The sequence below is a fragment of the Rathayibacter sp. AY1F3 genome (assembly GCF_002931975.1).
In the GTDB taxonomy this organism is placed as follows: Bacteria; Actinomycetota; Actinomycetes; order Actinomycetales; family Microbacteriaceae; genus Rathayibacter.
Genome location: NZ_PSVF01000004.1, coordinates 57,239 through 167,890 on the forward strand (window position 1 = coordinate 57,239; position 110,652 = coordinate 167,890).

Below are 110,652 nucleotides of genomic sequence, written 5' to 3' on the forward strand. Positions count from 1 at the left end.
GGGCTGGACCGCTACCACGACGCCTTCCGCAACGGCTACTTCGTCACCCTCGGGCTGATCGCGCTCGCGCTCGTGCTGGGTCTGCTCGATCTGCGCCGCCGCCGGGTGACCGCCCGCGGAGCTGAGGTAGACTAGAACTCGTAACTCCACAGTGTGCGACGAACGACCCACTCCAGCGGCCTCCGGGCCGTCGAGTGCTCGCGGGGATGATCGGTTTCGACATTGCCTGCGAAACTGCGAGAAGCGGGTCGAGGATCCAGGGTCATCTCGTCAACGATCCCTGGAAAACACAGGTGCCGAACAGAAGCGCACCGACTTCGCTCTCGCTGCCTAAGCCAGAGTAGATAGTCCGTCAGCCCGTGGGTGCGTCCTCGCCCCGGATCCTGGCGTCATCTAGAGGACTTGCTGCGTCGTTACGCCTGAGGGCGACGCGGGACTTGCACTCGGGCTGGGCCCGTCGACCGATGCGCCGATGGTAACGGTCGGGGCCGAGCAGAACGCTCTCATCGGCTACACCCGTAGAAGGCGCAGAATCACAGCTATGGACGGGGGTTCGATTCCCCCCATCTCCACCACCGGTCGTCGTCGCACACTGGGAGCTCCGCTCCGCCGCCCTCACGACGGGCGCACGTCGAGCTGTCTGATCCGCCCGTAGAGGGTGAGCATCGCCAGCCGGTCGTCGTCGTCGTGCGCCGGGCCGGCGAGAGCCTGCGGCGGGGCCCAGTCCCGGTAGAGCACACCCGGCGCCAGCACGGCGACGGCGGTGCCGGCCGGGTAGTGGGCGCTGCGGTCCACCGGCAGCTCGGCGAACGCGTCGGGCAGGAGCCGGTGCAGCACCTCCAGCAGAGGACGGAGGCGTACTGCTCGCGCCTCGTGCACGGAGAGGGTCACGGCGTTCATCGCGGCGAGCGCGGCCACCAGGTGCTCGGCGGCGTCGTCGTCGTCGCACCGCTCGGTGACCAGCAGCGAGACCACACCGCGCGGCTTCAGCCAGCCGAGCGTGGCGGCCTCGGCGTCGCCGTCCACCGAGACGACGCGGTCGGAGGCGTGGGCGTAGTCGTGCAGGAGCCGCGACCAGACGTCGCCCGGGCCGGGCCCGTCGACCTGCGCGACCGCCTCCGCCGCGGCGAGCAGGGAGCTCTGCCGGTGGAGTCTCGGGAACAGGCTGTCCGCCGGTCCCCAGTGCTGCTCGGCCGTGCGCGAGCGCTCGGCGGGTTCCTGGTCGTGCCGGTCCTGCATGTCGACTCCTGAGCCGCCGGTCTCCGCGCCCCCTCGCGCCTGCCGGTCGTCCCTTCACCCTGCGCTCCGCCGGAGCGCGTGTCAATGAGCCGAACGGGGGTCGATCGGAGCCGTGGTCAGCGAGCGGAGCCGAAGAGGCTGCCGGTGGTGGAGTCGTCGGCCGGATCGAGGACCGCGCAGACGATCGTGCGGTCCCCGTGGCGCCAGCCGACCTCGGAGGGGACGAGCGAGCGGTACTCGAGGGCGGAGTCGCCGTAGGCGATCCCCATCACGGCGCCGAACTCCGGCTCGCAGCCCGCCTCGGCCTGGGCGAGCAGCGTGTTGCGGCTGGTGTAGCGGTCTCCGGGCTGCGCGAACGTGTGGAAGACCTCCAGTTCGTGCTCCTCGGCGCAGGGAACGACGTCCACGTCGGCGATGCGGTCGTCGCCCGGGTCGGCCAGGCAGTCGCCGCGCCGCAGCGAGAACACGTCGGTGACGCCGGCGGTCGCCACCGTGCCGCCCTCGTCACGCACGGCCTCCGGGCCGTCCGGCCCGACGACGGAGGAGCAGCCCGAGAGGAGCAGGAGGAGCGCCGCCGAGGCGAGCGCGGCCGTCCGGCTCCTCATCGCGGCGCCACGATCGCGAGCACCTCGTCGTGCAGCAGGCCGTTGGTGGCGACGGCGCTGCCGTGCCACGGCCCGTCCTCCCCGTCGGCGGAGGTGAAGCGGCCGCCCGCCTCCTGCACGATCGGCACCAGGGCCGCCAGGTCGTAGGGCTTCACGTCGAACTCGCCCGCACCGTCGAGGAGACCCTCGGCGACGAGCATGTAGGGCCACGCGTCCCCGTACGCCCGGTCGCGCCAGACGGCGCCGGCGAGCTCGAGCAGCTGCGGGAGACGGCCCGCGCCCTCCCACTGCTGAATGCTGTTGTAGCTGAAGGTCGCCGAGGCGAGCGTGTCGATCCCCGAGACGCGCAGCGGTCGCGGCTCGGCCCCGGCCTCCAGCTCGACGGCCCAGGCGCCGGAGCCCTCGGCCGCCCACCAGCGCGTGCCGAGAGCGGGAGCGGAGACGACTCCGACGACGGGGACGCCGTCGACCGCGAGCGCGATCAGGGTCGCCCAGATCGGGACGCCGCGGAGGAAGTGGGCGGTGCCGTCGATCGGGTCGAGGATCCACTGCCGCGAGGCCTCGCCCGAGGTGCCGAACTCCTCGCCGAGGATCGCGTCGTCCGGACGCTCGGCGGCGAGCAGCGCGCGGATCGCCTCCTCCACGGCGCGGTCGGCGTCGGTGACCGGGGTGCGGTCGAGCTTCGTGTCCACGACGAGGTCGAGCGCGCCGAACCGCTCCCGCGAGATCGCATCGGCTGCGTCCGCCAGGCGGAGGGCGAGTCGGAGGTCGTCGTCGAAGCTCTGGTCACTGCTCTGCGGGGTCACGCGACCACGATACCGGTGGGTCCCGCGGAGCCTCCGATCGCTGCCGCGGGCGTTCCGTCGCACTCGATTTGACGAGACGGGGGGAGACGCTGGTAATGTGATCCCTCGGTTCGGCACGCACGATCAGCCGGCCGGAACGCACCTCTAGCTCAATCGGCAGAGCAACTGACTCTTAATCAGTGGGTTCTCGGTTCAAGTCCGAGGGGGTGCACCACCAGCCCCGCACCTCCTCGTGAGGTGCGGGGCTTCGTCGTTCCCGGTCCGTGTCCGTTCCCGACCTCCTCCGAGCGCCCGCAGGGGGAGCGCCGGCCCGTGCTCACTCGCTGGAGGGTGCGGCGGTCGACGGGTCGAGCAGCGGTAGGACTCCGCGGAAGCCGACGCTCGTGGAGCCGATCCCGATGTCGAGCGCGTCCGAGGCCCGGGCCTGATCGGCGGCGGCGGCGGTCAGGCTCAGGGTGATGCCCGTCCGCGTGAAGGCCCGGGCGACGGTGCTCCAGGCGAGGTCGACGTCTCCGTCCGCCGACGCCAACAGGCGCCTGAGCATCCGCACGGTGTCCGGCGCAGAATGCGGACCGACCCCCGTTCGCGTGGCAGGATCTCCGTTCGCTTCCGTTTCCCCTCCAGAAAGGACCGATGTGCCCGAAGACGTCCTCCCCGTGATCGGCTCGATCGCGCTCGCCGTGGTGATCGCGGTCGTGATCGCCGTGGTCGCGACCGCCGTCGTCGCCCTCGTGCTGCGCTCGGTCGGCAAGCGCAAGACCTGGGCGCGCCTGCTGATCCGGCGTCTGCGCATCCCGTTCCGCGTGCTGCTGATGACCATCGCGGTCTGGGCCGCGCTCGCCGCCACCGTGTCGGGCGACCCCTGGCCGGGTCTCGTGCAGCGGGTGTTCCAGATCGCCACGATCGGCGCGGCGGCGTGGGTGATCGGATCCCTGTTCGTGTTCCTCGAGGACCTGGGCGCCGAGCGCTACCGGACCGACACGGCCGACAACCGCCGGGCACGCCGCCTCCGCACGCAGATGACGATCATCCGGAGGGTCGCCGTGGCGGCCGTCGTGGTCATCGCGATCGGCGCCTCGCTGCTGACCTTCCCCGAGGCCCGCACGGCCGGTGCGAGCCTCCTGGCCTCGGCCGGCGTGCTCTCGATCGTGGCGGGCCTGGCCGCGCAGTCGAGCCTCACGAACATCTTCGCCGGGATGCAGCTCGCCTTCAGCGACGCCATCCGCCTGGACGACGTGGTGATCGTCGAGACCGAGTGGGGGCGGATCGAGGAGATCACGCTGACCTACGTCGTCGTCCACCTCTGGGACGACCGCCGCCTGGTGCTGCCCACGAACTACTTCACGACCCAGCCGTTCCAGAACTGGACCCGCACCGGGTCCGAGCTGCTCGGCGCCGTCGAGCTCGACCTGGACTGGCGGGTCAGCCCCGAGCAGATGCGCGAGGAGCTGCACCGCATGCTCGAGGAGACCGACCTCTGGGACCGGCGCACCAGCGTGCTGCAGGTGACCGACGCGACGGGCGGCTTCGTCCGGATCCGGGTGCTCGTCACCGCGAAGGACGCGCCGACGCTCTTCGACCTGCGCTGCTACGTGCGCGAGCGGCTCGTCTCGTGGCTGCACGAGAACGACCCCGTCGCCCTCCCGCGTCAGCGCGTCGAGATGGAGCGGGAGCCCGCTCCCGCCGCGACCCCGCGCCGGCACGGGTCCTCCGCCCCGGACAACCTGTTCTCGGGCGACGAGCGCTCGAACGAGCGGGGGGCGATGTTCACGGGTCTCATCGACCTGCGGGACACCCCGAAGCGGGAGCTGCCGCCGAGGGACTGACTCCTGCGAGGACGCCGCTCGCACGGCCGCACCCGGGGTGCGCGCGGCGAGCGGCGTCCCGCAGGGCGGTCAGCGGTTCACGGAGCTCATGTCGGCGTAGCGGTCGCCGACGGGGGCCTCGAGCGAGCCGAGGACGTCGAGCTGCTCCGCGGTCAGCACGAGGGCGTCCGCGGCGGCGTTCTCCTCGATGCGCGAGACGCGCTTGGTGCCCGGGATCGGAGCGATGTCCTCGCCCTGGGCGAGCAGCCAGGCGAGCGCCACCTGCGCGGCGGTCGCGTCCGCCTCTGCCGCCACACGGTCGACGGCCTCCACGATGCGGAGGTTCGCCTCCAGCGCTCCGTCGGCGAAGCGGGGGTTGTCGCGGCGGAAGTCGTCGCTGCCCAGCTCGGCGACCGAGCGGATGCTGCCCGTGAGGAAGCCGCGGCCCAGCGGCGAGTACGGGACGAAGCCGATGCCGAGCTCGCGGAGGACCGGCAGCACCTCCGCCTCGGGGTCGCGGGTCCACAGCGAGTACTCGGACTGCACAGCGGTGACCGGGTGCACGGCGTGAGCGCGCCGGATCGTCGCGGGCGCCGCCTCCGAGAGGCCGTAGCCGCGGAGCTTGCCCTCCTGGATCAGCTCCGCGAAGGCCCCGGCGGTCTCCTCGACCGGGACGCCCGGGTCCATGCGGTGCTGGTAGTAGAGGTCGATGCGGTCGGTCCCGAGGCGCGCGAGCGAGCCCTCGACGGCGAGCCGCAGGTTCTCCGGGGAGCCGTCGAGTCCGCGGCCCCCATCGCCGCGGTGGCGGATCATGCCGAACTTGCTCGCCAGCACGACCTCGTCGCGGCGGCCGGCCAGCGCGCGGCCGAGCAGCTCCTCGTTGGTGTACGGGCCGTAGATCTCGGCGGTGTCGAGGAACGTGACGCCGAGATCGAGGGCGCGGTGCACGGTGCGGATCGACTCCGCGTCGTCGGTGCCGGCGCCGGTGTAGAACGCCGACATGCCCATCGCGCCGAGACCGAGGCGCGAGACCTCGAGAGCGGCGACGTCGGATCCGAGGGTGATCGTCTTCATCAGTGGGTGGTCCTCTCCTGGTACGCCGCGATCTTGATGTCGATCGCGGCGAGGCTGGCGTGTGTCCGGGCGAGCTGCGCCTCGACCTCCTCGCGGTGAGTCCGGAGCAGCGCGAGGCGCTCCGGCTCCGTGGCGGGCCCGATCCGGAGGAGCCGGGCGTACTCGCGGATCCGCGCGATCGGCATCCCGGTCGCGCGGAGCTTGGTGAGGAAGTCGACCCAGCCGACGTCGGCCGGCCGGTAGCGGCGGTGCTGCGACGAGGCGCGCTCGACCGGGTCGAGCATGAGCCCGGCGCGCTCGTAGTAGCGCAGGGTGTGCACGGTGAGACCGGTGACGGCGGCGACCTGCGAGATCGACAGCACCTCCGGCTCGGCCGGGGCGGCGGTGGCGGTGGACATGGCGTCAACCTACGACTTCGAGTGCGCTCGAGGTCAAGCGGGAGCGGGCGACTCAGCCGACCTCGCGGCTGAAGCCCAGGAGGGCCTCGGCGATGCGGGCGTCCGCCTCCTCGTGGCTGATGGTCGCCTCGCCGTCGCCCGCCTGCGGCCCGTACCAGCCGAAGTCGGCGTGGTTGGCGCCGTCGATCTCGACGAGGTCGGCGGAGGAGGGCAGCCGGACGCTCGCGTCGGCGACCTTCTCCGGCGTGCTGAGCCCGTCCTCCGATCCGCTGACACTGAGGACGGGGAGCCCGGAGCCCGAGAGGTCGTTCGCGCAGTAGCCGCCGAGCAGCACCAGGCCCGCCACCGCCGGGTCCTCGGCCCACTGGCAGGCCTTCACGCCGCCGAGGGAGTGGCCGCCGACGAGCCAGCGGTCGACGCCCTCGGCCTGGCTGGTGAAGGTCTCGAGCGAGCGGAGATCGAAGAAGGCCAGGTGCAGGATCGGCCGCGTGATCACGACGGTCGCCCCGGCCTCGACCAGCGGAGCCAGGGTCGCCTCGTAGGAGGAGGCGTCGACCTTCGCTCCGGGGATGAAGACCAGGCCCGTGCCGGCCAGCTCGCCGGTCGAGGTCGGCGTCATCACGAGCGCGTCGTCCGTGCGCTCGACCGCGATCGCGGGATCGGCGCGCACGCGGGCGAGGGCGTCCTCGTCGGGGCCGCTGACGATCGAGCTCCAGGTGAGGAAGCCGAGGACCGCGACTCCGAGGACTCCGCCGATGCTCGCGAGAACGACGCGGCGGCGCCTCATCGGGCTGCCGCGATCGCGTCGGCCGCCTGCACCAGGGCGAGGTGGGAGAGGGCCTGGGGAGTGTTCCCCGCGTGCCGGCGGCCCTCGACGTCGTACTCCTCCGAGAGGAGGCCCACGTCGTTGCAGAGCCCGACGAGCCGGTCCATCAGGGTCCGCGCGTCGTCGATCCGGCCGGAGTCGGCGTACTGCCGGACGAGCCAGAAGGAGCAGGCGAGGAACGGGTGCTCGCCGCCGGCGAGGCCGTCGACCGAGGACTCGGTCCGGTAGCGGTGCAGCAGGCCGTCCTGCAGGAGCACGCGCTCCAGCTCGGCGACGGTGCCCAGCATCCGCGGGTCGTCGGCGGGGACGAAGCCGACCATCGGCAGCACGAGGAGCGACGCGTCGACCTCGGGCGAGCCGTAGGACTGCACGAAGTGGCCGCGCTCGGCGTCGAAGCCCTGGGCCTCGATCTCGGCGCGCACCTCGTCGCGGAGGCGCTCCCAGGTCTCGACCGGACCGGGCAGGCCGTTCTCGCGCACGGCGCGGACGCCCCGATCGAGCGCGGCCCAGATCATGACCCGCGAGTGCGTGAAGTGGCGCGGCTCGCCCCGGATCTCCCAGATGCCGTTGTCCGGCCGCTGCCAGTTGGTCTCGACGAAGCCCAGGAGCGCGCGCTGGAGCGGCCAGGAGAACTCCGTCTCGTCCACTCCGGCCACGCGGGCCTCGTGCAGAGCGACCATCACCTCGCCGATCACGTCCGCCTGGTACTGGTCGACGGCGGCGTTCCCGATCCGCACGGGGGAGGCGCCGTCGTAGCCGGGCAGGCTCGGCATCTCCCGCTCGGGCAGGTCGCGCTCGCCGGCGAGGCCGTACATGATCTGCACGTCCTCCGGCGCGCCCGCGACCGCGCGGAGCAGCCAGGCCCGCCACTTCTGCGCCTCCTGCTCGAACCCGTGCGCGAGCAGGGCCTGCAGGGTGAGCGAGGCGTCGCGGAGCCAGACGTAGCGGTAGTCCCAGTTGCGGGCGCCGCCGAACTGCTCCGGGAGCGAGGTGGTCGCCGCCGCGACGATGCCGCCGGTCTCGTCGTCGGTGAGGGCGCGGAGGGTCAGCAGCGAGCGGACGACGGCGTCGCGGTGCGGGCCGTCGTAGTCGATCGCCGACGCCCACTCGGACCACCAGGACAGCGTGCGCTCCAGCGCGCGGTCGACGTCGAGGCGCTTGGGCGCCCGCTGGTGCGAGGGGAACCACGCCATCGAGAGGTCGACGACCGCGTCCGCGTCGACGTCGAACTCCGCCGCGTGGGCGTGGTCGACGGCCTTCAACCGCACTCCGCGCACCACGACCGCGTCGGGCCCGGCGACGGCGACGAGCAGCGGATCCTCGTCCGTCCCCTCCTGCCGCACCCACGGCATGGTGCGGGCGTAGTCGAAGCGGATGCGCAGCTCCTGCCGCATCCGGACGGTCCCCGACACTCCGCGCACCCGGCGCACCAGCTCGGCGCGCTCGTCGCGCAGCGGCATCACGTCGACCACCTCGACGACGCCGGTGGGAGTCGTCCACCGGGTGACCAGCGCGAGCGTGTCGCCGAGGTAGTGGCGCTCGCTCGTCGCCTCCCCGTCCACCGGCCGCAGCGACCAGCGCCCCTGGTCGTCGCCGCCGAGGAGGGCGCCGAAGACGGAGGCGGAGTCGAAGCGCGGCAGGCACAGCCAGTCGATCCCCCCGTCGCGGGAGACGAGAGCGGCCGTGCGGCAGTCGGAGAGGACGGCGTAGTCCTCGATCGGGGAGACCATGCGGCGATCCTCTCAGGTGCGGCTGTGGCCTCCCAGTCAAGGCGGAGCGGGGCTCTTCAGCGCCGCCGTAGGGTGAGCCGCATGGCACAGACCGTCTCGACCCTGCTCATCCTCGGAGCGACGGGGGACCTGTCCTCGCGGCTCCTCCTCCCCGCCGTCGGCCAGCTGCTGACCCGCGAGACCGACCGGCGGGTCCACCTCGTCGGCGCGGGACGCGAGGACTGGACCCAGGAGCACTGGCACGAGGTGCTGACCGCCTCCTTCGCCACCGTCGAGGCGCAGGGCGGGGGCGTGGACGCGCTCACCTCCGGCACGCGCTACCAGCAGGTCGACGTCACCGATCCGGAGGCGCTCGCCGCACTGCTCGCGAGCTGCGCCGGTCCGGTGGCGGTCTACTTCGCCCTCCCGCCGGCGATCGCGGCGAAGGCCTGCGAGGCGCTCGCCGCCCACGACCTGCCGGAGGGCACCGTGCTGGCGCTGGAGAAGCCGTTCGGGACCGACGAGGCGAGCGCGCACGCCCTCAACCAGCGCCTCGCCGCGCTGGTCCCCGAGGACCGCATCCACCGCGTCGACCACTTCCTCGGCCGCGCGACCGTGATGAACGTGCTCGGCCTGCGCTTCGCGAACCGGATCCTCGAGCCGCTGTGGTCGGCCGAGCACATCGAGAGCGTCGAGATCGTCTACGACGAGCAGCTGGCCCTCGAGGGGCGGGCGAGCTACTACGACGGCGCGGGCGCGCTGACCGACATGATCCAGAGCCACCTGCTGCAGGTCCTCGCGGTGATCGCGATGGAGCCGCCGTCCTCGCTCGACGCGGCCGACCTCCGGGACGCGAAGTCGATCGTCCTGCGCGCCACCCGCCTGCACGGCGACGACCCCGCCGCGAGCTCGCGCCGCGCCCGCTACACAGCGGGGACGATCGAGGGACGCGAGCTGCCCGCCTACGCGGACGAGAAGGGCGTGGACCCCGCTCGCCGGACCGAGACGCTGGCCGAGCTGGTCGTCGAGATCGACACCTGGCGCTGGGCCGGCGTGCCGTTCACCCTCCGCTCCGGCAAGGCGCTCGGGGAGCGGCGGCGCGAAGTGGTCATCCGCTTCAAGCCGGTGCCGCACCTGCCCCGCGGCTTCGTGGGCACCGAGGCGCCGTCCGTGCTGCGGCTGTTCCTCGCGCCCGACCAGATGTCGCTCGAGCTGAACATCAACGGCCCCGGCGACCCGTACACGCTCGAGCGCGCCTCGCTGGAGGCGACCTTCGGCGCGGGCGAGCTGCTGGCGTACGGCGAGGTCATCTCGGGGATCCTCGACGACGACCCGTCGCTCTCGGTCCGCGGGGACGCCGCCGAGGAGTGCTGGCGCATCGTGCAGCCCGCGATCGACGCCTGGCACGCGGACCGGGTGCCGCTCGACGAGTACCCGGCGGGCAGCGAGGGACCCGGGAGCTGGCCGACGCTCTGACGGGCGGCCGGGGGAGGGGCGGCCGCGGGGGATCTCGAGACGGCGGCCGCGCCGCCTCCTCGATCAGCGGGAAGGGCGACGTCGCTCGTCGGGTCGGCCGGAGGGCGAGCCCGCCGGCCGACCGCTCGGGTCAGGAGCGGGTCGCGACGGGCGTGTCGACGGCGACGTCGGCGGGGGCCGGCTCCGCCCAGACGGCGATCGGCTTCGGCTCCCAGGTGAGGGCGGCCGGCTCCACCGGGGGAGTGGAGGCGCGCATCACGGGGATCGCCTCGGTGACCGGGGACGACGTCCGCTCGGCGCCGGCGCGGAGCTGCTCCTCCTGGATGGCGGCGGAGAGCTCGTGGGCGAGGGAGCGCGCGAGCATCCCGTGGAAGATCGGGTCGCGGTCGTCGTGGCTGCGGCGCGTGACGACCCAGGCGCCCTCGGATCCGACGAAGGCCGCGAGCCGCTCGTGGACGACGGCGAAGAGCTCGTCCTGCGTGAGGACGGGGGCCGCCTCGACGACCTCGGGGGCCGCCTTGCGACGCCTCAGACGAAACCTCATGACGAACCCCGTTTCCCGTGCCGGCAGCGACTGGGAACAGTGTCGCCGCCATCGGGTCGGGAGACCGGCTGACACGCCGCCCCGCGGGGAGGCGGCGCGTCAGGAGGGCCTAGCGGTCGCGCTTCTTGCCGCGCTCCTCCTTGACGATCTCCTTCGAGTCGTAGGACACGGAGCCCAGGGCGACGGTGACCGAGATGGCCCAGCTGACCCACTGGAGGGCCAGGCGCCAGTCGCGCGGGCCCTTGCGCGTGGTCTGCAGGATCGACCAGCCGCCGACGATCGCGCTGATGACGCTGGAGTTGAGGATGAACTTGCGCATGCGTGTGCCTCCCGTGTTCACCCCGACGCTAGCGGGTGCGAAAGCTCTCAGAGGAACGCTTGACAGCACCGAGGGGTTGTCCCGCTACGGTGGACCGCCGCCGGGACCCGAATCCTCGAGCCGGGGCACGCCGAGGAGAACGGGAACGACATGCGCACGGCTGTGATCGGGGCGGTGCTGCTCGTCGTCGGGGCGGTGGCCGTCGTCACGGGGGTCCTCCCGATGGACGCGCTGGGCGAGCTGGTCGAGCGGACGGCGCCGATCCTCGGCTTCGTGGTCGCGGTGACCGTGGTCGCCGAGCTGGCCTCCGAGGCCGGCGTCTTCACCGTGGTCGCCGAGCGCTCCGCCGAGTGGGGCCGCGGGCGGACCGCGGTGCTCTGGCTGCTGGTGGTGGCGATGGCCGTCGTCAGCACGGTGTTCCTCTCGCTCGACACGACCGCCGTGCTCCTGACCCCGGTCGTGGTCCTGCTCGCGGCGCACGTGCGCGTCCCGCCCCTGCCGTTCGCGATGGCCACGGTCTGGCTGGCGAACTGCGCCTCCCTCCTCCTCCCCGTCTCGAACCTCACCAACCTGCTCGCGCAGCGGCGCCTGGGGGTCGAGGGCCCCTTCGCCTTCGCCGCGCTGACCGCGGTGCCCGCGCTCGTCGCGGCCGTCGTACCCGTGCTGATCCTCGCGATCCGCTACCGGCGCGAGCTGGCCGGGCGCTACACCCCGGGGAAGCGGACGCCGGTGGAGGACCGGGTGCTGCTGGTCGGCGCGGGGATCGTCGTGGCGCTGCTCCTGCCGGCGCTCGTCTCGGGCGTCGAGGTGTGGATCCCGGCGACGGTCGCCGCGGTCGCGCTGATCGTCCTCTTCGCGGTGCGCCGTCCCGCGGCGCTCACGCCCGCCCTCCTGCCGTGGCAGCTCGTCGTGTTCGCGTCGGGCCTCTTCGTGGCGATGGAGGCGGCGCACCAGCTCGGGCTGGGCGCGGCGCTCGCCGTGGTCGCGGGAGAGGGGAGCGGGACGCTCGACCTGCTGCGCCTCGCCGGCTCCGGCGCGGTCGCCTCCAACCTGGTCGACAACCTGCCCGCCTACCTCGCCCTCGAGCCCGTCGCGGCGGATCCGCTCCGACTGGTCGCCCTGCTGATCGGCGTGAACGCCGGACCGCTGATCACCCCGTGGGCCTCGCTCGCCACCCTGCTCTGGCACCAGAGGCTGACCGCGCTGGGCGTGCACGTCTCGTGGCGCCAGTACGCGCTCCTCGGACTCGTCGCGGTCGTCCCGACGGTGGGCGGAGCGACGCTCGCCCTCGCCCTCGTGCAGGGCTGACCCGCCGTCCCCCGTGCGGGGCCGGCTGATAGCCTCGACGGGCACGACGACGGCTCGACCGACGAAAAGGGACCACCATTCCTCCGCACTCCGCCTCCGCCTCCTCCGCCGCTGACAGGACCGACGCCGGGACCTCGGGAGGGACCGAGCGCAACGCGTTCGTGGTCGTCTCGAACCGCCTCCCCGTGGACCGCGTCGTGGCCGAGGACGGCACCGCCTCCTGGAAGACCTCGCCCGGCGGGCTGGTCACCGCGCTCGAGCCGGTGATGCGCGCGAACGAGGGCGCCTGGGTCGGCTGGCCCGGCGTGGCCGATGAGGAGGTCGCCCCGTTCGTCGACAACGGCGTGCAGATCGTCCCGGTCGCCCTCAGCGCGCAGGAGCTCGAGGACTACTACGAGGGCTTCTCGAACGACACGCTCTGGCCGCTGTACCACGACGTGATCGCGCCCCCGACCTACCACCGCGACTGGTGGGACGCCTACGTGCGGGTCAACCAGCGCTTCGCGGAGGCGGCCGCGGCCGTGACGGAGGAGGACGGCGTGGTCTGGGTGCAGGACTACCAGCTCCAGCTCGTGCCCAAGATGCTGCGGGAGCTCCGGCCCGACGTCACGATCGGCTTCTTCAACCACATCCCGTTCCCGCCCTACGGGATCTTCGCGCAGCTCCCGTGGCGCCGGCAGATCGTCGAGGGCCTGCTCGGCGCCGACGTGATCGGGTTCCAGCGCCAGGGCGACGCGGGCAGCTTCCTCCGCGCGGTCCGGCGCCTGCTCGGCTACGACACCCGCAGCACGGTCGTCGAGGTCCCGGTCGAGGAGGAGGCCGTCGGCGGCACCCGCCGCGTCAACCGCTCGCGGCGCGGGGCGAGCGTGCGCCCGGTCGTCGCCCGGCACTTCCCGATCTCGATCGACTCCGCGTCGTTCGAGGCGATGGCGCGCACCCCCGAGATCCAGGCCCGCGCCGCCGAGATCCGCGCCGAGCTGGGCAACCCCGCGACGATCATGCTCGGCGTCGACCGGCTCGACTACACCAAGGGGATCGGCCACCGCCTGAAGGCCTTCGGCGAGCTCCTGGCGGACGGCCGCCTCACCTCCGAGGACGCGGTGCTGGTGCAGGTCGCGAGCCCGAGCCGCGAGCGCGTGGACACCTACCGGCAGCTGCGCGACGACATCGAGCTGCAGGTCGGCCGGATCAACGGCGACTACAGCACGCTCGGGCACCCGGCGATCAGCTACCTCCACCACGGCTACCCGCGCGAGGAGATGGTGGCGCTCTACCTCGCCGCCGACGTCATGCTCGTCACGGCGCTGCGCGACGGGATGAACCTCGTCGCGAAGGAGTACGTCGCGTCCCGCTTCGACAACGACGGCGTGCTCGTGCTGAGCGAGTTCGCCGGAGCGGCCGACGAGCTCAAGCAGGCCGTGCAGGTGAACCCGCACGACATCTCGGGGCTGAAGGACGCGATGGAGGCCTCGGCGCGGATGCCGCGCGTCGAGCGCACCCGGCGCATGCGCGCGCTCCGTCGCCGCGTGCTCGAGAACGACGTGGCGCGCTGGTCCGAGTCGTTCCTCTCCGCTCTCGCGGAGCACGCGGCCGGCCAGCAGCTCGACGTGCGGCCCGCCGCCCGCGGGCAGGAGGCGCCGCACGGCCAGGAGGCCGAGCACCGCGACGACGCGGCCCACGGACAGGCGGCCGAGCTCGAGCGGGAGGCCGCCGACGACCGCGAGCTCGACGGCGGCGCGCGATGAGCGAGGGAGTGCCCGAGCGGCTCGCGGCGGCGCTGCGGGAGCTCGCCGCGACCGACCGGCTCCTGGTGGCCCTCGACTTCGACGGCACCCTCGCACCCGAGGTCGACGACCCCGCCCGCGCGCGGGCGCTCCCCGAGGCGCGCGAGGCCGTGCTGCGGCTCCTCGCCCTCCCCGGCACCCGGGTCGCGCTGGTCTCCGGCCGGGCGCTCGGGAGCCTGGAGGAGGTCTCGCAGCTGCCGGACGAGGCGCTGCTGGTCGGCTCCCACGGCATCGAGATCCGCCTCGACCCCGAGGAGGACGCGGTCCGGCTCGACGACGACGAGCTCGAGAAGGTGGGAGTGCTCGAGGACGTCCTGAAGGGGATCGCCCGCGGGATCGACAACGTCTGGATCGAGGACAAGCCCGCCGGCTTCGCCCTGCACACCCGCCTCGCGACCGAGCGCCACAGCCGCGTCGCCCACGTCGTCGCCCTCTCCGAGGCGCGCGCCGAGGTGCAGGGGGTCACCGTCCGCGAGGGCAAGAACGTCCTGGAGTTCTCGGTCCGCTCGACCACCAAGGGCGAGGCCGTGCAGCACCTCCGCCGCTACACCGGCGCGACCGCCGTGCTCTACGCGGGCGACGACGTGACGGACGAGGACGCCTTCGCGGTCCTCGGCTCCGGCGACGTCGGCATCAAGAGCGGCGAGGGCACCACCGCGGCCTCCTACCGGGTCCGCGGCCCCGAGCAGGTCGCGCACGCGCTCCGGCTGCTGGCCGACCTGCGCGCGGAGTAGCAGCTCCCTTCCGGCCGTCAGCGCCGGCCGCCATCGCGGTGCGGCTCCGTCGACCCGCTGCGGACGGCCGTCCGCCGACGCGGGGAGCGGCCGTTCGCGACGAGTCGGAGATCCGCGGGGACGTCCGCATCCGGTGCCGCTGCCGGAGGCCGGGGCCGGGACGGGTGCGCGGGCCGGTCCGGGTCCGCCCGGCGAGCAGGGGCACTGCGCGCGAGGCGGTAGCCTCATCGCATGCCGGAAATCGATTGGAAGCCCCGCTCGCGCACCGTCACGGACGGCATCGAGGCCACGACGTCGCGCGGGATGCTGCGGGCGGTCGGGATGGGCGATGACGACTGGGAGAAGCCCCAGATCGGCATCGCGTCCTCGTGGAACGAGATCACCCCCTGCAACCTCTCGCTCGAGCGCCTCGCGCGCTCCGCGAAGGAGGGCGTGCACTCCGGCGGCGGCTACCCGCTCCAGTTCGGCACCATCTCCGTCTCGGACGGCATCTCGATGGGCCACGAGGGCATGCACTTCTCGCTCGTCTCCCGCGAGGTCATCGCCGACTCCGTCGAGACCGTGATGATGGCCGAGCGCCTGGACGGCACCGTCATGCTGGCCGGCTGCGACAAGTCGCTGCCCGGCATGCTGATGGCCGCGGCCCGCCTCGACCTCGCCGCCGTGTTCGTCTACGCCGGCTCGATCGCCCCGGGCTGGGTCAAGCTCTCGGACGGCACCGAGAAGGACATCACGATCATCGACTCCTTCGAGGCCGTCGGCGGCGTCAAGGCCGGGATCATGTCCGAGGAGGACGCCAAGCGCATCGAGTGCGCCTTCGCCCCGGGCGAGGGCTCCTGCGGCGGCATGTACACCGCCAACACCATGGCCAGCGTCGCCGAGGCGCTCGGCATGAGCCTGCCCGGCTCCGCCTCGCCCGCCGCCGCCGACCGCCGCCGCGACTACTTCGCCCGCAAGTCCGGCGAGGCCGTCGTCGAGCTGCTGCGCAACGGCACCACGGCCCGCGACATCCTCACCAAGGAGGCGTTCGAGAACGCGATCGCGGTGGCGATGGCCTTCGGCGGGTCGACCAACGTCATCCTGCACCTGCTCGCGATCGCCAACGAGGCCGAGGTCGACCTGACGATCGACGACTTCAACCGCATCGGCGACACGATCCCGCACATCGGCGACCTCAAGCCCTTCGGCAAGTACGTCATGAACGACGTCGACCGCCACGGCGGCGTCCCGGCCGTGATGAAGGCGCTCCTGGACGCCGGGCTGCTCCACGGCGACTGCCTGACGGTCACCGGGAGAACGGTCGCCGAGAACCTCGCCGCGATGGACATCGCGCCGCTGGACGGCGAGGTCATCCGCACCCTCGACAACCCGATCCACGCGACCGGCGGGCTCACCATCCTCAAGGGCTCGCTCGCCCCCGAGGGCGCGGTCGTCAAGACCGCCGGCTTCGACGCCTCCGTCTTCGAGGGTCCGGCCCGCGTGTTCGAGCGCGAGCGCGCCGCGATGGACGCCCTGACCGAGGGCCGGATCGAGAAGGGCGACGTGGTGGTCATCCGCTACGAGGGCCCCAAGGGCGGCCCCGGCATGCGCGAGATGCTCGCCATCACCGCCGCCATCAAGGGGGCCGGGCTCGGAAAAGATGTACTACTGTTGACGGACGGACGATTCTCAGGCGGCACAACCGGCCTGTGCATCGGCCACATAGCTCCCGAATCGGTGGACGCAGGTCCCATCGCATTCGTTCGCGACGGAGACCCGATTCGGGTCGACATCGCCGCTCGCTCGATCGACCTACTCGTCGACGAGTCCGAGCTCGCCGCCCGCCGAGAAGGCTGGGCCCCTCTCCCTCCGCGCTACACCCGCGGTGTCCTCGCCAAGTACGCCAAGCTCGTCCGCTCGGCAGCCGAGGGCGCCGTCACCGGGTGACCCGGCCCGCTCCGGCCGGCCGCGCACTCGCGTTCCCGGGCACTCGCCTCCGGCTCTGCCCGCCGCCGCACCACCTCCTGAAGGAATCGACACCCGCATGACTCCGGATCCGTCCGCCGTGCAGCCCGCACCGACGCCCCAGCCACCCCGACCCGCCCACGCTCCCGGTACCGCCCCCGCGGCCGAGGTCCTCACCGGAGCGCAGGCGGTCGTCCGCTCGCTCGAGATGCTCGGGATCGAGGACGTCTTCGGCCTGCCCGGCGGCGCGATCCTCCCGGTCTACGACCCGCTGATGGACTCCTCGAAGATCCGGCACATCCTGGTCCGCCACGAGCAGGGCGCCGGCCACGCCGCCGAGGGCTACGCCTCGGCGACCGGGAAGCTCGGCGTCTGCATCGCGACCTCGGGCCCCGGAGCGACCAACCTGGTCACCGCGATCGCGGACGCCTACATGGACTCGGTCCCGATGCTCGCGATCACCGGCCAGGTGTTCTCGACGCTCATGGGGACCGACGCGTTCCAGGAGGCGGACATCGTCGGCATCACGATGCCGATCACGAAGCACTCCATCCTCGTGACGCGCCCCGAGGACATCCCCTCGGCCCTCGCCTCCGCCGCGCTGATCGCCACCACCGGCCGCCCCGGCCCCGTGCTGGTCGACATCACGAAGGACGCGCAGCAGGACCAGGCGCCGTTCCTCTGGCCGCCGAAGATCGACCTGCCCGGATACCGGCCGGTCACGAAGGCCCACGGCAAGCAGATCCAGGCCGCGGCCCAGCTGCTGGTCGAGTCGAGGAAGCCGGTGCTCTACGTGGGCGGCGGCATCATCCGCGCCCGCGCGGCCGCCGAGCTGAAGGCGTTCGCCGAGGCCTGCGGCGCTCCCGTGGTGACCACGCTGATGGCGCGCGGAGCGTTCCCGGACTCGCACGAGCAGCACCTGGGCATGCCCGGCATGCACGGCACCGTCCCCGCGGTGCTCGCGCTGCAGGAGGCGGACCTGATCCTCGCGCTGGGCTCGCGCTTCGACGACCGCGTGACCGGCAAGGCGGCGCTCTTCGCGCCCCACGCCAAGGTCGTGCACGTCGACATCGATCCGGCCGAGATCTCCAAGATCCGCACCGCCGACGTGCCGATCGTGGGCGACCTGAAGGACGTCCTCCCGGACCTCACCGACGCGTTCGCCAAGGCCTCGTCCGACGGCCGCGCCGACACCTCCGAGTGGTGGAGCTACCTCAAGGGCCTGCAGACGGAGTTCCCGCTCGGCTACACCGAGCCGAACGACGGCCTGCTCTCGCCGCAGTACGTCATCAAGCGCATCGGCGAGATCACCGGCCCCGAGGGCGTCTTCGCCTCCGGCGTCGGCCAGCACCAGATGTGGGCGGCGCAGTTCATCAAGTACGAGCGCCCCAACTCGTGGCTGAACTCCGGCGGCGCCGGCACCATGGGCTACTCCGTGCCCGCGGCGATGGGCGCCAAGGTCGGCGAGCCCGAGCGCACCGTATGGGCGATCGACGGCGACGGCTGCTTCCAGATGACCAATCAGGAGCTCGCCACCTGCACGATCAACGACATCCCGATCAAGGTCGCGGTGATCAACAACTCCTCGCTCGGCATGGTGCGCCAATGGCAGACCCTGTTCTACGAGGGCCGCTACTCCAACACCGACCTCAACACGGGTCACGACACCGTCCGGGTGCCCGACTTCGTGAAGCTCGCCGACGCCTACGGCGCGCTCGGCATCCGCGTCACGAAGCCGGAGGAGATCGACGACGCCATCCGCCTCGCCATCGCCACCAACGACCGGCCCGTGGTGATCGACTTCGTCGTCAGCCGCGACTCCATGGTCTGGCCGATGGTCCCGCAGGGCGTCTCCAACAGCTACGTCCAGTACGCCCGAGACCACAGCCCGACCTGGGACGACGAGGAGTAGACCCGCATGACGCACCACGTTCTCTCCCTGCTCGTCGAGGACAAGCCGGGACTGCTCACCCGTGTGGCCGGGCTGTTCGCCCGCCGCGGCTTCAACATCGAGTCGCTGGCGGTCGGTCCGACCGAGCTGGCCGGGCTCTCGCGCATCACGGTCGCCGTGGACGTCGAGGACCTGCCGCTCGAGCAGGTCACGAAGCAGCTCAACAAGCTCGTCAACGTGATCAAGATCGTCGAGCTCGACACCGACCAGTCGGTCCAGCGCGAGCACCTGCTCGTCAAGGTCCGCGTCGACAACGTCACGCGCTCGCAGGTGCTCGAGGCCGTCACGCTCTTCCGCGCCCGCGTGGTCGACGTCGCGACGGACGCCCTGGTGATCGAGGTCACCGGCGACACCGGCAAGACAAACGCGTTCCTGCGGGTGATCGAGCCCTACGGCATCAAGGAGATCGCGCAGTCGGGCCTGCTCGCCATCGGGCGCGGCTCCAAGTCGATCACCGAGCGCGTCTTCAAGAACTGACCGCGAACTCTCCACTACAGAAAAGGACTCACCACGTGACCGAGCTCATCTACGACGCCGACGCCGACCTCTCCATCATCCAGTCCAAGAAGGTCGCGATCGTCGGCTACGGCTCGCAGGGCCACGCGCACGCGCAGAACCTCCGCGACTCCGGCGTCCAGGTCGTCATCGCGCTGAAGGAGGGGTCGAAGTCGACCGCCAAGGCCGAGGACGACGGCTTCGAGGTCAAGAGCGTCGCCGACGCCGCGGCCTGGGCCGACCTGATCATGATCCTCGCGCCGGACCAGCACCAGCGCGCGATCTACAGCGAGCAGATCGCGTCCGCGCTGACCGAGGGCAAGACCCTCGCCTTCGCGCACGGCTTCAACATCCGCTTCGGCTACATCGAGGCGCCCGCGGGCGTCGACGTCATCCTCATCGCGCCGAAGGCCCCCGGCCACACCGTGCGCCGCGAGTTCGTCGCCGGCCGCGGCATCCCGGACATCATCGCTGTCGAGAACGACGCGACCGGCACCGCCTGGGAGACCGCGAAGTCCTACGCGAAGGCCATCGGCGGCACCCGCGCCGGCGTCATCAAGACCACCTTCACCGAGGAGACCGAGACCGACCTGTTCGGCGAGCAGGCCGTGCTCTGCGGCGGCACCTCGCAGCTCGTCCAGTACGGCTTCGAGACCCTCGTCGAGGCCGGCTACCAGCCCGAGATCGCCTACTTCGAGGTGCTGCACGAGCTCAAGCTCATCGTCGACCTCATGTGGGAGGGCGGCATCGCCAAGCAGCGCTGGAGCGTCTCCGACACCGCCGAGTACGGCGACTACGTCTCCGGCCCGCGCGTCATCGACCCGCGCGTGAAGGAGAACATGAAGGCCGTCCTCGGCGACATCCAGAGCGGTGCCTTCGCGAAGCGCTTCATCGGCGACCAGGACGCGGGCGGACCCGAGTTCCAGGAGCTGCGCGCCAAGGGCGAGAAGCACCCGATCGAGGAGACCGGCCGCGAGCTGCGCAAGCTCTTCGCCTGGAAGCAGACCGACGAGGACTACACCGACGGCAGCGTCGCGCGCTAGCCGCACCGCGTCGACCGGGGGAGCCCCGGTCCGACGAGGGACCCGTCCACCGGGATCCCCTCGCCGGGCCGGGGCTCCTCCGCGTCCGGAGCGCGACTACTGCTCGAGCTCGCGGACGAGACGGCGGAGACCGCCCTTCGGCGGGACGAGGACGGGGTCCGGCCACCGGGGCGAGAGGTGGTCGCCGAGCGTCACCCGGCGCAGCTTGCGGCCGACGAGGGGGAGGACCCAGTCGGCGGCCCAGCGGCGCTGCTCGCGCAGCCGCGCGCGGAGGCGGAGCGGCTCCGGTGCGTCCCAGGGCCCGGTCGAGATCGTGTGATGCACGCCGAGCGTGTCGAGCACGCGGCCGGCCAGGACGCGGTGGCCGCGCTTGGAGAGGTGCATCCGGTCGGGCGACCAGAGCACGGGGGAGTGGAACTCCCGCATCGCCCAGTAGTCGACGAGGATCGCGCCCCGCTCGCGGGCGATCCGGCGGACGGCGCTGTTGTAGAGGTGGTTGCGGCGCAGGAACATCCGCGGGGCGGGCAGTCCCGGGATGTCGACGCCGGTGAAGAGCACGAGGGAGGCGCCGGTGGTCGCGAGCGCGTCGACGAGCACCTCGTAGCGGGTGATCAGATCGACGGTGTCGGTGCCGAGGTCGAGGATGTCGTTGCCGCCGGCGTACAGCGTGATCAGCGTGGGGCGGAGCGCGAGGGCGGGCGCGAGCTGGTCCTCGGTGATCTGGGCGAGGCGCTTCGAGCGGACGGCGAGGTTCGCGTACTCCCAGCCCGGCTCGGCCTTCGCCAGGCGCTCGGCGACGCGGTCGGCCCAGCCGCGCACCCCGTTCGGCAGCCGCGGGTGCGGGTCGCCGACCCCCTCTGTGAAGGAGTCGCCGAGGGCGACGAAGCGGCGGCGGCGGTCGTCCATCCGCTCAGCCTCGCCCCCGGGGGAGGACGCGGGGTGTCCGCCGGGTGTCGGGGAGGCGGCGGCGGGCTCCGAGCCTCCTGCGAGGTGCGCGCGGCTAGGGTGTTGCGGTGATCGATGGTGGACCGGGCCGCTCCCCGGAGGACGACGACGCGGCGACCCCGCCGGCGGACCGCGGGCCGGACTCCGGCCCGGAGGACGACGCGGACGACGAGGCCCTGGAGTGGGCGGGCGAGGGCGCGGACCCGACGCTCGCCGCGGGGACGGCGCGCGTGCGCCGAAAGCCCCGCACGGTCGCGGGGGCGGGCCCGGCGGACGACGGCTCGGACGACGACGACTCCGAGGACGAGGACCCCGACGACGAGGCCGCGTCCTCGTCGGCTCTGCTGATCGCCGCGGGCATCGCGGCCGGCCTCTACCTCCTGTACGCCATCGCCTGGGCGATCACGGCGACGCGGCAGTCGCCGGTCGCCGCGGCCGGCTTCGCGGGCGATGCGCTCGGCGGCGCCCTCTACTCGCTCGGGCTCTGGCTGGCGGTCCTGGCGCCGCCGGTGTGGTTCGCCGTGGTGCTCCTCGCCACCCGCGACTCCCGGGTGCGCACCCGCGTGCTCTGGCTGGTCGCCGGACTCGTCCTCCTCGCTCCGCTGCCGTTCCTCAAGGGGGCCTGATGACCGACTCGACCCGGGCCACCCTCGGCGGGACCGGCCGGCGCGACCGGCCCGGCCGGCGCCTGGCCGCCTCCGTCCTCGTCGCCGTGGTGTTCGCGCTCTTCTTCGCCTGGGACGTCTGGGAGGCGGTCGGCAACCTGATCGGCCTGCGCAGCTACGCGGCCTCCCTCGGCACCGACCTGAATCCGACGGGCTGGGCGGTGCTCCTGCTCGGCCTGGTGCTGCCGGTCGCCTGCTTCGTCGCCGCCGTCCTGCTCGGCCGCCGCCGGGGGCTCCCGGCGCGCGTCGGACTGCTCGCGGCGGCCCTCTGCCTCTCGGCGGCGCTCTCGCTCGACGTGCAGCTCGTCCTCGGCGTCGAGAGCCTGGTCTCGCTGAGCTGACCGGCGGCGTCACACGGCGCGGGGCGCGCGCACCCCTCCGCTACAGTGTCGGGGGGCTGCCGACGCCCCCGCCTCGGTGCCCGCTCCGTCCCCTCTCCGAAGGAAGCGCCTCTCGTGACAAAGCCGGTCGTCCTGATCGCCGAAGAACTCTCGCCCGCCACCGTGGACGCGCTCGGTCCCGACTTCGAGATCCGCTCCGTGGACGGCACCGACCGCCCGGCGCTGCTCGAGGCCCTCGCCACGGCGCACGCGATCCTCGTGCGCTCCGCGACGCAGGTCGACGCGGAGGCGATCGCCGCGGCCCCCTCGCTCCAGGTGATCGCCCGCGCCGGTGTGGGTCTGGACAACGTCGACATCACCGCCGCGACCGCCGCGGGGGTCATGGTCGTGAACGCACCGACCTCGAACATCATCTCGGCCGCCGAGCTCACCGTCGGCCACATCCTGAGCCTCGCCCGCCACATCCCCGCCGCGCACAGCGCGCTCGCGCAGGGCCTCTGGAAGCGCTCGAAGTACACGGGCGTCGAGCTCTACGAGAAGACCGTCGGCATCATCGGCCTCGGCCGCATCGGCGCGCTGATCACCGCGCGCCTGCAGGCCTTCGGCGTGAACGTCGTCGCCTACGACCCCTACGTGACCAGCGCCCGCGCGCAGCAGCTCGGCGTCACGCTCCTCTCCCTGGAGGAGCTGCTGGCCGAGAGCGACTTCATCACGATCCACATGCCGAGGACCCCCGAGACGACGGGCATGATCTCGGACGATCAGCTGGCGCTGATGAAGCCGTCGGCGTTCATCGTGAACGTGGCCCGCGGCGGCCTCATCGACGAGGACGCGCTGCACCGCGCGCTCGTCGCGAAGACCATCGCCGGCGCCGGGCTCGACGTGTTCGTCAAGGAGCCGCCGACCGGATCGCCGCTGCTCGCCCTCGAGAACGTGGTCGTCACTCCGCACCTCGGAGCCTCGACCGACGAGGCGCAGGAGAAGGCCGGCGTCTCGGTCGCCCGCTCGGTGCGCCTCGCGCTCTCGGGCGAGCTCGTGCCGGACGCCGTGAACGTCGCCGGCGGCGTGATCGACGAGTACGTGCGCCCCGGCATCCCGCTGGTCGAGAAGCTCGGCCAGGTCTTCTCGGGCCTCGCGGACTCGCCGGTCACCTCCATCGACGTCGAGGTGCGCGGCGAGCTGGCCGGCTACGACGTGAAGGTTCTCAAGCTGGCGGCCCTCAAAGGCGTGTTCACCAACGTGGTCTCGGAGACGGTGTCCTACGTCAACGCGCCGGTGCTCGCGGAGCAGCGCGGCATCGAGGTGCGCCTGATCACGGAGCCGGTCTCGGACGAGTACCGCAACGTGATCACGCTGCGCGGCGCGCTCTCGGACGGCTCGCAGATCTCGGTCTCGGGCACGCTGACCGGCACCAAGCAGGTCGAGAAGATCGTGGCGATCAACGGCTACGACGTCGAGGTCCCCCTCGCGAAGCACCTCGTCGTCATGAGCTACGTCGACCGCCCCGGGATCGTCGCGGTCTACGGCCGCGAGTTCGGCGACGCCGCGGTCAACATCGCGGGCATGCAGATCGCGCGCACCGAGGCGGGCGGCAAGGCGCTCTCGGTGATCACCATCGACTCCCCCGCCCCCGACGGCCTGCTCGAGAAGGTCCGCGTCGCGATCGACGCCGACCTCATGCAGGAGATCGACATCACCGAGCAGTGAGCACGCGGCGGTTCGCTCAGGTCGACGTCTTCGGCGCCGCGCCGTTCCGGGGCAACCCGGTGGCGGTCGTCGTCGACGGCGACGGCGTGAGCGACGCCGCGATGGCGGAGTTCGCGCGCTGGACGAACCTGTCCGAGACGACCTTCCTCCTCCGCCCGAGCGACCCCGCGGCCGACTACCGGCTGCGGATCTTCACGCCGGGCGGGGAGCTGCCCTTCGCCGGGCACCCGACCCTCGGGAGCGCGCACGCCTGGCTCGCGGCCGGAGGGACGGCCCGCGCGGCGGGGGAGCTCGTGCAGGAGTGCGCCGCGGGTCTCGTCCGACTGCGGGTGACGGAGGAGGGCATCGCCTTCGCCGCCCCGCCCCGCCGGCGGACCGGACCGGTCGACGAGGCGACGCTCGAGCGGGTGGCCGCGGCTCTGCGGATCCCGCGCGCGGAGATCCTCGACCACGAGTGGGTCGACAACGGTCCCGGCTGGCTGGCCGTGCGGCTCGCGTCGGCGGAGCAGGTCCTCGCGTTGCGGCCGGACCAGGCTCTCCTCGCCGGGCTCCCCGTCGGCGTCGTGGGCGAGCATCCGGCGGGAGGCGAGTGCGCGGTCGAGGTGCGGGCGTTCATCCCCGACGCCGGTGTGTCCGAGGATCCGGTGACGGGGAGCCTCAACGCGGGGATCGCCCAGTGGCTGATCGGCAGCGGTGTGCTGCCCGAGCGCTACACGGCCGCTCAGGGGGCGGCGCTGGGCCGAGCCGGGCGCGTGCGCGTCGAGAGCACGGACGGCGCGATCTGGATCGGCGGCGCGACGGTGACCCTGATCGACGGGGTCGTCGAGCTGTAGCGGGTCCGCCGGGGCGGCGCGGCTCAGCTCCCGAGGAGGCGCTGGACGACCGCGAGGACGTCCTCGGCCTCGCCGCGCGACGGCGAGCCCGTGGGGAGCAGGGCGGAGTTGTAGTAGAGCCCGTCGCTCATCAGGACGATCGCCCGGGCGACGAGCGGGTCGCCCACGGCGTCGGCGACCACCTCGTTCCAGCTGTCGTGGATCCGCGCGAGGCCGCCGCTGGCGCGTTCGTCGTGCCCCTGCGCGATGCGCGACACGGCGAGGATCGTGCGGTCGAAGGCCGAGTCGGCGGCGAAGGAGGTGCGCAGCAGGTAGGCGACCACGCCCTCGGGAGCGGCGAGGCTCTGCGCGACGTCCGCCTCCCGCCGCGCGTCGAGGCGCTGAAGGAGCCCGTCGACGAGGGCGTCCTTCGAGGGGAAGTGGTAGAGCAGCCCGCCCTTGGAGACTCCGGCCTCGCGGGCGACGGCGTCGAGGGTCGCGGCGCGCTCGCCCTGCTCGATGAGGAGCTGCTCGAACGCGTCGAGGACGCGGTCGCGGGCGGGGGCAGGAGGCACGGCGACCATCCTACGGCGGATCAGTGGCGACTGTACCGGCTGGACGGTATACTCGCTTCGTTCTCCTCTGAAAGGTCGTCCCCGTGTCCGCGCGCACCGCTCCCGTCTCCACCCACGACACCGCCGGCGCCGCCGACAGGGTCGGGCGACGCGCCTGGGTGGCGCTCGCGGTGCTGATGCTCCCGGTGCTGCTGGTCTCGGTCGACAACACGGTGCTGAACTTCGCGCTCCCCTCGATCGCCGAGGATCTGGGCCCCTCCGGCACCGAGCTGCTGTGGATCGTCGACGCCTACCCGCTGGTGCTCGCGGGCCTGCTGGTGGCGATGGGCAGCCTCGGCGACCGCGTCGGGCGGCGGCGCCTCCTGCTGGTCGGCGCGGTCGGCTTCGCCGCCGTCTCGGTCGTGGCCGCGTTCGCTCCCACCGCCGCGGCGCTCATCGGCGCCCGCGCGGCACTGGGCTTCTTCGGCGCGATGCTGATGCCCTCGACGCTCTCGCTCCTGCGCAGCGTCTTCCCCGACCGCGACCAGCGCCGCCTCGCGATCGCGATCTGGGCGACCGGCTTCGCCGTGGGCTCGGGCATCGGCCCGCTGGTCGGCGGCGTGCTGCTCGAGCACTTCCCCTGGGGGTCGGTGTTCCTGCTCGCGGTGCCCGTGCTGCTCCCGCTGGTCGTCCTGGTGCCGATCCTGGTGCCGGAGTCGCGCGACCCGCAGCCCGGCCCGGTCGACGTGGTCAGCATCCTGCTGTCGCTGGCGACCATGGCGCCGGTCGTCTACGCGGTGAAGTCCTTCGCCGAGCACGGGATCGACGCGGTCGGCGTCGCGGCGCTCGTCGTGGGCGTCGTCTCGGGAGCTCTGTTCGTCCGCCGCCAGCAGCGCCGGGCCTCGCCGATGCTCGATCTCTCGCTCTTCCGCCGCGGCTCGTTCAGTGCGGCGATCGTGGTCAACCTCCTCAGCGTCACCGCGCTGGTCGGCGGGCTCTTCTTCCTCTCGCAGCACCTGCAGCTCGTGGTCGGGCTCTCGCCCCTGGAGGCGGGCCTCGTGCTCGTGCCGGGCCTCGCCGTGATGATCCTGGCCGGGCTCGGCGTGGTGCCGATCGCGCGCCGCGTCGCTCCGCGCCTCGTCGTCCCGGCCGGACTGCTGGTCTCGGCCGTCGGGTACATCCTGCTGGCACTCGGCAGCGGGGCGCCCGGAGGAGCGTCCGCGCTCACCGTCGCCGTCGCCTTCGCGTTCCTCGGCCTGGGCATCGGTGCGGCCGAGACGGTGTCGAACGAGCTGATCCTGGCCAACGCGCCCGCCGACAAGGCCGGTGCGGCCTCCGCCGTCTCCGAGACCGCCTACGAGCTCGGCGCGGTCCTCGGCACCGCGACGCTCGGCACGGTCCTCACCGCCGTGTACCGCGGGGGAGTCGTGCTGCCCGAGGGCCTCGACGCCGCGCAGGCGCAGCGGGCCGGGGAGACCCTCGGTGGCGCCGTCTCGGTCGCCGGCGAGCTGCCCGCCGACTCCGCCGCGAGCCTCGTCGCGTCGGCGAGCGCGGCGTTCGACTCGGGCGTCGGCTGGTCGGCCTGGCTCGGCGTCGTCCTCGTGCTGGCCGCCGCCGCGGTCGGCGCCTGGCGCCTCCGCCGGAGCTGACGCTCCTCCTCTCCTCCCGACGGAGGCCGCCCGGGACGCGCAGCGCCTCCCGGGCGGCCCTCGCCAGCCCGACGGGGGCGCGTGCCCCGGACCGCGGCGCGGGCGGGCCGCGAGTACGCTGGGGGGACTCCGACCCCGTACGCCTGAGGACCGCCATGCCCCGCACCGTGAAGCTCGCCGTCATCCCCGGAGACGGGATCGGGCCCGAGGTGACCGCCGAGGCCGTCAAGGTCCTCGACGCCGTCACCGCCGACTCCGATCTGGTGCTCGAGACGACCACCTTCTCGCTCGGCGCCGCCCGCTACCTCGAGACCGGCGACGTCCTCACCGACGAGGACCTCGCGGCGATCGCGGGGCACGACGCGATCCTCCTGGGCGCCGTCGGCGGAGCACCGGGCGACCCGCGCCTCCGGGACGCGAACATCGAGCGCGGACTGCTCCTGCGGCTGCGCTTCGAGCTCGACCACTACGTCAACCTGCGGCCCACCCGTCTCTACGCGGGCGTCGCCTCGCCGCTCGCGGCTCCCGGCGAGGTCGACTTCGTGGTCGTCCGCGAGGGCACGGAGGGGCCCTACGTCGGCACCGGCGGCTCGATCCGGCAGGGCACCCCGCACGAGGTCGCCAACGAGGTGTCGGTCAACACCGCCTACGGGGTCGAGCGCGTCGTCCGACACGCGTTCGAGCTCGCCCGCACGCGTCGCTCCCGGCTGACGCTCGTGCACAAGACGAACGTCCTCGTCTTCTCCGGCTCGCTCTGGAAGCGGATCGTCGACGAGGTGGGGGCCGCCTTCGAGGACGTGGCCGTCGACTACCTCCACGTGGACGCCGCCACGATCTTCCTCGTGACCGACCCTGCTAGGTTCGACGTCATCGTCACCGACAACCTCTTCGGCGACATCCTGACCGATCTGGCCGGCGCGATCAGCGGCGGCATCGGACTCGCGGCCTCGGGCAACATCAACCCCGACGGCGCGTTCCCCAGCATGTTCGAGCCGGTCCACGGATCCGCGCCCGACATCGCCGGACGGCAGCTCGCCGACCCGACCGCCGCGATCTTCTCGGCCGCGATGCTGCTGGACCACCTCGGCCGGAGCGACGAGGCCGCCCGCGTCACCGCGGCCGTGACCGCCGACATCGAGTCGCGCGACGGCACCCCGCGCTCCACGGCCGCGATCGGCGACTCCGTCGTCGCCCGCCTCCGCTGATCCCCCGCAGAAGGACACCACCACGATGAGCACCGACTCCGCCCCCGCCGACCTCGCGTTCGAGGTGACCGCCGCCCCCGCGCCCCGCTCCGCCGAGGAGCGCGCCCGGATCCTCGCGAACCCCGGCTTCGGCATGCACTTCACCGACCACATGGTCGGCCTCCGCTGGACCCGCACGGACGGCTGGCACAGCGCCCGCGTCGAGCCCTACGGCCCGCTCGCACTCGACCCCGCCGCCGCCGTCCTGCACTACGCGCAGGAGATCTTCGAGGGGATGAAGGCCTACCGCCACGAGGACGGCTCCGTCTGGACCTTCCGCCCGGAGGCGAACGCGCGCCGCCTGCAGCGCTCGGCCCGCCGCCTCGCGCTGCCGGAGCTCCCGACGGACCTCTTCGTCGAGTCGCTGCGGCAGCTGATCGCGGTCGACGGCGACTGGGTCCCCTCGGAGCCGGAGACCAGCCTCTACCTGCGCCCGTTCATGTTCGCGCAGGAGGCGTTCCTCGGCGTGCGCGCGGCCGAGGACGTCGGCTACTACGTGATCGCCAGCCCCGCCGGCGCCTACTTCTCGGGCGGCGTCGCCCCCGTGTCGATCTGGCTCTCCACCTCCTACGCCCGGGCGGGCAAGGGCGGCACGGGAGCGGCGAAGACGGGTGGCAACTACGCCTCCTCCCTCCTCCCGCAGCAGGAGGCCTACAGCCACGGCTGCGCGCAGGTCCTCTTCCTCGACTCGCAGGAGTCGCAGTGGATCGAGGAGCTCGGCGGCATGAACGTGGTGCTGGTGAAGAAGGACGGCACGCTGGTCACCCCGGAATCGGACTCGATCCTCGAGGGCATCACGCGCGACAGCGTCCTGCAGCTCGCCGAGGACCGCGGCCACCGCGTCGAGCGGCGCCGCGTGAGCATCGACGAGTGGCGCGACGGAGTGGCCTCCGGCGATGTGGTCGAGGTGTTCGCCTGCGGGACCGCCGCCGTGATCACCCCGATCGCCGAGCTCAAGGGCGAGGGCTTCTCCGTCGGCCGCGAGGGCGCGCCCGCCGGGGAGCTCACGATGTCGCTCCGCGAGGAGCTGACCGGCATCCAGTACGGACGCCGCGAGGACACGCACGGATGGATGACGAGGCTGGACGCATGAAGATCGCACGATTCGCCACGCAGCGCGACGGGGACAACGGGGGAGCGATCCACTTCGGGATCGTGGACGAGGACGACCTGGTCGTGCTCGCCGGCGACCCGATGTTCGCCGGGTTCGACACCACGGGGGAGCGCATCCCGATCGCGGAGGCGAAGCTCCTCGCGCCGGTGATCCCGCGCTCCAAGGTCGTCGGCATCGGGAAGAACTACGCCGACCACGCGGCTGAGATGGGCGGTGACGCCCCGGCTGAGCCGCTGGTGTTCCTCAAGCCGAACACGTCGGTCATCGGCCCGGACGAGGCGATCGTCCTCCCCGAGGACAGCCAGCAGGTGGAGTTCGAGGGCGAGCTGGCGATCGTGATCGGCGCCGTGGCCCGCAACGTCCGCACGGAGGACTACGAGGACGTGGTCTTCGGGTACACCATCGCCAACGACGTCACCGCACGCGACCTCCAGCGCTCCGACGGCCAGTGGGCGCGGGCGAAGGGCTACGACACCTTCTGCCCGCTCGGCCCGGTCATCGAGACCGAGTTCGTCTGGAACGAGAGCGCGATCGAGACGCGCGTCAACGGGCGCGTGCAGCAGTCGGGCAGCACCGGCGACATGATCCACGGGGTGCCCGAGCTCGTGGCCTACGTCTCGCGCATCTTCACGCTGCTCCCCGGGGACGTGATCCTCACCGGGACGCCCGCCGGCGTCGGGCCGATCGCGAACGGGGACACCGTCGCGGTCGACGTCGAGGGCATCGGCACGCTGTTCAACCCGGTGGTCGTCCGGCGCTGAGCCCGGGCCCTCCTCCGCGGAGGGACGAGCGCCTCCGGCCCGCGCGGATCCTCGGATCCGGCGGGCCGGACACGTCCGAGCGGGACGTCAGTCGGCGCTCGCCGGGTCGCTGCCGACCGCGCCCTCGGTCTCGTCCGGCAGGTCGGCGTCGCCGGAGACGGTGTCTCCTCCGCTGTCACCGTCGGTCACGGCGTCCGTGACACCGCGGTCGATCGCGGTGCCCCCGGGAGCGGCCCCCGCGGCGGAGGCGTCGGCCGCGTCCTCGCCGGGCAGCACCGTCTGCGCGCCGCCGGTGTTCGGAACGGCGTCGCCGCCGGATCCGGGAAGGTCCTCGTTCACGTTCTGGTCGGCCATGTCGGCTCCTCTCGTCGGGGCTCCAGCCCAGCACGCGACGGGCCCCTCCGCAGGACGTTGACAGCGCGGGGACGAGGGGGCAGAGGCGGGCCGTGAGGCCGGGCGACGCGCCTTCACCGTGCTCCCCGGCGCTGTCAAGCGGACTGCCTCCGGGGCCGTCTGGTCGTAGCGTCGAGCTATGAACTCCTCCCGCACCGACTCCGTCAGCCGCATCGCCCGGGAGGACTTCGGCTGGTCGTCGCTGCTCCCCGGTCAGCGCGAGGCGATCGAGTCGGCCGCCTCCGGGCGCGACACGCTGCTGGTGCTGGCGACGGGCGGCGGCAAGTCCGCGGTCTACCAGATCGCCGGAGCCGAGCGCGGCGGCGTCGTCCTGGTCGTCTCCCCGCTCGTCGCCCTGCAGGCCGACCAGCTCGCCGCGATCGAGGCGGCTCCGGCGGCCCCGCCCGCCGTCGCGATCAACTCCTCCCAGGGCGCCGCGGCCGTCGCCCGCGCCTGGGACCGGATCGACGAGGGCGGCCCGCTCTACGTGCTCCTGGCGCCCGAGCAGCTCGCCAAGCCCGAGAACGTGGCGCGTCTGGCGGCCGCAGGAGTGTCGCTCCTGGTCGTCGACGAGGCGCACTGCGTCTCCTCCTGGGGCCACGACTTCCGCCCCGACTACCTCCGCCTGGCCGATGTGCGCGGCGAGCTCGGGGACCCGCCGGTGCTCGCGATGACCGCCACCGCCTCCGGGCCGGTGCGCGACGAGATCATCGAGCGCCTCCGGATGACCGACCCCGAGATCCAGGTGCACGGCGTCGACCGTCCGGAGATCCGGCTGGTGGTGCACCGCCACGAGAGCGAGAACGAGAAGCGCGCCGCCGTGGTCGAGGAGGCGCGCAGCTGGACGGCTCCGGGCCTGGTCTACGTCGCCACCCGCAAGGAGACGGAGGCCTACGCGGCCGACATCGCGGCGGAGGGGCGCCGGGTCGCGGCGTACCACGCCGGACTCAAGGTGTCCGAGCGCAAGGTCGTGCACGAGCAGTGGCGCGCCGGCGAGCTCGACGTCGTCGTCGCTACCTCGGCCTTCGGGATGGGCATCGACCGGGCCGACGTCCGCTTCGTGCTGCACGCGACGACCACCGAGTCGCTCGACGCCTACTACCAGGAGATCGGCCGCGCGGGCCGCGACGGCGAGCCGGCCACGGGCGCGCTGCACTACCGCGCCGAGGATCTGGGTCTCCGCCGCTTCTTCGCCAAGCGCTCGGTCGACAAGGCCGCGCTGCGCGTGATCTGGGCGGCCGTCTCGGAGCAGCCGGGGCTCGACTCCGCGGCTCTCGCGAGGGAGCTGGGGAAGCCGGCCCGCACGATCGCCCGGATCGTCAACGATCTCGCGGACGCGGGGCTGGTGGAGACCGGGTCCGGTCTGCGCGCGACGCGCGAGGCCTCGGGCGACGAGGCCGTGCACGCGGTGAAGGAGGCTCTGGCCTCCCGCGAGCGGATCGCGGAGTCGCGCCTGTCGATGATGCGCGCGTACGCGGAGACCAGCCAGTGCCGCCGCCGGGTCCTGCTGGACTACTTCGGCGTGGAGTCGGCCGAATGGTGCGGCAACTGCGACGGCTGCGAGCGGCACGAGGCGAGCGGCGAGACCGTGGAGGCGCCCGTGGACGCCTCTCTGAGCGTCGACGAGTCGGTGGAGCACCGCGAGTGGGGCGCCGGCACCGTGATGAGCGTGGAGGCCGACCGGGCGACGATCTTCTTCGAGTCCGAGGGCTACAAGGTGCTGTCGTTCCAGGCGCTCGAGTCCGGCGTCCTGCGCGAGCGCGAGCACGCCTCCGCCTGACCCGGGCTCTCCGCGCCGGCCGATCGCCGATCGCGGGACGCCGCTCCGGTACGGCAGGCACGGCGTGCCGTGCACCGGAGCGGCGTCCCGCGGAGGGTGGTCAGACCTTCGAGACGGCCGAGCTCACGTCGGTGGGCTTCTCGTAGTCGCCGTCCGGGATCGCACGGAGGGCCTCGAGGACGTCGCCGTCCGCGCCCTCCTTCTCGGCGGTCTCGACGATCGTGTCCTTCGAGGCGGGGTAGTCGATGCCCGAGAGGTACTTCTGGATCTGGATCGGGTTCGGTGCGTCCATCGTGCTGTCCTTTCGTCGCCTTGCTGAGTGTTACGAGTGCTCTTCGGCGAAGAGCCGGTCGAAGGCGTCGACGCGCCGGTCGGTGACCGTCGTGGGCGTCTCGAGGTGCACGGCGCCGCTGGGCACGAGGCCCGCGCCGCCGAAGCGCTCCATGACGCGCCACTGCGCGGCGACGTCCTCACCGCTGTGCTCCGGGGGCAGCTGCTCCCAGAAGTCGAAGCCGCCGACGGCCAGGAGGGCGTCGCGGCGGTAGAGGACGCACGCGCCCAGCCAGGCGACCCGGTACGCGCGCCAGGCGCCCTCCGGGACGTCGAGGCGGGCGGCGACGTGCGTGAGATTCGCCGCGTTGTGCAGCGGCCAGCGCTCGAACTCAGGGGTTCCGCGCCGCACCCGCTCGGGCTCCACGCGCTCCTCCCAGGTCTCGAACGACTCGGTCTCGTGCGGGCGCACGTCCTCGAGGTAGGACAGGCCCTGCACCGCGGAGCCGACGAAGCCGCAGTCGAGGCGCTCGAGGGCCTCGTGCAGCCGCGAGAGCGTGCCCGGCTCGAGCCACACGTCGTCGTCGAGGAAGAGGACGGCCGGGGCGGTGGCGAGGGAGAGGAGGTAGTGCCTCTGCTCCGCGAGCCCGCGCCGGGGCAGGTGCCGGCGCACCACCGGAGCCCGGCCCTGCGCCTCCAGCACGCGCAGCATCGCGAGGATCGTCGGGTCGCTCTCGGCGACCGCGTCGTCGGACTGGTCGCTCACGATCACGCGGAAGGGCGGGTCGTCCTGGGCGGCGAGTCCGGCGAGCGTGGCGGCGAGCTCGGCACGGCGGCCGACCGTCGGCACCAGTACGTCGATCAGCGGCTGCCGGGGAGCCTCCGGGACCCCCCAGCGCCCGGACCACCGGCGGCTGGTCACGGCGCGGCCGCTCGGATGCGCTGGACCATCTCGGTCGTGGAGTGCTCCGAGACGTAGCCGACCGTGGTGACGACGCCCCCGTAGGAGCGGACGACGGCCGCCTCCGCGAGCATGTCGGGGTTGTAGTCCCCGCCCTTCACGTAGACGTCGGGCTGCACGCGCTCGAGCAGCGGGATGGGGGTGTCTCCGCCGAAGAGCGTCACGTAGTCGACGCAGCCCAGCTCGGCGATCACGCCCGCGCGGTCGCCCTCCGGGTTGATCGGCCGTCCCTCGCCCTTCAGCCGCCGGACGGAGTCGTCGTCGTTCACCGCGACCACGAGCACGTCGCCGAGCTCGCGGGCCTGGCGGAGGTAGGCGGTGTGGCCGCGGTGCAGGACGTCGAAGCAGCCGTTGGTGAAGACCACGCGGCGACCGCGGCGCGCCTGCTCCGCGAGGACCTCGACGAGGGCGTCCTCGCCGAGCACGACGGCGCCGGGAGCGGCGAGGGAGGCGAGCAGGTCGTCGCCCGAGCAGACGGAGGTGCCGGGGCGCTGCACGACCACGTCGGCGGCGGCCTGCGCCAGATCGACGGCGGTGGCCAGGGAGCGGCCGGCGGCGAGGGCGAGGGTGGCGGTCGCGGCGAAGGTGTCGCCGGCGCCGGACGCCTGCTTCTCCTCCGCGGGCTGAGCGAAGGTGCGGCTGACCGTGCCGTCGGCGTCGAGGGCGGTGGAGCCGTCCCGGTCGAGGGTGACCACGACGTGCCGGGCGCCCGAGCGGGCGCGCAGGTCGTCCGCCGCGTCGCGCACGGCGGCGGCCCGCTCCGTCCCGCGGCCGAGGGAGCCGCCGAGCAGCCGCTCCGCCTCCTTGGCGTTCGGCGTGACGAGGTCCGGCCGTGCGAAGGCCCAGTCGGCGAGCTCGTGCGCGTCGATCACGAGGAGGCCGGGGCGCCCGACGGCGAGCAGGCGCTCGACGGCCTCGCGGAGGATCCCCGAGCCGTAGTCGCAGACCAGGACGGCGTCGGCGCCCGCGGCGGCCTCGGCGGCGGCACCGGCGAGCAGGGCCAGCTCGTCGTCGGCCGGGCGGTGCGGGCCGGAGTCGACGCGCAGCATCACGCTGTCGCCGCCGACCACGCGGGTCTTGATCGTCGTCGCAGCGCCGGTGCGGACGACCCGGGAGGTGTCCAGGCCGGCCCGCTCGAGGGCGCGCACGAGCCGATCGCCCTCGGAGTCGCGTCCGGCCACGCCGACCGTGCGGACGACGGCGCCCAGCGCGCGCAGGTTGGCGGCGGTGTTGGCGGCCCCGCCCGCGACGTCGACGACGTCCTCGAGCCGCAGGACCGGCGCGGGCGCCTCCCGCGTGACGCGCTCCGCCTCGCCGAGCCACCAGGAGTCGAGGATGAGGTCTCCGATCACGGCGACGACCGGCGGGCGCTCGTGGACGTGCGCCAGGAGGGCGCTCGCCCGCTGGAGCGCCGAGCCCTCGAGGCTCATCGCGCGCCTCCCGGCAGGACGGGCAGGCCGAAGTGCACGACCGTGGTGGTGGTCATCTCGTCGAGCAGCTCCGGGCCGTAGCCGAAGCCGGAGCCGGATGCTCCGCGGGGCTGGGCGCTGCCGCCCGGCGCTCCTCCGAAGACGCCGTTGACCTTGACGGTGCCGACCGGCAGCGTCGCCGCGGCGCGGTGCGCGTGCTCCATGTCGGCGGTGAGGATCGAGGCGGCCAGGCCGTAGGGGCTCGCGGCGGCCAAGTCCAGGCCCTCGTCGAAGGAGTCGACGACGCGGATCGGCGCGACGGGCCCGAAGGTCTCCTCCGTCATCACCAGCATCGACTCGGTGCAGTCGGCCAGGACGGTCGCGGGGTAGAAGGTGCCGTCCCCGGGAGTGCCGCCGGTGAGGGCGCGCGCGCCGCTGTCGAGCGCCTCCGTGACGTGCTCGTGGACGGCGTCGCGCATGCGGGCGTCGACGAGGCGGGGGAGAGGGCCCGCGCTCCAGCGGTCGGCCTCGGCGACCAGCGCCGCCGTGAACGCCTCGGCGATGTCGCGGTGCACGTAGATCCGCTCGACGGAGGTGCAGATCTGGCCGGCGTTGGCGAAGGCGCCCAGCGCGGCCTGCTCGGCGGCCCAGACCGGGTCGACGTCGCGGTCGACGACCAGCGCGTCGTTGCCGCCGTTCTCGAGGATCACGTGCGCGCCGGTGACGGCGGCGACCCGGGCGAGCGCGCGGCCGGTGGCGGTCGAGCCGACGTGGGCGAGGACGTCGACGCCCTCGGTGCGCGCCAGCTCGTCGCCGACCGCCCCGTCACCCTCGACCAGGGTCAGCACGCCCTCGGGCAGCGCCTCGGCGAGGATGCTCGTGAAGAGGGCGCCCGTGCCCGGGCTGCGCTCGCTCGGCTTGTGCACGACGACGTCCCCGGAGACGATCGCGGCGCCCAGGAGGCCCGCGGCGACGGCGACCGGGTCGTTCCACGGAGTGAGGGCGAGCACGACACCGCGCGGGTGCGGCAGGGCCAGATCGACGTTGAGAGCCCCTCCGCGCAGGCTCCTCCCGCGGTGAAGCGGGCCGAGCTCGGCGTACTGGAGCAGCGTGTCGACACCGGCGCGCACGCCGCCCAGCGCGTCGCCGGCGGGCTTGCCCGTCTCCTGCGTGTTGAGGTCGGCGAGCTCCTGCTCGCGCTCGGCCACGCGGTGGGCGGCGGCACGGAGCAGGGCGCCGCGCTCGGCGGGCGCGGTGGCGGCCCACGCGGGGAACGCGGTCCGCGCGCGGCGGACGGCGTCGGCGGCGGTCGTGGCGGGGGTCGTGATGTCGATGGTCACGGTCACCTCTCGGTCGGGGGCGCCCGCGGAGTGGCGGACGCATCCGTCCGGTACCCGGGTGGTGCGCGCCTAGACACGCCGCCTCGGGAATCCGCCCCCGGATCGGCGACGAGGGCTCGCCCACGATCCGGTTTCGGATCGGCCCCGGCGGGGAAGTGGAGGAGTGCACCGTCCCCGGAGCGGCGCCCGCGCGCCCTCCGCACCTGAGAGGAACCCGTCGTGGTCGCCATCGCCCCCCTCCGAGAGCCCTTCGCCGGAGTCGAGAGGATCGCCGTCCTGCGCGGCGGCGGACTCGGCGACCTGCTGTTCGCGCTGCCCGCCGTCGACGCCCTCGCGGCCGCCTACCCGGGAGCCGAGATCACCCTGCTCGGGACGCCCGCGCACCGGGTCCTGCTGACGGGCGTCGAGTCGCCGATCGCCGACGTCGAGATCCTGCCGGTGGCGCAGGGCGTCCGCGACGGAGAGGGGGAGGACCCCCGGGTCGTCGAGGACTTCACCGAGCGGATGCGCGCGCGCCGCTTCGACCTGGCCGTGCAGCTGCACGGCGGCGGGCGCTACTCCAACCCGTTCCTCCAGCGCCTCGGCGCGCGCCACACGGTCGGGTCGCGCACCGACGACGCCGCGGAGCTCGAGCGCACGATCCCCTACGTCTACTACCAGCACGAGATGCTGCGGGCGCTCGAGATCGTCGGGCTGGCAGGAGCGCCCGCGACCCGCCTCGAGCCGGCGCTCGCCGTGGATCCGGAGCGGCGGGACCGCCTCGCCGCGGCGCTGCCCGCGGGCGGCCCGCTGGTGCTGATCCACCCCGGCGCGACCGATCCCCGCCGGCGCTGGCCCGCCGCCTCCTTCGCCGCCGTGGCGACGGAGCTGCTGGCGGACGGCGCGCGCGTGCTGGTGGTGGGCGACGCCTCGGACGTGCCCGCCGCCGACGAGATCGTCGCCGGAGCGCCGGGAGCGGTCTCCTGGGCGGGCGTCGTGGACCTCCCGGACCTCGCTCCGCTGCTCTCGCTCGCCGACCTCGTGCTCGGCAACGACTCCGGACCCCGCCATCTCGCCGCCGCGGTCGGCGCTCCGACGGTCGGGGTCTTCTGGGTAGGCAACGCGATCAACGCCGCGGCCCTCGGGCGGCAGCGCCACCGGGTGCAGCTGAGCTGGACCACGCACTGCCCGGTCTGCGGGCGCGACGCCACGCAGGTCGGCTGGACCGCTCCGCGCTGCGAGCACGACGTCACGTTCGTCGGCGACGTGCGCGTCGAGGCGGTGCTCGAGGACGTCCGCGGGGTGCTCGCCTCCACCCGCTGAACCGCGAGACGCCACCTCGGTACGCGACGCGCCGGGGCGTGCGGACCGAGGTGGCGTCTCGCGGCGGGGGATCCGGGGCGCGCCCGGATCAGCGGATCACGGCCAGGACGGCTCCTCCTCATGCGTGATGACGAGCTCGCGGACCTCGCAGCCGCGCGGCTGGCCGAGGACGAACATGACGGCGTTCGCCACGTTCTCCGGGTCGTTCAGCAGCGCGTCCGGACCCGGCTTGTACTGCTCGTCGCGGTCGTCGAAGAAGCGCGTCTTCATGCCCGACGGGATCAGCGTGGTCACTCCGATCTCGCCCTTGGTCTCGGCCGCGAGCGCGCGGGTGAAGCCGAGCACGCCGAACTTCGAGGCGCAGTACGCGGTCGCGTCCGAGACGGCCTTGATCGCGAGCGAGGAGGCGACGGTGACGACGCGGCCGTGGGTCTCGGTGAGGAAGGGCAGCGCCGCCCGGACGACGGCCGCGGTGCCGAGGAGGTTGACGGAGATGACGCGCTCCCACTCCTCCGGCTCCACATCGACGAGGCGGCCGCAGCGGTCGATGCCGGCCGCGGTCACGACGGCGTCGAGCCCGCCGTGCTCGCGGGCGATCTCGACGACCGCCTTCTCGGCCTCGCGGGTCTTCGCGACGTCGACCTGGTAGGCGGCGACGCCCTCCTTCACCGACGAGACGTCGCGGTCGAGCACGATCGGGGTGCCGCCCGCGGCGGTGACCGCGGCGGCGACGGCCGCACCGAGCCCGGAGGCTCCTCCGGTGATCAGGACGCGGCCGATGGGGGTGGGAGTGGTGCTCATGGTTTCCTTCCGGGGGTGGTCTGCGGGCCTCGTGGGCCGCGGGTCAGCCGACGCGCGCGAGCGCGGCGGCGAGATGGGTGGTCGAGCGGCCCGGGTGGTACGGCACGGTCAGGACCCGGCCGCCCCACTCCGCCACCGTCGCCGTCTCGGGGAGGGACTCGGCGGAGTAGTCGCCGCCCTTCACCCAGACGTCGGGGCGGATGCGGCGCAGCGCCTCGTCCGGCGTGTCCTCGCCGAAGACCAGCACGGCGTCGACGCACTCGAGCGCGAGCAGCAGGTCGACGCGGTCGTCCTCGGGGATGATCGGCCGCGCCGCGCCCTTGAGGCGCCGGACGGAGTCGTCCGAGTTGAGGCAGACGATCAGGCAGTCGCCGAGAGCCCGTGCGGCGGAGAGGGTGCGGGCATGGCCGGCGTGGAGCAGGTCGAAGCAGCCGCCCGTCGCGACCACCGTTCCTCCTGCCGCGCGGACGGACTCGGCGACGCGCAGGGCGTCCACCCCGCCGCCGTGGAGGGGTGCGGGGTCGGCGGGAGCGGAGAGGGAGGCGACCCCTCCCGCGAGGAGGTAGGCGCCGGCTGCGGCGACCGCCGCCTGCACCGCCTCCGACGTGCTCGCACCCTCGGCGAGGGCGACGGCGGCGGAGGCGGCGAACCGGTCGCCCGCGCCGCACGGGTCGGTGGGCGGCACGGCGACGGCCGGTGCGACGACCGGGACGCCGGCGCCGCGGGAGCGCAGCAGGGCGCCGGAGGATCCCATCGTCACGGTGACCGCACCGCAGCCCCAGCGCTCGAGGAGGGTGGTCGCGGCGGACTCGGCGCGCGTCACTCCGCGGCCGACGGCTCCCGAGAAGGCGGTGGCCTCGGCAAGGTTCGGGGTGGCGAGGGAGGTGGCGGCGACCGGCTGGGAGCCCCGCGGGTGCGGATCCCACACCAGCGGCACGGTGAGCGCGTCGAGCGCCGTGCGGAGCGACGGCTCCTCGGTCAGGCGGCGGCCGTAGTCGGCGACGATCACGGCGTCGGCGTCGGCGAGCGCGGCGAGCATCGCGTCGGTGACGCCGGGGACGGGCGGCGTCTCGCAGCCGCGGTCGATCCGCACGACGGCCTGGCCGGAGGCGGCGACGCGGGTCTTCATCGGCGTCGGCGCTCCCGAGGGCCCGGCGACCAGGCGGACGCCGGACAGCTCGGCGCGCAGCTCCGCCACGTCCGGATCCGAGTCCTCGGCGAGCGCGGTCACCAGCGTCACCTCGTGCCCGTCGCGGGCGAGCATCCGGGCGACGAGTCCGGCACCGCCGGCGCGGGCACTGCGGGCCGACACGTCGACCACGGGGACGGGGGCGTCCGGGCTCAGCCGCTCGGCGGGTCCGGAGAGGTCGACGTCGAGCATCACGTCGCCGACGACGACGAGGCGCAGGCGGCTCACGCGGCGGCCGCCGTCCGTGCGCGGATCCGGTGCTCGAAGGCCCGGCAGAGCGCGTGCACGAGCACCAGCTGCGCCTCCTGCACGTTGGAGCCGTGGCCCTCGAGGGCGATCGCCTCGTCGCAGAGCTCGGTGAGCGGGTTCGGCCCCTCGCCGGTCAGCGCCCACGACCGGGCGCCCGCCGCACGGGCGGCCTCCGCGGCGTGGAGGAGGTTCGCGCTGCGTCCGCTGGTGGAGAGCAGGACCACGACGTCGCCCGCCCGGGCGTGCGCGGTGACCTGGCGCGAGAACACGTGGTCGAAGCCGTAGTCGTTGCCGATCGCGGTCAGGCTCGACGTCTCGGCGTGCAGCGAGATGGCGGAGAAGGGGACGCGGTCGCCGTCGAAGCGGCCGACGAGCTCGGCGGTGAGGTGCTGCGCCTCCGCCGCGGAGCCGCCGTTGCCCGCGGCGAGCAGGCGCGCGCCGGAGTGCAGGCGGTCGGCGAGCTCGACGCCCCAGGCGGCGATCCTGTCGGAGTGGCGCTCCAGCTGCGCGACCGCGTCGAGCGCGCGCGCCACGTGGTCGTCGACGAGGCGCCGGGCGGCGTCGGCCGGGGTGTCCAGAACGGTGTCGATGGTCGCGGTGTCGATGGTCATCGTCGCGGAGCCGCCTTCCGGGTGGTGGGGGATGAGGGTGCGCTCGTGGCGCCGGTGAGGAGCGACTCGTCGCCGAGGCCGGCGAGGGTCGTGACGTAGGCGCGCTCGGTGTCGGCGGCGACGCGATCCCAGGAGTAGCGGGACTCGACGCGCTCGCGGCCGGCGGCCCCGTAGGCGCGGGCGCGTTCGGGGTCCTCCAGCAGCGAGCCGAGGGCGGCGGCCAGGGCGACCGGGTCGCGCGGAGGCACGTGGACCCCGGTGACGTCCTCGACCACGGTGTCGATCAGGCCGCCCACGGAGGAGGCGACGACCGGCACGCCGCAGGCCATCGCCTCGAGCGGAGTGATGCCGAACGGCTCGTACCAGGGCGCGCAGACCACGACGTCGGCCGAGCGGAGCATCGCGGGCATCTCGGTCTGCGAGAGCTGGCCGACGAAGTCGACGCGGTCCGCGACGCCGAGGCTCTCGGCCACGCCGTGCAGCCGCTGGTACTCGGGGTCCGCGGTCAGCGCGTCGCCGGAGCCGGAGCCCCCGACGACGACGAGCTCGGCGTCGTGTCCGGCCGCGACCAGGTGCGCGAGCGCCTCGATCGCGATGCCCATGCCCTTGCGCGGCACCAGGCGTCCGATGGTCATCAGCCGCGAGCGCTCGCCGCGGGGCGCGACCGGGCCCTCGACCGAGAACCGGTCGATGTCGACTCCGCAGGGCACCACCGAGATGCGCGAGGTCGGCACGCCGAGCCCCTTGAGCTCGAAGGCCTCGTCCGAGCAGGTGGCGACGACGCCGTCGGCCTTCTGGCCCACTCCGGGCTCGAGCCAGGCGCGCTCCTCGGGGCTGGTGTCGAGCGCGCCCTGCTGGCGGCGCTTGACCACGCCCAGCGCGTGGAAGGTGTGGAGGACGGGCACGCGCCGACCCGTGGCTCGCTCCACCCGCTCGGAGGCGTCGAGCGCGGCGACCCCGGACATCCAGAAGTGGCTGTGCACGAGGTCCGGCCGCTCCTGCAGCCACTCCTCGGCGAGGTCGACGGCGAAGTCGCCCATGAAGGGCAGCAGCTCGTCCTTGGACACCCGGCGCGGCGGCCCGGCGTCGATGTGCACGACCTCGACTCCCGAGGTGAAGGGCACGCGCCGGGGGAGGGAGGGGTCGTCGCGGCGGGTGTAGACGACGACGCGGTGGCCGCGGCGGGCGAGCGCGTCGGCGAGCGCAGCCACGTGGACGTTCTGGCCGCCGGCATCGACGCCGCCGAGGGTCGCCAGCGGGCTCGCGTGCTCCGAGACCATGGCGATCGTCAGCGCGGGCGCGGCGGAGAGGTGCTGCTTCATCGGGTGCTCCCTTCCAGAGCGGGCTCCGGCGACCGGCGCCCGGGGAGGTCGGCGAGGACCTCGTCCCAGTCGCGGTGGAACCGGGCGAGGCCGTAGCGCGCGAGCGCGGCCTCGCGGGCGACGGCGCCGGCGCGGGCGGCGCGGTCCGGGTCCTCGACGAGCGCCCGGGCCGAGGCGACGAGGGCGTCGAGGTCGTTCGAGACGGCTCCGGCCTCGGGCGGGACGGCGCGCCCCGCCTCCGTCACGTCGAGCGCGACGACGGGCATCCCGAGGTGCATCGCCTCCAGCAGCGCGAGGCCGAGGGAGGTCCAGCGGAACGGGTGCAGGTAGACCCGGCGGCGGGCCAGGGCCGCGTGCATCGCCTGCGTGCGGACGTCGCCGAGGACCGTCACGTCCTCCAGACCCGGCAGCTCGGCGAGCCGGTCGGTCTTCATCCCGAAGACGTCCAGCGGAGCGACGGCGCCGAAGCGGGGCAGCAGGTCGGTCCCGGCGACCCGGCCCCGGCGGACGGGCTCGTTGACGACCACGCCGAAGTGCGGCAGCTCGCCGGTGTAGAGAGGGCCCGGGTCGTGGATCCCGTGCTCGATCACCGTCGTCCGCGTCGATCCGGTGTCCCACATCAGGGCGTTGAAGTGGGTGACGTGGACGATCAGCAGGTCGTCGCGGTCGGCGAGCGGGTGGCGGTTGTCCGGCACGTCCCCGCGGGGGGTGTTGTGCTCCACGTAGACGGCGGGCACGTCGCGGCCGAGGCGTCGCCTGAGCAGGCGCTCGGCCTCGGCGAGCTCCTCGGGCCTCTGGAGGAGGACCGCGTCGACGTCGGCGTCGTGCAGCTCCTCGGGGGCGATCTCGACGGCGCTCGGCCAGTCGCGGCCGCCGGTGCCCAGGCCCCAGCCGTCGCGGGCCGGAGTCGTGGGGAGCAGGTAGGTGTGGGCGCCGCGGACGAAGGCGTCCGCCCAGCCGCCGTGCACGTGCCAGAGCAGGATCCTCATGCGATGGCCTCTCTCGGGGAAGTCGTGGGTCGGAGTCGGAGGGCGGCGGCGACCGCCTCCTCGGCGCTCACCCCCGCGAGGCAGGGATGGCCGGGGACGGGGCACACGCGGGCGCGCGAGCCGGCGCAGGGCGCCTCCTGGTCGCCGAGCAGCGCGACCGGGACCCCGTAGGGCGCCCAGCGCACGGCCGGGACGACCGGCGCGAAGAGGCTCACCACGGGGGTGCCGACCGCGGCGGCGAGGTGCGCGGGGCCGGTGTTGCCGCAGATCACGACGTCGGCGCCGGCCAGCACCTCGGCGGCGCCGGCGAAGTCCGTCGCCCCGCCGAGGTCGATGCCGCGGGAGCCCGCGACCTCGGCCGTGAGGGAGCGCTCGCCCGGGCCGCCGGTGACGACGACAGCGAGGCCCGCGTCCGCCAGCAGCTCGACGGCGCGGGCCGCGTTCGCCGCGGGCCAGGCGCGGGCGGGGACGGCTGCCCCGGGGTGCACGACGGCGTAGGGGCCGATCCCCTCGAGAGCGGCGGGCAGCACGCCCTCGCGGCGCACGCGGAGCCGTCCGTCGTCGCCGGCGGGCAGCGCGAAGCCGGCCGCCGCCGCGATCGCGAGCGCGCGCTCCGGCTCCGGCTGGTCCTCCTCGAGGGTCTCGCCCGGGACGAGGCGCACATCGAGCAGGGCGCCCGCGAAGTCGACCGAGGCGCCCGTGATGCGGGCGACACCGGCGAGGCGGAGCAGCAGGGCCAGCGGCAGCGGCGACTGGTGGAAGGAGGTGAGGACCACGGCCTCGTCCGGCGCGAACTCCTCGACGATCGCGCGCAGCTCGTCGACGAGCTCGGCGTCGACGGGGCGGGAGGCGTCGCCGATCCACGGGCACCACCAGGTGCGGACGGAGGAGGGACCCGGCAGCAGCGCGGCCGCGGGCGCTCCCTGCGGACCGCTCAGCAGCAGCACTTCGGCGTCGGCCGCGATCGCGCGGACGGCGGGTCCGCACAGCAGGACGTCTCCCGCGCTGTCCAGGCGGGCGACGAGCACGCGGCGCCTCACTCGGCGTCCTCGTCGGGCTGCATCGCGAGCAGCAGCTCGACCGCCTCGAGGAGCGTCGCCGCCTGCAGCGGAGCGGCGTCCACCTCCTCGGCGCGGGTGATCGGAGTCGGCACCAGCACTCCACGGGCGCCGGCCGCGGCGGCGGCGCCGACGTCGGCCCCGATGTCGCCGATCACGGCGAGGGAGCGGGCCGGCAGTCCCAGCTGCTCGGCGGCGCCGAGCACCATGCCGGGCCGGGGCTTCCGGCAGGAGCAGCCGTCCTCCGGGCCGTGGGGGCAGAGCATCCACACGTCGAAGCCGCCGAAGAGCTCGTCCACGCGCCGGTTCACCGCGTCGGCCTGGCCGCGGTCGATGATCCCGCGGGCGATCCCGGACTGGTTGGTGACCACGCCCACGGCCAGCCCCGCCTCGCGCGCCCGCTCGACCGCGGCGAGGGCGGTGGGCATCGGGGAGACCTGCGCCGGGTCGCCGTTGTAGGGCACGTCGACCACGAGCGTCGCATCGCGGTCGAAGAGGATCCCCCGCAGGCGCGGGGCCCTCGCGCGCTCGTCGGCGCTCCGGGAGGATGAGTCGTTCACCTTCTCCTCGTACCCCTCGACCGGGGATGTAAACCCCCTTCCGGAGAAGTCGGTCCGTCCGGGCGCGTCGCTCGCATCTGCGGGCGGCGCGTCTGAGGTGCGCGCAGCGGGGTACGGGGACTCCGACAGGAAGGAGGCGCCGTGCGCGCTCTCACCGCCCCGGACGGGACTCCGGAGATCCTCGCGCTGCGCGCCCTCAAGCTCGGCGACCTGCTCGTCGCCGTCCCGGCGCTCAAGGCCTTGCGCCGCGGCTTCCCGGAGCACCGGCTGATCATGGCGACCACGCCCTGGCTCGAGCCGATCGTCGACCTCGTCGAGGGCCTGGACGCGCTCGTGCCCACCCTCCGCGGACTCGACGACCCGCTGCCGATGGCCGCCGGTCGGGTCGAGCTCGGCGTGAACCTCCACGGCAACGGCCCGGAGTCGCGGCTGCGGCTGCGCGAGATCGCGCCCGAGCGCACGCTCGAGTTCCGCGTCCCGGCGCTGGACCCGGGCGCGGGCCCGGAGGACCCGCGGCCGCTCTGGATCGACGGCGAGCTCGAGCGCGCCCGCTGGGCCCGCCTGGTGAACTCGATCGGTCTCGACGCCGACCCCGAGGACGTCGCGATCGCCGTCCCGGAGGAGCCCGCCTCGGCCCCCGGAGCCGCCGTCGTGCACATCGGGGCCTTCTACGGCTCGCGCGAGTGGCCGGAGGAGCGCTTCGCCGCGGTGGCCCGCTCCCTCACCGCCGAGGGGCACCGCGTCGTCTACACCGGGGGCGCGAACGAGGCCGACCGCGCCCGCCGCGTCGCCGAGCTCGCCGGCACGGGCGAGGTGCTGGCGGGGGAGCTCGCGCTCAGCGGGTTCGCCGCGGTCGTCGCGGCCGCCGAGGTCGTGGTGACCGTCGACACCGGAGCCGCGCACCTCGCCTCCGCGTACGGCGTCCCCTCGGTCGTGATCTTCGGTCCGGCACCGCCCGAGGCCTGGGGCCCTCCGGCCTCGGGGCCGCACGTCGTGCTGACCGACGCGTCCCTCCGCCGCGGAGACGTCTTCTCCGCCGAGCCGGACCCGGCGCTGCTCGCGGTCCAGGTCGACGACGTCCTCGCCGCCCTCGCGTCGCTCCCGTCGCGTGCCGAGGCCCACCTCAGGCGGACTTCAGCCGCGTCGCCGGTCGGACCGGAGTGACCGTGGCCACGCGGGCCCGGGGAGCGCGCGGCTGATGGCTGCGCGAGGGGGCGCCGAGCCTGTCGGCGAGCTGCGCGAGGATCCGCCGCTGCAGGCGCGAGACCTGCATCTGCGTCGTTCCCAGCGCGTCGGCGATCTGCTGCTGGGTCCGCTCCTCGACGAAGCGCATGCGCAGGAGCTCGCGCTGGCCCTCCTCGAGCTCGGCGAGGGCCTCGGCGAGCCCGTGCCGCCGGTCGATCTCGAGCAGCCGCTCGTCCTCGCCGCCGAGGGTGTCGCCCAGGCCGACGCCGCCCTCGCCCACGGTCTCGTCGAGGGAGAGCGGATGCCCCGCGAGGCGCGCGTCGGCCACCTCCGTCGCGTCCACTCCGAGGCGGCGGGCGATCTCCTGGTCGGTGGGGTGACGGCCGAGCTCCTGCGCGAGCTCGTCGGCGACGACGGCGGAGCGGCGGTGCAGCTCCTGCACGCCGCGCGGCGGCCGGATCATCCAGCCGAGGTCGCGGAGGTGGCGCTTGAGCTCGCCGGTGATCGTGGGGACGGCGAACGCGGCGAAGCTGTCGCCGCGCTCGGGAGTGAAGCGGCGGGCGGCCTTCACGAGGCCCACGTAGGCGACCTGGCGCAGATCCGCCCAGTCGCCTCCGCTCCTGGAGACCCGGCGGGCCATGGCCTCGGCCAGGCCCAGGTGGTCGAGCACGATGCGCTCGCGGATGCGCGCGCCCTCGGCGGCCTCCGCGCTCACCGCGGCCTGGAAGAGCGAGAGCGTGCGGGCGTCCTTCTCCTCCCGTGCCGCCTCGGTGAGGGCGCTCGGGCGGTCGGTGCGGGGGTCGAGATCGATCGTGCTCATCAGTGCTCCTTCCGGGCACGCTCGCGCGGAGGCCCGGCGCGGCCTGCGGTGCGGCGCTCGGGCCCTCTCGACGAGAGGCCCGAGGTCAGCGCACCACTGCTCCTGCTCGCTCGGGGAGTCCGTTGACTCGGAGCAGTGCTGTCCGGTAGAAGCAGTCGCCGCGAGGCGCGCACCGTGCCCGGGGCGGAGGCGCCACGGCCCCCCGCGATCCCGGGCGCCGCACCGGCTCCCGCCGGTAGGATCGGCCTCGTATGTCTGAGCTCACCCCGCCCCTGGAAAGCGCGCCGGACGCGCACCCGTTCACGACCGCGACCGGGAGCGACGTCCGCGTCCGCTTCTGCCCCTCGCCGACCGGGACCCCGCACGTCGGCCTCATCCGCACCGCCCTGTTCAACTGGGCGTACGCGCGCCACACCGGCGGCACGTTCGTCTTCCGCATCGAGGACACGGACGCCGCCCGCGACAGCGAGGAGAGCGTGGAGCAGATCCTCGACGCGCTGCGCTGGCTGAAGCTCGACTGGGACGAGGGCGTCGGAGTCGGCGGCCCGCACGGCCCGTACCGGCAGTCCGAGCGCACCGATGTCTACCTCGACGTGATCGCGCGCCTGACGGCCTCGGGGCACCTCTACGAGAGCTACTCCACGGCCGAGGAGATCGACGCGCGCAACGAGGCGGCCGGCCGCGCGAAGCAGCACGGGTACGACAACCACGACCGCGATCTCACCGAGGAGGAGCGCGCCGCCTTCCGCGCCGAGGGCCGCGCCCCGGCGCTGCGCCTGCGCGTGCCGGACGCCGACCTGTCCTTCGACGACCTGGTCCGCGGCCCGATCACGTTCCCCGCCGGCTCCTTCAGCGACTTCGTCGTGGTGCGCCCCAACGGCCAGCCGCTCTACACGCTGGTGAACCCGGTCGACGACGCGATCATGCAGATCACCCACGTGCTGCGCGGCGAGGACATCCTCCCCTCGACCGCCCGGCAGATCGCGCTGTACCACGCGCTGATCGACATCGGAGTGACGACCTTCGTCCCGCGCTTCGGGCACCTCCCGTACGTGATGGGCGACGGCAGCAAGAAGCTCTCCAAGCGCGACCCGTCCTCGAACCTCTTCCACCACCGCGACCGCGGCTTCATCCCGGAGGGCCTGGTCAACTACCTCGCCCTGCTCGGCTGGTCGCTCACGCACGACCGCGACGTCTTCTCGATCGACGAGATGGTCGCCGCCTTCGACGTCGCCGACGTGAACCCGAATCCGGCCCGCTTCGACCTCAAGAAGGCCGAGTCGATCAACGGCGACCACATCCGCCTCCTGGCCGGCGACGACTTCACCGAGCGGACGATCCCGTACCTCGTGGCGGCCGGAGTGCTCGCGGGCGAGCCGACCGCCGAGCAGCGCGCCGTGCTCGATGCCGCCGCGCCCCTCGTGCAGGAGCGGATCGGCCTGCTCGGGGAGGCCCCCGGCATGCTCGGGTTCCTCTTCACCGCCTCCGAGGCGCTCGAGTACGACGAGGACGCGCTGAAGGGCCTGCCCGCGAACGCCGGAGAGGTGCTCGCCGCCTCGATCGGCGCCCTCGAGCTCGTCCCCGCGTCCGAGTGGCTGACGGCCTCGATCCAGGAGGCGCTCGCCTCCGCGCTGATCGAGGGCCTCGGCCTCAAGCCCCGCATCGCCTACGGGCCGCTGCGCACCGCGGTCTCCGGACGCCGCGTCTCGCCGCCGCTGTTCGAGTCGATGGAGATCCTCGGCAAGCAGGAGTCGATCGCCCGCCTCGACCGCCTGGGCGGTCACCTCGGCGCCTCCCGGCAGGCCTGACCGTGGCGGAGACGGTCGGCGGACGCTACGACGTCGTCGTGATCGGCGGGGGCCCCGCCGGGCTCTCGACCGCGCTCAACCTCGTCCGGGCGCGCCGCAGCGTGCTGCTGCTCGACAGCAACCGCCCGCGGAACGCTGCGACCCTGCACTCGCACGGGTTCCTCACCCGCGACGGCATCTCGCCGCTCGAGCTGCGCCGCCTCGGCCGCGAGGAGTTCGAGCGCTACGAGGCCGCCGAGGTGCACAACGCCCTCGTCACGTCGGTCGAGCGCTCCGGCGGCGAGTTCGTGGTCGGCGCGCGCGGCGTGCGCGGCAGCGCGGACCGCTCCGTCGTCGCCACCGCCGTCGTGGTCGCCGCGGGACTGCTCGAGACGCCGCCCGCGCTCCCGAGCCTGCGCGCCTACTACGGCACCGCCGTGCACAGCTGCATGGAGTGCGACGGCTACGAGAAGGCGGGGGAGGCGCTCGCCCTGATCGGCGAGACCGACGACCTCGCGGAGCGGGCCATGCTCCTCTCGCAGTGGTCGACCGACCTGATCGTCTTCACCAACGGCGTCGGGACGGTGAGCGACGCCGACGAGTCGCTGCTGGCCTCCATCGGCATCCGGGTCGACCGGCGCCCGGTCGCCGACCTCGCCGGGGAGCGCGCCGAGATGACCGGCGTCCGCCTCGTCGACGGCGACGTCGTCCCGCGCACCGGGGCGTTCGTCCGACCCGTCTGGACGCCCGCGCTGGACTACCTGGACGCGGCCGGCCCCGACCGCGACGTCGACGGCTTCCTCCGCGTCGACGCCGGTGGCCGCACGTCCGTCCCCGGCCTCTACGCCGCCGGCGAGGTCACCCCTCCCGGCCCGCAGCAGCTGATCGTCGCCGCCGGATCGGGCGCCCAGGTCGCCTCCGCGATCAACCGCGACCTCGTCCGCGCCCGCCTCGGCGAGGCCGCCCCGGAGTCCGAGGGCAGCGTCGTCCGCGGCTCGATTTGAGCGGGATGCCCGCGTAGGGTACTGTCGTCTCTCGGCGCTCGGGTCTCGATCCGGTCGCCGCCTGGTCCCGGGATCACCTCCGGATGACCATTGGGGTATGGTGTAATTGGCAACACGGCTGATTCTGGTTCAGTTGTTCTTGGTTCGAGTCCAGGTACCCCAGCACTGATCTCCTCCGCGGCACTCCGCGCGACGCCCTCGTTCGTGGCGTCCTCCTCCGGGCCCGCCTCCCGCGAACCGCTCTCGGCGGCGTCCGCAGTATCCCCCCTCCGGCCGACGCGGCCGTCCGAGGCGCTGTGACACGATGGAACCTGTACGTCTCTCAGGTACCCGCGTCGCGCGGGTCGGACGAAAGGTCGCCCGCCCATGGAACCGGATCTCCTCTGGATCGTCCTCGCCGGAGTCGCCGTCGGCGCACTCCTGCTGATCGCCCTCATCGGCTTCTTCCTCTTCCGCGCCTGGTACCAGGTGCCGCAGGCCGACGAGGCGATCGTGATCGTCGGGAAGAAGCAGAAGGGCGAGGACGGCCTCACCTCGAACATGACCGTCATCACCGGCGGCGGCGCGTTCGTGAACAAGCTGACCCAGCGGTCCGACCGCATCTCGCTGCGCTCCCGCCAGATCAAGATGGAGCCGGTCGCGCAGACCAAGAACGGCGTGACCATCCACCTCGCGGGCGTCGCCCTCGTCAAGATCGGGTCCACGGCCGACCAGGTCCGCGCCGCCGCCGAGCGCTTCGCGTCCCAGGACCAGTCCATCGACGTCTTCACGACCGAGCAGCTCGAGGGCGCCCTCCGCGGCGTCGTCGCGAAGCTCAGCGTCGAGGAGGTCATGCAGGACCGGCAGAAGCTGGGAGACGAGATCGCCGAGGGCATCAAGGGCGACCTGCTCGCCCAGGGCCTCGTCCTCGACTCCTTCGCCATCCAGGGCGTCACCGACCGCAACGGCTACATCGAGGCGCTCGGAGCGCAGGAGATCGAGCGCGTCCGCCGCGAGGCCGACGTCGCGCGGATCAACGCGGCCCGCGAGGTCAAGGCTCGCCAGCTGGCCACGGACGAGGCGAACCTGATCGAGCAGACCGCCTACGACAAGAACACCGCCGCCGCGAAGTCCGAGGTCGGCCGCGCCAACGCCGAGGCCGAGCAGGCCGAGAACCTGGCCCGCGCCGAGCGCGAGCAGGCCGTCCTCGTGCAGCGCGCCGAGAACCGGCAGGCCGAGCTCGACGCCGACGTCAAGCGCGTCGCGGACGCCGAGAAGTACCGCCGTCAGACCGAGGCCGACGCCGACGCCTACGGACGCGAGAAGAAGGCCGAGACGGACCGCCAGGTCGCGCAGCAGGTCTCGGACGCCGAGGCGTACGCCGTCCAGCGCCAGGCGGAGGCGCGCCAGGCGTCCGCCGCCGCCGAGGCCGCCGCCGTGAGCGCCCGCGCCGAGGCCGAGGCCCACGCACTGCGGGCCAAGGCGGGCGCAGAGGCCGAGGCGCTGCGCGCGAACGCGACCGCCGAGGCGGAGGCCATCCGCGCGAAGGGCGAGGCGAGCGCGGCGGCCATCGCGGCCGAGGCGGAGGCGCTCCGCGAGAACCAGGAGGCGATCCTGGGTCGCGAGCTCATCGGGCAGCTGCCCTCGCTCATGGCCGAGTTCGCGAAGGGCTACCAGAACGTCGGCTCGGTGACGCTGATCGGCGGCGACACCGCCGGCACCCACATCGCGCGCGAGCAGGCGGCGGGTCTCGCTGCGACGTTCGACAGCGTCAGGTCGGCGACCGGCGTCGACCTCGGCGCGATCCTCCAGGGCCAGGCCTTCGGCCGGGGGATGGCGACCGGCGGCACCGTCGTTCCGACCGGCGCGTCGGTGGCGACCGGATCGGGTGACGCCCCGCGTCCGTCCGGCACCGGCGACCCGACCGCCGTCGCCTCCACGAGCTGACCGCAGCCGGCGTCTGACGATGCTCGCCGGACTGCAGGGCTGGCACCTGCTCATCATCCTCGTCGTCGTCTCGCCCGTGCTCCTGCTGGCGGTGGGGCTCCCGGTCGCACTCGTGCAGGGGCGAGCCCGCCGAGAGGCGGACCTCGTCACCGACCCGCGGGTGAACACGCTGGCGATCACCGCCTTCGTGCTCTCCTTCGTCGTCGGGCTCGCCGGAGTCGTCTGCGGCCACCTCGCCTGCGCGCAGATCCGCCGCACGGGCGAGGCCGGCTGGGGTCTCGCCGTCTTCGCGCTGGTCCTCGGCTACTGGGCCATCGCCGTCGCTGTCCTCGCCGGCGGCACTCTGCTGGTGTCCGCCTTCATGCCGTTCTGAGGCGCCGCCTCGGTCGCTCGAGGCGACGTCCGGCGCGCCGGGCGGAGTCCGCGTTCAGGCCAGCGGCTTGCGTATCTGCAGGGACGTCGTCTCGTAGCCGAGCGACTCGTACAGAGCCCGCGCGGCGGTGTTGAAGCCGAACACGTTCAGCGCGAGGGCGGAGCCGCCCTGGGAGCGGACGTGCGACTCCGCGAGCAGCATCGCCGCCCGGCCGAGGCCGCGGCCGCGCTCGGCGGCGTCGATCTGCACGTCCCAGACGTACCCGACGCCCTCGAGTCCGCTCGGGTGCGGGCCGAGCCAGAGCGACCCGACCGCGCGGCCGTCCTCGGAGACGAGGAGCACGTCGTGCCCGGCGGCGGGGGAGCCGCCCGGGAAGTACTTCTCGTACGAGGCGTCGGCGTTGCGGGTCGCGGCCGCCTCGTCGTCGCCCGCCCGCATCCGGTCCTCGATGTACGCCGAGCGCTGGACCCGCATCCAGGCGGCGAGAGCGGCGGCGGGCATCGGCTCGAGCGTGACGGTCATAGCCTCACGATCCCACTCCTCACCGCCCCCCGCGATCGATCCGCCGCGGACGGCCCGCAGGGGATCCGCGGACGGGCCGCTCGCGACGGATCGCCGCCGGCCCGGATCAGTCCGGGGTCCGCTCCGCGTGCTTCCGCTTCCCCAGGCGGGTGGCGAGGAACAGCAGCGTCCCCACGACCACGTAGCCCGCCGTCGCCAGCCAGACCACGCCCGTCTGCTGCGTCAGCAGCACCACGCTCGCGATGGTCGCGAGCACCGGCACTACCCGCGGCACGGAGTAGTGGGCGTGGTCGACGCGGTCCTTCTTCAGCACCAGCACCGACACGTTCGCCGCGATGAACACCAGCAGGAGCAGCAGCACCGTCGTCTCGGCGAGCGTGCCGACGTCGCCGATCAGGCTGAGCAGCATCGTCACTCCGCCGACGACCACGATCGACACCCACGGCGTGCGGCGGCCCGGCAGCACCTTCCCGAAAGCGCTCGGAAGCAGCCCGGAGGTGGCGAGCCCGAACCCGACCCGCGACGCCATCACCATGAACAGCAGAGCGCCGTTCGCGATGGCGACCAGCGCGATGAGGCCGAACAGCCACGGCGGCACGGCCACTCCGCTCGCCGCGACCACGTCCAGCAGGGGGCCGCTGGAGGCCGCGAGCTCGTCGTTCGGCAGCACGATCACGGCGCCGAGCGCGATGAGGAGGTAGACCACGGCGGCGGTGATCAGCGCACCGAAGAGAGCCCGCGGGTAGACCTTCGAGGGGTTCCGCACCTCCTCGGCCATGTTCGCCGCGGCCTCGAAGCCGAGGAACGAGAAGAAGGCGACGATCGAGGCGGCGAACGCCCCCTGCAGCGGAGCGACGTCGGGGTTGAACTCGAGCACGCGGGAGGCGTCGCCGTCACCGGAGCCGAAGAAGATCGCGGCGCAGACGATGACGATGACCAGTCCGCTCACCTCGATCACCGAGGCGACCAGGTTCGCGGTCAGCGACTCCTTCACCCCGCGCAGGTTCACCAGGGTGAGGATCGCGATGAAGACGATCGCGGTCGGGATCGGCGGCACGTCCAGCAGAGCCCTGAGGTAGTCGCCCGCGAACGCGTTCGCCAGGGAGGCCGCTGTCGTGATGCCGGACGCCATCATCAGGAAGCCGATCAGGAACGAGAGGTACGGCTTCCCGAACGCGCGGTCCACGTAGCGCGCCGCCCCTCCGGCGTGCGGGTACTTGGTGATCAGCTCGGCGTACGTGCCCGCCGTGAGCAGGGCGACGACCAGCGCGATCAGCAGCGGCAGCCAGATCACGCCGCCCACGTCCTCGGCCATCGTGCCGACCAGGGTGTAGATGCCGGCGCCGAGTGTGTCGCCCACGATGAAGGCGAACAGCAGCGGCCCGGTGATCACCCGCTTGAGCGACGCCTTCCCGGGAGCGGTCTCGGCGGTGTCCGTCGTGTCGGTCATCCGGACACTCCACCGAAGCGAGGGGTCCGAGCGCAAGCCTCGCCGCCCGATCGCTGCGAGATTTCTCATCATCGCGACCCGTGTGGCAGGGGCCCGGGCGGCGAGGACTTCCACAGCGCGCTGATCCCGGGACTTGGGCGATCGGCCGCATCAGAGGGAGCGGACCCGGTGCGCACAGGGTGAACAGGGGGCGACCGCGCGTGCCGCCGCGCGCCCGCACTGGGTAGGGTGGAGCGCTTCGTCGTGAGTGGAGCGGTCGCGGAGGAATCATGGGCAAGAAGCGCAACCAGGGACGATCCGGAGGCGGTCAGGGCGGGTCCGGCGGTCAGGGCGGCGGCCGCACGGCCGAGACCGCTCTGATGGTGCGGTTCCGCAGCTGGTACCGCTCGCACCTCGCCGAGGTGGGCATGCAGCACGAGCACCTCGAGGCCGACGAGGCCGTCGAGGTGCTGACCGACCTCTTCGCGATGACCCGCGACCTGCGCCCGCGCGGCTCCTTCGCCCAGCCCGACGCCGAGCTGCTCGAGGCCGTCTTCGACCAGATCGAGGCCGACCTGTCGGGGGAGGAGAGCGAGGCCGACCTCGACGACACCCTCTTCACCGTCGCCGAGGTCGTCGAGCACTTCCTCGACTTCCTCACCGACGAGGACCTCTGGACCGGCACCGACGAGGAGCTGGACGAGTGCCAGGCCGTCCTCGACGAGGTCCTCGACCTCGCCGGCTCCTTCGTGGAGGCCGTGCTCGACGACCTCGCCGAGCTCGACGAGGTCCCGGCCGAGGAGCAGCTCTCCGCCGTGCGCGCCACCGCTCTCGTGCACGCCGCCGACGTCGTGGTCGAGCACCTCGCCGCCGACGACGGCGCGACCCTCACCGAGCGCGCCGCCCGCGAGATCGCGGTCGAGGCGGGCATCTCCTCCGCGGGATCCACCCCGAGCGACGACTCCGTCCGCATCCCGGTCTCTGCCTGGTGGGACGCGCTGGTCGGCTCGGCCGTGCTCGAGCAGGAGGGATCCGCCGCAGGTCTCGGCGAGTCCGCCGTGCTCTGGCGCAGCTCCGACGCGCACGAGGCCGCCGCCGAGCGCATCGCCTACGTCGCCCGCTTCCTCGAGCAGTGGATCCTCAGCGCCCAGACCGCGCTGGCGGCCGCCGACACCGAGGACGGCGCCTTCTCCCCGGAGGAGCGCGCGGTCACCACCACCGACGCCGTGCTGGTCCGCATCGCGGTCGCCTGCCAGGCCGAGATCCACCCGGGCCTGGTCGTCGGCGAGCTGGTCGACGAGCTGGCCGCCGACTCCGGAGTCTCGCTCGACGAGGCCCTCGACGAGCGCGAGCGCATGGTCGGCACGGCCGAGCGGATGCTCGACGACACCGCCGAGCTCGGGCTTCTGCTGCACTCGCCCGAGTTCGGCTACGCCGTGCCGGAGGGACTGGCGCCCGTCCTCGCCTCCGTCGTCCGCGCGACGGTCGTCCTCCTCGGCGAGCGCGAGGCCACCCGCCTCGAGATCCTCGACGAGGCGACCCAGGACACGGCGACGGCCTACGCGCTCCACGTCGCCCTGCTCGGGACCAAGCCCGTCGTCTGGCGGCGCCTCGAGCTCTCCTCCGAGTCGTCGCTGCGCGATCTGCACCTCGCGCTCCAGCTCTCGCTGGGCTGGACCGACGCGCAGCCGCACTACTTCAGCGTCGGCGTGCCCGACGAGGAGCAGGCTCCGATCGGCTCGCCGTCCGACGCGGAGGAGTTCGGCGCCGACCTCGTGGACGAGGCGGGCGTCGCGCTCGCCGAGGTGCTCGAGCAGGAGCAGGACGAGCTCTTCTACGTCTACGACCTCGAGGACGAGTGGCGCCACGTCATCCGTCTGGAGTCGATCGCGCCGCTGTCGTCGGCTCTGCCGCGCTGCACGGGCGCGCGCGGCGCGGCTCCGCTCGACGTGCCGGGAGGCCCCGCGGCCTGGGCCGACACGGTGCGGGCGGCGACCGACCCGTCCTCGGCCGACCACGCGGAGGCGCTCGAGGCTCTCGGCCTCGCCGCCGGAGCCTCGTTCGATCCGGCCGCGGTCGACGTCGACGGCATCAACCGCTCGCTCGGACTCCTGCGCTCCGCGGTCTGACGCCCCGCCGGAGGGCGTCATCGGAGGAGGCCCCCGCTCCTGCTCACCGCGGGCGGCGGGGGCCTCCTCCGGTGCGGGGCGTCACGGGGTGAGCAGCAGCTTGCCGATGTGGCCGGAGGAGCGCATGACGTCGTGCGCCCGCTCGGCCTCGGCGAGCGGGACCACCTCGTCCACCACCGGGCGCACCGTCCCGGCGGCGACCAGCGGCCAGACCTCTGCGCGCACCCGCGCGACGATCGCGCGCCGCTCCTCGAGGGGCCGGGCGCGGAGGGTCGTGGCGTGCACCGCCCCGCGCTTGCGCATCAGGACTCCGAGGTCGAGCGAGCCCAGCGCGCCGGACTGGTTGCCGATGAACACCACGCGCCCGCCCACGGCCAGCGCCTCCAGGTCGCGGGCCAGGTAGTCGCCGCCGACGGGGTCGAGGATCACGTCGACGCCGCGCCCGCCGGTCGCCTCGCGGATCCGCTCGACGAAGTCCTCCTCGTGGTAGTCGATCAGGACGTCGGCGCCGAGCGCGCGGCAGGCCTCGAGCTTGCGGGGGCTGCCGGCCGTGACGGCGACGCGGGCGCCGAGGGCGGCGGCGATCTGGATGCCCGTGGTCCCGATCCCGCTCCCGCCGCCGTGGAGGAGGACGGTGTCGCCGGATCCGAGCCCGGCCACCATCACGAGGTTCGACCAGACGGTGGACGTCGTCTCCGGGAGGGCGGCGGCCGAGACGAGGCCGACGCCGTCCGGCACCGGCAGCACCAGGCCCGCGTCGACCGCGACGTACTCCGCGTAGCCGCCGCCGGAGAGCAGCGCGCAGACCTCGTCGCCCTCCGCGAACCCGGTCGCGTCCTCGCCGAGCGCGACGACCGTGCCGGACACCTCCATCCCGAGGATCTCGGAGGCGCCGGGCGGCGGCGGGTAGACCCCTGCGCGCTGGCCGAGGTCGGCGCGGTTGACGCCGGCGGCCGCGACGCGGACGAGGACCTCGCCGGGTCCGGGGGAGGGCGTCGGCACCTCCTCCAGCACGAGTCGGGAGTCGGGGCCGGGGTTCTCGATGCGGATCGCCTGCATGAGGGGGATGCTACGCCGCGGGCCTCGGCGCTCGCGGTGCTCCCGCCCGGCGCGGGGCCGGCTCAGCGCTGCTCCGCCAGGAACGCCAGCACCGCGTCCTTGAAGCCCCGCGCGGGCACGGTGCTGGTGTGGTCGCGGCCGGGGACGCTCACGAACCGCGCCCCCGCCTCCGCCGCCAGCAGCTCTCCGCCGGGAGCGATCGGATCCGCGCCGCCGGTCACGAGCAGCGTCGGCAGGCCGGGGTGCCGCCCGTGCTCCGGGTGCGCCCCGCCGCGGACGCCGTCGGCCACCGCCACCAGCGCTGCGAGGTCGTTGCCCTGCACGCCCTCCGCCATGCCGATGAAGGCGCGGGTGAAGCCGTCGTCGATCTCGCCGCCGGAGGCGACGCGGGCCCGGGCCGCCTCCGCGTCGAAGGAGCGGAGGGGCTCGCCCACGGTCAGCCCGCCGAGGCTCAGCGATGCGAGCCGCTCCGGGTGCTCGAGTCCCAGCACCCAGCTCATCCGGGCGCCGAGGGAGTAGCCGAGCACGTGGGGCGCCTCGAGGTCGTAGGAGTCGAGCACCCGCACCAGGTCGGCCACCATGGCGTCCACGCTGTAGGAGTCGGAGTGGTGCGGCTTCTCGCTCGCGCCGTGCCCGCGCTGGTCGAGCGCCACGACGCGGTACCCGGCCCGGTGCAGCGTCCGCAGCCAGCCCGACGTCTCCCAGTTGAGCACGGCGTGGGAGGCGAAGCCGTGCACGGCGAGGACGGTCGGGGCGCTCTCCTCGCCGACGGAGTAGGTGGCCAGCCGCACTCCGTCGTCGGCCACGACGTACACGGGCGGAGGGAAGGCGATCACTCCACCACCCTGCCCGCCGCCGCGGGGTCGAGGGGGCACCGCGCCGCGGACACGCCGGGCGGAGTCCCAGGAGCGGAGAGCCGCCGGGCCCGGTGTCCCCGGACGGTCAGCGCGGCGGACGGGTGGAGCGGGCGAAGGGCACGGCGATCCAGAGGCGCACGGTGCGTCCCCGGCCGGACCGGATCCCGAGGACGACGCACAGCACGAGGTTGAGCACGGCCAGCGCGAGGATCGCCGAGATCGTCGCGAGCGGCCAGTCGGCGCCGAGCGAGTCGCGCACCGACACCAGCGCGAGGTGCAGCGGGACCAGCATCAGCTGGAGCGCGAGGTAGGTGAGCTGCCAGTTGACGGCGACCAGCCCGTTCCGGTCGCTGAGGGTGCCGATCCGCCGCCGCGACCCCCACACCATCACGGTCGCCGTGAGGGAGATCACAGGGGAGATCACCACGAAGCCGGCGAGCGCCGAGAGCCCCGCGAACCAGACGGCCCGGGCGCCCTTGCGGTCCCGGGTGCGGTGCCGCAGCTCGTCGTCGTCCATCGCCGCCTCCTCGCGCCGGGACCAGTCTCGCACCCGCCCCCGCCTCGAGGCGGGGGATCGCCCCCGAGTTCCGGGGGTTCCCCGGATGGGGCGGGTCCGGGCGCGTCCGTAGCGTGGAGGCATCGCCGGAGCACACCGGCAGCACCGTCGGCCCGCCCGGCGGCACCGCATCCCGCCGGGCGACCGGCACCCGAGAAGGAGCACACCGTGACCACCGACGACCGCACCGCCCGCCTCTCCACCCCCGCCGACGAGCAGCCGACCGTGGACCTGGGCGCGACCGCCGTCCTCACCGAGGAGCGGCCGTCCGCCGGGGCGAGCGCCGCGGGCCTCGTCTTCGGCATCCTGGGCCTGCGGAGGGAGCCGACCGGCCGCACGCTCTCGATCTGGGGCATCGTGCTCAACTCCGTCATGCTCGGCCTCGTCCTGCTCTTCGCGATCGCCGTGCTCGTCGTGGTCGTGCTCGTGCCGCTCGCGGCCCTCGCGTCGGGCAGCGACTACCGCTGATCCGCCGCTTCCCGCGTCCCGCGCCTCCTGTCCGCTCCGGCGGCGGGAGGCGCGGTCGTTCCGCGCCCGTCGACCGGACGCTCCGCGCCCGCGTCCGCCGCCGCCCCGCGCCCCGGCGATAGGCTGGCCGCGCAGTTCGCGAGCCCCCTGCACCCTCCGGGGCCGCACGACGACAGCAACGGAGCTGGACGTGACCCTCGCACCGAGCACCCTCCCCGACCGCGACCCGGAAGGCAGAGCCCTGGACGACACCGAGACCCCCGCCACGCGCACCGAGAGCGACTCCCTCGGCTCGATGGAGATCCCCGCCGAGGCCTACTGGGGCATCCACACGGCGCGGGCCCTCGACAACTTCCCGATCTCGAAGCGCCCCATCTCGATCTACCCCGATCTCGTCCGGTCCCTCGCCACGGTCAAGCTCGCGGCCGCCCGGGCCAACACCGAGCTCGGCAGTCTCGCCCCCGCCAAGGCCGAGCTGATCGAGGCCGCGTGCCGCCGCATCATCGACGGCGAGTTCCACGACCAGTTCGTGGTCGGGGTGATCCAGGGCGGCGCCGGCACGTCGACGAACATGAACGCGAACGAGGTCGTCGCCAACGTCGCACTCGAGATCGGCGGCTTCGAGCGGGGCGACTACGCGCACCTGCACCCCCTCGACGACGTCAACCGCAGCCAGTCCACCAACGACGTCTACCCGACCGCGATCAAGATCGCGATGACCTGGTCGCTGCGCCGCCTGCTCGACGAGCTGGCGCTGCTGCGCGAGTCGTTCTCCCGCAAGGCGGTCGAGTTCGGCAGCGTCCTGAAGGTCGGCCGCACGCAGCTGCAGGACGCGGTGCCGATGACGCTCGGCCAGGAGTTCCACGGCTTCGCGACGACCCTCGGCGAGGACCACGCCCGCCTCTCCGAGACCATCTGGCTGCTCGCCGAGGTCAACATCGGAGCCACCGCGATCGGCACCGGCATCACCGCCGATCCGCGCTACGGCGCGGCCGCTGTCCGCCACCTCAACGAGATCACCGACCTCGACCTCGAGATGGCGCAGGACCTCGTCGAGGCGACGAGCGACACCGGCGTCTTCATGTCGTTCTCGAGCGCGCTCAAGCGCTCCGCGATCAAGCTGTCCAAGATCTGCAACGACCTGAGGCTCCTCTCCTCGGGCCCTCAGGCCGGCTTCGGCGAGATCAACCTGCCTCCGCGCCAGGCGGGATCCAGCATCATGCCCGGCAAGGTGAACCCGGTCATCCCCGAGGTGGTCAACCAGGTCGCCTACTCGGTGGCCGGGGCCGACGTCACGGTCACGATGGCGGCCGAGGCGGGTCAGCTCCAGCTCAATGCCTTCGAGCCGGTGATCGCGCACTCGCTGCTGCAGAGCATCACCTGGATGACGCAGGCCTGCAGGACGCTCCGCGAGAACTGCATCGACGGCATCACCGCGAACGTCGACCGGCTCGAGGCCATGGTCGCCTCCTCGGTCGGGGTCGTGACGGCGCTCACGCCGAGCATCGGCTACACCGCGTCCGCCGCCCTCGCGAAGGCCGCCCTCGCGACCGGCCGCAACATCGCCGACCTGGTGGTCGAGGCGGGGTTGATGTCGCGCGAGGAGGTCATGAGGCTCATCTCGCCGGCGCGGCTCTCGGGCATCGAGGCGATGACCGCGGCGCTCCCGATCATCGACCCCGCGCCGGAGGCGTGACCGCGGCCGCGAGGCGCGCCCCGGCGTAGCTGCGCCAGGGCGCCCAGCGGCGTCCGGCCTCGGTCAGCGCACGCTCGCCGGCGGGCAGGCCGAGCGCCGCCGCGCCCCGCCGGAGCACGGGATCCCCGGTGAGCAGGACGTCGGGATCTCCGGTCGCCCGCTGCGCCACCTCGCCCGCCGTGGCGGCGTCGATCCCGGGGACCGCCAGCAGCTGCTCGGCGAGCTCCTCCCGGTCGGCGTCGAGCCGCAGGGCTCCCTCGGCGAGCAGCGTGCAGGTCCGCACCAGCACGTCGGCGGATCCGCGGAGCACGTCGGCGGCGTGCTCGGCGATCACCGCGGGGGAGGGGAAGGCGCGTGCGATCGATCCGCTCGCCACGGACTCCGGGAGCGTCGCGCCGAGCGCCGCGACCAGCCGTGCGGCCTCCCGCCGGCCGAGCAGCGCGCGCACCAGCGTCTCGGCCGGGTCGACGGAGCCGGGCACGCGGACACCGGGGCGGGCGGCGACGCTCGGAGCGAGTGCGGGATCGGCCGCGAGGGCCTCGTCCACGGCGCGGGCGTCCGCGTCCAGGTCGAGCAGCCGCCTCACCCGGGCGACCAGCGGCCCGACGTCGGCGACGGAGACGAGCGTCGCGCTGCAGCGGACGCTCTCGCCGTCCGCCTCCAGCCGGATCAGCGCCGCGCCCCCGGGCAGGACGAGCGAGCGCGCGTAGCCGCCGGGGGACGCCTCCTCGATGCCCGGGAGCGCGGCGCCGCCGAGCACGTCGAGCACCCCGGGATCGAACGGAGCCCGCACTGCCAGCCGGAGCTCCAGCGTGGTCGCGCCGTCGTGGACGCTCGCCTCGGAGCGCGTGCCGCGGGCCGAGGCGCGCAGGGCCGTCGGGGTCCGCTCGTACACCTCCGCCAGGGTCGCGTTGAACTGCCGGATGCTCGTGAAGCCGGCGGCGAAGGCGACGTCGGACACGGGCAGGTCGGTGCTCGTGAGCAGGAGCCGGGCGGTCTGGGCGCGCTGGGCGCGAGCGAGGGCCAGCGGAGGCGCGCCCAGCTCCTCGCGCAGGATGCGGCCGAGGTGGCGCGCGCCGTAGCCGAGTCGGGCGGCCAGCCCCTCGACCCCCTCGCGGTCGACCACTCCGTCCGTGATCAGCCGCATGGCGCGCGCCGCCGTGTCGTCGCGCAGGTTCCACTCGGGGGAGCCGGGGACGGCGTCCGGCAGGCAGCGCTTGCAGGCGCGGAGCCCCGCCTCGTGCGCGGCGGCGGCCGTCGGGTAGAAGCGCACGTTCGCGCGCCGCGGCGTGATGGCGGGGCAGCTCGGACGGCAGTAGATGCCGGTGGAGTGCACGCCGGTCAGGAACCGCCCGTCGAACCGGGAGTCGCGGGAGGCGACGGCGCGGTAGCGCTCCTCGAAGAGCGGATCGGAGTCGGGCACGCCTCGAGCCTCGCACGCGGCGACGTCGAGCAGGAGCGGGAATCGGACACGGGCGTCGGCACCCGGCCCTCCTCCACGCGCCCGGCGCGTGTCAACCGCCGACAGCGCACCCCGCCCGTGCCCTACTGTCGGCCCCATGAGCGCCTATCCGCCGCCCGCACCGCCCGCCACCGCCCGCCCCTCCGTCGTGCCGACCGTGCTCGGCTCGATCGGCGTGGCGCTCCTCGGGATCCTGCTGCTGCTCGTGCTCGCCTACGTGGTCCTCGGACTCGGCGTCAGCGCCGCGGGGATCTGCGCGGTCATCGCCCTCGTCCCGCTGACCGTGGTCCTGCTGGGCGTCCGATGGGTCGACCGGTGGGAGCCGGAGCCCGCGCTGGGCCTGTGGTTCGCGTTCCTCTGGGGCGCGGCCGGGTCCGTCGCGATCGCGCTCCTGGTCGACCTCGGCGTGCAGATCGCCGTCTACGCGTCCGGGCAGCAGCCGAGCGGATCCGACTTCGTCGGCGCCGTGATCCAGGCGCCGCTGGTCGAGGAGACGGCCAAGGGGATCGGCGTCCTCCTCGTCCTGCTGATCTGGCGCCGGACCTTCGACGGACCCGTCGACGGCATCGTCTACGCGGCCGTCGTCGCCTCCGGGTTCGCCTTCGTCGAGAACATCCTCTACTTCGGCAGCGCGCTGGTGGAGGGCGGTCTCGGCTCGCTCGCCGTGACCTTCTTCCTCCGCGGGGTGCTCTCGCCCTTCGCGCACGTGCTCTTCACCGCCTGCACGGGCGCGGCCCTCGGCTTCGCCTCGAACCGGCCCGCCGTCGCGCGGCTGCCCATCGCCCTGCTCGGGCTGGCGCTCGCCGCGTTCCTGCACGCGCTCTGGAACGGCTCGTCGTTCCTGGTGTCCGACTGGTTCGGCTTCTACGGCGTGGTCCAGGTGCCGCTGTTCGCGGTCGCCGTGGTCGTGGTGGTGCTGCTGCGCCGGCAGGAGCGGCGCGTGACGCTCCAGCGGCTCGACGACTACGCCGTCGCCGGCTGGCTCTCGCCGGCCGAGGTGCGGATGATCGGCACCGCGGAGGGGCGCCGCACCGCCGCTCGCTGGGCCCGGAGCGCGGGAGGGGACCGGCCGCGGGCGATGCGGGACTTCCTCCGCTCGGCGACGCGGCTCGCGCACCACCGGCAGCACCTCCTGCTCGGCCGCGGCGGACGCACCGGAGCGGTCGACGAGCAGGTCCTGCTCGATGAGCTCGTCGCCCGCCGGGCGGTGCTCACCCGCTGAGCCGGGGCCGCCCCCGCTCAGCCCCGGCGCGCTAGGCGGAGGCGCTGCGCACGCGGCGCTCGCCGGCCGTCACGGGCACGCCGAGCCGGTTCTGCGCGGGCGGCAGCGGGCAGTTGTAGTGGGGCGAGAAGCCGCACGGCGGGATGTAGGCCCGGTTGAAGTCCAGGAGCACCGGACCGGGGGTGCCCGCGTCGGCCGCGCCGCCGATCCGCTGCACGACGAGGAAGCGGCCGACGGGGTAGCTCGCGAGCTCCGGGTCGTCGCTGCGGTTGGTCGGATCGCCGAACGGGACGAGGAGCGTGCCGCCGTCGTCGAACGCCGCGACCGTGTACTCGCGGGCGCGCCCGTCGTCCACGAGCGAGAAGGTGATGTCGCCGGGCACGACGAGCTCGCGGGTGGCGCCGTTGTCGCGCAGGTGCTCGAACGGGACCGTGCGGTCCTCGGCGACCGGCTCGAACCACGCCTCGAGCACCCAGGCGGCGTCGAACGGGAAGGTCTCGATGGCGTCGAAGGAGCGGATGCCGTTGGAGGCGGCGTCCCAGACGCGGTAGCCGTACTCGGGCTCGCCGGTGTCGAGGTTCTCGCGGCGCATCCGCGTCAGGGTCGCCGAGGGGCCGTAGCCGGCCAGCGCCTGCTCGTCGTCGACGCTCTCGCCGGGCTCGAGCCAGCGCGTCTCGACGAGGGCGAGATCGCCCCGGGGTCCGGTGACGCGCTCGACGCGTCGGGCGAGCCACGACTCCCAGCCGGCGCGTGCCGACTCCGTGAGGTCGATGGAGGCGCGGGAGGGGGCGGTGACGCTGCTGCTCGGAGTGGCCATGGGGCGTGCAACGCGGGGCCGTCCGGTTCTCTTCCCGGTCGATGACCGGACGGAGGACGGGCACCCGCGAGAAAGAGCTCGACGCCCTGCGGCAGCGGCAGGGCCGGCTGCTCGGACGGGGCGTCGAGCTCTTCGTGAGAGAGAGGATGCTCCTCCGCGGCGCCGAGCGCAAGAGGCATCCGGATCCCGCTGTCGGCACGGCCCGCTTCGGATCGCTCGGTAGACTGGACCGCCTGTTTTCCCGCGGCCCCCGGAGCGCATCCCGCGCCTCCCGGCCCGCGGCGGCGGACCCTCGGAAGGCGGACGATGACGGACGGCAGCACTGTGCAGGCCACCGAGCTCTCTCGGGAGCGCGACTACGTGGCGGCGCTCTACGCCCGCCTCGACGAGCTGATCGCTCAGGCCCGCGAGGCTCTGGACACGGTCCGCATCGAGAGCGTCGGCGGCAACCACCAGAGCCGCTCCGAGCGCGACGCCTACGCGCGGCTCTACGAGGACCGCATCCGCTCGCTCACCGGCGCCGACGACCGGCTCGCCTTCGGCCGGCTGACGCTCGCGGACGCCGACGCCGAGCACCGCTACATCGGCCGGATCGGCCTGCGCGACGAGGAGCAGGACACGCTGCTGCTCGACTGGCGCGCCCCGCAGTCGGCCGCGTTCTACCAGGCCACCGCCGCCCGGCCGATGGGGACGCGCGCCCGGCGCCACCTCACCACTCGGGGCCGCGAGGTCCTCCGCTTCGAGGACGAGGTCTTCGACGAGGAGCTGCTGCGCGAGGGCACCGTGCTGCAGGGCGAGGGCGCGCTCATGGCGGCCCTCGGCGCGCAGCGCACCGGCCGGATGCACGACATCGTCGCGACCATCCAGAGCGAGCAGGACCGCATCATCCGGTCCGAGCTGCGCGGCGTGCTCGTCGTGCAGGGCGGGCCGGGCACCGGCAAGACCGCGGTCGCCCTGCACCGGGCCGCCTACCTCCTCTACTCCTACCGCGACCGCATCGCCTCCTCCGGCGTGCTCGTGGTCGGCCCCTCGCGGTCCTTCCTCCGCTACATCGAGGCGGTGCTGCCCTCGCTCGGCGAGACGGGCGTCGTCCTCTCGACGCTCGGCCAGCTCTACCCGGGCCTCGACCTCGTCGAGGAGGACGTGCCCGCGGTCGCCCGCGTGAAGGGCTCGGCGCGGATGGCGGAGCTGCTCAAGCGCGCGGTCCGCTCCCGCCAGACCGTCCCGGCCGAGACCCAGGTGCTCGACGTCAACGGCGAGAAGCTCCGTCTGGAGCCGCAGGACGTGGAGCGCGCGATCACCCGGGCGCGCGACACCCGCAAGCCGCACAACGAGGCGCGCGTCTCCTTCGTCAAGACGCTGCTCTCGCAGCTCACCCGCCAGCTCGCCGATCAGCTGCGGAGCCACGGCAGCACGGTCGACGAGGCCGACGAGGCGGTGCTGCGCGAGGACGTGCGGACCGCCCACGACGTCCGCGTCGCTCTCAACACCGCGTGGATCCCGCTGACCCCCGAGAAGCTGCTGCAGGACCTCTACGCCCGTCCGAACTGGTTCGCGACCCTCACGCCGCGCTGGACCGCCGCGCAGCGCTCCCTCCTCCGCCGCGACCGCGACGCTCCGTTCACGGTCTCCGACGTGCCGCTGCTCGACGAGGCCGCGGAGCTGCTCGGCGCCTACGACGACCTCGCCGACGCCTCGAAGAAGGCCGAGAAGGAGCAGCGCAAGCGCGACGTCGAGAACGCGGAGGCCGCCATCCGCAACATGGGCGTCGACGGCCTCGTCAACGCCAAGGACCTCGCGGCCGGCTTCGCCGAGCGCTCGGTGCTCGGCACCACCGCCGAGCGGGCCGCGGCCGACCGCACCTGGACCTACGGGCACGTCGTGGTCGACGAGGCGCAGGAGCTCTCGCCGATGCAGTGGCGGGTGCTGCTGCGCCGCTGCCCGATGCGCTCGTTCACGATCGTGGGCGACGTCGCGCAGGCGTCCGGCGCCTCCGCCGCCTCGAGCTGGGACGCCGCGCTCCGCGACACCTTCGGCCGCCAGGGCCGGGGAGTGGAGGCGGCGCCGTGGCGCCTGGAGGAGCTCACGGTCAACTACCGCACGCCCGCGCAGATCGTCGCCTTCGCCGAGCGGACGGCGCGCGAGAACGGGCTGGAGATCACGCCGGGGGAGGCCGTGCGCTCCACCGAGTGGCCGGTGCGGACGATCCGCGACCGCGGCGACGCGAGCCTCGCCGAGCGCGTGCTGGCGGCCGTCGTCGAGGACCGGGCGATCGAGGCGGAGGGGACGCTCGCGGTCATCGCGCCCGACGACGACCTCGCCGCGATCGCCGAGCGCCTCGAGGAGCGCTTCGGCCGGGAGGTGGGCCGCGGAGCGACCGGGCTCGACCGCGCGATCGCCGTGCTCTCGACGAACGACGCCAAGGGGCTCGAGTTCGACTCCGTGATCATCGCCCGGCCTCGCCTCATCGCGCAGACCGGCGAGCGCGGCGCCGCATCGCTCTACGTCGCGATGACCCGGCCGACGCAGCGCCTCACGCTCGTGGAGTGAGTGCTCGCAGCCCCCTCCCAGACTCCGCTCCCGAGCGCCGTAGGATCGAGGCATGAGCAGCGAGAACCTGACCAAGCCCGAGGTCGACGCCCCTGAGGGCCCGGCCCCCGACACCCTGGTCGTCGAGGACATCGTCGTCGGCGACGGCGCCGAGGCGCAGCCCGGCTCGACCGTCGAGGTCCACTACCTCGGCGTCGAGTACGACACCGGCGAGGAGTTCGACTCCTCCTGGAGCCGCGACCAGTCGATCAACTTCCCCCTCAACAACCTCATCCGCGCCTGGCAGCAGGGCATCCCGGGGATGAAGGTCGGCGGCCGCCGCAAGCTGATCTGCCCGCCCGCGCTGGCGTACGGCCCGGCCGGTGGAGGGCACCCGCTCTCCGGCAAGACCCTGATCTTCGTGATCGACCTGCTCGGCACCGAGTAGCTCCGAGCACGTGAAGAAGGCGCAGCTCCTAACGGGGCTGCGCCTTCTTCACGCGGTCGACCAGCTCGCGCCAGGCTCCGTCGAGCTCGGTCTCGCCGAGGCGGACGTGGTGCGTCTGCACGCGGATCTCGTAGACGAAGCGGTCGGCCCGGCCGGGGGACTCGCCGTCGGCGGCGTCCCAGGGGAGCGAGCCGAGCAGGTCGCGCCAGGCGCGCTCGTCGGGCTGCTGCTCGACGTCGACCCGCCACACCCGGCGGAGGCCGGCGACTCCGCCGCTGCGCGACACGATGACGTCCATGCGCGCGATGCTACCCGCCTCCGCCCTCGAGCGGACCGGCTCAGGCGGACAGCGTCACGCCGACCGTCGTCCAGCCGGTGCGCACGGCGGCCTCGACCTCGGAGCCGGATCCGTAGCGCTCGGCGGCGGCCTGCACGGTGAGCGCCGCGAACGCCTCGAAGTCGGCCGTCGCGGTGAGGACGCCCCCGGTCAGCACGTCGTACCAGACCTGCCCAGCGCGCTCCCACGCCTTCCCGCCGAGGGTCGTCGCCGCCACGGCGAACGCGCGGTTGGGGATCCCCGAGTTGATGTGCACTCCGCCGTTGTCGTCGTCGGTCTCGACGTAGTCGGCCATCGAGCCCGGCTGCGGGTCGGAGCCGAGGACGTCGTCGTCGTAGGCGGTGCCGGGGGCGATCATCGACCGCAGGGCCGTGCCCTGCACCTCGTCGGTGAAGAGCCCCTCGCCGATCAGCCAGCTCGCCTCATCGGCGCTCTGGCCCGCGCCGTACTGCTCCAGCAGGGCTCCGAACACGTCCGAGACCGACTCGTTGAGCGCTCCGGACTGGCCGCGGTAGACGAGGTTCGCCGTGTACTCGGTGATGCCGTGGGCGAGCTCGTGGCCGATCACGCTCTGCGAGACGGTGAAGCGGCGGAACACCTGGCCGTCCCCGTCGCCGAAGACCATCCGCGAGCCGTCCCAGAAGGCGTTGTCGTAGTCGTCGCCGAAGTGCACGGTCGCGTCGAGCGGAAGCCAGGCGTCGTCGATCGAGTCGCGGCCGTACGCACCCTGCAGGAAGGCCGACATCGCGCCGAGGCCGTCGTACGCCTCGTCGACGGCCGCGTCCCCCGTGGCCGCCTCGCCCTCGCGGCGGACGACCGTGCCGGGCAGGGTCTCCTCGGTCCGCGCGTCCGCGATGGTGCGCTGGAGCGACTGCACGCGGGTGCGCGGCGAGGACGTCGCGGTGGCGGTCGGCGCCCCGCGGTCGGGCGCGGGCTCTCCGGGCCGGACGCGCCGGAACGGCACGTCCTGCTCGAGCGAGCGGCTCGCGGCCCGCGCGGCCCGGGCGAAGGCCGGATCGTCGAGGCGGGCGATGCGGACGAGGAGGTACGGCGGCACGACGGTTCGTCTCATGCCCCGATCCTGGCACCGACGTCCGACACGGTCCCGGGCTCGCCCGGCGGGCCCGCATGGGGTAGCGCCGAGCGGTAGCGTGAGCGCGACGAGCGGTTTCCAGCGATCCGGGGCCAGGCCCCGAGGACGACGAGGGCGGACATGGGCATCATCACGCGGGGCTTCTTCGGCAAGAGGGAGGCGGACCCGGACCTCCCGCCGGGCCAGCACCTCGAGAACGGCTTCCCGGTCCTCTCGATCGGGCCCACCCCGAACATCCACGAGTGGGCCTTCTCCATCGACGGCGGCCCCGCGGGCGTCCGCCGCTGGAACCGGGAGGAGTTCGACGCGCTCCCGCACGAGGACGTCCACACCGACATCCACTGCGTGACCCGGTGGTCGAAGCTCGGCACCAGCTGGCGGGGCGTCTCGGTCGACACGCTGCTGGAGGGCCTGGAGACGGACGCCGGCTTCGTCATGGCGCAGAGCTTCGGCGGCTACACGACGAACCTCCCGCTCGCCGAGATCCGCGGCGGGAGGGCCTGGGTCGTCACCGAGTTCGAGGGGAAGCCCCTCGCGGCCGAGCACGGCGGCCCCGCCCGGCTCCTGGTGCCGCACCTCTACTTCTGGAAGAGCGCGAAGTGGGTCCGGACGCTCCGCCTGATGCCCGGCGACGAGCCCGGCTTCTGGGAGCAGAACGGCTACCACATGCACGGGGACCCCTGGAAAGAGGAGCGCTACTGGTGATGTGGACGGAGGCGGTGGCCGAGTCGGTCGCGCCGCTCACGCCCACGTCGCGCCTCCTGGTGCTCCGCGTGCCCGGGTGGCCGGGCCACCTGGCGGGGCAGCACGTCGACGTGCGCCTCACCGCGCCCGACGGCTACCAGGCGAGCCGCTCCTACTCGATCGGCGCCCCGGCCGACGGGGAGCGGGTCGAGCTCGCGGTCGAGAGGCTGGACGACGGGGAGGTCTCCCCGTACCTGGTCGACGGACTCGAAGCGGGCGACCGGCTCGAGATCCGCGGTCCGATCGGCGGCTGGTTCGTCTGGCGCCCCGAGCAGGCGGAGCCGGTGCAGCTGATCGCGGGCGGGAGCGGCGTGGTGCCGCTGATGGCGATGGCGCGCGAGCACGCCCGGTCCGGGAGCGCGGCGCGGATGCAGCTGCTCTACTCGGTCCGCTCGCCCGTCTTCGCCTACTACCGCGAGGAGCTGGCGGCGCTCGCCGAGCGGCCGGCCGCGACGGGCGGAGTCGCGGTGGACCACGTCTTCACCCGGGTGGCGCCGGCGGGAGCGGCGCGTCCGGCCGGCCGCGTCACTCCGGAGCTGCTCGCCGAGGCGGCTCTGTCGGCCCCGCTCGAGCCGACCGTCTACGTGTGCGGCCCGACCTCGTTCGTCGAGGCCGTCGCCACCGCCCTGGTCGAGCAGGGCCACGCGCCCGAGCGCGTCCGCACCGAGCGCTTCGGCGGCGCCTGACGCCTGTCCCCGCGAGGCGCCGCGCCCCGGCGGCGCCCCGGGGGGAGGGATCACTCGAAGGAGACGGTGCGGTTCTCGCCGATGTCGGGCTGTCCGCCGGTGACGGCGGCCTTGAGGACCTTGAACAGCACCACCGGACGTGGCTCGTCGGTCGCCCACAGCTCGACGGTCTCGGCCTCGACGCGGATCAGCGCGACGGTCGGGTCGTCCTTGCCGTCGGGGAACCAGCCGGCGACGGCCGGGGACCACAGCTCGTCCACCTTCGCCGGGTCGTGCACGACGGTCGCCGAGCCGGCCACCGACAGGTAGCCCTTCTTCGACTCGAACGCGACGTTGACGCTCGGGTTCGCGCGGATGTCGTCGACCTTGGGCGACGGGTCCTGCGTGAAGAACCACAGCTCGCCGTCGAAGTCGATGTCCTGGGCCTTGAGCGGACGGCTGACGAGCTGCCCGGTGGCATTGACGGTGGTGAGGAGCCCGATCCCGGCGCTCTTCACCATCTCGGTGATCTGCTCGCGGTCGTCGGAGTCGGCGGGAGTGATGTCGGTGTCGGTCATGGTGCCGACGCTACGCGGACCGTGCGCCGCCGCAAGGGGTGGCGACGCCTCACCGCGCGTGTCTAGCGTCGAGGCATGGACACCGAATCGACGTACACCGCCATCCTCGACAGCGGAGCGGAGCAGGAGAGCATCCGCCTCGAGATGATCGACGGCTCCCCGCAGCGCTCCTTCACCCGCCTGGCCGACATCGACGGCGAGGAGGTCGAGGTGGTCTGGGAGCTGGAGCCCGACGACGACGGCTTCCACGTCTACCGCCCGGTGCGGGTCGAGGGCCGCGACGACGACAGCGGACTGGTCTCGGACGACCGGCTGACCGACGGCGGCGGCGCCGACGCGGCCTCCGGCGACTGATCCCCGGCGCGCCCGTCCGCCGGCCTGAGCCGAGCGGGCGGGCGCGCTGTCCCGTCCGGCTCGAGGGAGACGCCCCTCCGCTCAGGCCGTCGGGTGCAGGGCGTCGTACCCACGGAACCCCGGTCGGAGTCGCAGCACCGCGGCGAGGATCGCGATGATCGCGAGCCCGCCCGCGAGCGGCGGCAGCCAGAGCAGCGCGAGCGAGGCGAGCAGTCCCGTGTAGAGGTCGCCGACCCGCGGGCCGCCCGTCACCACGACGATGAACACGCCCTGGAGACGACCCCTCATGTTGTCCGGGACCGCGGTCTGCAGCATCGTCTGCCGGAAGATCGAGCTGACGTTGTCCGAGGCGCCCGCGCCGGCCAGGGCGACCGCCGCCAGCGCGATGAGCCCCGCGTTCGGCGCCGACGCGTCGTGCTGCACGAGCGCGGCACCGAGCAGGACCGCGCCGAACGCGACGACGAACGCTCCGTACACCTGGATCGAGCGGCCGATCGCGAGGCCCTGCCGGCGGACCCCGGTGAGCCGGCCGGAGAAGACGCCGCTGATCAGCGCCCCGATCGCGAACGCGGCCGTGAGGGCGCCCACCGTCACCGCGCCTCCGCCGAGCAGCACGGCGGCGGCCGCCGGGAAGACCACGCGCGGCTGTCCGAAGGTCATGGCCACGATGTCGACCAGGAAGGACATCCGGATGTTCGGGGCGCCCTTCAGGAAGCCCAGGCCGTAGCGGAGGGACTCCAGCCCCGGCCGCTGCCGCTCGCCCTCGGGCACGAGCGCCGGCAGCCCCGCGATGCCGAGGAACGCGGCGAGGAACAGCACGACGTCGATCGTGTACGTGATCGCGAAGCCGGAGGAGGCGACCAGCACGCCGGCGAGGGCGGGCCCCACGGTCACCTCGACTCCGCTCGCGATGCCGCCCAGCGCGGCGGCGGCGGGGACCAGCTCGGTGCGGAGCAGCCGCGGAGCCAGCGTCATCCGGGTGGTCACGATCACCGTCGTCGCCACCGCGTTCACGGCGGTGAGCACGTAGAGGGAGAGCGGGGTCTCGGCGCCGAGCCAGGCGAGGGCCGCGATCCCCGCGGTCGAGCCCCAGGCCACGACCGCGGCGAGCAGGAGCACCAGGCGGCGGTCGAACGCGTCGGCGAGCATCCCGCCGTAGAGGCCGGCGATCACGGTCGGGACCAGCGCCACCACGCCGACTAGCGCGACCGCGAGGGTCGATCCGGTGAGCTCGTAGATGTGCAGGCCGACCGCGACGATCGTCATCTGGCCGCCGATGCCCGAGATCACGTTGCCGGCCCAGAGCCGGGCGAAGGCCGGGGACTCGCGGAGGGGGGAGACGTCGAGGACGTGGCTGCGCCGGGGGGCGCGGGGGGTCTGGCTCACTCGCTCCATTCTGCTGACTCCGCCGCCCCGGCGGGCCGCGTCGCGTCGATCCGGGGGCTCAGGGGTCATCCCCTAGGGTGAGAGGCATGAGCACGTCATCCGACGGCGCGCCCGGGCGTCAGGGTCCTCCTGCCCCGCGAGCAGCCGGAGCCGCCCCCTCGCGACGCTCGATCCGCACCGCCGCCGAGGCGGGCGCGCGTCGCGCGGCGGCCGCCACGGGCGGTCGGCGCAGCTCCACGGGCGGCGTCCGCGCCGGAGCCGCTCGGACCGGTGCCACGGCCTCGGGAGCTCGCGGGTTCCTCCGCCGCTACGGAGCCGGGATCGTCTCGGTCCTCCTGGCCGTCCTCGCCGTCCCGCTGTCGTTCTTCGTCTGGTACGCCCTGATCTCGCTCGGCGCCTACCCGGGCGACCAGGCCGTCAGCGACCTGCTGGTCGGCGTGCTCTACACCGCGCTCGTGCACGCGGTCCTGCTCGCCGGGATCCTGCTCGCCGTCTCCACCCTCCGCGCCCGGCGTCGCGAGAAGCGCCCGCCCATCGCCGGCTGGATCGGCGTGGTCCTCAACGTCATCGTGCTCGTCTACTGGCAGCTGCTGGTCTCGCCGTGGCTCGTCGTGCTCTGGAACCGGGCCACCGGCTCCTGATGCCGCCCTCCCTCTGGTAGAGTCGTCCGGTTGCCGTTCGACGGCCGCGGATCAAGAGAGCCCACGCATCAGGCGCCGGGCACCGCGCAACGAGAGAGAGGGGATCCCATATATGGCACTCGAAGCAGATGTCAAGAAGGCGATCATCGAAGAGTACGCGACCCACCCCGGTGACACCGGATCCCCCGAGGTGCAGGTGGCCGTCCTGACCAAGCGGATCAAGGACCTCACCGAGCACCTCAAGGAGCACAAGCACGACCACCACTCGCGTCGTGGTCTGCTGCTGCTCGTGGGTCAGCGTCGTCGACTCCTCGGCTACCTGTCGGATGTGGACATCAACCGCTACCGCTCGCTGATCGAGCGTCTCGGTCTGCGCCGCTAGCTCCTCCTGGAGCAGGGCGCGGTCTCGATGACACCGCGAACTTCTTGCCGAACGGGCCGTCCTCCTCGCGGAGGGCGGCCCGTTCGCGTTCCCGGGCGGACGAGGCGCGCGGCGCCGGTCAGGGCAGCGGAGCGGGGCGGTCGACTCCGCCCCACGAGTAGCCGCTCGAGGCCGAGAACCAGTCGGCCGCGGCCCGCTGGAGCGCCGTGTCCTCCTCGGGGCGGCCGGGAGCCTCCACGGCGTCGACGAGCCCGGGCAGGGCGATCCGCCAGGCCGCCGCGCTGCGCTGGGCGCGGCCCCAGTCGCGCGCGCACACCGGGTCCTCGGCCGCCGCGGCGAGAGCCCGCGGCGAGGTCACCCGCCAGCCGGTGTCCGACTCCGCGACCACGACCGCGCAGGTGAGCGCGGCGCCGCGGATGATGCTGTCGGGACCGGCGGAGGGGCCGATCGCCTGATCCTGAGCCGCGACCACCGCGGTGAGCGCGAGCTGCAGCCGGGTCGAGGGCTCGTCGGGCCGCGGTCGGATCCTCCCCTCGCCGGCGGAGACCGAGGCCGCCGATCCGGGTGCGAGGAGCAGCCCGGAGGAGGACTGCGACGCGTGCAGGCTCAGCAGCCCCGTCACTCCGTCCGTCCCGCTCGTCACGCCCCGCACCGAGGAGTCGCCGAGACTCCAGACGACGGGGGTGCGGTTGTGGATCGTGAGGCGCCGGTGGTCCTCGTCGAGGCAGGCCACGAGGTGGCCGGCCGGCACGCCCGCTCCGCCCTCGAAGGCGGACGAGGCGGCCAGCAGCTCCCGGGCGTCGTCGCACTGGGCGGGGACGTCGGAGGCGGCGGCGGCCTGGTCGGCGACCGGCGCCCGGGGGGCGAGGGAGCCGTGCACGCCCGCGACCGCCGCCGTGGTGAGCGCCGCGGCGGCGAGGAGGAGGACCACGCCGCGCCTGCCCATCCTCCGCACCTCCTGGTCGGAGGCTAGCCCGGCACGGGCGCTCGGGCCAGCGCCGCGAGGGGCCCTCGAAGCGTCCGGCAGGAATTCTTTCGAGGAATCTCAGACCGGGTGCATCCGAGGAGGCGCCTCGGGCGGAAGTAGTGGTGAAGGCCCTTCTCGACCACCCCCCGACCCCTCGCGGGTCCCATCGTGAAAGAGGAACACCGTGACCACCTCCCGCTTCTCCCGCAGCCTGCTCGCCGGTGCCTGCATCGGAACCCTGGCCGTCGTCGGCATCGCCGCCACGCCCGCCGCCGCCGCCGACGCCGACTCGGCCGACCTCTCGGTCCTGCACGCCGTCCCCGACACCCCGGTCGACGTCTACGTCGACGGCAAGCTGACGCTCGACGACTTCACCCCCGGCTCGCTCGCCGGCCCGCTCGACCTCCCCACCGGCACCTACAAGGTCGCCATCACGGCCTCCACCGCCGCGGACGCCAGCGCCCCCGTGATCGGCCCGATCGACATCAGCCTCGAGGCGGGGAAGAGCTACACCGTCGCGGCGCACCTCACGCCGGACAACACCCCCACCGCGACCCTCTTCACCAATGACATCTCGAAGACCGCCGCGGGCGAGGGCCGGCTCACGGTCCGCCACATCGCCGCCGCTCCGGCCGTGGACATCCTCGCCGGAGGGTCGCCCGTCCTGACGAACGTGACGAACCCGAACGAGGGCGTGCTGAACCTCGCCCCGGCCACGATCTCGACCGTGGTCGCCGCGACCGGGACCACCGCGCCGGTCATCGGCCCGGCCGACGTGCAGGTCCAGGAGGGCGTGAACACGATCGTCTACGCCTGGGGCAGCCTGGAGAAGGGCAACCTCGCTCTCGCGACGCAGACCATCGACGGACTGCACTCCTCGCCGTCGGGCGTCCCCGCCGGTGAGGCCGGCCTCGCGGCGGACAACCGCCCCGACGCCGCCGCGGGCTGGTGGGGCGGAGCACTGCTCGCCGCCCTCGCCGCCGCCGGCGCCGTGCTGATCGGCCGCCGCACCGCCGCCTCGCGTCGCTGACCCGAGGCTCCGACCGCCGGGACGGCCGTGCTGGAGCGCGGCCGTCCCGGCACCCCCGACCACGACCCAGGAGGACGCCATGAGCCGGAGCCCCTTCCCTCTGCGCGTCCTCGCCGTGGTCGGGCTGATCGTGGCCGGTGCCGGTCTCGCCGGATGCGCGGCGCAGGAGTCCCGGGTGGAGCCCGCTCCCGCCGCCGTCTCCTCGGCGCCCCAGCAGCCGGTGCCGGCCACGGTCCCCTCCTCGCCCGCGGCGGCCCCGCCGGAAGCGGTGCCGTCCGTCCCGGTGGCGGACGCCCGGCTCGGCGCGACCCCCGCCCCCACCGCGCTCGCTCCCGAGCGGCTCGTCGTCGACGGGCTCCCCGTCGACATGGCCGTCGAGCCGGTCGGAGTCGCGGACGACGGCACGATGGAGCTCGTGCCCGACACGCAGGTCGCCGGCTGGTACCGCTTCGGCGCCGGCCTCGACGAGCCGGAGGGCACAGTCGTGATCGCCGCGCACGTCGACTCCCTCGCCTACGGCCTCGGGCCGTTCGTCGAGCTGAAGAAGGCGGTCCCGGGCCAGACCGTGACCCTCACCGGCGCGGACGGCTCGGAGCGCGCGTACACCGTCTCGACGGTGGAGACCACGGAGAAGACCACGGTCGACCTCTCGGCCGTGTTCGCCGCCGACGGACCGCCGCGGCTGGTCCTGATCACCTGCGGCGGCGACTTCGACTACGACACCCGCCACTACCTCAGCAACGTGGTGGTCACGGCCGTCCCGGCCGGCTGACCCGCCCGCCCGAGCCTCAGCGACGTACGATGAGCCTCGCAGCGCCGCACGCCCCCGGGCAGCAGCGCTCCCCGCAGCCCTGGAGGGACCCCCTGATCGAGACCATCGAGCCCGCCGACGGCGCCGAGGCCGACAGCGCTCTCGTGGCCCGGCTCGGCCGCCGCTTCGCCGCAGGGGAGGAGGCGGCGCTCGCCGAGGCGTACTCGCGCTGGTCGCCGCTGGTCTTCACGCTGGCGCTGCGCTCGCTGGGCGACCGCGGCGACGCGGAGGACGTGGTGCAGCGCGTCTTCGTCTCGGCCTGGACCTCGCGCTCGGGCTTCGACCCCGGACGGGCGGCTCTCGGAGCCTGGCTGGTGGGGATCTCCCGGAGGAGGATCGCGGACGCGCACGAGGCGCGGGCGCGCGAGCGGAGGCTCACCGAGGCCCTCGTCGCCGTCACGCCGGTCGAGGAGGGGGAGTCCCCCGTCGACCTCGAGGCGCGGATCCTGATCGCCGACGAGCTGGCCCGCCTGGATCCCGTCCCCCGGCGGGTGATCGGCCTCGCCTTCTACGAGGACCTCACCCACACCGAGATCGCCGAGCGCACCGGCCTGCCGCTCGGTACCGTCAAGAGCCACATCCGCCGCAGCCTCGACCGGCTCCGCTCCCGCCTGGAGGTGAGCAGCACATGACCCACCTCGATCCCGACGAGCTCGCCCTGCTCGCCCTCGGCGAGCACTCGAGCGACGCCGAGCAGGCCCACCTGCGCGACTGCCCCGACTGCGCCCGGCAGCTGGTCGAGCTCGGCCACGCCGCGGGCCTGGGCCGTGCGAGCCGTGCTGTCGAGCTGGAGGCACCGCCCGCGATCGTCTGGGACCGCATCCGCGAGGAGCTCGCCCTCGGCGACCTCGGGCCCGGCGCCCTGCCGTCGTCGGCCGCTGCCGTGCCGCCTCCGCTCGCCCTCCCCCCGGGACGGCACCGTCCCGCCCGCCGCCGCCGGCCCCGCGCTCTGAGCGCCGTGCTGGCCGCTCTCGGCGCGCTCGTCATCGGGGTCGCGGGCGGAGCCTGGTGGCAGGCCTCGCGGAGCGACGACACCGCCGCCGTCGTGGCGCGCGCTGATCTCGCCGCTCTCCCCGACTGGCAGGGAGCGAGCGGAACCGCCGAGCTGGAGGACGCCGACGGCACCCGCCGCCTGCACGTGCACCTCGATGCGCAGAGCGCGGACGACTCGTACCGGGAGGTCTGGCTCCTCGCCGCCGACGCCTCCGGGCTGGTCGGCCTCGGCGTGCTCGACGGGACCGACGGCGTCTTCGCCGTGCCCGACGACGTCGACCTCGCCGAGTACCCGCTCGTGGACGTCTCCCAGGAGCCGTTCGACGACGACCCGGAGCACTCCGGCGACTCGATCGTCCGCGGCCCCCTGCGCGAGGGCTGAGGCCTAGGCCGACCGCTCCGCCAGCACGGCCGTGAGCGCCTGCACCGCGGCGGAGGGGCGCGGCGCCGTGCAGACCGAGAGCTCCCAGACCAGCCCCGGCCAGTCGAGCGCGAGGGCCGTGACGCCCTCCAGCGGCTCGACGCCCGCGCGCGGCACGATCGCCGGACCCAGCCCCGCCTGCACGAAGCGGGGGATCCCCGGCAGATCGGCGACCTCGGTGGCCACCCGGCGCGACGCCCCGGCCTCGCGGAAGGCGAGGTCGACGGCGACCCTGTTGCCGAAGCCGGCGGGCGTGTCCACGAAGGTGAGCCCGTCGAGGTCCTGCGGGGAGGGCGGTCCCGCCGCGGCGAGCGGATGCGCGCTCTCAACCAGCAGGACGTAGTCGCTGCGCACCAGCCGCGTCACCGCCAAGCCCCGCAGCTGCGTCGCCGGCAGTGCCAGCAGAGCGGCGTCGAGCAGGCCGCGGCGCAGGTCCTCGGCGAGACCGGTGGAGCCGGTGGTCGAGGTGCGCAGGAGCAGGTCCACCAGCGGGTGCCGAGTGCGGAAGACGCCGAGCGCGCCGGGCAGGTCGACGAGGTCGAGGGCGGAGAAGGTGCCCACCCGCACCCGCCCGCGGAGCCCCGCCGCGTCGTCGGCCGCGAGCGAGCGCATCCGGTCGAGGCTGTCGATCGCCGATCGGGCCCAGGGCAGGAGCGCCTCGCCGACCGCGGTGAGCGCCACCCGCCGGGTCGAGCGGGCGAACAGCGGCGAGCCGAGCTCCTGCTCGAGCGAGCGGATGCTCGCCGAGAGGGTCGACTGCACGACGAACAGGCGCGCGGCCGCCCGGGTGAAGCTGAGCTCCTCGGCGACGGCGACGAAGGCGGCGAGCTGGCGGTCGTCCATGCGCCCATTATCCAACAGGGACGATCAATCCAACCGAGATCCTCCGTTGGACACGGATGATGGGGCGGAGGACTGTGGACACCGTGACCACCACCGAGCGCTCCCTCCCATCCGTCCACCGCCGCGAGCTCCCGCACCGCCACGGCTTCTGGGTGATCGCCGTCGCCTTCCTCGCGGTGATGGCGTTCTCGACCGTGCCGACACCGCTCTACGCGATCTACCAGCAGCGCGACGGGTTCCCGGCCTTCGTCGTCACCGTGGTCTTCGCCGCGTACGCGGTCGGAGTCGTGGCGAGCCTCTTCCTCGCCGGGCACGTCAGCGACTGGCTCGGCCGCCGCCGGATCCTGCTCGCGTCGATCCTCGTCGAGGTCCTGGCGGCCGCCGTGTTCCTGCTCTGGCCGGACGTGCCCGGGCTGATCCTCGCCCGCCTGCTGACCGGGCTCGGCGTCGGCGCGCTCACCGCGACGGCCACCGCCCACCTCTCGGAGCTGCGCGCCGTCGCCCGCCCGGAGGAGGGCCCCGGCACCTCCCGCGCCGTCTCCGCCCTCGTCAACATGGGCGGGCTGGCGCTCGGCCCGCTCGTCGGCGGGGTGTTCGCCGTGACGGTGCGCGAGCCCCTGGTCGTCCCGTACGCCGTGTTCCTCGTCCTCCTGGTCGTCCTCGGGATCGGCGTCGCGCTCGTCCCCGAGACGGTCGAGCGGCGCGAGGTCCTCCCGGCGTACCGTCCGCAGCGCCTGGCCGTGCCGGCCGCGTCCCGCGGCGTCTTCCTCTCGGCCGCGGTCGGCGCGTTCGCCGGGTTCGCCGTGTTCGGCCTCTTCACCTCGCTGGCGCCGACCTTCCTCGCCGGGCGCTTCGGCGAGACCTCCCACCTCGAGGCGGGCGCGGTCTCCTTCGGGGTCTTCGCCGCCGGAGCCGTCGCGCAGCTGGTCTCGATCCGGCTGTCCTCGCGGACGGCGCTCCGCCTCGCGGCCGTGGCGCTGACGGCCGGGCTGCTGCTGGTCGCGACCGGCGCCGTGATCGTCTCGGTGTCCGCCTTCATCATCGGCGGGGTGCTCGCGGGAGCGGGCGTGGGCCTGCTCTTCCGCCTGGCGCTCGGAGTCGCCGGCTCGCTCGCCACCGACGAGACCCGCGGCGAGGTGCTCGCGGCCGTGTTCCTCGCCGCCTATCTCGGCCTCGCGGTGCCGGTCCTGGCGATCGGTGCCGCGCTCGCGCTCCTGCCGGCCGTCCCGGTCCTGCTCGGCTTCGTCGCCGTCGTACTCGTCCTGGTGCTCGCGGCGATCGCCCGGATGCGGCGCACCGCCTGACGCGAGCGGGGGAGGGGCCGCGCGCTGGACAATGGGGGCATGAAGCTCTTCCCGTTCGGACGCGGCGACGCGAACCCCCTCCCCTCCGACGACCGCGGCTCGGGCAAGCTCGACGACTACGACTACGAGCTGCGCCCGAAGTCGCGGCGCGGCGACACCCTCCTCCGCCTCGCCGACTCCCGGCCGCACCAGGACGAGATCGCGCGGGTGCTCGCCCTCGGCGAGGACGAGGTCACGGCCGTGATCCCGCGCCGCACCGCGGAGGAGGAGCGCGTGGACGCTCCGATGCCGGTCCGCCTGTTCGCGGCCCAGCGCCCCTCGGGGCTCGTCGGCCAGGTGCCGCGCGGTCTCGAGAACGTGGTCGAGGCCGCCCTCGCCCGGCTCTCGGAGGCGGGGAGGTCGTCCCGCGTGCCGGCCCGCGTCGTGACGGTGAGGGGCGGGATGCGCGTCGAGCTGCTGATGCACGAGACGCGGGGCTGACGGGCGGAGGGCCGGCCGGGTCGGCGGGGTCCATGGAGGAACCGCACCGCGGCTGATAGCATGAACCGGTTCCGAATCCGAAAGCGACCGCCGGTCGACCCAGGATTCGAGCCACGGAGCAGGCCGGCAGGAAGCTGGTCCTCGGTGGTGGAGTCCCGGACGGCGGCAGCGTGCGACAGAGCACGGGCCGCCGCGGCACGAGTCGCAGGCGGCACGTCCCGCTCGCGGCACAGGTCGCGACAGCCCGGAGCTCTTCTACTGGTGGCCAGCACGAACGCCCTCCACACGACGGCACGGCGCGAAGCCCTGCCGTGGGATCGTCTCGATTCCTGACCGGACCGCTGCTCCGACGAACGCCGGCGCCCAGAAGGGGCGCCGCTGCAGACGTTAAGGAGACAGACCTCTTGGAAGGTCCTGAAATCACATTCGCCGAAGCCGTTCTCGACAACGGCTCGTACGGCACCCGCACCGTCCGCTTCGAGACCGGCCGCCTCGCGCAGCAGGCTCAGGGCGCCGTCGCCGCCTACCTCGACGAGGACACCATGCTCCTCTCGGCCACGTCGGCCTCGAAGAACCCGAAGGACAACTTCGACTTCTTCCCGCTGACCGTCGACGTCGAGGAGCGCTCCTACGCCGCCGGCAAGATCCCCGGCTCGTTCTTCCGCCGCGAGGGCCGCCCCTCCACCGAGGCGATCCTGGTCTGCCGTCTGATCGACCGGCCGCTGCGCCCCTCGTTCGTCGAGGGCCTGCGCAACGAGGTCCAGATCGTCATCACGGTCCTCAGCATCGCGCCGGACGAGTTCTACGACGCCCTCGCGATCAACGCCGCGAGCGCGTCCACGCAGATCTCCGGCCTGCCGTTCTCCGGCCCGGTCGCCGGCGTCCGCCTGGCGCTCATGTCCGACGGCTCCGGCAACGACCAGTGGGTCGCCTTCCCCAAGGCCTCCCAGCTGGAGAACGCCGTCTTCGACCTCACCGTCGCGGGCCGCGTCGTCACCAACGAGGACGGCTCCTCGGACGTCGCCATCATGATGGTCGAGGCCGAGGCCACGGAGTCCTCCTGGAACCTCATCAAGGCGGGTGCGACCAAGCCCAGCGAGGACGTCGTCGCCGAGGGCCTCGAGGCCGCCAAGCCCTTCCTCCGCGCACTCGTCGAGGCGCAGGCGAAGCTCGCCGCCGAGACCGCGAAGCCGGTCAAGGACTACCCGGTGTTCCTGCCCTACGCGCAGGAGACCTACGACAACGTCGCCGAGCTCAGCTACGACGAGCTCGTCCGCGTGTACCAGATCGCCGACAAGGTCGAGCGGCAGGACGCCGACGACGCCCTCAAGGCGCGCGTCAAGGAGCAGATCGCCGAGCGCATCGCCTCGGGTCAGCTGTCGGCCGAGGCCTACAACCAGGTCGGAGCGGCGTACAAGTCCGTCACGAAGGTGGTCGTCCGCGGCCGCATCCTCCGCGACGGCGTGCGCATCGACGGACGCGGCCTGGCCGACATCCGCCCGCTCGACGCCGAGGTGCAGGTCATCCCGCGCGTCCACGGCTCGGCCATCTTCCAGCGCGGCGAGACCCAGATCCTGGGTGTCACCACGCTGAACATGCTCAAGATGGAGCAGCAGATCGACTCGCTGTCGCCCGTCACCAAGAAGCGGTACCTGCACCACTACAACTTCCCGCCCTACTCGACCGGTGAGACCGGCCGCGTCGGATCGCCGAAGCGTCGCGAGATCGGGCACGGCTTCCTCGCCGAGCGCGCCCTCGTGCCGGTGCTGCCGAGCCGCGAGGAGTTCCCCTACGCGATCCGCCAGGTCTCCGAGGCGCTGAGCTCCAACGGCTCGACCTCGATGGGCTCGGTCTGCGCGTCGACCCTGTCGCTCCTCAACGCCGGAGTGCCGCTGCGCGCCCCGGTCGCGGGCATCGCGATGGGCCTCGTGTCCGACGTCGTCGACGGCCAGACCCGCTACGCGGCGCTGACCGACATCCTGGGCGCCGAGGACGCGCTCGGCGACATGGACTTCAAGGTCGCCGGAACCGCCGAGTTCGTCACGGCCATCCAGCTCGACACGAAGCTCGACGGCATCCCGTCGTCGGTGCTCGACGCCGCGCTCAAGCAGGCCAAGGACGCCCGCACCACGATCCTCGCGGTGCTCACGGCGGCCATCGACCAGCCCGACGAGATGGCCCCGACCGCGCCCCGCGTGATCTCGGTGCAGATCCCCGTCGACAAGATCGGCGAGCTGATCGGCCCCAAGGGCAAGACGATCAACGCGATCCAGGACGAGACCGGCGCCGACATCTCCATCGAGGAGGACGGCACCGTCTACATCGGAGCCGTCGACGGTCCGTCGGCCGAGGCCGCGCGCGCGCAGGTCAACGCCATCGCGAACCCGACCAACCCCGAGGTCGGCGAGCAGTTCCTCGGAACCGTCGTCAAGCTCGCGACCTTCGGCGCGTTCGTCTCGCTCCTCCCCGGCAAGGACGGACTGCTGCACATCAGCGAGGTCCGCAAGCTCGCCGGCGGCAAGCGCGTCGAGAACGTCGAGGACGTCCTCGGAGTCGGCCAGAAGCTGCTCGTCCAGATCACCAAGATCGACGACCGCGGCAAGCTGTCCCTCGCGCCCGTCGTGGCCGAGGAGGCCGAGGTCGAGGCTCCCGCCGAGAGCTGATCCCTCCTGCACGACCGTGACGCCCGTCCCACTCCGGTGGGGCGGGCGTCCGTCGTCGGCGGGGGCATGGGGTACGGTGGCGGGACCGCGCCGCACCGCCCCGACCGGAGGACTCCGTGACCGACCCGACGCCCCTGGCCACCGAGCCGGAGACGCTGCTCCTCTCACGCACCCTGGGTCGGACCGGCCTCCCCGTGCATCCGCTCGCCCTCGACGGCTCCGTCTTCGGCTGGGCCGCCGGGATCGACGACACCACCGAGGTGCTCGACGCGTTCGGCCGTCTCGGCGGCACCCTGATCTCGACCGCGGACCACTACGCGACCGGTCGGAGCGAGTACATGATCGGCCGCTGGCTCGAGCAGAGCGGGCTGCGCGAGCGGATGCTGGTCGCGACGAAGGTCGGCCGGCACCCGGACGCGCCGGGCCTCGCCCCGGAGGACGTCCGCATCGCGATCGAGGGGAGCCTCGAGCGGCTCGGCACCCGGATCGACCTGCTCTCGTTCGACAGCGAGGACCCCGGGATCCCCATCGCCGACAGCCTGGCGGCGGTCGCGCCGTTCCTGGCGGACGGCTCGGTCGGCGCCCTGGGCGCCGCGCACTTCAGCGGAGCCGCGATCACGGCGCTGCACGAGACGGCGACCGCGTTCGCGCTGCCGTCGCTCTCGGCCGTCGTGTCGGAGTACAGCCTGATGGAGCGCCGGACCTACGAGACCGACGTCGCCCCCGAGGTGGTGCGGCTCGAGCTCGGCACCCTCGCGCGGCTGCCCCTGGCGAGCGGCTACCTCACCGGCGCCCTGCGCAGCCGCACAGACGAGCCGGAGTCGGCCCTGTTCGAGGCGGGCCTGGACTACGTCGGCCGCCACGGCTCCCGCGTGCTCGCTGCCCTCGACGAGATCGCCGGGGCCCACGGCACGGAGCCCGGCGTGGTCGCGCTCGCCTGGGTGCTCTCGCACCAGGAGGTCTCGGCGGCGATCGTCCGGGCGCGGAACGCCGCGGAGCTCGAGTCGCTGTTCGCGGCGGCCGCGCTCCCGCTGACCCGGAGCGACATCGCTCAGCTGGACCGCGTCTCCGCCTGAGGCTCTCGCCCGCTGGTCCGCCGCCGTCGAGCGCCGCGCCCCGCGCCGGGCTCGGAGCGGGGCGCGGCGAGGTTCAGCGGCGCAGGATGCGCGCCTCCCACGGGCCGAGCGTCGACCCGGTCGCACCGGCGACGTTGCCGAGGACCGTCTCGGCAGCCGCCCACTCCTCGAGCAGCGGCACCTCGAGCGGCTCGCCGGACACGTTCCCGACGACGAGCAGCTCGCCCGGTCCGGTGCGCGTGAAGGCGAAGAGCGCGGGGTGCTCGGGCTCCAGTAGCGCGAAGCGGCCCAGCTGCACCGTCTCGTCGGCGTGCCGCAGCGCGATCAGCGCCCGGTAGTACTCGAAGACCGACCGCTCGGCGGCCCGATCGGCGGCGACGTTCACCTCGGCGGCGTTCGGGTTGACCGCGATCCACGGCTCGCCGGTCGTGAAGCCGGCCTGGAGGCTGTCGTCCCACTGCACCGGCGTGCGGGCGTTGTCGCGGCTCTGCGCGCGCAGCCCGGCGAGCACGGTCGCCGGGTCCTCGCCGCGCTCGCCGACGGCCTCGGCCCAGTAGTTCAGGGACTCGACGTCGCGGAAGTCCTCGATGCCGGCGAACGGGACGTTCGTCATCCCGATCTCGTCGCCCTGGTAGATGTACGGCGTGCCGCGCTGGAGGTGGAGGAGCGTCGCCCAGAGGGTCGCGGACTCGTAGCGGTGCGCGCCGTCGTCCCCGAAGCGCGAGACGAGACGCGGCTGGTCGTGGTTGCCGAGGTACAGGCTGTTCCAGCCGCGCTCGGCCAGGCCGTCCTGCCAGCGCGCGAGGTTGGCCTTCAAGGCGACCAGGTCCAGCGGCACCGGGTGGAACTTGTCGACTCCGTGGTCGATGCCGACGTGCTCGAACTGGAAGACCATGTCGAGCTCACGCCGCTCGGGATCGGTCACGAGCACCGCCTCCTCGAGGGTGACCCCGGGCATCTCGCCGACGGTGAGGAAGGAGCCCTCGCGGTGCGCGAACACGGCCTCGTGCATCTCGCGGAGGTACTCGTGGAGCCGCGGACCCACCCCTCCGACGATGCCCGCGCCGCCCTGCTCGCCGTCGACGGCTCCGACGTCCTTCGAGACGAGGTTGATCACGTCCATCCGGAAGCCGTCCACTCCGCGGTCGAGCCAGCGGTTCATCATCGCGTGCACCGCGTGCCGCACCTCGGGGTTCTCCCAGTTGAGGTCCGGCTGCTGCACCGCGAAGAGGTGGAGGAAGTACTCGTCCGTCGCCGGGTCGAGCGTCCAGGCCGGGCCGGAGAAGTAGGAGCGCCAGCCGTTCGGCTCGGCGACGTCGAGGCCGGCGCCGGCGGCCGCCTCGAGCTCGCGGCCGGGCTCGGCCGAGCGGCGCCCGCGGCGCCACCAGTACCAGTCGCGCTTCGGGTCCTCCTGCGAGGAGCGGGACTCGACGAACCAGGCGTGCTCGTCGCTCGTGTGGTTGACCACGAGGTCCATCACGATGCGGATGCCGCGCTCGTGGGCCTCCGCGAGGAGCAGGTCGAACTCCTCCAGCGTCCCGAACCGCGGGTCGATGTCCTCGTAGTCCGAGATGTCGTAGCCGTTGTCGTGCTGCGGCGACGGGTAGACCGGCGAGAGCCAGATCACGTCGACCCCCAGGTCGGCGAGGTGGTCGAGCTTCGAGCGGATGCCGCCCAGGTCGCCGATGCCGTCGCCGTTCGAGTCCGCGAACGAGCGCGGGTAGATCTGGTAGACGACGGCGCTCGTCCACCAGGGCGCGGACGTCTCCCGCTCGGGGGAGTCGGAGGTCGGGGCGGCGGTCTCGGAGGGGGTCGGGGCGGCGGAGTCCATGGTCGCGAATCTAGCCCGGACGACCGACACGGAGGGGCCCGCCGCACCGCTCGCCGGCGCGAGTCGACCCCGCCGGCGGCGCCCGTGTAACGATCTGGTGAACCGTGCGCGACCCGGCGGAGTGGCGGCTCCGGCGCTCGGATACTCTCTCCCCTGGCGGGACCCGAGCCGCCGCAGGGAGAGTGGTGGCGTGCCCAGGGACAGGACCGGCGCCGTCGTGCGGGCTCCCCGTCACAGTGCCGTCCCGCTCCCGCCCGCGGCGTCCCGCGCAGCCTCCTCGAGCGGCGTCCTCGCCGAGACCGGCCCCGTCGAGCCGACCGCCGTCGCACCCTCGCACCGCCGGCCGATGGGCGACTCCGGCCACGATCTCTTCCCCTTCGTGCTCGACGCGGCGGCGCTCGGCCGCGACGACGGTGCCGCGCTGCTCGAGCGCTACGCGGCGTGGGGCGGCAACGGCGTCGTCGTCACCGACTCGAGCCTCGCGGAGGGCGTCGGCGGCTGGCCCGCCGGACACCGCGACCGGGACCGCTTCCTCCTGATCGGCCGCTTCGCCGCTCCGGTCGGCGCGCCCGCGACGCCGCGTGCACTCGTGGACCGTGTCGAGGGGGCGCTGCGCCGCCTCCGCACCGATCGCCTCGATGTGCTGGCGGTCCGCCCCGACGGGGCCGGACGCCTCGACGAGCTCCTCAGCGCTGTCGACGTGCTGCTGGCGCGCGGGCTGGTGCGGTCGGTGGTCGCCTCCGGATTCTCTCCGGAGGAGCTGTTCGAGGCGCGCGTCCTGGCCGCCCACGGGCTGCCCCGCCTCGCCGGCGCGGAGGTCCGCTGGAACCTGCTCGAGCGGCCCGGCTCGGAGGGCGATCTCGGTCTCGTCGCCGCCGGCCAGGGACTCGCCCTGCTCGCGACCGTCCCCCTCGCCCACGGGTTCCTCCGCGGCGCCGAGCGCACCCGCCGCGAGCTCGGCCGCCTGCCCGACGGGGCACTCGCCGCCGCCCACCTCGGGCGCCGCGGACGCCGGGTCCTCGCCGTCCTCGACGCGATCGGTGCCGAGCTCTCGGCCGCTCCCGCCGCCGTCGCCCTGGCCTGGCTGCTCGGCCGGCCGCGGCTGACCGCCGCGACGGTCGCCCCGCGCTCACCCGCCGACGTGGACGCGCTGGTGCGCGCGGTCTCGCTCGAGCTCGACCCCGGACACCTGGCCGCGCTGGAGCGCGCGCGCCGCTGACCGCGCCCGTCCGCGACGCCCCCTGCACCTCTCCCGCCACGGCGCGACAGCCCGGCTCGGGCCGCCGTCGCGGTGGCCTAGGGTGGGCACGATGAATCACGGAGTCGCACTGCCCCTCGACCAGCCGGAGACGTCAGTCCGGGCCGCAGGCGGATCCACGGTCCGCCGCTCCGTCCTCCCGAGCGGTGTCCGCATCCTCAGCGAATCGGTGCCCGGCGCCCGCAGCGCCACGATCGGCTTCTGGGTCGCCGCGGGTTCTCGCGACGAGCGGCCCGGCCGCCCCGCGACCGCGGGCGAGCCCGCCGTGCCCTCCAACGTCGGCTCGACGCACTTCCTCGAGCACCTGCTGTTCAAGGGCACGCAGAAGCGGTCCGCCCTCGACATCGCCGTGTCCTTCGACTCCGTGGGCGGGGAGCACAACGCTCTCACCGCCAAGGAGTACACCTGCTACTACGCCAAGATCCAGGACCGCGACCTCCCGATGGCGGTCGAGGTGATCGCCGACATGGTGACCTCGAGCCTGATCGATCCGGACGAGTTCGAGACCGAGCGCGGGGTCATCCTCGAGGAGCTGGCGATGGCGGACGACGATCCGGCCGACGTGGCGGGCGAGAAGCTGTTCGAGGCCGTGTTCGGCGACCACCCGCTGGGCCGCCCGATCGGGGGCACCGCCGCGACCATCGGCGAGGCCACCCGGGACGCGGTCTGGGCGCACTACCGCGCCGCCTACCGCCCGCGAGACGTGGTGATCACCGTCGCCGGCGCCGTCGACCACGAGGCGCTCGTCGCGCTGCTCCAGCGGGTCCTCGTCGCCGACGGCTGGGACCTCGGCACGGCGGCCCCGCCCGTCGAGCGGCGCGTCGGCGGCCGTGCGTCCTACACCCGCGGCAGCGCCCTGTCGGTGGTGCACCGCCCCACCGAGCAGGCGAACCTGCTGGTCGGCTTCCCCGGTCTCGCCGCGGGCGACGAGCGGCGGATGACGATGGGCGTCCTCAACTCGATCCTCGGCGGCGGCATGTCCTCGCGGCTGTTCCAGGAGGTGCGCGAGAAGCGCGGCCTGGCCTACTCCGTCTACTCCTTCGCCCCGTCCTACTCGGACGCGGGCCTCTTCGGGCTCTACGCCGCGTGCACCCCGGCGAAGGCGGGGACGGTCGCCGAGCTCCTGCTCACCGAGTTCCACCGCCTCGCCGAGGACGGCGTCACCGACGACGAGCTCGCGCGCGCCCGCGGCCAGCTCTCGGGAGCGGCGGCGCTCGCGCTGGAGGACTCCGACACCCGGATGTCGCGCCTCGGACGCGCCGAGCTGACCTTCGGCGAGTTCGTCGACCTCGACGAGAGCCTGCGCCGACTCGCCCTCGTCGGCGCGGAGGACGTCCAGGCACTCGCGGCAGACTTGGCCCGGGGGCCGTCGTCGATCTCGGCCGTCGGCGCGGTCGACGAGTCGGACTTCGCCGGGATCGCCGGGATCGAGAGCGCCTCCGCGATCTGATCCGATCGTCGAACGCCCGCTGACCGCGCACCGCCGCGCCGCACCAGGGAGGACCCCGTGTCCCACTACATCTACCTCGTCCGCCACGGCGAGCAGCAGGACGCCGAGCACGGCATGCCGGACGGCCCGCTCTCGGCCCGTGGCGAGCGCCAGGCGAGGCTCATCGCCGAGCGGCTCGGCGGAGTCCCCTTCACCGGAGCGTGGCACTCGCCGCTGCGCCGGGCCGAGGAGACGGCCGCGCGCTTCCAGACGCTCCTGCCGAGCCTGCCGCTCCAGCCGTCCTCGCTGCTGTTCGACTGCATCCCCTCGGGGCCGACCCCGGACATGCCCAAGGCGTTCGAGCCCTTCTTCGGCAGCGTCACCGCGGCCGAGATCGAGGCGGGGCACGCGCAGATGCAGGACGCGGTGGCCGAGTTCCTGGCGCCGTCGCGCGAGGACCGCCACGACCTCCTCATCACCCACAACTTCGTGATCGGCTGGTTCGTCCGCCACGTGTTCGACGCTCCCGACTGGCGGTGGCTGGGCCTCAACCAGGCCAACTGCGGGCTGACGATCATCCGCGTCCGCTCCCGCAAGCCGCCGGTGCTCGTCGTGCACAACGACCTCTCGCACCTGCCCGTGGAGCTGCGCACCGGCCTGCCCGAGGCCCAGCCGTACTGAGCCGCGGGCTACGCTGAGTCGGTGACTACCTCCGTCGCCGTGGTCGGCGCGTCCGGCCGACTCGGCTCGTTCACCTGCTCGCTCATCGAGGCGTCGAGCGAGTTCTCGCTCGTCGCGCGGCTCGGCTCGCGGAGCGATCCCGCCGAGATGCTCGCGGCCGACGTCGTCGTCGACATGACCGTGCCGGCCGTCAGTCAGCAGATCGTCGACTTCGCCGTGGCCAACGGGAGGAAGGTGCTCGTGGGCACCTCCGGCTGGACCGGCGACCGGATCGCGGCCCTCCGGCGCAGCGTCGCCGAGCAGCCCGAGGCCGGCGTCGTGATCATCCCCAACTTCTCGCTGGGCTCGGTGCTCGCTACCGCACTGGCCACCGTGGCCGCGCGCTTCTTCGACGCCGCCGAGATCGTCGAGACCCACGGCGCCCGCAAGGTCGACTCGCCCTCCGGGACCGCGGTCCGCACGGCCGAGCTGCTGCTGCGCGCCCGGGCCGAGCTCGGTCCGGTGCAGGCTCCGCACACCGACCAGCGGGCCCGCGGCCAGCAGGTTGCGAGCGTCCCGGTCCACAGCCTCCGCCTGCCCGGAGTGGAGGCGCGCCAGGAGGTCGTCTTCGGCGGCACCGGCGAGACGGTCACCATCCGGCACGACACAACCTCGCAGGCCTCCTACGAGCAGGGCGTCCTGCGCGCTCTCGACGCGGTCCGGACGACCACGGGCGTGGTGGTGGGCCTCGACGCGCTGATCGACCTGCGCGCCGCCTTCGACGCCGCGCCTCTCGCCGAGCGGCCGGTCGACGAGCAGCCCGTCATCGACCGGGCTCCGTCCGGCCAGGCCGCCGCAGCGACGAGCACCCCGTGAGGACCCGCGTCGGCGTCGTCCTGATGGCGGTCCTGCTCGCCCTCTACCTGTTCGTCTGCCTGCAGTACTCCGTCGTCGCCTTCGCCGCGGCGACGGTGCCCGGCATCGTGATGGGCGTCGGCCTGCTGATCCTCGGCGCCGTCGGCGTCTGGGGGCTCGTGCGCGAGCTGCTGTTCGGGCTCCGCGCCGAGAAGCTGGCCCGTCGGCTGGAGGGCGAGAACGCGCTGCCGCAGGAGGTCCTCGACTCGCGGGCCAGCGGGCGTCCGCTCCGGGAGGAGGCGGACGCGCTGTTCCCGCAGTACGCGGAGGAGGTCGACGCGCAGCCCGGGAGCTGGCGCGCCTGGTACCGCCTCGGCCTCGCCTACGACGCCAGCGGCGACCGCAAGCGCGCCCGAGGCGCCATCCGCCGGGCCATCGCGCTGGAGCACGAGGCTCCGGCCTGACCGCTCGGCCGCGACCCGAGCGCGGCTCTCCGGGCGACGACCGCTCACCGGATCAGGCGAGCACCCACTCCAGCGCCTCGCCGACCGTGCGGTGGCGGAACTCGAAGCCGTCGTCGAGCAGCCGCTGGGGGACCAGGCGCTGGCTCGAGAGCAGGAGCTCGTGCCCGGCGTCGCGCAGCGCGAGCTCGATGATCTTCTCGGGGACGGCCAGCTTGAACGGGCGGTGCAGCTGCTCGGCGAGGGTGCGCATCACGTCGTTCGCGGTCGCCGGCACCGGTCCGGCGAGGTTCACCGGGCCCGAGAGCGAGGACGTGAGCAGGTGGCGGATCGCCGCGGCCTCGTCGTAGAGGCTGATCCAGGGCCAGGCCTGGTTGCCGCTGCCGAGGGGTCCGCTGAGGCCGAGCTTCGTCAGGGGCAGGAGCGGCTTGAGCGCGCCGCCGTCGCCGAGGACGAGCCCGGTGCGAGCGGTGACCACCCGCGTGGCCTCGGGCGCGAGGTGGGCGGCCTTCTCCCAGCGGTCGACGACGTCGGCGAGGAATCCGTCGCCGCGCGAGGACTGCTCGGTGAGCTCCTCGCCCGGGCGGTCTCCGTAGTAGCCGACCGCGGAGGCGTTGATCAGCGTCGTCGGCGGGGTCGAGGACATCCGCATCGCGTCGGTGAGGGTCTGCGTGGACTGGATCCGCGAGTCGAGGATCTCCCGCTTGTAGGACGCGGTCCACGGCAGGCGGCTGATCGAGGCGCCGGAGAGGTTGATCACGGCGTCGACGCGGTCGAGCACGCTGAAGTCGAGCATGTGCGAGGTGGGCGCCCAGTGGAACTCGTCCGGGCTCGACGGCGCGTGGCGCACCAGGCGCAGGATCTCGTGCCCCTCGGCGCGCAGCTGGCGGATCAGCTCGGAGCCGATCATCCCGCTGGCGCCCGAGATCAGGACGCGGAGCCGGGGAGCGGACGCGTCCGGCCGGGCCGAGGGCAGCTCGGACGGCGTCGACACGTGCTCGCCCGGCGTGCGCGCGGCGCGCCACGGCGAGCCGGAGTCCGTGGTCCCGTCGTGGTCGGAGTGCCGTGCGGATGAGTCGCTCATGGTGCCTCCCGGAGCCGGTCGCGGGCCGCCCGCGAAGCGGACCCAGCCTAGAGCCTCACGCCCGGGAGCCGGCCGAGCGCCCGACCAGGCCGGCCCGCGCGAGCACGAGGTAGAGCTCGCAGCCCAGGCAGAGGCCGAACACGGCGTTGAGGAAGGCGGCGAGGAAGGCGACGGCCGCGGCGACCGGAACCGATCCCGGGACGCCGGCGACGTGCAGGAGGACGCCGGCGCCGGTCACCACCAGGCCGATCAGCTGGGCGAAGCGCGGCGGGCGGGCGTCCTCCCACTCGCGCGGCGGTGCCAGGTGCGGCCGGACCACCCGGCGGAACAGCACCGCCCAGGGGCCGGAGCCGACGCCGCGCGCGGCCGACCAGGCGAAGAGGGCGGCGAGCGCGAGCAGCAGGAGGAAGCCGGGCTGGGAGAGCCGGCCGTCGAGGTCGGCCCGGGCCGCGGCCGCGAGCCCGAGGCCCACGGCCGTGAGGAGGAGTGCGGCGGTGACTCCGGCGGCGACCCTCGGGCCGCGGGGATCGACGGTGCCGGACGGGGGAGTGGCGCCGGTGGTGGAGGGGGAGCGGGTGCTCATCGTGTCTCCTGGAGTCGGTCGAGCTCGATGGTCAGGGCGGCCCGGGTCGGAGCGCCGCCGACGCGGCTGCGCGGCACTCCGTCTCGATCGAGCAGGAGGAGCGTGGGCGTCTGCCGGACGCGGAAGCGCGCCGCGAGGTCGGGGCGGTGCGTCAGATCGACGTCGAGGTGCGCCAGCCCGGGCCGCTGCTGGGCGAGCTCCCCGAGCATCCGTCGCACTGCAGGGCACCGCGTGCAGACGTCGGTCGAGAACTGCACGACTGTGGCCCGGGTCCCGAGCACTGCGCCGGGGACGAGCTCGCCGGGGTCGATCGCGGGGTCCTGGCGCGAGGGGGCGCTCGCGACGCGCCCGGAGCGGGCCCGATGGACAGCCCCGAGGACGACGCCCAGCACGACGAGGCCGAGCAGTGCGGCGAGGATCGTCACGGGCTCCATCCGGGAAGCGTAGGTCGGCGCGGGCGCTGCGCGGACGACTGTTTCGGGATGTGACGACGGCCGCGGTCGGAGCGTGGTCTAGGTTCGATCCGTGACCGAACAGAGCAGCCTCAGCGCAGACCCGAGCAGTCCCGTCTTCCGCAGCGATGTCGTCGTCGAGCTGGTCCGCGCGAGCGCCCACGACTCCGACGTGCTGTTCGCGGCCCGCGTCTCGACCCAGGGCGAGAAGACGCTCGCCGAGGCGCTCGACGGCGAGGAGTCCGACGCCGAGCTGCAGCGCAAGCGCGACCGCGGCCTGATCAACTACCTCATGCGCGACCGCCACGGCTCGCCGTTCGAGCACAACTCGATGACCTTCTACGTGCAGGCGCCGATCTTCGTCTTCCGCGAGTTCATGCGGCACCGCATCGCCTCCTACAACGAGGAGTCGGGCCGCTACCGCGAGCTCCGTCCGGTCTTCTACGTGCCCGGCCCCCGGCGCAACCTCGTGCAGGTCGGCAAGCCCGGCGCCTACTCCTTCGAGCCCGGCACCCCCGAGCAGGCCGAGCTCGTCGCCGAGGAGACGCGCCGCGTCAGCACGCAGGCCTACGAGTCGTACCGGCGGATGCTCGGCGAGGGCGTCGCCCGCGAGGTCGCCCGGATCGTCCTCCCGCTGAACATCTACTCGTCGATGTACGTCACGCTCAACGCCCGCTCGCTGATGAACTTCCTCTCCCTGCGCACCAAGCGCGAGGACTCGACGTTCCCCTCCTTCCCGCAGCGCGAGATCGAGATGGCGGCCGAGCAGATGGAGACGCACTTCCAGGAGCTGATGCCCCTCACGGCCGCCGCCTTCACAGCGAACGGCCGCGTCGCCCCGTAGCCCGCCGCCCGGCGAGGACGAGCGGGCCGTCCCGCCCGATCGCCTGCTGCCGTCCGCGCGGGCGGCTCCGGGAAGCTCCTCCCGGCGGCGCGGCGGCGACCCGCTACCCTGGCAGCGTGTCAACTCCGGAGAATCCCTTCGGCCAGGTCCTGGTCGCCCTGGTCACCCCGTTCACCGCCGACGGCGAGGTCGACTGGCCCGGTGTCGAGAAGCACATCGACGACTGCATCGCAGCGGGCGCGGACGGCATCGTGGTCACCGGGACCACGGGCGAGACCAGCACCCTGACCGACCCGGAGAAGATCCGCCTCGTCGAGGTCGGCCGCTCGGTCGCCGGGGGCCGCGCGAAGATCATCACGGGAGGCGGCTCGAACGAGACCGCCCACGCCATGCAGCTCGCCCGTCAGAGCGAGAAGGCCGGCGCCGACGGCAACATGATCGTCACCCCGTACTACAACAAGCCCACGCAGGCGGGCGTGCTCACCCACTTCCGGATGATCGCGGATGCGACGGACCTGCCGGTGATCCTCTACGACATCCCCGGCCGCACCGGCGTGCCGATCCGCTACGAGACGATCCTGCGGGCGGCCAAGCACCCGAACATCCTGGCCGTGAAGGACGCGAAGGGAGATCTCTCCGAGGTCAGCCGCGTGCTCAACCAGACCGACCTGATGTACTTCTGCGGCGACGACGCGAACGTGCTGCCCGAGCTCGCCATCGGCGCCACGGGGCTCATCGGCGTCACCGCGAACATCGCCGCCGCGCCGTACCGCACGATCGTCGACGCCGTGAACGCGGGCGACCTCCACGCGGCCACCCGCGCGCACCAGCAGCTCGAGCCGCTCGTGCGCGCCGTGATGACGCACGTCCCCGGGACCGTCGCCGCGAAGTACATCCTGCACGGCCTCGGCCGCATCTCCTCGCCGCGCGTGCGGCTGCCCCTGGTCGGCCCGGAGGAGTCGGAGGCGGCGCTGATCGAGGACGAGCTCGGCCTGGTCCGCGACATCCCGGGCGTCGACTTCCGCAACTTCCGGCCCGACCGCAACGCCGCGGCCGGCGGCGCCCTCCCGAAGGTCGCCGGCACCACCCGCTGAGCCCGAGCGGCACGTCCCGAGAAAGCACCGCTGGAGAAGGAGGGCGCATGCCCGGTCCCGTGATCATCCCCGCCCCGCTCGCTCCGGGAACGCTCCGGATCATCCCCCTCGGCGGCCTCGGCGAGATCGGCCGCAACATGACCGTCTTCGAGATCGACGGCAGGCTCCTGGTCGTCGACTGCGGCGTGCTCTTCCCGGAGGAGGACCAGCCGGGCGTCGACCTGATCCTCCCGGACTTCACGCCCATCCGTGACCGGCTCGACGACATCGTCGGAGTGGTCCTCACCCACGGCCACGAGGACCACATCGGCGCCGTCCCCTACCTGCTCCGGCTGAAGCGCGACATCCCGCTGATCGGCTCCACCCTCACGCTCGCCCTCGTCGAGGCGAAGCTCAAGGAGCACCGGATCACGCCGTACACGCTCACGGTGAAGGAGGGCGACGTCGAGAACCTCGGGCCCTTCGAGCTCGAGTTCGTCGCCGTGAACCACTCGATCCCGGACGCGCTGGCCGTGTCGATCGTCACCGACGCGGGCTCGGTGCTGCACACCGGCGACTTCAAGATGGACCAGCTGCCGCTCGACGGCCGGATCACCGACCTGCGCGCCTTCGCCCGCCTCGGCGAGGAGGGAGTCGACCTGTTCATGGTCGACTCCACCAACGCCGACGTCCCCGGCTTCACGCCGAGCGAGCGCGACATCGGCCCGGTCATCGAGAGCGTCATGGCCAGGGCGACCCGCCGCGTCATCGTCGCGAGCTTCTCCAGCCACGTGCACCGGGTGCAGCAGGTGCTCGACGCGGCTCACGCCACGGGCCGCCGCGTGGCGCTGCTCGGCCGCTCCATGGTCCGCAACATGCGCATCGCCGCGGATCTCGGCTACCTGCACGTCCCTCCGGGAGTCCTGGTCGACATGAAGAAGTCGGGCGACGTCCCCGAGGACAGGATCGTCTACATGTCCACCGGGTCGCAGGGCGAGCCGATGGCCGTCCTCAGCCGGATGGCCAACCTCGATCACCAGATCGAGCCGGGGGAGGGCGACACCGTGATCCTCGCCTCCAGCCTCATCCCCGGCAACGAGAACGCGGTGTACCGGGTCATCAACGGGCTCACCCGGCTCGGAGCGACCGTCGTGCACAAGGGCAACGCGAAGGTGCACGTGTCCGGGCACGCCGCGGCCGGCGAGCTCCTCTACTGCTACAACATCCTCAAGCCGCTGAACGTGATGCCGGTGCACGGCGAGTACCGGCACCTGGTCGCGAACGCGCAGCTCGCGCGCGAGACCGGGATCGCGGAGGAGAACACGATCATCGCCGAGGACGGCACCGTGATCGACCTGCTCGACGGCAGGGCGACCGTCGTCGGACGGCTCGACCTGGGGTTCGTCTACGTCGACGGATCGTCGGTGGGCGAGATCACGGACGCCGACCTCAAGGACCGGCGGATCCTCGGCGAGGAGGGCTTCATCTCGATCATCGTGGTGGTGGAGGCGGGCACGGGGCGGATCGTCGTCGGCCCCGAGATCCACGCGAAGGGCTTCGCGGAGGACGACAGCGTCTTCGACGAGGTCAAGCCGCGGATCGCGGCCGCGCTCGAGGAGGCGGTGCGGAACGGGGCGAGCGATCAGCACGCGCTCTCGCAGGCCGTTCGTCGCGTCGTCGGCCGCTGGGTCAACACCTCCTACCGCCGCCGGCCCATGATCGTGCCGCTCGTCATCGAGGCCTGAGCCTCCCGGCCGGCGGCCGATCGGCGCCGGCCGTCGCGGCGCGGGTCACCGGCCCTGACGGGGGCGGCGGGTACGGTGGCCTCATGGCGACCAGTACCAAGACGACCTCGCGCGGGCGCGGCAGCGCGACTCCGCGCTCCGGCGCGCCGCGATCCGGCCGGGGCTCGGGCAAGGCGGCTGCCGAGACGAAGACGGTGGCCTTCGAGTCCGCCCCGCGCACCAACCCCGCGGTGCGGCTCTGGATGGCGCTGGCCCACCTCGCGGGCGGCGCCGCGCGCGCCCTCGGTCCCGAGCGGCTGGCGAAGGAGGAGCGCCGCGACGGCGTCCCCTTCCTCCTGCTGCTGCTGGCCGTCGCGGGCGCGGTCGTCGAGTGGTTCCTCGCGACCGACCCGGTCGCCCTGGTGCTCGACGCGTGGAGCTTCGGCGGCTTCTTCGGCCGTGTCGCCTACGTGCTGCCGGTCGTCCTGCTCCTCTTCTCCCTCTGGCTCTTCCGGCACCCCCGGTCCGTCGACGACAACGGACGGATCGGCGTGGGCGTCATCACGCTGCTCGTCGCCTCCGCCGGCATCTGCCACGCGCACCTCGGCCTGCCGCAGCCCGGCCAGGGCATCGAGACCATGGCGGCAGCGGGAGGCGTCCTCGGCTGGCTGGTAGGCGCTCCGCTCGCGGCGATCGCCACCGTCCCCGGCGCGACCGTGCTGCTGTCGCTCGTGATCCTGCTGTCGCTGTTCATCATCACCAAGACCCCGCCGAACCGCATCGGCGCGCGCTCGCGGGAGCTCTACGGCTACCTCTTCGGCGCCCCGGTGCTCGACGACGAGGAGCGCGCCCGCCTCAAGGCCGAGCGGGCCGCCGCCAAGGCCGCGGCGAAGGCGGAGGCCGAGCAGGAGGAGGACGCGCAGCAGGACGGCGGAGAGCTGCCCTGGTGGCGGCGCACCGAGTCCGGACGCGAGGACGAGCCGACCGTGCAGACCGAGCTCCCGATCGACTCCTTCACCGAGGTGCTCGAGGGCACCGCTCCCGCCCGCGGCCGCGCGAAGGGCTTCGACACCGCGCTCGAGGAGCGCGACGACGAGGCCCACCCGCCGAGCCGCTCCTACGCCACCGAGGTGCTGGCCGAGGCCGAGACCGCCGAGGCGGCGCTCGCCCGCTTCGAGCAGACGGGCGCTCCCCGCGGCGCGACCGGCGTGGTCGACGACGACGCGACCGAGGTCATCCGGCTCGACCGCCTCGATGTGGCGCCCGCCGTCCCGATCCCGCCCGTCATCGAGACCGGCCCGATCGCGCCCCTCGCCGAGGAGGATCCGACTACCGGCTTCGACTCCTCGTTCGAGGACGACGCGCCGTACCGCCTCCCCTCGGCGGCCGCCCTCTCGACGGGCACGCCCTCCAAGGCGCGCTCGGCGGCCAACGATGAGATGGTCCGCGCCATCACCGAGGTGCTGCAGCAGTTCAACGTGGACGCGACGGTCACCGGCTTCTCCCGCGGCCCGACCGTCACCCGCTACGAGATCGAGCTCGGCCCCGGCGTCAAGGTCGAGCGCGTCACCGCGCTCAGCAAGAACCTCTCCTACGCCGTCGCCAGCAACGAGGTCCGGATCCTCTCCCCGATCCCGGGCAAGAGCGCGATCGGCGTCGAGATCCCCAACACGGACCGCGAGATCGTCTCGCTGGGCGACGTCCTCCGCTCGCCGGCCTCGACGACGTCCACGCACCCGATGACCATCGGCGTCGGCAAGGACGTCGAGGGCGGCTACGTCGTGGCGAACCTCGCCAAGATGCCGCACCTCCTGGTCGCCGGCTCCACCGGCTCCGGCAAGTCCAGCTTCGTCAACTCGATGATCACGAGCCTGCTCATGCGCGCGCGCCCGCAGGACGTGCGCATGGTCCTGATCGACCCCAAGCGCGTGGAGCTCACCATCTACGGCGGAGTGCCGCACCTGATCACTCCGATCATCACGAACCCCAAGAAGGCCGCCGAGGCGCTGCAGTGGGTCGTGAAGGAGATGGACATGCGCTACGACGACCTCGCGTCGTTCGGGTTCCGCCACATCGACGACTTCAACGCGGCCGTCCGCGCGGACGAGATCAAGCTCCCCGCGGGCAGCAGCCGCGTCCTCAAGCCGTACCCGTACCTCCTCGTGGTGGTCGACGAGCTCGCCGACCTGATGATGGTCGCCCCGCGCGACGTCGAGGACTCGATCGTGCGCATCACCCAGCTCGCGCGCGCCTCGGGCATCCACCTCGTGCTGGCCACGCAGCGGCCGAGCGTCGACGTGGTGACCGGCCTCATCAAGGCGAACGTGCCCAGCCGCCTCGCCTTCGCGGTGACCAGCGTGACGGACTCGCGGGTCATCCTCGACCAGCCGGGAGCCGACAAGCTCATCGGGCAGGGCGACGGCCTCTTCCTCCCCATGGGCACCAACAAGCCGATGCGCGTCCAGGGCGCCTGGGTCCGCGAGGACGAGATCGCGAAGGTCGTCGAGCACGTCACCCGTCAGGCGCAGCCCGAGTACCGCCAGGACATCACCGTGCAGGCGCAGCGCAAGGAGATCGACTCCGACATCGGGGACGACCTCGAGCTGCTGGTCGCGGCGGCCGAGCTCGTCGTCAGCACGCAGTTCGGCTCGACCTCGATGCTGCAGCGCAAGCTCCGCGTCGGCTTCGCCAAGGCCGGCCGGCTGATGGACCTGCTCGAGTCGCGCGAGGTCGTCGGCCCCTCCGAGGGGTCGAAGGCCCGCGACGTGCTGGTCACCGCCGAGCAGCTGCCGGGCGTCCTCGCGCGGATGCGCGGCGAGGACCCGGGTGAGGGGCCGGCCGCGCCGTCCTCGGTCGCCCCGGACCCGTACGCGGATCCGCTGGCCGAGCCGACGGGGCCCGCCGCCACCGACTACCACGACGACGACGAGGGGTCCGGCGAGGACGCCTGGACGCTGACGGGACGCGAGTGACCGTCCCGGTCGCCCGCACTGCGAGGAACGGCGGAGCACGATGACCCACCCCACCGCACCGGCTCCGGCCGCGTCGGGCAACTGGAACCTGCCGAACGCGATCACGGTCGTCCGGATCCTGCTGGCGCCCGTCTTCTTCTGGCTCCTGCTGGCCGACGGGGGGCAGGACGGCGGGATCCGGATCGCCGCGGCGCTCCTCTTCATCGTCGCTATCGCCACGGACGGCATCGACGGGCACATCGCCCGGAGCCGGGGCCTCGTGACCGATCTCGGCAAGCTCCTGGATCCGATCGCCGACAAGGTGCTCACCGGCGCGGCGCTCGTCGGGCTCTCGATCCTCGCGGAGCTGCCGTGGTGGGTGACGATCGTCATCCTCGTGCGCGAGATCGGCATCACCGTCTTCCGGATGGCCGTGCTCTCGGACCGGGTGATCCCGGCGTCACGGGGCGGCAAGCTCAAGACGATCGTGCAGTCGATCGCGATCTCCCTCGCTCTGCTGCCGCTCTGGGCCGTCCTCGGCGAGTGGGTCCACTGGCTGAACGGGATCACGATGACGGCCGCGGTGGTGCTCACGGTCGCCACCGGGATCGACTACCTCGCCGACGCCGCCCGCCAGAGCCGGGCCGCCCGGTCGACGCGGTGACGGCCGCGCAGCTGATCGCCGAGCTCCGGCGGCGGGGTGTCGACCTCGCCGTCGCGGAGTCGCTCACCGGCGGCGCGCTCAGCTCCGCCCTCGTGGAGGTGCCCGGCGCCTCCGCCGTGTACCGCGGGGGAGTGGTGAGCTATGCCACCGACCTCAAGGACCGGCTCCTCGGGGTCGACGCGCGCGTCCTCGGCGAGCGGGGGCCCGTCGATCCCGGAGTCGCCGTGCAGATGGCGCGCGGAGCGTCCTCGCGGCTCGCAGCCGACGGGCGTCCGACGCTCGGCCTGGCGACGACGGGGGTCGCCGGTCCGGATCCGCAGGGGGATGCGGTCGTCGGCACCGTCTTCGTGGCGGCCGTACTCGGCGAGGACGAGCTCGTCCGTGAGCACCGGTTCGACGGCGACCGCGCCGCGATCCGCGCCGCCTCGGTCGACGCGGCTCTCGCCCTCGGCGCGGAGCTGATCTCCCGCGGCGCATGAGGCGGATACCCAGCGAGGGCCCTCCGGGAATCGGAATGCGCCGCATTGCGGCCCGGTTACAACTGGTGTCGCTCACACGCAAAGTCCAGTCATCCGGTATTAGAGTCGACACCATACGAACCGGGTAGTGAACAGCTATCCGGTTCTCTCGTCCCAGCCCCCCGATCACCCGCTCCGGAATCTCCGGCGCTCGTGCTCGCGGTGCAGGTGCACGACATGCGGTTGACGTGGAGAAGGAGGGTCCAGTGGTTCTAGTTCGTCAGGAGATCGGCGATGTCCTCAGGGACTTTCGCCTGCAGAAAGGTCGTACGCTCCGTCAGGTGGCGAGCAAGGCGAGCGTTGCGCTCGGCTACCTGAGCGAGGTCGAACGCGGTCAGAAGGAGGCCTCCTCGGAGATCCTCGCCTCTGTCGCCGACGCCCTCGACACCCCCATCTCGGTGATCATGCGCGAGGTCGGCGATCGTCTCGCCGTCATCGAGGGCATCGACACCATCCCCGACACCATTCCGGCCGACATGGTCGCCGGCTTCGACGCGGACCTCGTCACGCAGTAGTCGGCCCCCGTCCCCTCCACTCACCGCACCCGTTCCACGCGAAGGGCGCCCAGGCTCCGGCCGGGCGCCCTTCGGCGTTCCCGGGGGAGTGCGGCCTCCGGGCAGCGGCTACCGTGGACGCATGCGCTTGAGCGAGTTCCGGCAGCTGGTGGACGACGAGTTCGGCGGCGCCTATGCCCGTGTCCTGGTCTCGGACCTCGTGCTGACCGAGCTCGGGGGCCGCACCGCCGAGCGCGCCCTCGCGGACGGAGCGGAGCCGCGCGAGGTCTGGCTCGCCCTCTGCCGCGCCAACGACGTCCCGGAGGCCCGGTGGCACGGCGTGGATCCGCGGAAGCGCCACCGCTGACGCTCCCGTCGCCGAAGCCGTGTTCGACACGCCGACGGCTCGTGCTCGAATCCGTGTTCGAACGGGACTAGGCTCCTCCACAGAAGCAGGAACGGCCCCGTCTCCACGGAGTCGCTCTCGCTCGGCCCCGATGTCGGTGGTCGGGCGTACCGTCGGAGACACCTGAACGGACCTGCTTCACCGCCTTGTCGCAGCCGGCCGGCACTGTCACTCCGACAGCCACCGGCATGTCGCGACAGCCTGTAGGCGACACCACCACGAACACGAGAGCGAGACGGCCATGCCCAGTTCCTCCGACCGCGAGAAGTCCCTCGAGACCGCACTCGCCCAGATCGATCGCCAGTTCGGCAAGGGCGCCGTCATGCGCCTCGGAAGCGACGACCGCGCTCCCGTCGAGGTGATCCAGACCGGTTCGATCGCGCTCGACGTCGCGCTCGGGATCGGCGGGCTCCCCCGCGGCCGCATCGTCGAGATCTACGGCCCCGAGTCCTCCGGAAAGACCACCCTCACGCTGCACGCGATCGCGAACGCGCAGCGCAACGGCGGCATCGCCGCCTTCATCGACGCGGAGCACGCGCTCGACCCCGAGTACGCCAAGAAGCTCGGCGTCGACATCGACTCCCTCCTCGTGTCGCAGCCCGACACCGGAGAGCAGGCGCTCGAGATCGCCGACATGCTCGTGCGCTCGGGCTCGATCGACCTCATCGTGATCGACTCCGTCGCGGCCCTCGTGCCGCGTGCCGAGATCGAGGGCGAGATGGGCGACTCCCACGTCGGCCTGCAGGCCCGCCTCATGTCCCAGGCGCTGCGCAAGCTGACCGGCGGACTGAACACCACGAACACCACGATGATCTTCATCAACCAGCTGCGCGAGAAGATCGGCGTCTTCTTCGGAAGCCCCGAGACCACGGCGGGCGGCAAGGCGCTCAAGTTCTACGCGTCGGTCCGCCTCGACATCCGCCGCATCGAGACGCTGAAGGACGGCACCGACGCGGTCGGCAACCGCACCCGCGTCAAGGTCGTGAAGAACAAGATGGCCCCGCCCTTCAAGCAGGCCGAGTTCGACATCCTCTACGGCGTCGGCATCTCCCGCGAGGGCAGCCTGATCGACTTCGGTGTCGAGCACGAGATCGTCCGCAAGTCGGGCGCCTGGTACACCTACGACGGCGACCAGCTCGGCCAGGGCAAGGAGAAGGCGCGCCAGTTCCTCATCGACAACCCCGATGTGGCCGCCGAGATCGAGAAGCGCATCCTGGTCAAGCTCGGCGTGATCGTCGACCCGAACGCGGCCGTCGAGGCCGCGCCGGTCGCGATCGAGACCAAGCAGCCCGTGCGCAAGGGCGCCTAGCCCGTGGCGGAGAAGGCCGCGGAGGGGGCGAAGGGCCGCCCCGTGGCCTTCCTGCCCTGGGTCGACCGGGGTGCGGCGGGCGACGAGGGCTGGGCTCCGGCGGCGCCGGACGCCGACGGGGCCGGGTCGCTTCCGGAGCCGTCCGGAGCCGGGACGCCGAGTACCAGTGCTCCCCGGACGGTCGCAGGAGAGTCGGGAGGCTCCGCCCTCGGCGGCGCCGCGTCTCCGGCCTCCGAGCGGATCGCCGAGCTCTCGGCTCACGTCGCCCGGCGCGCGCCGGCGTTCGTCGAGAAAGCGGACGACGAGGACGACGACGACGCGGTCGCGATCCCGGAGGAGATCGATCCCGAGCAGGTCGCGGATCGGATCGTACGGGGGCTCTCCCGCAAGAGCCTCTCGGTCGCCGAGGTCGAGGCGCGCCTCTACACGGAGGGCGTCGCCGAGAAGGACGCCCTCGAGATCCTCGAGCGCTTCACGCGCTTCGGCTACCTCGACGACCTCCGCATGGCGGAGCAGCTGGTCGTCTCGCTCCGCGACCGCAAGAAGCTCGGCCGCTCCTCCATCCAACAGGAGCTGCGCGCGCGGAAGATCGACCCCGAGGCGATCGCGTCAGCGCTCGATGAGCTGGACGGCGACGACGAGTACCGCACGGCGCTCGAGCTCGCGCGCAAGCGCCTACCGAGCCTGCGCTCGCTCTCCGACGAGGTCGCCGAGCGCCGGCTCACGGGGTTCCTCGCGCGCCGCGGCTACGCCGGCGGACTCGTGCAGCGCGTCGTCCGCGAGACGATCCGCAAGCCGGGGTCGAGCGTCCGCTTCCGCTGACACGGCGGCCCGGGAGCGGTCCGACCGGAGCGTAGAATCCCACACCATGAGCACGCTCGGTACCGCCCCGTCGCCCGTCGCCGAGACCCGGCCGAGGACCTACGAGGTCCGTACGTTCGGGTGCCAGATGAACGTGCACGACTCCGAGCGGCTGAGCGGTTCGCTCGAGGCGGCGGGCTACGTGTCCGCCGATGGAGCCGAGGCCGACGTCGTCGTCATCAACACCTGCGCGGTGCGCGAGAACGCCGACAACAAGCTCTACGGCAACCTCGGCCACCTCGCGTCGGTGAAGCGCCGCCACGAGGGGATGCAGATCGCGGTCGGCGGCTGCCTCGCGCAGAAGGACAAGAACGTCATCCTCGACCGCGCCCCGTGGGTCGACGTCGTCTTCGGCACGCACAACATGGGCGCCCTCCCGAGCCTGCTCGAGCGCGCCCGCCACAACGACGAGGCGCAGCTCGAGATCCTCGAGTCGCTCGATGTCTTCCCCTCCACGCTCCCCACGAAGCGCGACTCGACCTACAGCGGCTGGGTCTCGATCTCGGTCGGCTGCAACAACACCTGCACCTTCTGCATCGTCCCCTCGCTCCGCGGCAAGGAGAAGGACCGGCGTCCCGGCGACGTGCTCGCCGAGATCCAGGCGCTCGTGGACGACGGCGCGATCGAGGTCACCCTTCTCGGCCAGAACGTGAACTCCTACGGCGTCGAGTTCGGCGACCGCCAGGCGTTCTCGAAGCTGCTCCGCGCGGCGGGCACCATCGACGGGCTCGAGCGGATCCGCTTCACGAGCCCCCATCCCGCGGCCTTCACCGACGACGTGATCGACGCCATGGCCGAGACGCCGGTGGTGATGCCGCAGCTGCACATGCCGCTCCAGTCCGGCTCCGACCGCGTCCTCAAAGCGATGCGCCGCTCCTACCGCTCCGAGAAGTTCCTCGGGATCCTCGACCGGGTGCGCGATCGCATCCCGCACGCGGCGATCAGCACCGACATCATCGTGGGCTTCCCCGGCGAGACGGAGGCCGACTTCCAGGAGACCCTGCGCGTGGTCGAGGCGGCCCGCTTCGCCTCCGCCTTCACCTTCCAGTACTCCATCCGGCCCGGCACCCCGGCCGCGACGCTGCCCGACCAGATCCCCAAGGCGGTCGTCCAGGAGCGTTACGAGCGGCTCGTCGCCCTGCAGGACGCGATCAGCGAGCAGGAGAACCGCGCAGTCGTCGGCCGAGAGGTCGAGGTCCTCGTCGCGACCGGCGAGGGCCGCCGCGACACGGAGACGCACCGGCTGAGCGGACGCGCCGAGGACAGCCGTCTGGTGCACTTCGACGTGCCCGAGGGCTCCGAGCAGCCGCGTCCCGGAGACGTGGTCTCCGTCCGGGTCACCCGTGCCGCCCCCTTCTACCTCCTGGCGGATTCACCCGACGGCGCGCCGCTCCGCATCCGCCGCACCCGCGCGGGCGACGCCTGGGACCGGGCGCAGACCGGGTCCTGCGGAGTTCCGGCCGCCCCGGGCGCGAGCGGGGCGCCCCGGGTCTCGCTGGGCCTGCCGTCGCTGCGCGTGCGCGACGCCGGCACGCTGACGACGCCGATCTACGACGCCCTCGATGGCGAGCGCTGAGACCGGAGCCCCCGATACCGCGCCGGAGCTCATCGCGGTCGTCGGCGCGACCGGCACGGGCAAGTCCGACCTCTCGCTCGAGCTCGCCGAGGCGATCCGGCAGGACGGCGGCGCCGCTGAGATCGTGAACGCCGACGCGATGCAGCTCTACCGCGGGATGGACATCGGCACCGCGAAGCTGCCCGCCGACGAGCGTCGGGGCGTCCCGCACCACCTGCTCGACGTCCTCGACGTGACGGAGGAGGCGTCGGTCGCCCGCTACCAGAGCGAGGCGCGGCGCGTGATCGAGAGTGTGCTGGCGCGCGGGGCGACGCCGATCCTCGTCGGGGGCTCCGGTCTGTACGTCTCCAGCGTCGTCTTCGAGTTCTCGTTCGCGGGCACCGACCCGGCCGTCCGGCGCCGGCTCGAGGAGACCGCCGAGCGGGAGGGCCTGGGCGCCCTCGTCGAGCGGTTGCGCCGGATCGACGCCGGAGTGGCCGAGCGGATCGGTCCGCACAACGCCCGGCGCATCGTCCGCGCGCTCGAGATCGCGGAGCTCACCGGCGGGAGCACGCACAGCGCGCTGATGTCCGACGAGCCGGTTCGGTGGCGCCCCGCCTCGATCCTGTTCCTCGAGGCTCCGCGGGAGGAGCTGGTGCAGCGCCTCGACCGGCGGGTGGAGCGGATGTGGGCGGCCGGGATGCTCGACGAGGTCGAGCGGCTCGTCCCCCTCGGCCTGGAGCGCGGCGTCACAGCCGGGCGGGCCATCGGGTACGCCCAGGCGCTCGCCCAGCGTGCCGGCGTCCTCCGCGAGGAGGAGGCGATCGCGGCGACGCAGGCGCTCACGCGCCGCTACGCACGTCGGCAGAACAGCTGGTTCCGGCGCTACGCCGGCGCTCACCGGCTCCCGTACGACGCGCCGGACCTGGTGTCGCGGGCGCACGCCGCCGCCCAGGCCGCCGCTCCCGCTCCTCGCTAGGCTGTGCGCCATGACGATCGAGCTGCACTTCACCAAGGGCCAGGGCACCGGCAACGACTTCGTGCTCTTCAGCGACCCGGACGGTGAGGTCGACCTCTCGCCCGCGCAGATCGCGATGATCTGCGACCGCCACTTCGGCGTCGGCGCCGACGGCGTCATCCGTGCCGTCCGCTCCCGCGCGATCCCGGAGGGCGCCGCGGCTCTGGCCGAGGAGAGCGAGGCGGAGTGGTTCATGGACTACCGCAACGCCGACGGCTCGATCGCCGAGATGTGCGGCAACGGCATCCGCGTCTACGCCGCGTTCCTGCTCGCGGGCGGCCTCGCGGCGCTCGAGCCCGGCGACACCCTGCCGATCGGCACCCGCGCCGGCGTCCGCGACGTCACCCGCAGCGGTGCCGGGTTCCAGGTCGACCTCGGCCGCTGGGAGCTGGCGGGCGGCGAGCCCCTGGTGCGGGCGAAGGAGCTCAAGGTCGCGCGCCCCGGTCTCGGGATCGACCTCGGCAATCCGCACGTGGTCGTCGCCCTCAGCAACGACGAGGAGCTCGACTCCGCCGACCTCTCCTACATCCCGCAGCTCGACCCGGAGCCCGAGGACGGCGCGAACGTCGAGTTCGTGGTTCCCGGCGAGCCCCTGGTCCACGACGGGATCGGGCGGATCCGGATGCGCGTGCACGAGCGCGGCAGCGGCGAGACCCTGAGCTGCGGCACGGGTGCCGCGGCGGCGGCACTGGCGGTGCGCTACTGGGCGGGAGCGCGCGCTCCGCAGGCCTGGCGCGTGGAGGTCCCGGGCGGCACGCTCGGCGTGACGATGTTCGCGGCGGAGGAGGGCGAGCACGTCGGGCTCTCCGGCCCGGCCGACCTCGTCTTCACCGGGACGATCCGGATCGACTGAGGACCAGGTCAGGCCCGGCGGGTCGTCCGGAGCACGCGGAAGCCCTTCGCCGAGGAGACGCGCTCCACGTCGAGCCGCCCGGCGAACGCGGCGCCCAGCCAGGTCTGGAGCGAGTCTGAGCCGAGGTTGCGCTGCACGACGAGCCAGGCGTCCGCGCCCTCCTCGAGCCGCGGCAGCCAGCGCTTGAGCAGGAGGTGCAGCTCCTCCTTGCCGATGCGGATCGGCGGGTTCGACCACACCGTGCGGAAGCGGACGTCGTCGGGAACATCCTCGGGCAGCACGGCGTTGACATTGAGGACGCCGAGTTCCTCGCAGTTGCGACGGACCAGCTCGAGCGCCCGCTGGTTGACGTCGACCGCCCACACCCGGGCGTCGGGGGAGGCGAGGGCGAGCGCGAGGGCGATCGGGCCCCAGCCGCAGCCGAGGTCCAGCAGGTCCCCGTCAGCGGGGGCGTCGGGCACCGCGTCCAGCAGGACGCGCGTGCCGAGATCGACGTGACCGGGGCTGAACACCCCTCCTGCCGTCGTGACCTCGAGGTCGCGGCCGGCCAGGCGGGCCTGGATCCTGCGGGGCCGGAGGTCGCCGTCGGGAGTACTCGAGAAGTAGTGCTCGGCGGCCATGAGAAGTGAACCTATCAAGACCTGAGGAGTTAGTGTTATCCGGATGACGGAAGACCTGAACGAGACCGACACGACCGAGGCCGTGGACGTCGTCTCGAGGGTCCTGGCGAACGCGCAGTCGCGTTCGGCAGGGTACTCGCGCTTCGTCGCGGGTGGAGCCCAGGCGCTGCAGAGCGCCGGCCACGAGGGCGAGAACAGCGACGGCGAGCAGTTCGACCGCGACGACCGGCAGGCGCTGCGACGCGTCGCCGGCCTCTCGACCGAGCTCGAGGACGTCACGGAGGTCGAGTACCGCCAGCTGCGCCTGGAGAACGTCGTGCTCATCGGCGTGTACTCGCAGAACTCGCTGGAGGACGCGGAGAACTCGTTGCACGAGCTCGCCGCGCTCGCGGAGACGGCGGGAGCGACGGTCCTCGACGGCCTGCTCCAGCGCCGCCCGCACCCCGATCCGAGCACCTACCTCGGCAAGGGCAAGGCCCAGGAGCTCGCGGGGCTCGTCGCGGCCCTCGGCGCGGACACGGTCGTCGCCGACACCGAGCTCGCACCGAGCCAGCGGCGTGCGCTGGAGGACGTGGTGAAGGTCAAGGTGATCGACCGCACCGCGGTGATCCTCGACATCTTCAGCCAGCACGCGAAGAGCCGTGAGGGCAAGGCGCAGGTCGAGCTCGCGCAGCTCGAGTACCTGCTCCCGCGACTGCGCGGCTGGGGCGAGTCCATGTCCCGCCAGGCCGGCGGCCAGGTGGGCGCGGGAGCCGGAATGGGCTCGCGCGGTCCGGGTGAGACGAAGATCGAGCTCGATCGTCGCCGCATCCACACCCGCATGGCGCGCCTGCGCAAGCAGATCACGGCGATGAAGCCCGCCCGCGAGGCCAAGCGCGCGAACCGCAAGCGCAACGCCGTCCCCTCGGTGGCGATCGCGGGGTACACGAACGCCGGCAAGTCGAGCCTGCTGAACCGGATGACGCACGCGGGCGTCCTCGTCGAGAACTCGCTCTTCGCGACCCTCGACGCCACCGTTCGCAAGGCCCAGACGAAGGACGGGCGCCTCTACACGCTCGCCGACACGGTCGGCTTCGTGCGAGCGCTTCCGCACCAGCTCGTCGAGGCCTTCCGGTCGACGCTCGAGGAGGTCGCGGACTCCGATGTGATCGTCCACGTCGTGGACGCCTCCCACCCCGATCCGGCCGGGCAGATCGCCACCGTGCGCGACGTGATCGGCGAGGTGGGCGCCCGCAGCATCCCCGAGATCATCGCCTTCAACAAGGCCGATCTGGTGGACGAGGGCACGCGGCTGGTGCTGCGCGGTCTCGCTCCCGACGCGGTCTTCGTGTCGGCGCGCAGCGGCGAGGGCATCGACGAGCTGGAGGCGCGGATCGCCGAGATCCTGCCCGAGCCGGACGTCGAGATCGACCTGCTCGTGCCGTACGACCGGGGCGACGTGATCTCGCATCTGCACCGCAGCGGCCGGATCCTGTCGACGCAGTACGTCGAGGGCGGCACCCACGTGGTCGCCCTCGTGCACGCCGATCTGGCGGGCTCGCTCACCGAGTTCGCGGTTCCGCGCGCGGCCGTCCAGGCCTGATCGCCACCACCCGAGCGCCCGTCTCCCCGTCAGGGAGGCGGGCGCTCGGCGCATCCGGGAGGGGGTGCGGCGTCCCGCACCATCGACCCGCTCCGGCGGCCGGAGGGTTCGGCGATCTCGTGTCGGCGGCCCTCCTCCTGCGTTCCCGGTGTCAGACCGAGCGGAGGACCGCCACGATCTTCCCGAGCACCTCGGCCTCGTCGCCGAGGATCGGCTCGAAGTTGGAGTTGCGGGGCAGCAGCCAGGTGTGGCCGTCGCGCTGGCGCAGAACCTTGACGGTGGCCTCGCCGTCGAGCATGGCCGCTACGATCTCGCCGTTCTCGGCGGTGCGCTGCGAGCGGACCACGACCCAGTCGCCGTCGCAGATCGCGGCGTCGATCATCGACTCGCCGACGACCTTGAGCATGAAGAGCTCGCCCTTGCCGACGAGCTGCCGGGGAAGCGGGAACACCTCGTCGATCTGCTGGTCGGCCATGATCGGCACACCCGCCGCGATCCGGCCGACGAGGGGGACCATCGCCGCGTCGCCGACCGTCGCGGTCGACTCGAACGACCCGTCGTCCTCCGTCGAGCTGGGGACGTCGATGAGGATCTCGAGGGCGCGGGGCCGGTTCGGGTCACGGCGCAGGTAGCCGCTGAGCTCGAGCTGGTTGAGCTGGTGGGTGACGCTCGACAGCGAGGCGAGGCCGACCGCGTCGCCGATCTCGCGCATGCTCGGCGGGTAGCCGCGGCTCGACACCGAGCGCTGGATCGCGTCGACGATCGCGAGCTGCTTGGCGCTCAGGCTCTTCCGGCGCCGGCCCGCGGCCGCCTTCGTCTTGGCGGCCGGGGTCCCGGCCCTCTGCGCGTCGCTCACGATGCTCCCTCTTCCCGGTGCGCACGCCGCGTGCGCGCCCGCCCGGTCGCGACCCGACAAGGAATGTCGGTGGTCGCTGCTGTACTACGACCAGGCTCTCGAAACTGTATCCGCCGGAACTCCCGACCCGGAACATTCGTTCGAGTGTGTCGCGCGCGTGTCCGCCCGCGGATCAGCCGGACGGTCCCTTGACCGCTCCGTCGTTCGAAGATATGTTCGGTACAGGCGTTCGGGGCGGCCCTCCCGGCCGAGGGCCTCCCCGAATCCCTGTTGAAAGGAGCGATCCCATGACCGCACAGCTCACCTCCCGCCCGCTCCAGCGCTCGTCCGCGGCTCGGCCCGTCGAGGTCCTGCCGTTCGCTCCCGAGCCGATGAACGCGTTCGGCGAGGCGCGCATCGTCCGCACCCGTCTGCGCCTCACGCGCCGCGGCCGCGCCGTGGTGGCCGCTCTGGGGGCCCTGCCGATCGTGGCGGGCGCCTTCGCCTTCGGGCTCAACGGCGGTGGAGCGGTCGCGTCGAGCGACGCCGCTGCGGTCGAGTTCCAGTACGTCACCGTCCACGCGGGCGAGTCGCTCTGGTCGCTCGCCGAGGAGCTCGCCCCGCAGGCGGACCCGCGCGACGTGGTCGACGACATCCTCTCCCTCAACCAGCTCTCGAGCGCGGGCGTCGAGCCCGGGCAGCGCCTCGCGGTCCCGGCCGAGTACGACACCGCTCGCTGAGCCGGGCTGCCCGGACGTCCGCGCCGGGTGCTTCGCTACCATTCCCTGGTGACGACTCTCGACGACCTGCCCCTCCGCGACGACCTCCGAGGCAGGCACCCGTACGGTGCACCCCAGGCGGTCGTGCCCGTCGCCCTCAACGTCAACGAGAACACCCACCCGGTCCCGGACGACGTGATCGCCGACATCGTCGGGCGGGTCACGGAGGCGCTGCGCACCGTCAACCGGTACCCCGACCGCGAGTTCCGAGAGCTGCGCGACTACCTCGCCGGCTACCTCGGTCACGGGCTCACCGCGGACGGCGTGTGGGCTGCGAACGGATCGAACGAGGTGCTCCAGCACGTCCTTCAGGCGTTCGGCGGTCCCGGGCGCTCGCTGCTGGGGTTCGCGCCCACCTATTCGATGTACTCGATCCTCGCGTCGGGGAGCGGAACGGAGTGGATCCCCGCTCCGCGCGAGGCGGAGTTCGAGATCGGAGCCGAGTACGCCGCGGAGCAGGTGCGCCGGGCCCGGCCCGACATCGTCTTCCTCTGCGCTCCGAACAACCCGACCGGGACGCCGCTCGACCTCGCCGTGATCGAGGCTGTCTACGACGCGACCGACGGCATCGTCGTCGTCGACGAGGCGTACGCCGAGTTCGCCGGCAGGGGCGCGCCCACCGCGCTGAGCCTCCTCCCCGGGCGACCGCGCCTGCTCGTGTCCCGCACCATGAGCAAGGCCTTCGCCTTCGCCGGTGTCCGCCTGGGCTACCTCGCCGCCGACCCCGCGGTGATCGACGCGCTCCGCCTCGTCCGCCTCCCGTACCACCTGTCGGCCCTCACCCAGGCCGCCGCGACCGCCGCCCTCGCT

109 protein-coding genes, 2 tRNA genes and 1 other RNA gene (2 of these 112 only partly in view) are annotated in these 110,652 nt (G+C 73.5%); 68 read left to right on the forward strand and 44 right to left on the reverse strand.

Annotated elements, in window-relative coordinates; translation table 11 throughout:
• Both C5C39_RS04045 and ssrA read left to right on the forward strand, forming a co-directional pair.
• Nucleotides 1-135, forward strand: partial view of an MFS transporter gene (locus C5C39_RS04045; RefSeq protein ID WP_104352733.1) — the final stretch only. 1,353 nt of this gene lie to the left of the window's left edge; 135 of the gene's 1,488 nt are visible here — the last part of the coding sequence; its start codon lies off the left edge, out of view; its stop codon occupies nt 133-135.
• Between the two features lie 67 nt (nt 136-202).
• Nucleotides 203-575: a transfer-messenger RNA gene (gene ssrA, locus C5C39_RS04050) on the forward strand.
• A 40-nt stretch (nt 576-615) separates the two neighbouring features.
• Here ssrA and C5C39_RS04055 read toward each other — a convergent pair.
• The 3 genes from C5C39_RS04055 to C5C39_RS04065 form a co-directional block, all read right to left on the reverse strand.
• Complete coding sequence (locus tag C5C39_RS04055) at nt 616-1,239, reverse strand: hypothetical protein (RefSeq protein ID WP_104352734.1); 624 nt, start codon at nt 1,237-1,239, stop codon at nt 616-618.
• Nucleotides 1,240-1,355: 116 nt separating this feature from the next.
• A complete protein-coding gene (locus C5C39_RS04060) occupies nt 1,356-1,844 on the reverse strand; it encodes a septum formation family protein (RefSeq protein WP_104233204.1) in 489 nt (162 codons plus the stop codon).
• Nucleotides 1,841-2,650, reverse strand: a complete 810-nt coding sequence (locus tag C5C39_RS04065; RefSeq protein WP_104223554.1) for an inositol monophosphatase family protein — start codon at nt 2,648-2,650, stop codon at nt 1,841-1,843. The genes C5C39_RS04060 and C5C39_RS04065 overlap by 4 nt, the downstream gene beginning before the upstream one ends.
• A 138-nt stretch (nt 2,651-2,788) precedes the next feature.
• Between C5C39_RS04065 and C5C39_RS04070 the strand changes: the two genes are divergently transcribed.
• Nucleotides 2,789-2,864 (forward strand) — tRNA-Lys (locus C5C39_RS04070).
• A 102-nt stretch (nt 2,865-2,966) separates the two neighbouring features.
• Here C5C39_RS04070 and C5C39_RS17380 read toward each other — a convergent pair.
• The gene (locus tag C5C39_RS17380; RefSeq protein ID WP_181136318.1) at nt 2,967-3,194 is read right to left on the reverse strand and encodes a hypothetical protein; all 228 of its coding nucleotides are present in this window, start codon (nt 3,192-3,194) and stop codon (nt 2,967-2,969) included.
• A 91-nt stretch (nt 3,195-3,285) separates the two neighbouring features.
• Here C5C39_RS17380 and C5C39_RS04080 point away from each other — a divergent pair, with 91 nt between their 5' ends.
• The gene (locus C5C39_RS04080) at nt 3,286-4,476 is read left to right on the forward strand and encodes a mechanosensitive ion channel family protein (protein ID WP_181065661.1); all 1,191 of its coding nucleotides are present in this window, start codon (nt 3,286-3,288) and stop codon (nt 4,474-4,476) included.
• 69 nt (nt 4,477-4,545) lie between these two features.
• On the opposite strand, the gene C5C39_RS04085 is transcribed toward C5C39_RS04080, so the two are convergent.
• From C5C39_RS04085 to C5C39_RS04100, 4 genes are read right to left on the reverse strand one after another with little or no spacing between them, the layout of a single operon-like run.
• On the reverse strand, nt 4,546-5,529 hold the full coding sequence (locus tag C5C39_RS04085) for an aldo/keto reductase (protein ID WP_104268707.1): 984 nt from the start codon (nt 5,527-5,529) through the stop codon (nt 4,546-4,548).
• Complete coding sequence (locus C5C39_RS04090) at nt 5,529-5,927, reverse strand: MerR family transcriptional regulator (protein ID WP_104223551.1); 399 nt, start codon at nt 5,925-5,927, stop codon at nt 5,529-5,531. The genes C5C39_RS04085 and C5C39_RS04090 overlap by 1 nt, the downstream gene beginning before the upstream one ends.
• Nucleotides 5,928-5,979: 52 nt before the next feature.
• A complete protein-coding gene (locus tag C5C39_RS04095; protein WP_104352736.1) occupies nt 5,980-6,714 on the reverse strand; it encodes an alpha/beta hydrolase in 735 nt (244 codons plus the stop codon).
• Nucleotides 6,711-8,483 (reverse strand): glycoside hydrolase family 15 protein, encoded by a 1,773-nt coding sequence (locus C5C39_RS04100; RefSeq protein WP_104223549.1) that lies wholly within the window; start codon nt 8,481-8,483, stop codon nt 6,711-6,713. Before C5C39_RS04100 ends, C5C39_RS04095 begins: the two co-directional genes overlap by 4 nt.
• 81 nt (nt 8,484-8,564) lie before the next feature.
• On the opposite strand from C5C39_RS04100, the gene C5C39_RS04105 reads away from it, so the two are divergent.
• Entirely contained in the window at nt 8,565-9,938 is a 1,374-nt protein-coding gene (locus C5C39_RS04105) for a glucose-6-phosphate dehydrogenase (protein ID WP_181136310.1), read from the forward strand.
• Between the two features lie 130 nt (nt 9,939-10,068).
• Here the strand turns inward: C5C39_RS04105 and C5C39_RS04110 are convergent, their stop codons facing one another.
• Nucleotides 10,069-10,482: a hypothetical protein gene (locus C5C39_RS04110; RefSeq protein ID WP_104233213.1), complete on the reverse strand. Its 414-nt coding sequence runs from the start codon at nt 10,480-10,482 to the stop codon at nt 10,069-10,071.
• A gap of 109 nt (nt 10,483-10,591) precedes the next feature.
• Nucleotides 10,592-10,801 (reverse strand): hypothetical protein, encoded by a 210-nt coding sequence (locus C5C39_RS04115; protein ID WP_104223546.1) that lies wholly within the window; start codon nt 10,799-10,801, stop codon nt 10,592-10,594.
• 150 nt (nt 10,802-10,951) lie between these two features.
• Between C5C39_RS04115 and C5C39_RS04120 the strand changes: the two genes are divergently transcribed.
• The 7 genes from C5C39_RS04120 (at nt 10,952) to ilvC (ending at nt 20,060) form a co-directional block, all read left to right on the forward strand.
• Complete coding sequence (locus C5C39_RS04120) at nt 10,952-12,109, forward strand: SLC13 family permease (protein ID WP_104352738.1); 1,158 nt, start codon at nt 10,952-10,954, stop codon at nt 12,107-12,109.
• Nucleotides 12,110-12,270: 161 nt separating this feature from the next.
• A complete protein-coding gene (locus C5C39_RS04125; RefSeq protein WP_104250140.1) occupies nt 12,271-13,854 on the forward strand; it encodes a trehalose-6-phosphate synthase in 1,584 nt (527 codons plus the stop codon).
• A complete protein-coding gene (gene otsB, locus C5C39_RS04130; protein ID WP_104250141.1) occupies nt 13,851-14,627 on the forward strand; it encodes a trehalose-phosphatase in 777 nt (258 codons plus the stop codon). Before C5C39_RS04125 ends, otsB begins: the two co-directional genes overlap by 4 nt.
• Before the next feature lie 231 nt (nt 14,628-14,858).
• A complete protein-coding gene (gene ilvD / locus C5C39_RS04135) occupies nt 14,859-16,553 on the forward strand; it encodes a dihydroxy-acid dehydratase (protein WP_104233215.1) in 1,695 nt (564 codons plus the stop codon).
• 97 nt (nt 16,554-16,650) lie between these two features.
• Complete coding sequence (locus tag C5C39_RS04140; protein ID WP_104352739.1) at nt 16,651-18,483, forward strand: acetolactate synthase large subunit; 1,833 nt, start codon at nt 16,651-16,653, stop codon at nt 18,481-18,483.
• A gap of 6 nt (nt 18,484-18,489) precedes the next feature.
• Entirely contained in the window at nt 18,490-18,999 is a 510-nt protein-coding gene (gene ilvN, locus C5C39_RS04145; RefSeq protein ID WP_104223540.1) for an acetolactate synthase small subunit, read from the forward strand.
• A 35-nt stretch (nt 19,000-19,034) separates the two neighbouring features.
• The gene (ilvC, locus tag C5C39_RS04150) at nt 19,035-20,060 is read left to right on the forward strand and encodes a ketol-acid reductoisomerase (protein WP_104223539.1); all 1,026 of its coding nucleotides are present in this window, start codon (nt 19,035-19,037) and stop codon (nt 20,058-20,060) included.
• A gap of 96 nt (nt 20,061-20,156) precedes the next feature.
• Here the strand turns inward: ilvC and C5C39_RS04155 are convergent, their stop codons facing one another.
• Nucleotides 20,157-20,966 carry an SGNH/GDSL hydrolase family protein gene (locus C5C39_RS04155; RefSeq protein ID WP_104352740.1) on the reverse strand — a complete coding sequence of 270 codons (810 nt, stop codon included), beginning with the start codon at nt 20,964-20,966 and terminating at the stop codon, nt 20,157-20,159.
• A gap of 107 nt (nt 20,967-21,073) precedes the next feature.
• Between C5C39_RS04155 and C5C39_RS04160 the strand changes: the two genes are divergently transcribed.
• The 4 genes from C5C39_RS04160 (at nt 21,074) to C5C39_RS04175 (ending at nt 24,551) form a co-directional block, all read left to right on the forward strand.
• Nucleotides 21,074-21,631 (forward strand): hypothetical protein, encoded by a 558-nt coding sequence (locus C5C39_RS04160; RefSeq protein WP_104352741.1) that lies wholly within the window; start codon nt 21,074-21,076, stop codon nt 21,629-21,631.
• Nucleotides 21,631-22,011, forward strand: a complete 381-nt coding sequence (locus C5C39_RS04165) for a hypothetical protein (protein ID WP_104233218.1) — start codon at nt 21,631-21,633, stop codon at nt 22,009-22,011. Before C5C39_RS04160 ends, C5C39_RS04165 begins: the two co-directional genes overlap by 1 nt.
• Nucleotides 22,012-22,125: 114 nt before the next feature.
• Nucleotides 22,126-23,718 carry a phosphoglycerate dehydrogenase gene (gene serA, locus C5C39_RS04170; protein WP_104223535.1) on the forward strand — a complete coding sequence of 531 codons (1,593 nt, stop codon included), beginning with the start codon at nt 22,126-22,128 and terminating at the stop codon, nt 23,716-23,718.
• Nucleotides 23,715-24,551 carry a PhzF family phenazine biosynthesis protein gene (locus tag C5C39_RS04175; protein ID WP_104352742.1) on the forward strand — a complete coding sequence of 279 codons (837 nt, stop codon included), beginning with the start codon at nt 23,715-23,717 and terminating at the stop codon, nt 24,549-24,551. Before serA ends, C5C39_RS04175 begins: the two co-directional genes overlap by 4 nt.
• Nucleotides 24,552-24,574: 23 nt before the next feature.
• Here the strand turns inward: C5C39_RS04175 and C5C39_RS04180 are convergent, their stop codons facing one another.
• Entirely contained in the window at nt 24,575-25,114 is a 540-nt protein-coding gene (locus tag C5C39_RS04180) for a TetR/AcrR family transcriptional regulator (RefSeq protein WP_104239274.1), read from the reverse strand.
• Between the two features lie 74 nt (nt 25,115-25,188).
• Between C5C39_RS04180 and C5C39_RS04185 the strand changes: the two genes are divergently transcribed.
• The 4 genes from C5C39_RS04185 to C5C39_RS04200 all read left to right on the forward strand — a co-directional run bounded on the left by C5C39_RS04185 (nt 25,189) and on the right by C5C39_RS04200 (nt 29,852).
• A complete protein-coding gene (locus C5C39_RS04185; protein ID WP_258064161.1) occupies nt 25,189-26,733 on the forward strand; it encodes an MFS transporter in 1,545 nt (514 codons plus the stop codon).
• A gap of 155 nt (nt 26,734-26,888) precedes the next feature.
• Nucleotides 26,889-27,938 (forward strand): 3-isopropylmalate dehydrogenase, encoded by a 1,050-nt coding sequence (locus C5C39_RS04190; RefSeq protein ID WP_104352743.1) that lies wholly within the window; start codon nt 26,889-26,891, stop codon nt 27,936-27,938.
• A gap of 25 nt (nt 27,939-27,963) precedes the next feature.
• Nucleotides 27,964-29,070: a branched-chain amino acid aminotransferase gene (locus C5C39_RS04195; RefSeq protein WP_104226252.1), complete on the forward strand. Its 1,107-nt coding sequence runs from the start codon at nt 27,964-27,966 to the stop codon at nt 29,068-29,070.
• Nucleotides 29,067-29,852 carry a fumarylacetoacetate hydrolase family protein gene (locus tag C5C39_RS04200; protein WP_104352744.1) on the forward strand — a complete coding sequence of 262 codons (786 nt, stop codon included), beginning with the start codon at nt 29,067-29,069 and terminating at the stop codon, nt 29,850-29,852. The genes C5C39_RS04195 and C5C39_RS04200 overlap by 4 nt, the downstream gene beginning before the upstream one ends.
• A gap of 87 nt (nt 29,853-29,939) precedes the next feature.
• Here the strand turns inward: C5C39_RS04200 and C5C39_RS04205 are convergent, their stop codons facing one another.
• Nucleotides 29,940-30,206 carry a hypothetical protein gene (locus tag C5C39_RS04205; RefSeq protein ID WP_104226254.1) on the reverse strand — a complete coding sequence of 89 codons (267 nt, stop codon included), beginning with the start codon at nt 30,204-30,206 and terminating at the stop codon, nt 29,940-29,942.
• 178 nt (nt 30,207-30,384) lie between these two features.
• Here C5C39_RS04205 and C5C39_RS04210 point away from each other — a divergent pair, with 178 nt between their 5' ends.
• Nucleotides 30,385-32,025 (forward strand): RecQ family ATP-dependent DNA helicase, encoded by a 1,641-nt coding sequence (locus C5C39_RS04210; protein ID WP_104352745.1) that lies wholly within the window; start codon nt 30,385-30,387, stop codon nt 32,023-32,025.
• 100 nt (nt 32,026-32,125) lie between these two features.
• Here the strand turns inward: C5C39_RS04210 and C5C39_RS04215 are convergent, their stop codons facing one another.
• The 4 genes from C5C39_RS04215 to C5C39_RS04230 are packed head-to-tail and all read right to left on the reverse strand — an operon-like array spanning nt 32,126 to nt 36,005.
• The gene (locus C5C39_RS04215) at nt 32,126-32,317 is read right to left on the reverse strand and encodes a DUF2795 domain-containing protein (protein WP_104223528.1); all 192 of its coding nucleotides are present in this window, start codon (nt 32,315-32,317) and stop codon (nt 32,126-32,128) included.
• A 30-nt stretch (nt 32,318-32,347) separates the two neighbouring features.
• The gene (locus C5C39_RS04220; RefSeq protein ID WP_219812158.1) at nt 32,348-33,217 is read right to left on the reverse strand and encodes a glycosyltransferase family A protein; all 870 of its coding nucleotides are present in this window, start codon (nt 33,215-33,217) and stop codon (nt 32,348-32,350) included.
• Entirely contained in the window at nt 33,214-34,686 is a 1,473-nt protein-coding gene (gene rfaE2 / locus C5C39_RS04225) for a D-glycero-beta-D-manno-heptose 1-phosphate adenylyltransferase (protein ID WP_104352746.1), read from the reverse strand. The genes C5C39_RS04220 and rfaE2 overlap by 4 nt, the downstream gene beginning before the upstream one ends.
• Nucleotides 34,683-36,005, reverse strand: a complete 1,323-nt coding sequence (locus tag C5C39_RS04230; protein WP_258064160.1) for an aldehyde dehydrogenase — start codon at nt 36,003-36,005, stop codon at nt 34,683-34,685. The genes rfaE2 and C5C39_RS04230 overlap by 4 nt, the downstream gene beginning before the upstream one ends.
• Nucleotides 36,006-36,224: 219 nt before the next feature.
• Here C5C39_RS04230 and C5C39_RS04235 point away from each other — a divergent pair, with 219 nt between their 5' ends.
• Nucleotides 36,225-37,307 carry a glycosyltransferase family 9 protein gene (locus tag C5C39_RS04235; protein WP_104274359.1) on the forward strand — a complete coding sequence of 361 codons (1,083 nt, stop codon included), beginning with the start codon at nt 36,225-36,227 and terminating at the stop codon, nt 37,305-37,307.
• 96 nt (nt 37,308-37,403) lie between these two features.
• Here C5C39_RS04235 and C5C39_RS04240 read toward each other — a convergent pair whose 3' ends face one another.
• The 7 genes from C5C39_RS04240 to C5C39_RS17385 are packed head-to-tail and all read right to left on the reverse strand — an operon-like array spanning nt 37,404 to nt 44,086.
• A complete protein-coding gene (locus tag C5C39_RS04240; protein WP_104250150.1) occupies nt 37,404-38,108 on the reverse strand; it encodes an SDR family oxidoreductase in 705 nt (234 codons plus the stop codon).
• A 43-nt stretch (nt 38,109-38,151) separates the two neighbouring features.
• Nucleotides 38,152-39,516 (reverse strand): PfkB family carbohydrate kinase, encoded by a 1,365-nt coding sequence (locus C5C39_RS04245; protein WP_104352789.1) that lies wholly within the window; start codon nt 39,514-39,516, stop codon nt 38,152-38,154.
• 5 nt (nt 39,517-39,521) lie between these two features.
• Nucleotides 39,522-40,157 carry an SIS domain-containing protein gene (locus tag C5C39_RS04250; RefSeq protein WP_104247441.1) on the reverse strand — a complete coding sequence of 212 codons (636 nt, stop codon included), beginning with the start codon at nt 40,155-40,157 and terminating at the stop codon, nt 39,522-39,524.
• On the reverse strand, nt 40,154-41,449 hold the full coding sequence (locus C5C39_RS04255; RefSeq protein WP_104352788.1) for a glycosyltransferase: 1,296 nt from the start codon (nt 41,447-41,449) through the stop codon (nt 40,154-40,156). The genes C5C39_RS04250 and C5C39_RS04255 overlap by 4 nt, the downstream gene beginning before the upstream one ends.
• Before the next feature lie 26 nt (nt 41,450-41,475).
• Nucleotides 41,476-42,468 carry a glycosyltransferase gene (locus tag C5C39_RS04260; RefSeq protein WP_104352747.1) on the reverse strand — a complete coding sequence of 331 codons (993 nt, stop codon included), beginning with the start codon at nt 42,466-42,468 and terminating at the stop codon, nt 41,476-41,478.
• On the reverse strand, nt 42,465-43,508 hold the full coding sequence (locus C5C39_RS04265; RefSeq protein WP_219813314.1) for a glycosyltransferase family 9 protein: 1,044 nt from the start codon (nt 43,506-43,508) through the stop codon (nt 42,465-42,467). Before C5C39_RS04265 ends, C5C39_RS04260 begins: the two co-directional genes overlap by 4 nt.
• Nucleotides 43,505-44,086 (reverse strand): HAD-IIIA family hydrolase, encoded by a 582-nt coding sequence (locus C5C39_RS17385; RefSeq protein ID WP_104226264.1) that lies wholly within the window; start codon nt 44,084-44,086, stop codon nt 43,505-43,507. The genes C5C39_RS04265 and C5C39_RS17385 overlap by 4 nt, the downstream gene beginning before the upstream one ends.
• Nucleotides 44,087-44,227: 141 nt before the next feature.
• Here C5C39_RS17385 and C5C39_RS04270 point away from each other — a divergent pair, with 141 nt between their 5' ends.
• The gene (locus C5C39_RS04270; protein ID WP_104352748.1) at nt 44,228-45,250 is read left to right on the forward strand and encodes a glycosyltransferase family 9 protein; all 1,023 of its coding nucleotides are present in this window, start codon (nt 44,228-44,230) and stop codon (nt 45,248-45,250) included.
• On the opposite strand, the gene C5C39_RS04275 is transcribed toward C5C39_RS04270, so the two are convergent.
• Nucleotides 45,210-46,091, reverse strand: a complete 882-nt coding sequence (locus C5C39_RS04275) for a sigma-70 family RNA polymerase sigma factor (RefSeq protein WP_104226266.1) — start codon at nt 46,089-46,091, stop codon at nt 45,210-45,212. The genes C5C39_RS04270 and C5C39_RS04275 overlap by 41 nt on opposite strands.
• Before the next feature lie 251 nt (nt 46,092-46,342).
• On the opposite strand from C5C39_RS04275, the gene gltX reads away from it, so the two are divergent.
• From gltX to C5C39_RS04300, 5 genes are all read left to right on the forward strand, one after another.
• Nucleotides 46,343-47,899: a glutamate--tRNA ligase gene (gene gltX, locus C5C39_RS04280; protein WP_104352749.1), complete on the forward strand. Its 1,557-nt coding sequence runs from the start codon at nt 46,343-46,345 to the stop codon at nt 47,897-47,899.
• Between the two features lie 2 nt (nt 47,900-47,901).
• Complete coding sequence (locus C5C39_RS04285) at nt 47,902-48,882, forward strand: NAD(P)/FAD-dependent oxidoreductase (protein WP_181133655.1); 981 nt, start codon at nt 47,902-47,904, stop codon at nt 48,880-48,882.
• Between the two features lie 91 nt (nt 48,883-48,973).
• Nucleotides 48,974-49,045, forward strand: a tRNA-Gln gene (locus C5C39_RS04290).
• Nucleotides 49,046-49,248: 203 nt separating this feature from the next.
• A complete protein-coding gene (locus C5C39_RS04295) occupies nt 49,249-50,808 on the forward strand; it encodes an SPFH domain-containing protein (RefSeq protein ID WP_104226268.1) in 1,560 nt (519 codons plus the stop codon).
• Nucleotides 50,809-50,827: 19 nt separating this feature from the next.
• Complete coding sequence (locus C5C39_RS04300; RefSeq protein ID WP_104352750.1) at nt 50,828-51,181, forward strand: DUF4190 domain-containing protein; 354 nt, start codon at nt 50,828-50,830, stop codon at nt 51,179-51,181.
• Between the two features lie 54 nt (nt 51,182-51,235).
• Here C5C39_RS04300 and C5C39_RS04305 read toward each other — a convergent pair whose 3' ends face one another.
• Together C5C39_RS04305 and C5C39_RS04310 are read right to left on the reverse strand one after the other, a co-directional pair.
• On the reverse strand, nt 51,236-51,703 hold the full coding sequence (locus C5C39_RS04305; protein ID WP_104352751.1) for an N-acetyltransferase: 468 nt from the start codon (nt 51,701-51,703) through the stop codon (nt 51,236-51,238).
• A 106-nt stretch (nt 51,704-51,809) separates the two neighbouring features.
• Nucleotides 51,810-53,153: an APC family permease gene (locus C5C39_RS04310; RefSeq protein ID WP_104352752.1), complete on the reverse strand. Its 1,344-nt coding sequence runs from the start codon at nt 53,151-53,153 to the stop codon at nt 51,810-51,812.
• 269 nt (nt 53,154-53,422) lie between these two features.
• Here C5C39_RS04310 and C5C39_RS04315 point away from each other — a divergent pair, with 269 nt between their 5' ends.
• Nucleotides 53,423-55,261, forward strand: coding sequence for a plasmid pRiA4b ORF-3 family protein (locus C5C39_RS04315; protein WP_104352753.1), 1,839 nt, complete (start codon nt 53,423-53,425; stop codon nt 55,259-55,261).
• Nucleotides 55,262-55,342: 81 nt separating this feature from the next.
• Here the strand turns inward: C5C39_RS04315 and C5C39_RS04320 are convergent, their stop codons facing one another.
• From C5C39_RS04320 to C5C39_RS04330, 3 genes are all read right to left on the reverse strand, one after another.
• On the reverse strand, nt 55,343-56,320 hold the full coding sequence (locus C5C39_RS04320) for an NAD(P)H-quinone oxidoreductase (RefSeq protein ID WP_104287956.1): 978 nt from the start codon (nt 56,318-56,320) through the stop codon (nt 55,343-55,345).
• A 62-nt stretch (nt 56,321-56,382) separates the two neighbouring features.
• Nucleotides 56,383-57,156, reverse strand: a complete 774-nt coding sequence (locus C5C39_RS04325; protein ID WP_181132750.1) for an alpha/beta fold hydrolase — start codon at nt 57,154-57,156, stop codon at nt 56,383-56,385.
• Between the two features lie 106 nt (nt 57,157-57,262).
• Nucleotides 57,263-57,727 (reverse strand): DUF4870 domain-containing protein, encoded by a 465-nt coding sequence (locus tag C5C39_RS04330; RefSeq protein WP_181136311.1) that lies wholly within the window; start codon nt 57,725-57,727, stop codon nt 57,263-57,265.
• 174 nt (nt 57,728-57,901) lie between these two features.
• Here C5C39_RS04330 and C5C39_RS04335 point away from each other — a divergent pair, with 174 nt between their 5' ends.
• Together C5C39_RS04335 and C5C39_RS04340 are read left to right on the forward strand one after the other, a co-directional pair.
• Nucleotides 57,902-58,201, forward strand: coding sequence for a hypothetical protein (locus C5C39_RS04335; RefSeq protein WP_104352756.1), 300 nt, complete (start codon nt 57,902-57,904; stop codon nt 58,199-58,201).
• A gap of 241 nt (nt 58,202-58,442) precedes the next feature.
• Complete coding sequence (locus tag C5C39_RS04340) at nt 58,443-59,897, forward strand: aspartate ammonia-lyase (RefSeq protein WP_258066843.1); 1,455 nt, start codon at nt 58,443-58,445, stop codon at nt 59,895-59,897.
• Here the strand turns inward: C5C39_RS04340 and C5C39_RS04345 are convergent.
• Nucleotides 59,872-61,320 carry a DNA-3-methyladenine glycosylase 2 family protein gene (locus C5C39_RS04345; RefSeq protein WP_258075769.1) on the reverse strand — a complete coding sequence of 483 codons (1,449 nt, stop codon included), beginning with the start codon at nt 61,318-61,320 and terminating at the stop codon, nt 59,872-59,874. The genes C5C39_RS04340 and C5C39_RS04345 overlap by 26 nt on opposite strands.
• A 136-nt stretch (nt 61,321-61,456) precedes the next feature.
• Between C5C39_RS04345 and C5C39_RS04350 the strand changes: the two genes are divergently transcribed.
• Nucleotides 61,457-62,581 carry a PrsW family intramembrane metalloprotease gene (locus tag C5C39_RS04350; RefSeq protein ID WP_104233243.1) on the forward strand — a complete coding sequence of 375 codons (1,125 nt, stop codon included), beginning with the start codon at nt 61,457-61,459 and terminating at the stop codon, nt 62,579-62,581.
• Nucleotides 62,582-62,612: 31 nt separating this feature from the next.
• On the opposite strand, the gene C5C39_RS04355 is transcribed toward C5C39_RS04350, so the two are convergent.
• Entirely contained in the window at nt 62,613-63,398 is a 786-nt protein-coding gene (locus C5C39_RS04355) for a DUF1684 domain-containing protein (protein ID WP_104352758.1), read from the reverse strand.
• 306 nt (nt 63,399-63,704) lie between these two features.
• Between C5C39_RS04355 and C5C39_RS04360 the strand changes: the two genes are divergently transcribed.
• Both C5C39_RS04360 and C5C39_RS04365 read left to right on the forward strand, forming a co-directional pair.
• Entirely contained in the window at nt 63,705-65,948 is a 2,244-nt protein-coding gene (locus C5C39_RS04360; RefSeq protein ID WP_104308130.1) for a UvrD-helicase domain-containing protein, read from the forward strand.
• Between the two features lie 52 nt (nt 65,949-66,000).
• The gene (locus C5C39_RS04365) at nt 66,001-66,375 is read left to right on the forward strand and encodes an FKBP-type peptidyl-prolyl cis-trans isomerase (protein WP_104224823.1); all 375 of its coding nucleotides are present in this window, start codon (nt 66,001-66,003) and stop codon (nt 66,373-66,375) included.
• A gap of 28 nt (nt 66,376-66,403) precedes the next feature.
• Here C5C39_RS04365 and C5C39_RS04370 read toward each other — a convergent pair whose 3' ends face one another.
• Nucleotides 66,404-66,673, reverse strand: coding sequence for a protealysin inhibitor emfourin (locus C5C39_RS04370; RefSeq protein ID WP_104233246.1), 270 nt, complete (start codon nt 66,671-66,673; stop codon nt 66,404-66,406).
• Nucleotides 66,674-66,713: 40 nt separating this feature from the next.
• Nucleotides 66,714-67,784 (reverse strand): M4 family metallopeptidase, encoded by a 1,071-nt coding sequence (locus C5C39_RS04375; RefSeq protein ID WP_104224821.1) that lies wholly within the window; start codon nt 67,782-67,784, stop codon nt 66,714-66,716.
• A gap of 141 nt (nt 67,785-67,925) precedes the next feature.
• Between C5C39_RS04375 and C5C39_RS04380 the strand changes: the two genes are divergently transcribed.
• On the forward strand, nt 67,926-68,510 hold the full coding sequence (locus tag C5C39_RS04380; RefSeq protein ID WP_104224820.1) for a molybdopterin-dependent oxidoreductase: 585 nt from the start codon (nt 67,926-67,928) through the stop codon (nt 68,508-68,510).
• Nucleotides 68,510-69,235, forward strand: a complete 726-nt coding sequence (locus C5C39_RS04385) for a ferredoxin reductase (RefSeq protein ID WP_104352759.1) — start codon at nt 68,510-68,512, stop codon at nt 69,233-69,235. Before C5C39_RS04380 ends, C5C39_RS04385 begins: the two co-directional genes overlap by 1 nt.
• A gap of 50 nt (nt 69,236-69,285) precedes the next feature.
• Here the strand turns inward: C5C39_RS04385 and C5C39_RS04390 are convergent, their stop codons facing one another.
• A complete protein-coding gene (locus tag C5C39_RS04390; protein WP_104224818.1) occupies nt 69,286-69,792 on the reverse strand; it encodes a pyridoxamine 5'-phosphate oxidase family protein in 507 nt (168 codons plus the stop codon).
• Nucleotides 69,793-69,867: 75 nt separating this feature from the next.
• Here C5C39_RS04390 and C5C39_RS04395 point away from each other — a divergent pair, with 75 nt between their 5' ends.
• Nucleotides 69,868-70,146: a hypothetical protein gene (locus C5C39_RS04395; RefSeq protein WP_104224817.1), complete on the forward strand. Its 279-nt coding sequence runs from the start codon at nt 69,868-69,870 to the stop codon at nt 70,144-70,146.
• A gap of 81 nt (nt 70,147-70,227) precedes the next feature.
• On the opposite strand, the gene C5C39_RS04400 is transcribed toward C5C39_RS04395, so the two are convergent.
• The gene (locus tag C5C39_RS04400; protein ID WP_258075770.1) at nt 70,228-71,532 is read right to left on the reverse strand and encodes an MFS transporter; all 1,305 of its coding nucleotides are present in this window, start codon (nt 71,530-71,532) and stop codon (nt 70,228-70,230) included.
• A gap of 86 nt (nt 71,533-71,618) precedes the next feature.
• Here C5C39_RS04400 and C5C39_RS04405 point away from each other — a divergent pair, with 86 nt between their 5' ends.
• Both C5C39_RS04405 and rpsO read left to right on the forward strand, forming a co-directional pair.
• On the forward strand, nt 71,619-72,173 hold the full coding sequence (locus C5C39_RS04405) for a hypothetical protein (protein ID WP_104274064.1): 555 nt from the start codon (nt 71,619-71,621) through the stop codon (nt 72,171-72,173).
• Nucleotides 72,174-72,285: 112 nt separating this feature from the next.
• Nucleotides 72,286-72,555, forward strand: a complete 270-nt coding sequence (gene rpsO / locus C5C39_RS04410; protein ID WP_068252328.1) for a 30S ribosomal protein S15 — start codon at nt 72,286-72,288, stop codon at nt 72,553-72,555.
• 118 nt (nt 72,556-72,673) lie between these two features.
• Here the strand turns inward: rpsO and C5C39_RS04415 are convergent, their stop codons facing one another.
• Nucleotides 72,674-73,501 (reverse strand): hypothetical protein, encoded by an 828-nt coding sequence (locus tag C5C39_RS04415; RefSeq protein ID WP_104352761.1) that lies wholly within the window; start codon nt 73,499-73,501, stop codon nt 72,674-72,676.
• Nucleotides 73,502-73,706: 205 nt separating this feature from the next.
• On the opposite strand from C5C39_RS04415, the gene C5C39_RS04420 reads away from it, so the two are divergent.
• The 4 genes from C5C39_RS04420 (at nt 73,707) to C5C39_RS04435 (ending at nt 76,738) form a co-directional block, all read left to right on the forward strand.
• Complete coding sequence (locus C5C39_RS04420) at nt 73,707-74,552, forward strand: DUF4397 domain-containing protein (RefSeq protein ID WP_104239038.1); 846 nt, start codon at nt 73,707-73,709, stop codon at nt 74,550-74,552.
• Between the two features lie 79 nt (nt 74,553-74,631).
• Nucleotides 74,632-75,324, forward strand: coding sequence for a class F sortase (locus C5C39_RS04425; protein ID WP_104352762.1), 693 nt, complete (start codon nt 74,632-74,634; stop codon nt 75,322-75,324).
• Nucleotides 75,325-75,353: 29 nt separating this feature from the next.
• Nucleotides 75,354-75,995: an RNA polymerase sigma factor gene (locus tag C5C39_RS04430; protein ID WP_104352763.1), complete on the forward strand. Its 642-nt coding sequence runs from the start codon at nt 75,354-75,356 to the stop codon at nt 75,993-75,995.
• Nucleotides 75,992-76,738, forward strand: coding sequence for an anti-sigma factor (locus C5C39_RS04435; protein ID WP_104239041.1), 747 nt, complete (start codon nt 75,992-75,994; stop codon nt 76,736-76,738). The genes C5C39_RS04430 and C5C39_RS04435 overlap by 4 nt, the downstream gene beginning before the upstream one ends.
• Nucleotides 76,739-76,741: 3 nt before the next feature.
• On the opposite strand, the gene C5C39_RS04440 is transcribed toward C5C39_RS04435, so the two are convergent.
• Nucleotides 76,742-77,620: a LysR family transcriptional regulator gene (locus tag C5C39_RS04440; RefSeq protein ID WP_104352764.1), complete on the reverse strand. Its 879-nt coding sequence runs from the start codon at nt 77,618-77,620 to the stop codon at nt 76,742-76,744.
• 83 nt (nt 77,621-77,703) lie between these two features.
• Between C5C39_RS04440 and C5C39_RS04445 the strand changes: the two genes are divergently transcribed.
• The 4 genes from C5C39_RS04445 (at nt 77,704) to C5C39_RS04460 (ending at nt 83,143) form a co-directional block, all read left to right on the forward strand.
• A complete protein-coding gene (locus C5C39_RS04445) occupies nt 77,704-78,924 on the forward strand; it encodes an MFS transporter (RefSeq protein ID WP_258075771.1) in 1,221 nt (406 codons plus the stop codon).
• Nucleotides 78,925-78,963: 39 nt separating this feature from the next.
• Entirely contained in the window at nt 78,964-79,404 is a 441-nt protein-coding gene (locus C5C39_RS04450) for a hypothetical protein (protein WP_104352766.1), read from the forward strand.
• A 404-nt stretch (nt 79,405-79,808) separates the two neighbouring features.
• Complete coding sequence (locus C5C39_RS04455) at nt 79,809-82,067, forward strand: polyribonucleotide nucleotidyltransferase (RefSeq protein ID WP_104224806.1); 2,259 nt, start codon at nt 79,809-79,811, stop codon at nt 82,065-82,067.
• 116 nt (nt 82,068-82,183) lie between these two features.
• Complete coding sequence (locus C5C39_RS04460) at nt 82,184-83,143, forward strand: aldo/keto reductase (protein WP_104226294.1); 960 nt, start codon at nt 82,184-82,186, stop codon at nt 83,141-83,143.
• Between the two features lie 73 nt (nt 83,144-83,216).
• Here the strand turns inward: C5C39_RS04460 and C5C39_RS04465 are convergent, their stop codons facing one another.
• Nucleotides 83,217-84,974, reverse strand: a complete 1,758-nt coding sequence (locus tag C5C39_RS04465) for an alpha-glucosidase (protein ID WP_104255563.1) — start codon at nt 84,972-84,974, stop codon at nt 83,217-83,219.
• Nucleotides 84,975-85,164: 190 nt separating this feature from the next.
• Between C5C39_RS04465 and C5C39_RS04470 the strand changes: the two genes are divergently transcribed.
• The 5 genes from C5C39_RS04470 (at nt 85,165) to C5C39_RS04490 (ending at nt 89,640) form a co-directional block, all read left to right on the forward strand.
• Nucleotides 85,165-86,193: an aldo/keto reductase gene (locus C5C39_RS04470; protein WP_146076624.1), complete on the forward strand. Its 1,029-nt coding sequence runs from the start codon at nt 85,165-85,167 to the stop codon at nt 86,191-86,193.
• 91 nt (nt 86,194-86,284) lie between these two features.
• Nucleotides 86,285-87,682, forward strand: a complete 1,398-nt coding sequence (locus C5C39_RS04475; protein WP_104352790.1) for a pitrilysin family protein — start codon at nt 86,285-86,287, stop codon at nt 87,680-87,682.
• Between the two features lie 57 nt (nt 87,683-87,739).
• Nucleotides 87,740-88,342, forward strand: coding sequence for a histidine phosphatase family protein (locus C5C39_RS04480; RefSeq protein WP_104224462.1), 603 nt, complete (start codon nt 87,740-87,742; stop codon nt 88,340-88,342).
• Nucleotides 88,343-88,363: 21 nt separating this feature from the next.
• The gene (gene dapB / locus C5C39_RS04485; RefSeq protein WP_104233262.1) at nt 88,364-89,197 is read left to right on the forward strand and encodes a 4-hydroxy-tetrahydrodipicolinate reductase; all 834 of its coding nucleotides are present in this window, start codon (nt 88,364-88,366) and stop codon (nt 89,195-89,197) included.
• A complete protein-coding gene (locus C5C39_RS04490; protein WP_104233263.1) occupies nt 89,194-89,640 on the forward strand; it encodes a tetratricopeptide repeat protein in 447 nt (148 codons plus the stop codon). The genes dapB and C5C39_RS04490 overlap by 4 nt, the downstream gene beginning before the upstream one ends.
• Nucleotides 89,641-89,692: 52 nt before the next feature.
• On the opposite strand, the gene C5C39_RS04495 is transcribed toward C5C39_RS04490, so the two are convergent.
• From C5C39_RS04495 to C5C39_RS04505, 3 genes are read right to left on the reverse strand one after another with little or no spacing between them, the layout of a single operon-like run.
• Entirely contained in the window at nt 89,693-90,721 is a 1,029-nt protein-coding gene (locus tag C5C39_RS04495) for a TIGR01777 family oxidoreductase (RefSeq protein ID WP_104352768.1), read from the reverse strand.
• 55 nt (nt 90,722-90,776) lie between these two features.
• Complete coding sequence (locus tag C5C39_RS04500; protein ID WP_104233265.1) at nt 90,777-91,304, reverse strand: DUF4395 domain-containing protein; 528 nt, start codon at nt 91,302-91,304, stop codon at nt 90,777-90,779.
• On the reverse strand, nt 91,301-91,738 hold the full coding sequence (locus tag C5C39_RS04505) for a thioredoxin family protein (protein WP_104352769.1): 438 nt from the start codon (nt 91,736-91,738) through the stop codon (nt 91,301-91,303). Before C5C39_RS04505 ends, C5C39_RS04500 begins: the two co-directional genes overlap by 4 nt.
• Nucleotides 91,739-91,829: 91 nt before the next feature.
• Between C5C39_RS04505 and thyX the strand changes: the two genes are divergently transcribed.
• The 13 genes from thyX (at nt 91,830) to dapF (ending at nt 106,026) form a co-directional block, all read left to right on the forward strand.
• Complete coding sequence (gene thyX / locus C5C39_RS04510) at nt 91,830-92,600, forward strand: FAD-dependent thymidylate synthase (protein WP_104224468.1); 771 nt, start codon at nt 91,830-91,832, stop codon at nt 92,598-92,600.
• 116 nt (nt 92,601-92,716) lie between these two features.
• Nucleotides 92,717-93,694 carry a 4-hydroxy-tetrahydrodipicolinate synthase gene (dapA, locus tag C5C39_RS04515; protein WP_104224469.1) on the forward strand — a complete coding sequence of 326 codons (978 nt, stop codon included), beginning with the start codon at nt 92,717-92,719 and terminating at the stop codon, nt 93,692-93,694.
• 47 nt (nt 93,695-93,741) lie between these two features.
• Complete coding sequence (locus tag C5C39_RS04520; protein WP_104224470.1) at nt 93,742-95,418, forward strand: ribonuclease J; 1,677 nt, start codon at nt 93,742-93,744, stop codon at nt 95,416-95,418.
• Nucleotides 95,419-95,501: 83 nt separating this feature from the next.
• Entirely contained in the window at nt 95,502-98,369 is a 2,868-nt protein-coding gene (locus tag C5C39_RS04525; protein ID WP_104352770.1) for a DNA translocase FtsK, read from the forward strand.
• Between the two features lie 40 nt (nt 98,370-98,409).
• Nucleotides 98,410-99,012, forward strand: a complete 603-nt coding sequence (pgsA, locus tag C5C39_RS04530) for a CDP-diacylglycerol--glycerol-3-phosphate 3-phosphatidyltransferase (protein WP_104226303.1) — start codon at nt 98,410-98,412, stop codon at nt 99,010-99,012.
• Nucleotides 99,009-99,491 (forward strand): CinA family protein, encoded by a 483-nt coding sequence (locus C5C39_RS04535; protein WP_104352771.1) that lies wholly within the window; start codon nt 99,009-99,011, stop codon nt 99,489-99,491. The genes pgsA and C5C39_RS04535 overlap by 4 nt, the downstream gene beginning before the upstream one ends.
• 245 nt (nt 99,492-99,736) lie before the next feature.
• Nucleotides 99,737-100,045 carry a helix-turn-helix domain-containing protein gene (locus C5C39_RS04540; RefSeq protein ID WP_068207524.1) on the forward strand — a complete coding sequence of 103 codons (309 nt, stop codon included), beginning with the start codon at nt 99,737-99,739 and terminating at the stop codon, nt 100,043-100,045.
• Nucleotides 100,046-100,166: 121 nt separating this feature from the next.
• Entirely contained in the window at nt 100,167-100,391 is a 225-nt protein-coding gene (locus C5C39_RS04545; protein WP_104224474.1) for a DUF3046 domain-containing protein, read from the forward strand.
• A gap of 280 nt (nt 100,392-100,671) precedes the next feature.
• Entirely contained in the window at nt 100,672-101,739 is a 1,068-nt protein-coding gene (recA, locus tag C5C39_RS04550; RefSeq protein WP_104224475.1) for a recombinase RecA, read from the forward strand.
• A gap of 42 nt (nt 101,740-101,781) precedes the next feature.
• Complete coding sequence (locus C5C39_RS04555; protein WP_181136312.1) at nt 101,782-102,561, forward strand: regulatory protein RecX; 780 nt, start codon at nt 101,782-101,784, stop codon at nt 102,559-102,561.
• A gap of 46 nt (nt 102,562-102,607) precedes the next feature.
• On the forward strand, nt 102,608-104,176 hold the full coding sequence (gene miaB / locus C5C39_RS04560; RefSeq protein ID WP_104352773.1) for a tRNA (N6-isopentenyl adenosine(37)-C2)-methylthiotransferase MiaB: 1,569 nt from the start codon (nt 102,608-102,610) through the stop codon (nt 104,174-104,176).
• On the forward strand, nt 104,163-105,134 hold the full coding sequence (miaA, locus tag C5C39_RS04565; protein WP_104233272.1) for a tRNA (adenosine(37)-N6)-dimethylallyltransferase MiaA: 972 nt from the start codon (nt 104,163-104,165) through the stop codon (nt 105,132-105,134). Before miaB ends, miaA begins: the two co-directional genes overlap by 14 nt.
• Nucleotides 105,135-105,144: 10 nt before the next feature.
• Nucleotides 105,145-106,026 carry a diaminopimelate epimerase gene (gene dapF / locus C5C39_RS04570; RefSeq protein WP_104226308.1) on the forward strand — a complete coding sequence of 294 codons (882 nt, stop codon included), beginning with the start codon at nt 105,145-105,147 and terminating at the stop codon, nt 106,024-106,026.
• Nucleotides 106,027-106,034: 8 nt separating this feature from the next.
• Here the strand turns inward: dapF and C5C39_RS04575 are convergent, their stop codons facing one another.
• On the reverse strand, nt 106,035-106,646 hold the full coding sequence (locus C5C39_RS04575) for a class I SAM-dependent methyltransferase (RefSeq protein WP_104352774.1): 612 nt from the start codon (nt 106,644-106,646) through the stop codon (nt 106,035-106,037).
• Between the two features lie 43 nt (nt 106,647-106,689).
• Between C5C39_RS04575 and hflX the strand changes: the two genes are divergently transcribed.
• Nucleotides 106,690-108,228, forward strand: coding sequence for a GTPase HflX (gene hflX, locus C5C39_RS04580; protein ID WP_104224481.1), 1,539 nt, complete (start codon nt 106,690-106,692; stop codon nt 108,226-108,228).
• Between the two features lie 151 nt (nt 108,229-108,379).
• Here the strand turns inward: hflX and lexA are convergent, their stop codons facing one another.
• On the reverse strand, nt 108,380-109,084 hold the full coding sequence (lexA, locus tag C5C39_RS04585) for a transcriptional repressor LexA (protein WP_104352775.1): 705 nt from the start codon (nt 109,082-109,084) through the stop codon (nt 108,380-108,382).
• Nucleotides 109,085-109,371: 287 nt separating this feature from the next.
• Between lexA and C5C39_RS04590 the strand changes: the two genes are divergently transcribed.
• Complete coding sequence (locus C5C39_RS04590; protein WP_308471207.1) at nt 109,372-109,803, forward strand: LysM peptidoglycan-binding domain-containing protein; 432 nt, start codon at nt 109,372-109,374, stop codon at nt 109,801-109,803.
• Between the two features lie 48 nt (nt 109,804-109,851).
• A protein-coding gene (locus C5C39_RS04595) for a histidinol-phosphate transaminase (protein WP_181136313.1) crosses the window boundary here: on the forward strand, nt 109,852-110,652 show its 5' portion. The gene runs 312 nt beyond the window's last position; 801 of the gene's 1,113 nt are visible here — the first part of the coding sequence; it begins with the start codon at nt 109,852-109,854; the stop codon falls past the right edge of the window.

What these genes read in the sequence shown, in the direction of transcription:
- C5C39_RS04055 (WP_104352734.1), bottom strand. Translation starts at nt 1,239, where the DNA reads ATGCAGGACCGGCACGACCAGGAACCCGCCGAGCGCTCGCGCACGGCC.
- C5C39_RS04060 (WP_104233204.1), bottom strand. Translation starts at nt 1,844, where the DNA reads ATGAGGAGCCGGACGGCCGCGCTCGCCTCGGCGGCGCTCCTCCTGCTC.
- C5C39_RS17380 (WP_181136318.1), bottom strand. Translation starts at nt 3,194, where the DNA reads ATGCTCAGGCGCCTGTTGGCGTCGGCGGACGGAGACGTCGACCTCGCC.
- C5C39_RS04085 (WP_104268707.1), bottom strand. Translation starts at nt 5,529, where the DNA reads ATGAAGACGATCACCCTCGGATCCGACGTCGCCGCTCTCGAGGTCTCG.
- C5C39_RS04090 (WP_104223551.1), bottom strand. Translation starts at nt 5,927, where the DNA reads ATGTCCACCGCCACCGCCGCCCCGGCCGAGCCGGAGGTGCTGTCGATC.
- C5C39_RS04095 (WP_104352736.1), bottom strand. Translation starts at nt 6,714, where the DNA reads ATGAGGCGCCGCCGCGTCGTTCTCGCGAGCATCGGCGGAGTCCTCGGA.
- C5C39_RS04100 (WP_104223549.1), bottom strand. Translation starts at nt 8,483, where the DNA reads ATGGTCTCCCCGATCGAGGACTACGCCGTCCTCTCCGACTGCCGCACG.
- C5C39_RS04105 (WP_181136310.1), top strand. Translation starts at nt 8,565, where the DNA reads ATGGCACAGACCGTCTCGACCCTGCTCATCCTCGGAGCGACGGGGGAC.
- C5C39_RS04110 (WP_104233213.1), bottom strand. Translation starts at nt 10,482, where the DNA reads ATGAGGTTTCGTCTGAGGCGTCGCAAGGCGGCCCCCGAGGTCGTCGAG.
- C5C39_RS04115 (WP_104223546.1), bottom strand. Translation starts at nt 10,801, where the DNA reads ATGCGCAAGTTCATCCTCAACTCCAGCGTCATCAGCGCGATCGTCGGC.
- C5C39_RS04120 (WP_104352738.1), top strand. Translation starts at nt 10,952, where the DNA reads ATGCGCACGGCTGTGATCGGGGCGGTGCTGCTCGTCGTCGGGGCGGTG.
- otsB (WP_104250141.1), top strand. Translation starts at nt 13,851, where the DNA reads ATGAGCGAGGGAGTGCCCGAGCGGCTCGCGGCGGCGCTGCGGGAGCTC.
- ilvD (WP_104233215.1), top strand. Translation starts at nt 14,859, where the DNA reads ATGCCGGAAATCGATTGGAAGCCCCGCTCGCGCACCGTCACGGACGGC.
- C5C39_RS04140 (WP_104352739.1), top strand. Translation starts at nt 16,651, where the DNA reads ATGACTCCGGATCCGTCCGCCGTGCAGCCCGCACCGACGCCCCAGCCA.
- ilvN (WP_104223540.1), top strand. Translation starts at nt 18,490, where the DNA reads ATGACGCACCACGTTCTCTCCCTGCTCGTCGAGGACAAGCCGGGACTG.
- C5C39_RS04155 (WP_104352740.1), bottom strand. Translation starts at nt 20,966, where the DNA reads ATGGACGACCGCCGCCGCCGCTTCGTCGCCCTCGGCGACTCCTTCACA.
- C5C39_RS04165 (WP_104233218.1), top strand. Translation starts at nt 21,631, where the DNA reads ATGACCGACTCGACCCGGGCCACCCTCGGCGGGACCGGCCGGCGCGAC.
- C5C39_RS04180 (WP_104239274.1), bottom strand. Translation starts at nt 25,114, where the DNA reads ATGGTCGCCGTGCCTCCTGCCCCCGCCCGCGACCGCGTCCTCGACGCG.
- C5C39_RS04190 (WP_104352743.1), top strand. Translation starts at nt 26,889, where the DNA reads ATGCCCCGCACCGTGAAGCTCGCCGTCATCCCCGGAGACGGGATCGGG.
- C5C39_RS04195 (WP_104226252.1), top strand. Translation starts at nt 27,964, where the DNA reads ATGAGCACCGACTCCGCCCCCGCCGACCTCGCGTTCGAGGTGACCGCC.
- C5C39_RS04200 (WP_104352744.1), top strand. Translation starts at nt 29,067, where the DNA reads ATGAAGATCGCACGATTCGCCACGCAGCGCGACGGGGACAACGGGGGA.
- C5C39_RS04205 (WP_104226254.1), bottom strand. Translation starts at nt 30,206, where the DNA reads ATGGCCGACCAGAACGTGAACGAGGACCTTCCCGGATCCGGCGGCGAC.
- C5C39_RS04210 (WP_104352745.1), top strand. Translation starts at nt 30,385, where the DNA reads ATGAACTCCTCCCGCACCGACTCCGTCAGCCGCATCGCCCGGGAGGAC.
- C5C39_RS04215 (WP_104223528.1), bottom strand. Translation starts at nt 32,317, where the DNA reads ATGGACGCACCGAACCCGATCCAGATCCAGAAGTACCTCTCGGGCATC.
- rfaE2 (WP_104352746.1), bottom strand. Translation starts at nt 34,686, where the DNA reads ATGAGCCTCGAGGGCTCGGCGCTCCAGCGGGCGAGCGCCCTCCTGGCG.
- C5C39_RS04240 (WP_104250150.1), bottom strand. Translation starts at nt 38,108, where the DNA reads ATGAGCACCACTCCCACCCCCATCGGCCGCGTCCTGATCACCGGAGGA.
- C5C39_RS04250 (WP_104247441.1), bottom strand. Translation starts at nt 40,157, where the DNA reads ATGACCATCGACACCGCGACCATCGACACCGTTCTGGACACCCCGGCC.
- C5C39_RS04260 (WP_104352747.1), bottom strand. Translation starts at nt 42,468, where the DNA reads ATGAGGATCCTGCTCTGGCACGTGCACGGCGGCTGGGCGGACGCCTTC.
- C5C39_RS04275 (WP_104226266.1), bottom strand. Translation starts at nt 46,091, where the DNA reads ATGAGCACGATCGATCTCGACCCCCGCACCGACCGCCCGAGCGCCCTC.
- gltX (WP_104352749.1), top strand. Translation starts at nt 46,343, where the DNA reads ATGTCTGAGCTCACCCCGCCCCTGGAAAGCGCGCCGGACGCGCACCCG.
- C5C39_RS04295 (WP_104226268.1), top strand. Translation starts at nt 49,249, where the DNA reads ATGGAACCGGATCTCCTCTGGATCGTCCTCGCCGGAGTCGCCGTCGGC.
- C5C39_RS04300 (WP_104352750.1), top strand. Translation starts at nt 50,828, where the DNA reads ATGCTCGCCGGACTGCAGGGCTGGCACCTGCTCATCATCCTCGTCGTC.
- C5C39_RS04305 (WP_104352751.1), bottom strand. Translation starts at nt 51,703, where the DNA reads ATGACCGTCACGCTCGAGCCGATGCCCGCCGCCGCTCTCGCCGCCTGG.
- C5C39_RS04310 (WP_104352752.1), bottom strand. Translation starts at nt 53,153, where the DNA reads ATGACCGACACGACGGACACCGCCGAGACCGCTCCCGGGAAGGCGTCG.
- C5C39_RS04315 (WP_104352753.1), top strand. Translation starts at nt 53,423, where the DNA reads ATGGGCAAGAAGCGCAACCAGGGACGATCCGGAGGCGGTCAGGGCGGG.
- C5C39_RS04320 (WP_104287956.1), bottom strand. Translation starts at nt 56,320, where the DNA reads ATGCAGGCGATCCGCATCGAGAACCCCGGCCCCGACTCCCGACTCGTG.
- C5C39_RS04350 (WP_104233243.1), top strand. Translation starts at nt 61,457, where the DNA reads ATGAGCGCCTATCCGCCGCCCGCACCGCCCGCCACCGCCCGCCCCTCC.
- C5C39_RS04355 (WP_104352758.1), bottom strand. Translation starts at nt 63,398, where the DNA reads ATGGCCACTCCGAGCAGCAGCGTCACCGCCCCCTCCCGCGCCTCCATC.
- C5C39_RS04360 (WP_104308130.1), top strand. Translation starts at nt 63,705, where the DNA reads ATGACGGACGGCAGCACTGTGCAGGCCACCGAGCTCTCTCGGGAGCGC.
- C5C39_RS04365 (WP_104224823.1), top strand. Translation starts at nt 66,001, where the DNA reads ATGAGCAGCGAGAACCTGACCAAGCCCGAGGTCGACGCCCCTGAGGGC.
- C5C39_RS04370 (WP_104233246.1), bottom strand. Translation starts at nt 66,673, where the DNA reads ATGGACGTCATCGTGTCGCGCAGCGGCGGAGTCGCCGGCCTCCGCCGG.
- C5C39_RS04375 (WP_104224821.1), bottom strand. Translation starts at nt 67,784, where the DNA reads ATGAGACGAACCGTCGTGCCGCCGTACCTCCTCGTCCGCATCGCCCGC.
- C5C39_RS04380 (WP_104224820.1), top strand. Translation starts at nt 67,926, where the DNA reads ATGGGCATCATCACGCGGGGCTTCTTCGGCAAGAGGGAGGCGGACCCG.
- C5C39_RS04385 (WP_104352759.1), top strand. Translation starts at nt 68,510, where the DNA reads ATGTGGACGGAGGCGGTGGCCGAGTCGGTCGCGCCGCTCACGCCCACG.
- C5C39_RS04390 (WP_104224818.1), bottom strand. Translation starts at nt 69,792, where the DNA reads ATGACCGACACCGACATCACTCCCGCCGACTCCGACGACCGCGAGCAG.
- C5C39_RS04395 (WP_104224817.1), top strand. Translation starts at nt 69,868, where the DNA reads ATGGACACCGAATCGACGTACACCGCCATCCTCGACAGCGGAGCGGAG.
- C5C39_RS04405 (WP_104274064.1), top strand. Translation starts at nt 71,619, where the DNA reads ATGAGCACGTCATCCGACGGCGCGCCCGGGCGTCAGGGTCCTCCTGCC.
- rpsO (WP_068252328.1), top strand. Translation starts at nt 72,286, where the DNA reads ATGGCACTCGAAGCAGATGTCAAGAAGGCGATCATCGAAGAGTACGCG.
- C5C39_RS04415 (WP_104352761.1), bottom strand. Translation starts at nt 73,501, where the DNA reads ATGGGCAGGCGCGGCGTGGTCCTCCTCCTCGCCGCCGCGGCGCTCACC.
- C5C39_RS04425 (WP_104352762.1), top strand. Translation starts at nt 74,632, where the DNA reads ATGAGCCGGAGCCCCTTCCCTCTGCGCGTCCTCGCCGTGGTCGGGCTG.
- C5C39_RS04430 (WP_104352763.1), top strand. Translation starts at nt 75,354, where the DNA reads ATGAGCCTCGCAGCGCCGCACGCCCCCGGGCAGCAGCGCTCCCCGCAG.
- C5C39_RS04435 (WP_104239041.1), top strand. Translation starts at nt 75,992, where the DNA reads ATGACCCACCTCGATCCCGACGAGCTCGCCCTGCTCGCCCTCGGCGAG.
- C5C39_RS04440 (WP_104352764.1), bottom strand. Translation starts at nt 77,620, where the DNA reads ATGGACGACCGCCAGCTCGCCGCCTTCGTCGCCGTCGCCGAGGAGCTC.
- C5C39_RS04450 (WP_104352766.1), top strand. Translation starts at nt 78,964, where the DNA reads ATGAAGCTCTTCCCGTTCGGACGCGGCGACGCGAACCCCCTCCCCTCC.
- C5C39_RS04465 (WP_104255563.1), bottom strand. Translation starts at nt 84,974, where the DNA reads ATGGACTCCGCCGCCCCGACCCCCTCCGAGACCGCCGCCCCGACCTCC.
- C5C39_RS04475 (WP_104352790.1), top strand. Translation starts at nt 86,285, where the DNA reads ATGAATCACGGAGTCGCACTGCCCCTCGACCAGCCGGAGACGTCAGTC.
- C5C39_RS04495 (WP_104352768.1), bottom strand. Translation starts at nt 90,721, where the DNA reads ATGAGCGACTCATCCGCACGGCACTCCGACCACGACGGGACCACGGAC.
- C5C39_RS04500 (WP_104233265.1), bottom strand. Translation starts at nt 91,304, where the DNA reads ATGAGCACCCGCTCCCCCTCCACCACCGGCGCCACTCCCCCGTCCGGC.
- C5C39_RS04505 (WP_104352769.1), bottom strand. Translation starts at nt 91,738, where the DNA reads ATGGAGCCCGTGACGATCCTCGCCGCACTGCTCGGCCTCGTCGTGCTG.
- C5C39_RS04520 (WP_104224470.1), top strand. Translation starts at nt 93,742, where the DNA reads ATGCCCGGTCCCGTGATCATCCCCGCCCCGCTCGCTCCGGGAACGCTC.
- C5C39_RS04525 (WP_104352770.1), top strand. Translation starts at nt 95,502, where the DNA reads ATGGCGACCAGTACCAAGACGACCTCGCGCGGGCGCGGCAGCGCGACT.
- pgsA (WP_104226303.1), top strand. Translation starts at nt 98,410, where the DNA reads ATGACCCACCCCACCGCACCGGCTCCGGCCGCGTCGGGCAACTGGAAC.
- C5C39_RS04545 (WP_104224474.1), top strand. Translation starts at nt 100,167, where the DNA reads ATGCGCTTGAGCGAGTTCCGGCAGCTGGTGGACGACGAGTTCGGCGGC.
- recA (WP_104224475.1), top strand. Translation starts at nt 100,672, where the DNA reads ATGCCCAGTTCCTCCGACCGCGAGAAGTCCCTCGAGACCGCACTCGCC.
- miaB (WP_104352773.1), top strand. Translation starts at nt 102,608, where the DNA reads ATGAGCACGCTCGGTACCGCCCCGTCGCCCGTCGCCGAGACCCGGCCG.
- miaA (WP_104233272.1), top strand. Translation starts at nt 104,163, where the DNA reads ATGGCGAGCGCTGAGACCGGAGCCCCCGATACCGCGCCGGAGCTCATC.
- dapF (WP_104226308.1), top strand. Translation starts at nt 105,145, where the DNA reads ATGACGATCGAGCTGCACTTCACCAAGGGCCAGGGCACCGGCAACGAC.
- C5C39_RS04575 (WP_104352774.1), bottom strand. Translation starts at nt 106,646, where the DNA reads ATGGCCGCCGAGCACTACTTCTCGAGTACTCCCGACGGCGACCTCCGG.
- hflX (WP_104224481.1), top strand. Translation starts at nt 106,690, where the DNA reads ATGACGGAAGACCTGAACGAGACCGACACGACCGAGGCCGTGGACGTC.
- C5C39_RS04590 (WP_308471207.1), top strand. Translation starts at nt 109,372, where the DNA reads ATGACCGCACAGCTCACCTCCCGCCCGCTCCAGCGCTCGTCCGCGGCT.